This is a genomic window from Sphingomonas sp. SP5, from assembly GCF_058313455.1.
This window is the reverse complement of the sequence record NZ_JBZFLF010000005.1, coordinates 54,865-166,245: the sequence shown is the minus strand read 5'-3', so window position 1 is coordinate 166,245 and position 111,381 is coordinate 54,865. Positions and strand designations below refer to the sequence as shown.

Sequence of the window (111,381 nt, the reverse complement as noted above, 5' to 3'; positions counted from 1 at the left end):
CAATCCCTCCCCGCCAAGGCAGGGCTATTGCAATCGGCTGTCTGATCCGGGGGGTTCTTCAATCCTCCGTCATTCCGGCCTTGGTCCGGCATCCACCGTGCCGCGCACCCATACGCTATGGATTTCGCGGCGCGGTGGACCCCGGAACACGTCCGGGGTGACGAAGGATACCTGGATGGCATGCCCCTTCACCTGCAGCCGGCAGCTATCATCGCCATATGCGATAGCTGCCCTGGCGGGGGAGGATGAAGAGGGTCCTTCATTCTGCATGTCGATCAGCCCTAGCGAACGCAGCCCCACGCTCAGATCGCGTGTCCCTCCGTATCGCGCAGCACCTCGCGGCGGCCGACATGGTCGGGGCGGCTGACGATGCCATCCTTTTCCATCTTTTCGATCAGGCGAGCGGCCGAATTGTAGCCGATGCGCAGCTGGCGCTGGAGCCAGCTGGTCGAGGCCTTTTGCGATTCGCACACCAGCTGGATCGCGGCGCGATACTGCTGGTCTTCGGCCGTGTCCTCGCCCTCCGGTGCGCCTTCCAGTGCGAAGCTGTCTTCGGGTTCTTCGGTGACCGAGCTGATATAATCGGGCTGACCCTGGGCGCGCCAGTGATCGGCGATGCCGCGCACCTCGTCGTCGCTGACGAAGGGGCCGTGAACGCGGACGATGCCCTTGCCGCCGGGCATGTAGAGCATGTCGCCGCGCCCCAGCAGCTGTTCGGCGCCCTGTTCGCCCAGGATGGTGCGGCTGTCGATCTTGCTGGTGACGTGGAAACTGATGCGGGTCGGCAGGTTCGCCTTGATGACGCCGGTGATGACGTCGACCGACGGGCGCTGCGTCGCCATGATGAGGTGGATGCCGGCGGCGCGCGCCTTTTGCGCGAGGCGCTGGATCAGGAATTCCACCTCCTTGCCCGCGGTCATCATCAGGTCGGCGAGCTCGTCTACGATGACGACGATCTGCGGCAGCGGCTCGTAGTCGAGCTGCTCCTCCTCATACACCGGCTGGCCCGTTTCGGGGTGATAGCCGGTCTGGACGCGGCGGCCGAGGCGCTGGCCCTTGGCCTTGGCGGCACGCACCTTGTCGTTGAAGCCCGCGAGGCTGCGCACGCCGACCGACGACATCTGGCGATAGCGATCCTCCATCGTCTCCACCGCCCATTTCAATGCGCGCACCGCCTTGGCGGGATCGGTGACGACGGGGGACAGCAGGTGCGGGATATCGTCGTACATGCTCAGTTCGAGCATCTTGGGATCGATCATGATCATCCGGCACTGGTCGGGCGTCAGCCGGTAGAGCAGCGAGAGGATCATGCAATTGAGGCCGACCGACTTGCCCGAGCCGGTGGTGCCCGCGACGAGCAGGTGTGGCATCGGCGCGAGATCGGCGATGACGGGATCGCCGGCGATGTTCTTGCCCAGGATGATGGGCAGCTGCGCCGCCTGATCCTCGAACGTCTGGCTGCCGACGAGTTCGTGCAGGCTGACCGATTCGCGCTTCTGGTTCGGCAGCTCGATGCCGATCACGTTGCGGCCGGGGATCACCGCGACGCGCGCCGACACCGCGCTCATGTTGCGGGCGATATCGTCGGCGAGCGCGATGACGCGGCTGGCCTTGATACCGGGCGCGGGCTCCAGTTCGTACATGGTCACGACCGGGCCGGGGCGCACTTCGTTGATGACGCCGTGCACCTTGAAATCGTCGAGCACGTTTTCGAGCAGGCGGGCGTTGCGTTCCAGCGAGGCCTTGTCGATCGTCCCCTTGGGCGCGGGCGGCGCCGGGGTGAGCAGGTCGATCTGCGGCAGCGCATAGGTGTGGCCGAGGTCGAAGCTCTGCTGCTTCGGCTTGGGCCGGGCGGCGGAGGGGGCGACCGTGCGATCGGCGATTACCGGCGCGGGGCGCGGATCCGGGGTGGCGACGGCGCGCGGCTCCACCACCTTGCGGGCGAGTTGCAGCGGCTCTTCCTCCTCCTCCTCGTCCACGTCGTAATCGTACACGTCCTCGATCGTCTCGCCGTCGGCGGTGCGGATGCGACGCAGGCGGAAGCGACGTTCGCCGAGGTCGATCTCCAGGCTCTTCGCCCAGACGATGATGCCGGCGACGCCGATGACGAGGCCGATGCCGCGCGCCAGCCAGCGTTCGGTGCCCGGCTGGCCGATGAACGACAGCGCCCATGCGACGAGGCGCGCCACCGACAGGCCGACCACCCCGCCCCAGCCCGCCGGCAGCGCCAGCACCGAGGAATCGGAGACGAAGGCGAGCGCCGCCGCCATCAGCGCGACGCCGATCACCGCATTGCGCAGCATCGCCGCCCAGCGCCCCGGCGGCTGGTCGCGCCACAGCCTCGCCGCGACGATCGGCCCGACCGGCAGCAGCAGCGCCACCGCCGGCCCGAAGACGGTCAGCGCCAGATCGGCGAACCACGCCCCCGGAGGACCGGCGAGGTTCTGGATCGGCCCGCCCGAGGCGGTGTTGAGCGCGGCGTCGCTGGCATGGTAGCTCGCCAGCGCCAGCACCATCAGCAGCGTCACCAAGATGATGGCGATCGCCGCGATCAGCGCTCCGCCGCGCACCGCCCCCGCCTTCACCGTCTCACGCAACAAGCCTGGCTGCGCACGGCTCGCCATCGCCCGATCCCTTCAATGTGCGAAAAATCGCCGGAATCATCGGGCCGCGGCGGCGTTCCGTCAAGACGGCTGCGACGGGGCGATCCGGGGCGCTGCTCTTCGTCAGCCGCGACGCCGTTGGCAGGGACCGCCGCGACCTGTAGGGGAAGGCGCATGGATACAGACGTCATCATCCTCGGCGGCGGCCTGGTCGGCGCGACGCTAGCGCTCGCGCTCGATGCGCATGGGGTCGGCAGCATCGTCGTCGATCCCGCCGATCCGGCGGTGATGCTGGCCCCCGGCTTCGACGGGCGCGCCTCGGCGATCGCCAGTGCGAGCGGGCGGATGCTCGATGCGATCGGCGTCGGTGCGCGGCTGGCCGGCCAAGGCTGCGCGATCCGGCATATCCGGGTGAGCGACGGCCTTGCCCCCGGCAAGCTCGATTTCCGCCCCGGCGAACGCGACGATCCGCTGGGTACGATGTACGAGAACAAGCTGCTGCGGCGCGCCCTGTTCGAGGCGGCGAGCGCCGCGACCCATGTCGACCTGCGCATGCAGACGCGCGCGACGCAGGTGGTGAGGGGCCCGGCCGGCGTCACCGCGACGCTCGATTCGGGTGCGACCGTGACCGCAGCCCTGCTGGTCGCGGCGGAGGGACGTAATTCACCGACGCGCGAGGCGGCGGGCATCCCGGTGGCACGCTGGCACTACGATCATGCCGCGATCGTCGGCGCCTTCCACCACGAACACAGCCATGAGGATATCGCGTTCGAGATCTTCTACCCCTCCGGCCCGTTCGCGCTGCTGCCGCTGCCCGACGACGACATCGGCCATCGCTCGGCGATCGTCTGGTCGGTGAAGGGGGCGGACGGGCCGGGCATGATGAAGCTCGGCGACCGGGCCTTCCTGGCCGAAGCGAGCAAGCGCATGGGCGGGTTCCTGGGCGAACTCTCCGCCCCCTCCCCGCGCGCGAGCTACCCACTGGGCTTTCACCATGCGGCGCGGATCACCGCGGAGCGGCTGGCGCTGGTCGGCGACGCTGCACATGGCATCCATCCGATCGCGGGCCAGGGGCTCAACCTGGGCCTGCGCGACGTGGCGACGCTGGCCGAGGTGCTGGTTGAGGGCAAGAGGCTGGGGCTCGACCTCGGCGATCCCGCGCTGCTCGAGCGCTACCAGCGCTGGCGCGGGCTCGACACGCTGATGGTCGCCGCCGCCACCGATACGCTGACCCGGCTGTTCGGCATCCCCGGCAAGACGGCGAGTGCGGTGCGCCGCCTGGGCATCAGCGCGGTCGACAAGCTGCCGCCGCTCAAGAACCGCTTCATGGCGGAAGCGCGTGGCGAAAGCGGCGCGCTGCCCAAGCTGCTGCAGGGATTGCTGGTGTGAGCGAGCCGGCCCCCTCGCCTGCCCCCGCCCCCGCCCCCGCCCCGGCCCCCGCCCCTGCTCCCGCTACGCCGATGAGCAGGGCGCAGCGCGGGGTGGCGCGCGGGATCGGGATCGGGTTGGGGCTGACGCTGGCGGCGGCGATCATCGGCTATGCGCGCAGCTATGCCGCGACGCTGGATGCGCGGCTGTTCACGCTGGGCATCGCGGCGCTGACGCTGGGCCTGTGGGTCGCGGCGGCGATCGGCGACGTGGCGCGGCGGCGCTATGGCTCGACGGACGCGATCGATGGCGGCAACGGCATCGATCCCCGGGTGGATGCGGCCAATGCGGTGCTGCGCAACACCGCGGAACAGGCGCTGCTCGCGCTGCTGGCCTATGGTGCGCTGACCCTGGTCAGCGACCATGCACGGGTGCCGGTGGCGCTGTTCGCGGCGTGCTTCTCGGCGGGGCGGCTGCTGTTCTGGAGCGGCTATCGCGATGGCGCGGAGGCGCGTGCGCTGGGCTTCGCGCTGACCTTCTACCCCAGCGTCGCTGCGCTGCTGATGGCGGCGCTGGCGCTGGTCGGGTAACGGCGGCCCTGCGTCAGAGGCGCCGCGCGTCGTCCGCCAGCATCACCGGCACCCCGTCGCGGATGGCATAGGCGAGGCCCGCGGCCTCCGAGACCAGTTCCTGCGCGGCTTCGTCGTAGCGCAGCGGCTGGCGGGTCACCGGGCAGACCAGCCGTTCGAGCAGCCAGGGGTCCACAGTCATTTCCCGCTCCTCATTGTAGCGTCACCTTGTCCTCGCCGTCGTGGCGGCCGAAGAATTGCATCAGCTGGATGATGAGTTCGGCGCGCGTCTCGATATCCGGCGCCTCGAGCAGCGCCTGTTTCGCCGCGGCATCGAACGGCGCGATCTGGGCGATGCCGTTGACCAAGCTTTCATCGTCGAGCCGGCCGACCGCCTCCCAATCCACCGCATAGCCCTGCGTATCGGCGAAGCGGCGCGATTCGAGTTCGAGCGACGATCGTCGGCCGAGCGACAGGGTTTCGTCCTCCGGCACCGGCAGCAATTCCGCCTCCACTTGGCGGAACGGGGTCGTCACGTCGAGTTCGCGCAGCACCCGGAACAGTGCCACGCCCTCCAGCACCAGATTGTAGCGGCCGTCGTCCAGCGCCTCGACCTCGGCGATCCGGCCGACGCAGCCGATGTCGTAGAGCGTCGGGCGATCGCCGCCGCCCGCCATTCCCATCGGCTGGATCATGCCGATGCGCCGGTCGCGCACCATCGCATCGCTCACCATCGCCCGATAGCGCGGCTCGAAGATGTGCAGGGGCAGGTGCATGCCCGGGAACAGCAAGGCCCCGGGCAAGGGAAAGATCGACAGGCGCGTCGGGTTCGTCATCCGAACAGGATCGCGGAGAGCCGCCGCCGTTGCGCGGATACCCAGGGATCCTCCAGCCCGACGACCTCGAACAGCTTGAGCAGCTGCGCGCGCGCCGCGCCCTCGTTCCATTCGCGGTCGGCGGCGACGATGTAGAGCAGATTGTCCGCCGCCGCATCGCGGTTGCCCGCCGCCATCTGAGCGTTGGCGAGCGCGAAGCGGCGTTCGTGGTCGTCGGGATTGTTGGTAACCTCTGCCTCCAGCCCCGCGAAATCCTCCACCGGCTGCGCGCTTTGCGCCAGTGCGAGCGTCGCCTTGGCGCGTTCGATACCGGCATCCTTGAGGTCGGCGGGCAAGGCGTCGATCGCCGCCTGCGCCTCTTCGGTCTGTCCTGCGGCGACGAGCGCGCGGATGCGGCCGGAGAGGACGGCGGGATGATCCGGCGCCATCTCGAACAACTGGTCGAAGATCGACAGCGCGCGCGCCGCATCCCCTTCCGCCAGCACGTCCTCACCCATCGCGATCAGCGGCTCGATCTCCGCCGCCGCATCGGCATCCGCCGACTGGATCGGCAGCTGTTTCAGCAATTGGTCGAGGATGGTGCGCAGCTGCGATTCGGTGCGGGCATTGGTCAGGTCGGCGACCAGCTGGCCCTGGAACATCGCATAGACGGTCGGGATCGACTTGATCTGGAATTGCGCGGCGATGAACTGGTTCTTGTCGGTATCGACCTTGGCCAGCACGACGCCCTTGTCGGCATAGGCCGCGGCGACCTTTTCCAGCACCGGCGCCAGCGCCTTGCACGGCCCGCACCATTCCGCCCAGAAATCGATAATGACGAGGGAGGTCATCGACGGTTCGACGACGTCGCGGCGGAAAGCCTCGACCGCCTGCTTCTCGGCTGGCGACATTCCTAACGTGGCCAAAAGCTGCTCCTTCGTATGCGTTGTCGCCCATGTGGGGCAGGATGCGCGCGACGCCAAGGGTTTTGCCAAAAGCCCGGTACGTCTGGCGGCGGCTCCCTGCCCTCGCTACATGGCGGCGTGTGAAGATCGTTTCGTGGAACATCAATTCGGTCCGCTTCCGGATCGCCATCGTCGAACAGTTCCTGCGCGAGGCGGAGCCGGACATCCTGTGCCTGCAGGAAACCAAGGTGATCGACGCCGACTTCCCGTTCGATACGTTCCGCGCGCTGGGATACGACCATACCGTCATCCACGGCCAGCGCATGCATCATGGCGTCGCGATCCTCAGCCGGGTGCCCATCGCCGAGGACGATCGGTTCGACTGGCAGGCCAATCGCGAGGCGCGGCATGTCGGCGTGCGGCTGCCGAACGGCGTGCGGCTGGAGAATGTCTACGTACCGGCAGGCGGCGACGTGCCCGATCGTGCGGTTAATCCGAAGTTTGGGCAGAAGCTGGATTTCGTCGAGCGGATGACCACTTGGTCTAGGGACCTCGATGGCCCGACCATCCTGACCGGCGATTTCAACATCGCGCCGCTGCCGAGCGACGTGTGGAGCCACAAGGCGCTGTTGAAGGTGGTCAGCCATACACCGATCGAGGTCGAGGCGCTCGACCGGTTGAAGGGGTCGAACGACTGGGTCGACCTGGGCCGGCATTTCCACCCGGCGCCGGCGCGGCTGCATACCTGGTGGAGCTATCGCTCGCCCGACTGGACCAAGAACGATCGAGGCCGGCGGCTCGATCATATGTGGGCGACGGGCGACGTCGCCGCGGCGGCGGTGAGCCACAGGGTGTTCGAGGATTGCCGCAGCTGGCTGAAGCCGTCGGACCATGTGCCGATCATGACCGAGTTCGCCTTTTGAACCGCCGGTCCGACACCGCGCGCGACGTGGCACGGGCGATCGACGCGCTGCGCCGCGGCTGGCCGATCGCGATCCATGCCGACGACGAAGCCCCCCTGCCCCTGCTCGCGGTGGAAACCGCCGATCCCAATGGTGTCGCGGCGTTCGCGGCCGATGGCGGCTTTCCGCTGCTGATCTCCAGCGGGCGGGCGGCGACGCTGAAGCTGACCAACCAGCTCGCCGCCGCCGATCCGGATACGCCGGTGGTGATCGAGCCGGCGCGCTGGCTCGACTTTTCCACCGCGGTGGCGCTTGCCGATCCGCAATTCGACCTCGCGACGCCGTTGAAGGGTCCGTTCCGCACCATGGCGGTCGACCGGCCGGTCGCGAGCCTCGCCGCGATCCGGCTGGCGCGGATCGCCGGGCTGCTGCCGGCCTTCGTCATCGACGGGCGCGATCCCGAGGTGACGATCGCGCCGCGAGCGATCGAGGCGCATCAGGACGCGCGCGCGCTGCGGCTGGCGACGCGGGCGCGGCTGCCGGTCGATGGCGCCGAGGATGCGGAGATCGTCGCCTTTCGCGCGCCCGATTCGAGCGACGAGCATGTCGCGCTGCTGATCGGCCAGCCCAATGGCACGCCGCCGCTGGTGCGGCTGCACAGCGAATGCCTGACCGGCGACGTGCTCGGCAGCCTGAAATGCGATTGCGGGCCGCAGCTGCGCGCAGCGATCACGGCGATCCGGGCGCATGGCTGGGGCATCCTGCTCTACCTGCGGCAGGAGGGGCGCGGAATCGGCCTGGTCAACAAGCTGCGCGCCTATGCGCTGCAGGATCAGGGGTTCGACACGGTCGATGCCAACACGCGGCTGGGCTTTGCGGTGGATGCGCGCGATTTTGGCGTGGCGGCGCGGATGCTGGAGCTGATCGGCCAGCGGTCGGTGCGGCTGCTGACCAACAATCCCGCCAAGGTCGCCGGGCTGGAGGCAGCGGGAATCGCGGTGGTCGAGCGCGTGCCGCATGCGCTACCGCCCAACCCGCACAATGCGCGCTATCTGGCGACCAAGCGCGACCGAACGGGGCATCAATTGTAGGCGGGACGCGCCTCGATCACTCCACGAAGGCGTCGGGATCGATTAGTCCGGTCAGCCGCCGAGCCGCCCGCCTAGCGAAGGCGAGGGTGCAGCGTTTGCGGACGTGCGCGGGCAGCGGGACGGTATGCGCCTCGCGTACGATCGCCGCATCGTAGCGGTCGGCGACGATCACGCCGGTCCGCTCCGGCAGGAAGGCGCTGCCGTCGAGCGGTGCGAGGTCGAACCCGGCCGGCACCGCCCAATAATAGCGATCGCAATGGCCGAGGTAATCGGGCCATTTGCCATCCCCCATCAGGTCGGCGCGCGACACCTTGATCTCGACGATCACCAGCTGGCCGCGTGCGTCCACCGCCATCAGGTCGGCGCGGCGCCCGCCCTCCAGCGGGACTTCGGGTATCGTGGTGAGGTCGTGGCGCAGCAGCATCCGGGTGACGCCGCGCGCCACATCGGCAGTGCAGATCGCGGGATCGCCGCCGTCCAGACAGGAAGCCGGGGCCATGTCGAGCATGACCGCCGCTTTAGGAACATTCAGCGAACGGGGCAAGCACCCATGGATAATGCTGGGGCGGCAATCAGCGATAGAAGACGTGGTGGCCGATCATCGCGATGCGGGTGAGATTGCGGCCGGGGCGGCGATCCGGCGTGTTGAAGAACAGCGCCTTGGGGGCGGGGCTTTCCCAGGCGGCGGCCATCGCGACCTTGGCGACGGCGAGGGCGGTGCGCCAGGCGGTGCGGCCTTCGTCGATCGACGGGATTTCACCGCCGCGCACGAAGCTGAACTGGCCGCGCTGCTTCACCACCGAGCACACGTCGGCAGGGAAGCGGCCCGATTTCGAGCGGTTGATGATGACGTTGGCGACGGCGAGCTGGCCGGCGAGCGGCTCGCCTTTGGATTCGAAATAGATCGCACCGGCGAGGCAGCGTTGCGCCTCGTCGATCTCGGCACTTTCCTGCGCCGCGACGGCTTCGGCGAGGCTGTCGTAATCGCCATCGTCTTCGGTGATGGACGGGGCGGCGGGGCGGGAAACGGGCAGGCTCTGCACCATCTGCAGCGCCGGGGCGGCGCGGGGGGCGGGAACCGCGATGGGGGCAACGGTGTTGATGACCTGAACCGCAGAGGCCGGCGCGGGGATCGCGGTGCGATCGGGCGTTTCGGCGGTGGCGGCACCGGCGAGGCCGGCCAGCGAGAGGGTCATCGCCGCGATGATCGCGGCACGCTGCATGATCGTCATCAACGTATTCGACATGCGGTTGGATCACGGGCAAACCGGCGTGGCCGGATCGTCCGGGTGTCCCCCCGACTGCGTCACCGGCCCGGATCGCACCCCGGCGCAGCACAACGCGTTTTCAACATGGCTGTTGCATCGCCATGCCGCGCGCGATGCGTCAATCGGCCAGGATCGTTTCAGCGGCGAAGCGTTGGGCTTCCGCGCCGTCCAGATCGACGACCCACAGATCGGGATCGCGTGACCGCCGCCGCTGCCAATAGGCCTCGGCCCCATCGGACGGGACCGAATCGGTCAGACCCACAGCCCCATCCAGGCCGATTGTGCGTTCCAGCACCCGTACCGGACCTGAACGATCGTCGACCAGCAGCAGGATGCCGCCACTGTGGGGATCGCCCCTGGCACGGATCATGGCGATGCCGCCCGCGTCGTTGACCCGGCGCACCAGCGCGCCGACGACGAGCTGCGTCGGCAGGCGGTCCGTCACGGGATGCGATAGCCGGGCAGGCCGGACAGCGGGATCTGCGAGCGCATGAAGGTGCCGGTGCCCCGCGCCGCTTCCTCGCCATCGGCGTCGATCAGCCGGGCATCGGCGACGTAGACGCGGCGCCGGCCGCTGATCCAGCGCCCCTCCGCCACCACCGGCCCCGCCTTCAACGGGCGCGTCAGCAGCAGGTTGAAGGCGGTGGTGAGCAGGAATCGATCGGTGACGAGGCTGTTCGCCGCATAGAAGGCGGCGTCATCGAGCATCTTGAAATAGCCGGTGCCGTGCGCGGCGCCGGCGGCGTGGTAATGGCGTTCGTCGATGCGGAAATGGATGCGCGCGACGCCGGCCTCGACGATCTCCAGCCGCGATTCGAACAGGCGGTTGATCGGCGCTGCGGCATAGAGCGACTCCAGCGCGCGGTAATGCGCCGTGGCGCCCGCATCCTCAGGCGGCATCGCGCGCCGCGTCGGCGGTGAACAAGGCGTAGAGCGCATCGGGGGAACCCGCCCCGCGCAGCTTGCCGAGGAAGGTGCGATCGCGCAGCCGCCGCGAGACGCGGGCGAGCGCCTTCAGATGCTCCGCCCCCGCCTCCACCGGCGACACCAGCATGAAGACGAGGTCGACCGGCAGATCGTCGACCGCGTCGAATTCGATCGGCTGGGCAAGGCGCATGAAGACGCCGGTCACCGCCGGCAGATCGGGCAGGCGGGCATGCGGGATGGCGACGCCGCCGCCGAAACCGGTCGAGCCGATCTTCTCGCGCGCGATCAGCCGTTCGGCGGTCAGCCGCCCGTCGAGGCCGAGCGCATCCGCCGCGGTGGCGAGCTGCGCGAACAGGCCCTTCTTATGGGCGACGGCAACGTCCTTGTAGACGGCCTCCGGACGCAGCAGGTCGCTGAAGTCTTGCATGACGCTTTCTGGGGAAGGGGAGGAACCCCGCCGGCCCTAGCCGGTCCGGCGGGGGATAGGAAGGTCAGCCGGCGGCGGGCTGGGTTGCCTCGACCCGCTGCGGCTCGACCCAGCCGATCGTGCCGTCACCGCGGCGATAGACCATGTTGTAGGTGCCGGTGCCGGCGTTGCGGAACAGCAGCGCCGCGGTGTTGCGCAGGTCGAGCATCATCACCGCATCCGACACGCTGGCATCGGGAATGTCGACGCGGGTTTCGGCGATGATGAGCGGCGCATCGCCGGTATCCTCTTCGGCCACCGCTTCCTGGAACAGGGTATAGCCGGCGTTGTCGTAGCCCATGTCCTCCTGCATCGCGACCGCCTCACTGGCGTGGCGATCCTTGAGGCGGCGCATGTAGCGCCGCAGCTGCGTCTCGATCTTGCCGGCCGCCCCGTCGAAGGCGGGATGGGCATCCTGCGCCTGGTGGCTGCCCTTCAGCACCAGCCCCTTCATCACGTGGACGACGATGTCGCAGCGGAAGCCGACGTCGTGCGGCCCCTTGCTGAACGTCACCTCCGACGAAATGGCACGGGCGAAATATTTGGTGGCGATACCCTGAAGCCGGTCGCTCGCATGATCCTTGAGCGCGTCGCCGGTTGCGACCTGGTGACCAGAAATCCGGATATCCATCGTCTTCTCCATCAATGTGGGCCGGCCTGTTGGCCTGTACCCGGTTGGCGTTATTCGAACGCCTCGACCCCCCAAAGCGGATCCTGTAACTTGGCAACAAATGCGGCGTGGGCTGCAAGTTCCGTCGGCGAGGCGCGGAACGTGCGCGGCGGGCGCACCGTCACCGGCTTGCGCACCGCGACCTGCACGCTCTCCACCGCCGCCACGTCGCTGACCAGGCCCAGGCCGATCTGGCGGCCGCCCATCAGCTCGACATAGACCTGCGCGAGCAGCTGCGCGTCGAGCAGTGCGCCGTGCAGCACGCGGTGCGACCGGTCGACGCCGAAGCGCGAACAGAGCGCATCCAGCGTGTGCTTGGCGCCGGGATGGCGGCTGCGCGCGATCTGCAGCGTATCGACCATCCGCCCGACATGGACGATCGGCCGGCCGCACTTCTGCAACTCGCCGTTCAGGAAGGAAAAGTCGAAGCCGGCATTGTGCGCGATCAGCGGCGCATCGCCGAGGAAGTCGACCAGGTCGTGCACCGCGTCGGCGAACTTGGGCTTGTCGCTGAGAAACGCCTCGGTGATGCCGTGCACCGCCTGCGCCTCGGCCGGCATGCCCCGTTCGGGATGGTAATAAGCGTGGAAGGTGCGGCCGGTCTCGACGCGGTTGACCATCTCGACGCAACCGATCTCCACGAGCCGGTCGCCGCCGGCGAAACTGAGGCCGGTGGTTTCGGTATCGAAAACGATCTCGCGCATGATCCTTCTATCCGCCCGGGCGCGCCGCCATGCAAGCGATCACGCGGCGGACCGCCTCGCGCGTGCTGTCGAACGGCACGTCGGTGGCGATGACGACATGCGCGCGCGCGCGCTTTGCCGCGTCGGGCAACTGGCGGGCGAGGATCGCGTCGAACTTGGCAGGCGTCATGCCGGGGCGGGCGAGCGTGCGGGCGCGCTGCACGTCGGGCGCGGCGGAAACGACCGCGACGCGATCCACCGCTGCGTCGCCGCCGGTTTCGAACAGCAGCGGGATATCGAACACGATCAGCGGTGCATCGGCATGGTCGGCGAGGAAGGCGGCCCGCTCCGCGGCGACGGCGGGGTGGACGATGGCCTCCAGCCGCTTCATCGCCGCATCATCGCCCAGCACCGCCGCGGCGAGGGCAGGGCGGTCCACCCCCGCCGGCCCGGTGGTGTCGGGGAAGGCCGCCTCGATCGCTGCGACCAGCGCACCGCCCGGCCCCTGCAACCGATGCACGGCGGCATCGGCATCGAACACCGGCACGCCTTCGGCCGCGAACATCGCGGCGACGGTGGATTTGCCCATGCCGATCGAGCCGGTGAGGCCCAGGATCGTCATGCCGTCAGCAGGTCGCGCAACGCATCGTCGCCATCGCGCGGCGGCTCCGCCCCGAAGAACAGTTCGAAGGCGAGCGCCGCCTGGCCGATCAGCATCTCCAGGCCATCCACCGTCTCCAGCCCGCGCGCGCGCGCGGCGGCGAGCAGCGGCGTCTCCAGCGGGGCGTAGACGATGTCGTAGACGATCGCCTCTTCGCCCAGGCCGTCGAGATCGAGGTCGAGCGGCGGCTGCCCGGCCATGCCGAGCGTGCTGGCGTTGACCAGCAGCGCGGTATCGGGGGCAAGCGGGCTGGCGAGCGGCAGCGCCTGCCCCTTGAGGCCGAACGACGACAGCAGCACGCCTGCCTTCAGCACGTTGCGGTTGAGCAACGTCACCGGACCGACGTTCATGCGGGCGAGCGCGAACAGGATCGCGCGGGCGGCACCGCCGGCGCCGACGACGGTCACCGGTTTGCCGGTCAGGTCGAACCCGGCGAGCGGGGCGTAGAAGCCGCCGGCATCGGTGTTGGTGCCGACGGGTGTGCCGTCTTCTGCCCGAAACACGGTGTTGATCGCGCCGATGCCGCTGCGCACGTCGCCGCGATCCTCGACATGGTCGAGCGCGGCGAGCTTGTGCGGCATGGTGATGTTGCAGCCGCGCCAGTCGGGATCCTCGCGGCGCTCGGCGAAGAAGCGCGGCAGGTCGTCGGCGCTGACCAGGGTTTTGCGGTATTCGGCGTCGAGGCCGAGCGCATCGAGCCAGAAGCCGTGGATGATCGGCGATTTGGACTGGGCGATCGGATCGCCGATCACCTCAGCATAAGGCCGGCCATGACCGGCGGATGCGTAGGGCCGGCCTCCGCCGGCGGGTGCGTAGGATGGGCTCATGCCGGCAGGACTCCGCGGATTCTGAGGTAATCGAGGACGTTGAGCAGCGGCAGGCCGAGCACGGTGAACTGGCTGCCCTCGATCCGGGTGAACAGCTGCGCGCCCGGCCCCTCGATCCGGTAGCAGCCGACGCAGCCGGCGATCACCGGCCATTCCCCGTCGAGATAGGCATCGATGAAGGCAGGGGAGAGCGGGCGGACGTGCATGCGCGCCGCCTCGACGTGCCGCCAGACCGGGCGGCCGCCTTCCGCGATCACCGCGGCGCTCCACAGTTCGTGGCGGGTGCCGGACATGCGGGCGAGATGCTCGGCGGCCTCTTCGCGGCTCTCGGGCTTGTCGAGCAACGTGCCATCGGCGAGCGCGACGACGCTGTCGCTGCCGAGCACCAGCCGGTCGGGATGGCGTAGGCTGACCTTCACCGCCTTCAGTTCGGCGAGCGCATCGGCAAGGTCGCGGGGTTTCGATCCGGCGAGCGACGCCTTGGCGGCGTCCTCGTCGACGCCGGCGGCGGTGGCGTCGAACGGCACGCCGGCCGCGCTCAACATGGCGCGGCGCGAAGCGCTTTGCGAGGCGAGGAGGAGTTTGCTCACGATCACACCTTTATCCGTCATTCCGGCGAACGCCGGAATCCATGGTTACGACGCGTCCGGACGAAGCGCGAACCATCGGCCGCCCGCATCCATGGGTCCCGGCGTTCGCCGTGATGACGAAAGGGGCGTGACACATCACACCTTGCGCTGGTTCGCCAGTGCGATGATCGCGGCGGCGGTTTCCTCGATCGAGCGGCGGGTGACGTCGATCACCGGCCAGCCATTGTCGGCGAACATGCGGCGGGCATAGGCGATTTCGCGCGTCACCGCTTCCTCCTCGACATAGGCGGTGTCGGGCATCTGGTTGAGCGAGAGCAGGCGGTTGCGGCGGATCTGGATCAGCCGATCGGCACTGGTGGTGAGGCCGACGACCAGCGGCCGCTGCAACGCGAACAGGATGCGCGGCGGCGGACTTTCGACGACGATCGGGATGTTCGCCGTCTTCCACCCGCGGTTGGCGAGATAGATCGAGGTCGGCGTCTTCGACGAGCGCGACACGCCGGCGAGGACGATATCGGCCTCTTCCCAATCCTCGTGCGCGATGCCGTCATCGTGCGCGATCGTCCACTGGATGGCATCGACGCGTGCGAAATAGGCGGCGTCGAGCGCGTGCTGGCGACCGGGCCGGGCCTTGGCCTGCTGGCCGAGCAGCCCCGACAGCGCATCGTTCACCGGGTCGAGCGGCGCCACCGCCGGCAGTCCCAGCGCGAGGCAGCGCTGTTCGAGGATACGCCGCGTCGCGACGTTGACGAGCGTGAAGACGACGAGGCCGGGGTTCTGCGCAATCTCTTGAAGGATGCGTTCGAGGTGCGCCTCGGTGCGCACCATCGGCCAGAAATGGCGCACGGTTTCGACGTCGTCATATTGGGCGAGCGCGGCCTTGGCGATGTTCTCCAGCGTCTCGCCGGTCGAGTCCGACAGGAGGTGGAGGTGCAGGCGCATCATGACCCCCTCCGGGGCCGAATTGTGGACAACATGGGGACAAGGGATAGGGCAACTCGGCACCCTCGCCAAGCGACCGGTGCGGCGTGGACAACCCGCATTCCATCCACAGCCGCGCCCACAGGGAATGGATTTATCCACAGCCTGTGGATACCGGGCATGCGGATCGCCGAATCGACGCGGAATCGCGGCTTCTTGCCGGTCAACCTGTGGGTGATTAGGGCATGAAACGCTTTATCCCGCGTTCCACGTGCCAACCACTGCATCATCCTTTTCTAGAATCTTCTTATATAGGAAGAAGGCCCTGCCCGACCCTGTGAATACCGCCCCTGTGAACAAGCCGCTGCTCGCCGTCCTGCGGGGTGCCAAGCCGTCCGTGCCGCCGATCTGGCTGATGCGTCAGGCGGGACGTTACCTGCCGGAGTATCGCGCGCTGCGGGCGGAGAAGGGCGGCTTCCTGGCGCTCGCCACCGATCCGGACGCGGCGGCGGAGGTGACGCTGCAACCGATCCGCCGCTTCGGCTTCGACGGGGCGATCCTGTTCTCCGACATCCTGATGGTCCCTTGGGCCTTGGGGCAGGACCTGACGTTCGGGCCGGGGGAGGGGCCGCGGCTGGCACCACCGCTGGTCGACCACGCGCTGGGCGCGCTGAAACGGGTGCCGGAGCGGCTGGAGCCGGTCTATGCGACCTGCGAGCGGGTGGCCGCCGCCTTGCCGCCCCAGACCACCTTCCTGGGCTTTGCCGGCTCTCCCTGGACGGTCGCGACCTATATGGTGGCGGGGCAGGGGTCGAAGGACCAGGGCGAGACGCGCAGCGTCGCCTATGCCGATCCGGGCGCGTTCCAGGCGATCATCGATGCGATCGTCGCGATGACGATCGACTATCTGTCGCGGCAGATCGCGGCGGGAGTGGAGGCGGTGCAGCTGTTCGACAGCTGGGCAGGATCGCTGTCACCGGCGCAGTTCGAACGCTGGGTGATCGCGCCCAATGCGGCGATCGTCGCGGGGCTGCGCGCGCGCTGCCCCGATGCGTGCATCATCGGCTTCCCCAAGGGTGCTGGCGGCAAGCTGCCCGTCTATGCGCGCGAGACGGGGGTGGATGCGATCGGCCTCGATGAGACGGTCGATCCGGCCTGGGCGGATGCGGTGCTGCCGCAGGGCATGCCGGTGCAGGGCAACCTCGATCCGCTGGCGCTGCTCGCCGGCGGGGCAGCGCTGGATGCCGGCATCGACCGCGTGGTGGCGGCATTCCCGGATCGTCCGCACGTCTTCAACCTGGGGCATGGCATCGGCCAGCACACGCCGGTCGCCCATGTCGAACGACTGCTGGCGCGGGTGCGGGGGCAATGATGGACTGGGTGGCGGGCGCGTACCTGTGGATCGTCGCGGCGCATGTGATCGTCGTGATCTTCTGGATGGCGGGCATGTTCATGCTGCCGCGCTACCTGGTCTATCACCAGGAGGCCCTGGCTGCCGGGCGTGCCGAAGAGGCGGCGCTGTGGGTCGAACGCGAGACGAAGCTGCGCCGCATCATCCTGACCCCGGCGATGGTCGCGGTGTGGGTGCTGGGCCTGACGCTGGCGACGATCGGCCAGCATTGGGGCGAAGGGTGGCTGCACGCCAAATTGCTCTTCGTGCTGCTGCTGTCGGGCTATCACGGCTGGGCGGTCGGCTATGCCAGGCGGCTGGCGCGCGGCGAGATGCGGCTGACCGGCCGGACGCTGCGGATGGTCAACGAAGTGCCGGCGCTGATGGCGATCGTCATCGTCGTGCTGGCGTTCGTGAAGCCGTTCTGAGACGTCGTTCCGGGTCGAGACGGCAGGGCGGGCGGCAATCCGCTTGACGAACCCTGCCGCCGCTCTTACCTCCTCATCGCGCGTAGAGCCGCCGTCCGGTGACTCCGCGTTCCTCCTATCGGCTTTTCGTCGCTGCGGTTCCTTCGCCGACCCAAGCTATCTCCCCCCGACTTCCGCATTCGGATTATTCCATGCATCTCAAAGACTTGAAGAAAAAGACCCCTGCCGAGCTGGTCAGCATGGCCGAAGAGCTGGGGGTCGAGGGCGCCTCGACGTTGCGCAAGCAGGATCTGCTGTTCGCGATCCTGAAGGTGCAGGCCGAGAACGGCGACCAGATCATGGGCCTCGGCACGATCGAGGTCCTGCAGGACGGCTTCGGCTTCCTGCGCAGCCCGGAGGCGAATTACCTCGCCGGGCCGGACGACATCTACATCTCGCCCAACCAGGTGCGGAAGCACGGGCTGCGTACCGGCGACACGGTCGAGGGTGAGATCCGCGCGCCCAAGGACGGCGAGCGCTATTTCGCGCTGACCAAGCTCACCTCTGTCAATTTCGACGATCCGGATGCGGTGCGTCACCGCGTCAACTTCGACAACCTGACGCCGCTGTATCCGGAATCGAAGCTGACGCTCGATCCCGCCGATCCGACGCAGAAGGACAAGTCGGCGCGCGTCATCGACATCGTCTCGCCACAGGGCAAGGGACAGCGCACGCTGATCGTGGCGCCGCCCCGCGTGGGCAAGACGGTGATGTTGCAGAACATCGCCAAGGCGATCACCGACAACCATCCCGAGGTGTTCCTGCTCGTCCTGCTGATCGACGAGCGGCCCGAGGAAGTCACCGACATGCAGCGCAGCGTGAAGGGCGAGGTGGTGTCCTCGACCTTCGACGAACCGGCACAGCGTCACGTGCAAGTGGCTGAAATGGTTATCGAAAAGGCAAAGCGGCTGGTCGAGCACAAGAAGGATGTGGTGATCCTGCTCGACAGCATCACCCGCTTGGGCCGCGCCTACAACACGGTTGTGCCGTCCTCAGGCAAAGTGCTGACCGGCGGTGTCGACGCCAACGCGCTGCAACGGCCCAAGCGCTTCTTCGGCGCGGCGCGCAACATCGAGGAGGGCGGTTCGCTGTCGATCATCGCCACCGCGCTGATCGATACGGGCAGCCGCATGGACGAGGTGATCTTCGAAGAGTTCAAGGGCACCGGCAATTCCGAAATCGTCCTCGACCGCAAGGTCGCCGACAAGCGGGTCTTCCCGGCGCTGGACGTGGGCAAGTCGGGCACCCGCAAGGAAGAGCTGCTGGTCGACAAGGACAAGCTCAGCAAGCAGTGGGTGCTGCGCCGCATCCTGATGCAGATGGGCACGATCGACGCGATGGAGTTCCTGCTCGACAAGATGAAGAATTCGAAGACCAACGAGGATTTCTTCGACAGCATGAATCAGTAGTGCGCAGTGCGGCAGCCGGCCACGTCCGGCTGACTCGCACCAGCGCGGCCGGCGGGTGCCGTAAGGCATCCCGTCCGACGACGCGGGCTTCGCCCGCGTCCGGCCCGCTCCCCAAAACGTGCTTCGACAGGCTCAGCACGAACGGTGGGATATCAGCAACAAAACCTTACAATCCTCGCAGCGCGTGCAAGCCATGGCTTTCGCGCGCTGCTGCGTTATGCACTCGAGGCATCAACCGGGAGTGTCATACGTGTCCATCATCGCCATGCTGAGCGCGGCCGCCGCCAGCGGGCCGGGATCGCCGGCCGAGATCTGGCAGCATATCGTCAACGATTTCTCGAACCTTGGCTCGCCCTCGGCCTTGTCGGCGTTCGTGCAGGTGCTGATGATCGACGTGGTGCTGGCCGGCGACAATGCGATCGTCGTCGGCGCGCTCGCCGCGGGCCTGCCGATCGACCAGCGCAAGAAGGTGATCCTGATCGGTATCCTCGCCGCGCTGGTGCTGCGCATCGTCTTCGCGCTGGCGGTGAGCTGGCTGCTCGGCGTGATCGGGCTGATCTTTGCCGGCGGTATCCTGCTGCTGTGGGTCGCGTGGAAGATGTGGCGTGAACTGCGCCAGGAGCACAATGCCGGATCGCCCGAAGTGGCAGGCGACGAGACATCGGGGCTGAAGCCAGCCAAGAGCTTCGCCGCGGCGGCCTGGGCGGTCGCGGTCGCCGACGTGTCGATGAGCCTCGACAACGTGCTGGCCGTCGCCGGTGCGGCGCGCGAGCATCCCGGCATCCTCATCATCGGGCTGCTGCTGTCGGTGGCGCTGATGGGCATCGCCGCCAACATCATCGCCAAGTATATCGAGCGCTATCGCTGGATCGCCTATATCGGCCTGCTGGTGATCCTCTATGTTGCGGGCAAGATGATCTACGAAGGAGTGGTCGACCCCAATGTCGGGGTCATGACGCTGTTCGGATAAGGAAAGGGGGCCAGATGGCCCCCTTTCTGTTATTGGCGGTATACGGGGGTGGCGGCGTTGGTCCCCTTGATCAGGGTGATCGCGTTGTCGCAGCCTGCCTCGTAGACGTAGCTTTCGCCCGAAGCGATGATCTCATGATTGGCGGCTTTCAGGCGCCAACGCCATTGGCCGCCCTGTAGATATTTTTCGAAATACATCTGGCTCTCCCACAGCGGGAATATCCCGCAGGAAGAAGAGATTAGCAGCTGACATTCGCCAGATGCGCGACAAGCGCATCCGGCGTGGCGGTAATCAGCTCCTGCATGGAGGTTCAGCCGAGATGCTTGGCGAAGAAGGCGGCGGTGCGCTCGTCCGCCTGGCGGGCGGCGGCTTCGGAGCGGCGCTGGCCCATGGCTGCGGCGAAGCCGTGATCCTCGCCCGGATAATCATAGAGCGTGACTTTGGGATGATCGTCGAGCCCGGCATGCATGCGTGCCTGCGCATCATGGTCGACGAAATGATCCTCCTGCGGAATGTGGAGCAGCACCGGATGGGCGATGGCGTGCTTCTCGCCAAGCAGGCCGTCGATGCCGACGCCGTAATAGCCGACCGCGGCATCCACGTCGGTGCGCGTCGCGGTCATGAAGGCGAGGCGGCCGCCCAGGCAATAGCCGACCACGCCGACCTTGGCCGCGATGCCGCTGGCATCCTGTGCATCGTTCAGCAGGGTGCGGGCGGTGCGGATCGTCGCTTCGATATCGCGGATGCCGGCATCCTGGTTGAACTTGCCCATCAAGCCCAGGGCCTGCTGCATCTGGTCGGGAAGGTCGGGATCGAGCTCGACGCCCGGTGCGATCTGCCAGAACAGGTCGGGCGCCAGCGCGAGATAGCCGGCTTCGGCAAGGGCGTCCGCCTTGCTGCGGATGCCGACGTTGACGCCGAAAATCTCCTGGATGACGACGACGGCGGCACGGGGCGTACCGCTCGGCTCGGCGACATAGACGTCGAACTGGCCGCGGTCGTCCAGCGTCCCGATCTGGATAGTCTTGCTCATGGGGGTCCTCTCGCGCGTGGGGGCGGGCTCGGCTATGCAATGGCCAAGAGGGCTGCTTCAAGGGGCGATACGATGAAGGTGACGGTAGACGTGGATCTGACGCCGGAAGAGGCACGGCGCGCGATGGGCCTGCCCGACCTGACGCCGCTGCACGAGCGGTACGTCGGATCGCTGCTCGAGGCGATGAACGGCCAGGTCCGTCCCGAGCTGCTTGAAAACATGATGAAGAGCTGGGCGCCGATGAGCGAGGCGGGCTTCGCCATGTGGCGGCAGATGTTCGAACAGGCGACCAGCACGGGCGGCAAGTCGGGCGGCTGATGGCAACGATCTTTGCGCTGTCGAGCGGCGCGGCGCCGGCCGGGATCGGCGTGATCCGGGTGAGCGGTCCACTGGCGCTGGCGGCGGTAGAGCGACTGGCGGGCACGCTGCCGGCGCCGCGCAGCGCGCGGGTGAGGGTGCTTCGCGATGCGTCCGGTGCGGTGCTCGATCGTGCGCTGGTGCTGGTCTTCCCCGGCCCCCACACGGCGACCGGAGAAGATCTGGCGGAACTACATTGCCATGGTGGCCGCGCGGTGATCGCGGCGGTGCTGGCGGCGTTAGCGGCCATCCCCGGCTTGCGATCGGCGATAGGGGGAGAGTTCACCCGCCGGGCGCTGGGCAACGGCCGGATCGACCTCGCCGAGGCGGCAGGCCTTGCCGATCTGTTGTCCGCCGACACCGAGCGGCAGCGGATCGCCGCTTTGTCGGCCGCGGAGGGTATCGTCAGCCAGCGAATCCGCGGCTGGCTGGATCGCCTGGCGATGCTGGCGGCGCTGACCGAAGCGCAGCTCGACTTCGCCGATGAAGACGATGTGGGGGCGGGTGACATCGCGCCGATCGTTGACGGCAAGGATGCGCTGGTGGCGGAGCTGCAGGCGGTGCTGGCCAATCCACCGGTCGAGCGACTGCGGGACGGCGTGCAGGTGGTGCTGGCGGGGCCGCCGAACAGCGGCAAATCGACGCTCATTAATCTGCTGAGCCAACGCGATGTCGCGATCGTTTCGGCCATTGCGGGGACGACCCGCGATCGGATCGAGGCGACGGTGGTGCGCGATGGCATCGTCTATCAGGTGACCGATACCGCAGGCCTAACCGCGAGTGACGATCCGATCGAGCGGATCGGGGTGGAGCGCGCCGAGGCGGCGATCGTTCGGGCGGACATCCTGCTTTGGCTGGGGGATGACCAGCCGCCGCGGCCGGATGCGCTGTGGGTAAGGGCGCGAGCCGATCAGCCGGGGCGGACGGACGTGCCGCTGGCCAATGTGACTGTAGCGCAGAGTGACTCAGCGAGTGTCCAGCAGCTGTGGGCGATGATCGCCGGGCGTGCCGAATCGCTGATGCCACGCAGCGATATGCTGGCGCTGCGGGACAGCGAACGGGCGGCATGCCGTTCCGCGTCTGACGCGCTCGCACCGGCGGAGGACGACCTGCTGATCATCGCAGAGCAATTGCGGGTGGCGCAGCGCGCGCTGGGAAGGATCCTGGGTCTGGACGCGACCGAGACGATGCTGGACGCGCTGTTCGGCCGGTTCTGCATCGGAAAGTGATGTTCCACGTGGAACAGTTTTGACCCGGACGCCGCGCTGACCTAGGCGAAGCGGCATGTATGACGTGATCGTCGTGGGTGGCGGCCATGCCGGCACCGAAGCGGCAGCCGCTGCGGCAAGGCGCGGGGCCACCACCCTTCTTATCAGCCATGACCGTCGGCAGATCGGCGCGATGTCCTGCAACCCTGCGATCGGCGGGTTGGGCAAGGGGCATATCGTGCGGGAGGTCGACGCCTTCGACGGACTGATCGCACGCGCCGCGGACGCGGCGGCGATCCATTACCGCATGCTCAACCGTAGCAAGGGCGCCGCGGTGCAGGGGCCGCGGGTGCAGGCGGACCGACGACTCTACGCTGCGGCGATCCAGCGGATGCTGGCCGATTTGCCTCATCTCACCATCGGCGAGGGCGATGTCGATGCCCTCAGCCTGCGCGACGGGCGGGTCGATGGTGTCGTGCTGGGTGACGGTAGCCGTATCGCGGGGCGTACGGTGGTGCTGGCGACGGGGACGTTCCTCGGCGGCCGGATGTTCCGGGGCGACGAGCGGCATGAGGGCGGTCGAATCGGCGAGCGTCCGGCCCGCGCATTGGCGCTGCAACTGCGGGCGCTGGGGCTGCCGCTGCAACGGTTGAAGACGGGTACGCCGCCGCGGATCGACGGCCGCACGATCGACTGGGCGCGGCTGGATGAGCAGCCGTCCGATCGCGAGCCTTGGACCATGTCCCCGATGAGCCCGACGCGGCGGCTGCCACAAGTCGCCTGTGCGGTGACGCGTACGAACATGGCGACGCATGACGCGATCCGATCCGGGCTTGATCGATCACCGCTGTTCGGTGGCGATATCGAGGGGCAGGGGCCGCGCTATTGCCCGTCGATCGAGGACAAGGTGCACCGTTTCGGGGATCGCGACGGGCATCAGGTGTTCCTGGAGCCCGAGGGACTGGACGACCCGACCGTCTACCCGAACGGACTGTCCACATCATTGCCGACCGACGTGCAGGAGGCGATGGTGCGCAGCATCGCTGGGCTGGAGCGCGCCAGGATCACGATGCCGGGTTATGCGGTGGAATATGACTATCTCGATCCGCGTACGCTGGACGTCACACTGGCGTTGGCGGCGATCCCCGGTGTGTTTTGCGCCGGGCAGTTGAACGGGACCACGGGCTATGAGGAAGCGGCAGGGCAAGGCCTTGTCGCCGGGCTCAACGCCGCCGCGGCGGCCTGCGATCTGTCGCCGTGCGCACTGGATCGATCGACCAGCTACCTGGGGGTGATGATCGACGATCTGGTCCTGCAAGGGGTTACCGAGCCCTACCGCATGCTGACCGCGCGCGCCGAGTACCGGTTGTCGCTGCGCGCCGACAATGCGGAAACGCGGCTCGGGCCGATCGCCCAGGATCTCGACTGCATGACGCCGGAGCGGCGGGAACATCAGTTGCGCCGCAGCGAAGAACGGCGATCCGTTCACGCTGCATTGCAGCACGAGTGGACTGCGTCGCAACTCGCAGCGCGCGGTGCGCAGGTCTCACAGGATGGTAGTCGGCGGACCGCGTACGAATGGCTGCGGATGCCTGGGGCTTCGGTTGATATCGTGGCACCGGGACTTAGCGGGCCGCGGAGTGTCGTTGATGAAGTGGTGGAGGATGCCCGTTATGCTCCGTATCTCGAACGGCAGGCAGACGAGATCGCGCGCATGAAACGGGAAGAGGCGGCAACGTTGCCGCAGGATCTGGATTATTGTGCGATCCCCGGATTATCGAACGAGATGATCGATCGGCTGAGCCTCGCGCGGCCGGTGTCGCTCGGTGCTGCGGCCCGCATCCGCGGCGTTACGCCAGCGGCGTTGTCGGCGATCTACCTGTATGCACAGCGAGCGGCGGCATGACTGAAGACGAAGCCCGGGCGGTCGTTGCCGATCGCTTCGGCGAGGAAAAGGCGGAGAAGGTTGGGGCCTTCCTGGCGTTGGTGGCTGGAGAGAACGAGCGTCAGAACCTGATCGCACCTTCCACTGTACCGAGCATCTGGAACCGTCATGCGCTGGATTCGGCCCAGTTGATGTTTCACGTGAAACAACCGGCCGCGTCATGGCTCGATATAGGCACAGGCGGCGGGTTTCCCGGCATTGTCGTCGCCATCCTGTTCGACGGCAGCGTCACGATGGTAGAACCGCGCAAACGCCGTGCGGCCTTCCTGCAGGATTGTGCAGAGCGGCTGCACCTCGATAATGCCTTCGTGCTCCCGAGCAAAGTGGAGGCGGTCGAAGGCGTGTTCGACATTATTTCGGCGCGCGCGGTGGCGTCCGTCGAAAAGCTTTTGCAAGCGGCGGACCATTGCGCCAAACCGAACACACGCTGGATTCTGCCACGAGGGCGGATCGACGACGATGCACTTGCCGCATTGCAGCGTAACCGCAGCAGAGTGTTTCACGTGGAACATAGCCTGACCGATCCCGGATCATCGATCCTGATCGTCGATCGCAAGAGAGGATAAGCGCGATGACCGTGATTGCTGTGGCCAACCAAAAGGGCGGCGTCGGCAAGACGACGAGCGCGATCAATCTTGCCACGGCGCTGTCAGCAACCGGCAAGACGGTGCTGCTGATCGACCTGGACCCACAGGGTAACGCCTCCACCGGGTTGGGCATCGGCCATGCTCAGCGTGGACGGTCCAGTTATCATGTGCTGGTCGGCGAGGCGGAGATCGCCGACGCGGTCATCACCACGCGCGTGCCCCGGCTCGATCTGGTTCCGGCGACGCAGGATCTGTCGGGAGCGGAGATCGAGCTGGTCGAGTTCGAACATCGCACGCATCGGCTCGATCGCGCGCTGCGGCGGTCGCATGGCCGCTGGGACATCGTGCTGATCGATTGTCCTCCGTCGCTCGGCCTGCTGACGATCAACGCGATGGTCGCGGCGGACAAGTTGCTGGTGCCGCTGCAATGCGAGTTCTTCGCGCTGGAGGGCCTGTCGCAGCTGCTCACGACGGTGGAGCGCATCCGCGAGCGGTTCAATCCGGGGCTCGCGATCCTGGGCGTGGCGCTGACCATGTACGATCGCCGCAACCGCCTGACCGATCAGGTCGCCGCCGATGTGCGCGCGGTGCTCGGCCGGGTGGTGTTCGACACGGTGATCCCGCGTAACGTCCGCCTGTCCGAAGCGCCGAGCCATGGGTTGCCGGCGTTGATCTACGACCATCGTTGCTCGGGGTCGCAGGCCTATATCGATCTTGCCCGCGAACTGATCGCGCGGCTGCCGCACGCTGCGGCGGTGGCGGCATGAGCGACGCGGCGAAGCGCCGCCCGGCCGGACTGGGGCGCGGGCTGAGCGCCCTGCTCGGCGAGATGGCCGCCGAAGCGCCGGTGACCCCCGGCGCCAACACCGCCGTGCCGACCGGCGTACGCATGCTGCCGGTCAGTGCATTGTCGCCGCATCCGGATCAGCCCCGCCGTCACTTCGACGACGCGTTGCTCGACGAACTGGCAGCGTCGATCGGGGCGCGCGGGCTGATCCAGCCGATCGTCGTTCGGCCGCACGGGCACGATTATCAGATCGTCGCTGGCGAGCGGCGCTGGCGGGCGGCGCAGCGCGCGCGACTGCATGAGGTGCCGGTTGTCGTCCGCGACTTCGACGACGCGCAGACGCTCGAGATCGCGCTGATCGAGAATATCCAGCGGCAGGATCTCAACGCGATCGAAGAGGCGCAGGCGTATCAGCGGCTCGCCGGCGAATATGGCCATACGCAGGAGGCGCTAGCCAAAATCGTTCACAAGTCGCGCAGCCATGTCGCTAATCTATTGCGATTGCTGGAGCTTCCTGCCGCAGTGCAGGATCGCGTGACTGATGGTTCGTTGTCGATGGGGCACGCTCGCGCCCTGCTCGGTGCGCGCGACGTCGAAGTGCTTGCAGAGCAGGTCGTGGCGCGGGGATTGTCCGTCCGCGAAACGGAAAAGCTGGCCAAGGGCGCCAAGCCTGAGCGGGCGGGCGGTTCGCGCGAAAGGGCTGCCCCGACGACGCCCGATGCCGATATTGCTGCACTGGAACGACAATTGTCGGACCTGCTCGGCCTCAACGTGCGGATCGCGCATAGCGAGAAGGGCGGGACGCTGACGCTGACCTATTCGACGCTCGATCAGCTCGACATGGTGTGCCAGCGGCTGACCGGCGATACGATCTGATGATCCTGCTGTCGCACGAATATGACGATTTGCCCGTTGCCGGCGGTGGCGTGATGCGCACGCACTGGTTCCGCCCGGCGGGGGAGGGGCGTTTCCCCGGCCTGCTGCTGTTTTCGGAAATCTACCAGGTCACCGATCCGATCCGCCGGCTGGCGGCGTTCTTCGCCGGCCATGGCTATGTCGTCGCGGTGCCAGAGGTCTATCACGAGCATGAGGCGCCGGGGACGGTGCTGCGTTACGATGCGGCCGGCACCGATCGCGGCAATGCGCTGAAGTTCGCCAAACCGGTCGCGGCCTTCGACGCCGATGCGCGCCGCGCGCTCGACGCGCTGGAGGCGCACCCTGCGTGCAACGGCGGGTTGGGGACGATCGGCGTATGCCTGGGCGGGCATCTGGCCTATCGCGCGGCGCTGGACCCGCGGGTGAGCGCTGCGGCGCTCTTCTATCCGACCGATATCCATTCCGGCACCTTGGGCGAAGGCCGGCGCGACGACAGCCTTGCGCGGATGGCCGAATTACGTGCCGAAACGCTGTTCGTATGGGGACGGCAGGACCCGCATGTTCCCTTCACCGGGCGGGAGGCGATCCGCGCCCGGCTGGAAGCGGTCGGCGCCACCTATGCCTGGCATGAGGTGAATGCGCAGCATGCCTTCCTGCGGGATGAAGGACCGCGATACGATCCCGCCCTGTTCGTCGCGGCGACGGGATGGGCGCTGGCGTTGTTCAGCCGTGTCTTGCGCTGACGGCGGATTAGAGGCCGGTGAGGTGACCGAATACCGTTCGTGCTGAGCCTGTCGAAGCACAGGTGAGACTCATGCCCTTCGACAAGCTCCGGGCCAACGGTGAGTGTGGATGAAGGCCACGTCATCATGCTCTACCCGCGCCGCTCGACGCCGCGGGTGAGTTCGGTGAGGGCATGATCGGCGAGCACGCTGCCGGCATTGCCGCTGGCCATGATCGCCCGTTCCGCCTGACGGACGCGCAGCAGTGCGGCGGACAGCATGGCGGCGTTCCAGCGGCGCAGCGCCTGGCCGGTCGCCGCCTCTTCACGGAAGAAGATGCGATGCCGCTTGAACACGCTGTCCTGCGTGGCGCCTGCATCGATCTCCGCCTTCATTTCGGCGAGCGTCATCAGCCGGCGCGCGAGCAGGCGCAGCCACGGGATCGGTGAGGTGCCCGCTTCGTCCAGGCGCGCGAGTTCGGCGCCCAAGGCCGCGGTATGGCCACCGATCACCGCATCGACGACCTGCGTCATCTCCGCCTCGCCCAAATCGGCGCCGATCGCATCCAGCGCCGCTTCGTCCAGGTCGTGCGGGCGATCCGGGGCGGCATCGAGGAACAGCGCCAGCTTCTCGATCTCGCGGGCCAGCACCGCGCGGTCGCCGCCGCAAGCAGTCGCGAGACGCGCCGCAACGGCTCCCGCGGGACGCAGGCCCTGATCGCGCGCCATCGTGGCGGCCAGCCGCTCCAGATCGGCAGCGCTGGGCTCGTAGGCGGCGAACGCCATGGCGCGGCGGGAATCGATCGCCAGCTTGACGATCTTGGCGGTGGACTTGACCGTCGGTGCCAGCGCCACGACGGGATTGCCGGCATGATCGGCATCGAGCAGCGCGGTAAAGGCGTCGAGGCACTCCTCGCCCGCCGGCGACACGCGGATATGCCGCGCGCCACCGAACAGCGACAGCGAGGCCGCCTCGTCCGCCAGCCGCGCCGGATCGGAGCGCAGCGTCGCTCCGTCCAAATCGATGCGTTCGGCGTCCGGCCCCATCGCCTTGGCGATCAAGGCGGCCAGTTCCGCGGTGGCCGAGCCATCCGGCCCGTGCAGCAGGTACAGTCGGATATCGGGTGACGGACGTTCCAGCGCGGAACGGATGTCGCGCGCATTGGCTTTCATGGCCGCGTCTTCACCGCGGCTTGGAACGGCCGCGCGCGTAGACGGCGAGGCGGGCGACGATCTGATCGGCGACGATGCCGGACAAACGCTCCAGCGCGGTGTTCTCCGCGGCGATCGTCGCATATTCCGACTGCACCACGTCGATGCCCGCATCCGAACCGGCGGTGGCGTCGATCAGCACGCTGCCGTCGGCCAGATTCACCAGCTGGTAGCGCGCGCGCAGCGTGCGCCGCTCGCGCGTCACCGCATCGTCGCGCCGCACGCCGAAGCCCTGGATCCTGTCGTCCAGCTTCACGTCCAGCCGGTAGCGGGCGGTGCCGCTGGCGGCGAGACGATCGCGCAGGGCGTTGTCCATCAGCCAGCCCGCCTTGCCCTGGATCGGCGCGACCTCGATGTCGGCCAGCGTCTGTGCGACGCTGCCGCCCGGCCCGCCGCCGTACAAGGGCTGGAGACCGCAACCCGCCGTCATCAGCGCGAGCGGGGCGAGGAGCAGCAGGCGGCTCATGCGACCAGGTTCACCAAGCGTCCGGGCACGACGATCACCTTCCTGGGGGGCTTGCCATCGAGGATGCGGACGATCTTGTCGGAGGCCAGCGCCGCCGCCTCGATCGCGTCCCTAGGCATGTCCTTGGGCAGAGTCAGCGTGTCGCGCAGCTTGCCGTTGACCTGCACCGCGATGGTCACCTCGTCCTCGACGAGCAGGCGCGCGTCGACTTCCGGCCAGGGGGCGTCGGCGATCAAGCCGTCGAAGCCCTTGGCCGCCCAGGCTTCCTCGGCAACGTGCGGGATCATCGGCGCGACCAGCAGCATCAGCGTGTAGACGGCGTTGCTGCGCGATGCCGATGGCGCGGCGCGTTCGATCGCGGTCACCAGTTCGTACAGCTTCGCCACCGCCTTGTTGAAGGCGAGCGCCTCGATATCCTGTTCGATGCCGAGGATGGTCTGGTGCAGCTTGCGGTCGAGCGCGGGATCGCCGCCTTCTCCGGGCCCTGCGGCCTCGCCGTCGAACAGCCGCCATAGCCGCTGCACGAAGCGCCAGGCGCCTTCGATGCCCGATTCGCTCCACGGCAGGTCGCGTTCGGGCGGTGAATCCGACAGCATGAACCAGCGCGTCGCATCGGCGCCGTAGCGGTCGACGATCGGTTCCGGATCGACCGTGTTCTTCTTCGACTTCGACATCTTTTCGACGCGGCCGACCGTGATCGGATCACCAGTCGCGATCTCCACGCCGTCGCGCACGTCATCGGGGGAAAGCCAGCGGCCGTCCGACGATTTGTACGTCTCGTGCGTCACCATGCCTTGCGTGAACAGGCCGGTGAACGGTTCGGCGATATCGAGCTGGCCGATATGCTTCAACGCCCGCGTCCAGAACCGCGCGTAGAGCAAGTGGAGGATCGCGTGTTCGACGCCGCCGATATATTGGCCGACCGGCAGCCAGCTTTCGGCGACGGCGCGGTCGAACGGCCTGTCCTGCGGCTGGCTGGCGAAGCGGATGAAGTACCAGCTCGAATCCGCGAACGTATCAAGCGTGTCGGTTTCGCGGACCGCAGCCTTGCCGCAGGTGGGGCAGGGGACGTGCTTCCACGTCGGATGCCGGTCGAGCGGGTTGCCGGGAACGGCGAAGGACACGTCCTCGGGCAGCACCACGGGCAGCTGGTCCTTGGGCACCGGTACCGCGCCGCAGGCGTCGCAGTGGATGATCGGGATCGGCGTACCCCAATAGCGCTGGCGGCTGACGCCCCAGTCGCGCAGGCGATAGACGGTCGATCCCTTGCCCCAGCCGCCATCCTCGGCGCGGGTGATGACCGCGCGCTTGGCGTCCTCGACGTCCATGCCGTCGAGGAAGTGCGAATTCACCAGGGCACCGGGGCCGGTATAGGCTTCGTCGCCGTCGAACACCGGATCGGCGAGCGCGCCGTCGGACACCACGCGCTGCACGGCGAGGCCGTATTTACGGGCGAAATCGAGATCGCGCTGGTCGTGCGCCGGCACGCCCATCACCGCGCCGGTGCCATAGTCCATCAGCACGAAATTCGCGATGTAGACGGGCAGCTGCCGGTCGGCATCGAACGGATGCGCGGCGGTGAGGCCGGTGTCGAAGCCCAGCTTCTCCTGCGTCTCCAGCTCGGCGGCGGTGGTGCCGCCCTGCTTGCAGCGCTCGATGAACGCGGCGACCTCGGGCCGGTCGGCGAGTGCTTGCGCGATCGGGTGATCCGCGGCGACCGCGACGAAGCTGGCGCCAAAGATCGTGTCGGGGCGGGTCGAGAACACCTCGATCGTCTCGCCATTCGACACCTGGAAACCGAAGGTCAGTCCCTGGCTCTTGCCGATCCAGTTCTCCTGCATCAGCTTCACCTTGTCCGGCCAGTGTTCGAGGCGGCCGAGCCCCTCGATCAGTTCGTCGGCGAAGTCGGTGATCTTGAGGAACCACTGGCTGAGCTTGCGCTTCTCGACCAGCGCGCCCGATCGCCAGCCGCGGCCGTCGATCACCTGTTCGTTGGCGAGCACGGTCATGTCGACCGGATCCCAATTGACCGCCGATTCCTTGCGATAGACGAGGCCGGCGGCGAACATATCGAGGAACAGCGCCTGTTCGTGGCCGTAATAGTCCGGCTCGCAGGTCGCGAGCTCGCGGCTCCAGTCGAGCGCGAAGCCGAGGCGCTTCAGCTGCGCCTTCATCGTCTGGATGTTGGCGCGCGTCCAGGTGCCGGGATGCACCTGCTTTTCCATGGCCGCATTCTCGGCCGGCATGCCGAACGCGTCCCAGCCCATCGGGTGGAGCACTTCATACCCGCGCATCCGCCGGAAGCGCGCCAGCACGTCGCCCATCGTGTAGTTGCGCACGTGGCCCATGTGGATGCGCCCCGACGGATAGGGGAACATCTCCAGCACGTAGCTTTGCGGTTTGCCGCTGTCGTCGCGGGCGGCAAAGGTCTGTCGGTCGTCCCAGACCTGCTGCCAGGCGCGGTCCGCCGTCAAGGCGTTGAAACGCTCAACCATGAACCGGATTAGCCCGCAATCGACGCGCGGCGCAGGTCGCGGGCGCGGGTGAGGATCACGTCCTCCAGCTTCTGCGTGGTCGATGCCGCAACGGGGGCGGACACCCATTGGCCACCCCGGTTCACCTCGCGCAGCGCCGCAACGCGCACGGCATCGGCGCGCAGATCCTGGTCGAGGATCGAGACGGTTACCTTCATCCGCTCGGTCGGCACTTGCGGATTGACGTACCAGTCGGTGACGATGACGCCGCCGTTGGAATCGGTCTGCAGCAGCGGCATGAACGACAGCGTGTCGAGGCTGGCGCGCCACAGGTAGGAATTGACGCCGATCGTCGTGACCTTCGATGCGGCGAGGTCTGACTGGGCGACGGCCTTGCCACCGCTGCGGCCGCCGCAGGCGGCGAGCGGCAGGGCGATGGCGGCGACCATGAGAGCGGTGCGCAACGAGCGGATCATGGGCGTAACTGTCCTGCAAAAATTGGAGCGCATCCGCTCTATAGATGCAGCGGACCCCCCGCAAGCGACGCATCGAGTCCCAAAATCTGTGTGCTGATTGCAACAGTCGGACAAAATGTCGCACCGGTAAGTGAGGCTGCCATATTGGCATGCGCCTGAATCGTGTTAGGCGCGTTGCAGCGGGAGTCGAGGGGACTGCTTGTGTTTGCGAAGCGTGCCATGGGGCGTGCGATGGCTGTGATGATGACGGGGGCGCTGGTCGCCACCGGTATCGTCGTGGCACCCGCGTTCGGCGCGAGCGAGCGCAGCCGCCCCGTCAAGCGGGCCGCTCCGGTACGCTTCGCCGGCGCCTTCACCCCCGCAGCCGCCGATCCGCGCCTGGCCGCAGCGATCGCGCGCGGCGGCCTCGACAGCAGCGAGTTCCGCTTCACCCCGGCCGAGGCGCGGCAGGACAAGCGCGCGGTGACCGTCGCCGTACGGGCTCGGTCGAACCGGACCGCGCTGGCCGATGCCGGCCGCGCCGCCGCGGTACCGACGCCGACCGTCGGCATCCAGCCGATCGCCTACAATCTGGGCGTGTCGGTGGGCTGGAAGCGCTTTGCCGTTTCGGGCGCGATGAACCGGATCGACCTGGGACCGATCCCGGGCAGTCGCGAATCGACCGACGTGGCGCTGACCTACCGCGCCGGCCGCGCGAGCAGCCGCCTGCAGGCGGTCGCCGACCGGCCGCTGGAGAACACGCCCAAGCTGACGCAGGAGCTGCCGAGCTATTCGGTCGACGTCAGCAGCTCCTACGCGCTGACCCGCAACCTGGATGTGACCGCCGGCATGCGCTATCGCTCGGATCGTGAGCGGCTGGCCCGCCTGGACGATACACGGCATGACAGCCAGTCGGTCTACGTCGGGACCGCCTTCCGCTTCTGATCCTGGCGTCGGATGCTGCGGTAGCGGCGTCGTGATGATGGCTGGACGCTTCCGCGGCATCATCAGCTGATAGAGGACCCCGCGCGTGTCGCCGGGGGTGAGTCTCACCTGTGCTTCGACAGGCTCAGCACGAGCGGGTTAGGTCAGCGTGGTCCGGTATGGCTTTTGCGGCCTTGGGCTTAGGCCGGGGCTGCATCGTCGTGACCAGCCCGTCGATCGCGGCCCAACCGGCAAAGCCATATCGCCGCAGCCGCAGCCAGCGCGCCGCCGTCATGCCGCCGAGCGCGATCCGGCCCGCGGCCAGCCCATTCGTCATCGCCAATGCGCGCGACACGCCGAGCGGCCGGGCGCCGGGATGCGATCGGGTGGAGTAGATCGGCGAGACGAACAGCCACGCGGCGCCGGCCCGTATCGCTGCCACCGCCTGGCGCCGATCGTGCACCGGATAGGTCAGCGCATCGCGGCCGCCATGGCCCGGCGCCCCCGGCAGCCCGCCGGCGGCACTGATCCTGAGACGCCGCGCCTGCGCCAGGCGGCGGATGCGCAGGAACAACCGGTGTCGTTCGCCCGGCGGCAGGCTGCGGTGGCGGAACACCACGCCGGCCCCCGGCGGCAGCGTGCCGAGGACGGCCGGCAGGTCCGCGTCGATCCGCTCGTCGGTCATCAGCCACGCATGGCGGCGTGGATCGATATTGCGGTTCAGATTGGCCACCCGGCCGCTATAGCGGCGCGCATGACCGCCGCCACCCGTTCACCTGCCGCCACTCCCCTCACCGCCGTGATCGACGGCATCGCGCAGGCTGCGCGGCTCGCCAGCCGCGACCCTGCCGACGTGACGCTGATCGCCGTCTCCAAGACGCAGGAGGCCGAGGCGATCCGCCCGTTGCTCGATGCGGGTCACCGCGTCTTCGGCGAAAATCGCGTGCAAGAGGCAGCGGCGAAATGGCCGGCGTTGCGCGATGCCTATGCCGACGTCGCGCTGCACCTGATCGGCCAGCTGCAATCCAACAAGGCCGAGGATGCGGTGGCGTTGTTCGACGCGATCCACACGGTGGATCGCCCGTCGCTGGTTGATACGCTGGCGGCGGCGATGGCGAAGACGGGGCGGCGCCCCGATTGCTTCGTACAGGTGAATATCGGTGCCGAGGATCAGAAGGGGGGCTGCGCCATCGCCGATCTGCCCGCCCTGCTGGAGCGGGCGCGCGCCGCCGGTCTGCCGATCGTCGGGCTGATGTGCCTGCCGCCCGCCGACGTCGAACCGGCGCCCTATTTCGTGCTGCTCGCCAAGCTGGCGCGCGAGGCGGGGCTGAACGGCCTCAGCATGGGCATGTCCGGCGACTATGCGACGGCGGTGACGCTCGGCGCGACGCACGTGCGCGTCGGCAGCGCGCTGTTCGGCGCACGCAAGGCGGTGGCGGCATGAGGTTCGCAGGGCTGCTTTTCGATTTCGACGGCGTGCTGATCGAGAGCGAATATGCCGGCAACCGGCAGATCGCGGAATGGCTGACCGGGGCGGGGCATCCGACCACGCCGGCGGATTCGATGGCGAACTTCATGGGGCTGGCCGGTCCCGATTTCCGTGCCGCGATCGAACGCTGGATCGGCGGTCCGCTGCCCGACAGCTTTCAGGCCGCACGCGAGGCGGAGGATGCGCGCGCGATGGCAGCGGGGATCGACGCGGTCGCCGGTGCGGTGGCGTTCGTCCGCTCGCTGCCCGCCGACCTGCCGCGCGCGGTCGTCTCGTCCAGCCCGACGCGCTGGATCCGCCGCCACCTCGACCATATCGGCCTCGCGGACGCGTTCGGCGAGCATATCTACAGCGGCCGCGAACATGTGGCCAAGGGCAAGCCCGCGCCCGACCTCTACTGGCACGGTGCCGCCGCGATTGGCGTGCCAATCGCTGATTGCGCGATCATCGAGGATTCGCCGGTGGGTGCCACCGGGGCGGTGGCATCGGGCGGCTATGTGATCGGCCTGTGCGCCGGCACGCATTGCGGCGTCGGCCATGACGCACGGCTGAAGGCGCTGGGGGTGCAGGCGGTCGCGGCCGACTTCACCGAGGTGGCGCGGCTGGTCGGCGTGCCCGGGGTGACGGTGTAGAGCGAAACCCGATCAGAACTTCGGCCCGGCAACCTGCGCGCGCGCCTTCTTGGGCGCATCCTTGAACAGCTGGACCATCATCGGGTTGCGCGAGTCGCGCAGTGCATAGTCGCGCGCCGACAGGCCGGCCATGTTGTCGGTCTGGTCGGGATCGGCGCCCTTGTTGAGCAAGGTCCGCGCGATCGCCTCTTCGCGCGCGTTGACCGCCAGGATCAGCGCGGTCTGGCCCGACTGGTTGGCGAGGTTCGGATTCGCCTTGTAGGCGAGCAGCAGGTCGACGAGGTCTTCACGGCCCGCCAACGCCGCCAGCATCAGCGGCGTGTTGCCCTTGCCGTCGCGGATGTTGGGATCGGCTTTGTGCTGCAACAGATATTGCACGTACATGCTGCCCGAATGGCCGATCAGCGTGTGCAGCGCGGCCTTGCCGGTGGTCGGCGATTTGGTGTTGATGATCGTGCTGCCCGGCGTCTCGATCATCGTGGTGACCGCCTTGCCGTCCTCCTTCTCGATCGCGGACAGGAATTTGTAGCTTTCCGACTGCTGCTGCGCAGCGACCGGCGCGGAGGCGGCGGCAAGAGCGAGCAGGAGAAGATGACGCGGGCGGATCATGGACGGTCCCTTGACGAGGAAGGCTTGCCCTGCCGCAGGTAACAGATCACAGCTGGCGTGGTCATGAACATTTTGCGCCCAGACCTGCGCCGTCTCCTGCGGGCCGCCGTACCGTTCGCCGCGTTCGCTCTCGTCGCATGCCAGCCGCAGCCGACGGAGGCACCGCCACTGGCCGGCGCCCGGATCGGCGGCCCCTTCACGCTGGTGAACCAGGACGGCCGCACCGTCACCGACCGCGATTTCGCCGGCAAGTACCGGATCATGTACTTCGGCTATACCTTCTGCCCGGATGTCTGCCCGATCGATGCGGCGGCGATCGGCAAGGGGCTGGCGATGGTCGATGCCAGCGATCCCGACCTCGCGCGCCGGATCGTGCCGGTGTTCGTCAGCGTCGATCCCGAGCGTGACAGTCCCAAGGTGCTCAAGAGCTTCGTCGCCGCCTTCCACCCGCGCATGGTGGGGCTGACCGGCACGCCGCAGCAGGTCGCGGGCATCGCCAAGGCCTATGGCATCTATGCCGGCAAGGGTGAGACACAGCCCGGTGGAGGCTATCTGGTGAACCACAGCCGCACCACCTATCTGATGGATCCGGACGGCAAGCCGCTTGCGCTGCTGCCCTCCGACAAGGGGCCGCAAGCCGTGGCCGACGAGATCAAGCGCTGGGCGAGATGACGAACTTCTGGGAGCTGCCGATCGAGCAGCTCGATCGTGCGCAATGGGAGGCGCTGTGCGACGGTTGCGGCAAATGCTGCATCCACAAGCTGGAGGACGAGGATACCGGCGCCATCGTGCCGACCAACGTCGCCTGCCGGTTGCTCGACCGGCGCAGCGGCTTCTGCTCGGATTACAAGCACCGCCACGCCTATGTGCCCGAATGCGTGCGGCTGACCGCGCGCAACGTGCGCGGGATCGACTGGCTGCCCTCCACCTGCGCCTACCGCCTGCGCGCGGCGGGCGAGCCGTTGCGGGACTGGCATTACCTCATCAGCGGCGATCGTGAGACGGTGCACGCCGCCGGCATCTCCGTGCGGGGCTGGACGGTGAGCGAAGCCGATGTCGGCGACCTCGAGAACCACGTCATCGATCGCGAATTGTGACCACGCCGTTCGAGGTCGTCCGCCATCCCACGGCGCGGCGGATACGGCTGTCGATCGATCCGGCGAGCGGCGCGGTGCGGCTGGTCGTGCCCAAGCGCGCGGCGTTGAAGCCGGCGCTGGCCTGGGCTCAGGGCAAGGCGGACTGGATCGCCGCGCAGCGCGCCACCCTGCCGCAGCCGCGGCCCTATGCGCCGGGCATGGTGCTGACCGTCGCCGATGCGGCGCTGACCATCGCGTGGCAGCCGGGTGCCCGGCGTCGGGTGGAGGTGGTCGGCGACACGCTGTCGCTGTCGGGGCCGATCGAAACGCTGCCGCGCCGGGTCGAGACATGGCTGAAGCGGCAGGCGCTCGACCTGCTGACCGCCGAGACGATGCACTATGCCGCCAAGGCCGGCGTCACCGTCGCCAGGGTCGGGATCGGCGATGCGCGCGGGCGCTGGGGCAGCTGCGCCGTCGACGGGGTGATCCGCTACAGCTGGCGGCTGATCCTCGCGCCCGGCTGGGTCCGGCGCGCGACGGTGGCGCATGAGGTCGCGCATCGCGTGCACATGAACCATGCGCCCGTCTTCCACGCGCTGGTCGAGCGCTTGTACGGTGCCGATCCGACGCCGGCGCGCGCCTGGCTACGCACGCACGGTGCCGCGCTTCACTGGATCGGGCGTTCGTCCTGAAGCGGCCGCTGTAGCGGCTGGCGGACGGGCGGGGGCAGGTCGCGGCGCCGATCGTCGCGCCGGCCATCGGGCTGCACCTCGCGCGGCGGCGGGGCGTCGCGGGGAGCATCGCGGCCGGTGACGCGATCGATCAGATCGTCGAGCTGCTGCTGCGGCTGGGTCGGCGGCGCCTGCGGCACGCCGTCATCCTCCGCCTGCTGCCCATCGTCGCGCGAGGGCGCCGCGATCGGATTGCCGTCCTCGTCCACCATCGCGGTGCCATTGTCGGGCTGGCCGAAATACGCCTCTTCGTCGGGCTCCAGCTGCCATTCGGGCAGCGTCACCTGCGTCTCGAACTGTTCGATCGGCCGGTTGGCGGTGGCAGGCTTCATGAACGCGGCGAAGGCGCGCGCCGGCGCGGTGCCGCCGTGCAGGCCGGACACCGGCCGGGCATCGTCGCGGCCCATCCACACGCCCGTGGTGAGGCCGCTGGAGAAGCCGAGGAACCAGCCGTCCTTCAGCGAGGTGGTGGTGCCGGTCTTGCCTGCCACCGGGCGGCCGATCTGCGCCGAGCGGCCGGTGCCGGTGTTGACCGTGGTCTGCAGCAGATCGACCATCTCCGCCGCGACATAGGGCGCGACGAGCACGCGGCTGCGATCCACCTCGTGCCGGTAGATCTCCTGCCCGTTGGCGGTGACGCGGGTGATGCCATAGGGGGTCACCGCCACGCCCTTGTTGGCGACGCTGGCGAAGGCGCGGGTCATGTCGATGAGGCGCACGTCGCTGGTGCCGAGCACCATCGCCGGATGGGTGTTGATCGGCGTGGTGATGCCGAAGCGGCGCGCCATGTCGGCGACGGTGGAGAAGCCCACCTCCTGCCCCAGCTTGGCCGCCACCGTGTTGAGCGAATAGGCAAAGGCGGTGCGCAGCGTCACCGAGCCGGAATTGCGGCGCGAATCGTTGCGCGGGCTCCAGCCGTCGATCGTCACGGGCTCGTCGACGATCGTATCCTCTGGCTTGTGGCCCGCCTCCAGCGCGGCGAGGTAGACGAACAGCTTGAACGCCGATCCCGGCTGGCGCACCGCCTGCGTCGCGCGATTGTAGATCGACGACACGTAATCCTTGCCGCCGACCATCGCCCGCACCGCGCCGTCGCGGTCGAGGCTGACGAGCGCGCCCTGCACGCCCGGCGGGGCGTTGGCACGGATCGCGGCATCGGCATCGCGCTGCATGCCGAGGTCCAGCGTCGTCCACACCTCCAGCGGCGCCTGCGTCTCGTCGATCAGCGTGTCGAGCTGCGGCAGCGCCCAGTCGGTGAAGTAGCGCGCCGAGTTCTGCCGCGGTTCCGGGCTGAGCTTCAGGTCCGCGACATCGGCGGCGTCGGCCTGCGCCTGAGTGATGAACCCGCCGCGAACCATCTGCCGCAAGACCACGCCGGCGCGCCCCTTGGCGGCATCGACGTCGGCGGTGGGAGAATAGTTTGACGGCGCCTTGACAAGACCCGCGATCACCGCCGCTTCGGCAAGACTAAGTCGCTCTGCGCCATGGCCGAAGAACTTGCGGCTGGCGGCATCGATCCCGTAGGCACCGCCGCCGTAATAGACTTTGTTCAGGTAGAGGTCGAGGATCTCTTCCTTGCTGAACTTGCGTTCGAGTGCGAGCGCCAGGATGGCTTCGCGGAACTTGCGGCCGATCCGCTTCTGGTTGCTGAGGAACACGGTGCGGGCGAGCTGCTGGGTCAGCGTCGATCCGCCCTGCACCCGGCGCCCGCGCTGGTAGTTGACCACGAACGAACGCAGGATGCCGACCGGATCGACGCCGGGATGTTCGTAGAAGCGGCGATCCTCCACCGCGATCGTCGCTTCGCGCATCACGGTCGGGATCCGGTCGTACGACAGCCATTCGCCATAGCTCGGCCCGAGCGAGGCGATCACGCTGCCGCCGGCGGCATGGACGCGGATCATCTGGCCGTTGGGCGACGATTTCAGCTCGTCGAAGCTCGGCAATTGCGATCGCGCGACATAGACCGCGATCACCAATGCCCCGAAAGCGAGGATCGCAAGCCCGATCAGGACCTGCAAGGTGATGACGATCCGCCGGCGCCAGCGAGAGCGGGGAGCGGGAGCGGAGCGGGGGGTGCGCGCACGGGCCATGAAGGGCGCAGCAACTACCGGTTAACCGCGTTCCCCACAAGCCGAACCCGCTACGCCCCCGCAGCCGTCCGGCGGCTCAGGCCGCCTTGCGCGCCCGGAATTCGAGCGCGATCGAGTTCATGCAATAGCGCAGGCCGGTCGGCGGCGGCCCGTCGGGAAAGACGTGGCCGAGATGGCTGTCGCAGCGCGCGCACCGCGTTTCGGTGCGGCGCATGCCGTGGCTGGTGTCGGTATGGTCCGCCACCCGGTCGGCCTCGATCGGCTGGGTGAAGCTGGGCCAGCCCGAGCCGCTGTCGTATTTGTCGGCGCTGTCGAACAGGTCGAGGTGACAGGCCGCGCAATGATACAGGCCGTCCGCCTTGTTGTCGGTGAGCGCGCCGGCGAAGGCGCGTTCGGTGCCTGCCTCGCGCAGGACGTGATATTGCGCCGGCGTCAGCCGCTTGCGCCATTCGGTTTCCGAGAGATTGAGCTGATCCATGGCTTCCAATTTCGTGAGGGCCGGAGGCGTCGTCAACCATCATGGCCCCATTCTGGTCGCATGGGCCATGACCTGGATCAGTCCGGGCGGCATCGCCGAGATCGCGGCCGCCGACCAACGGCTCTCGGCGATGCGGCGGACCGCGCCGGCGACGGCCATCGGCCGGGCGAGGCCACGGGCGAAGCGCCGCTGCCAGGGCGCCGCCGCCGCCGGTCCGCCGGCCAGAAAGGCGTCGGCGGCCTCCATGCCGCTCGCCAGCGCGATCCCCATGCCTTCGCCGGCGAGCGAGGGGATGACGCCGGCCTGGTCGCCGAGCCGGAACAGGCCGGCCATGCCGCTGCGCTGCCGCCAGCCATAGGGTACGTTGGCGATGGCATCGACGTCCGCGTCGGCGGCGAGCGAGGCGAGCCGGTCGCCGAGGCGGGGTGATTCCCTGCCCAGCACGGCGAGCAGATCGGCGGGCGTGCCCGCGGCCTGCAATCGCGACCGGTGCACCGCCATGCAGACGTTGGCGCTGCCATCCTCCTGCAAGGCGATGCCGGCATAGCCGCGATCGAACAGGTGCAGCTCGATCCGGCCCGCGAGCGCCTGCGTCAGCGCGGGGGAGGGCGCCAGCCGCACGCGCAGGCCCAGCGTCGGATCCGTGCCCCGCGCCGCCGCCGGGCGGGCGAGGCCGCGCAGGTCGTGCTTGCCGGTGGCGAGGAACAGCGCATCGCCGGCGATCGTCGCGCCATCGGCCAGCTGCGCGGTCGATCCTTCGATCGTGCGTACCGTCACGCCGCTTTCCACGGCGGCGCCGGCGTAGAGGGCGGCGGCGCGCAACAGCGTGTCCAGCCGCCGCCGCGACACGCCGAGCGCCGGCTGCGGCAGTGTCGCTTCGCGCACACGATTGCCTGCGAACAGCGTCACCTGCGTCAATCGGTCGCGATTGAGCCGGTCGGGATCGATGCCGAGGGCGATCAGGCGCTCGATCGTGCGCCAGCTGACGAAGCCGCCGCACAGTGCATCGCCATCGGCATGCCGCTCCAGCAGCAGCGGCCGGGCGCCGCCACGCGCCAGCCGGATCGCCGCGGCCGACCCCGCCGGTCCGCCGCCGACGATCAGCGCAGCCGTTCGACGCACAGCCGGAACGGAAAGGCGCGGAACACGCGCGCATCGGTGATCCCTGCCGCGGCGAGCAGCGGCGGCCATTCGGCGGGGCGGTAGGAGCGGGCGATCGACAGCGTGCCGTCGTGCCGCACGATCGGGTGCCAGCGGGCGAGGCGGGCGAGCAGCGGAAACCCGCGATGTGCGAAGCCGTGGCGATGAAGGTCGTTGACCAGCCAGCCACAAGCCGCCTCGCGCTCCATGAAGCGGAGGAAGGCGATCAGCTGAGGCCGCGTCATATGATGCGCGACGAGACTGGAGAGGACGACATCCCAGCCCTCGCCGGCGAGATCGGCATAATCGCCGGTCCGCCACTCGATCGGCAGGTCGCGCGGGCTATGCGCACGCGCTGCGACCTCGCTGCGCGGATTGAGGTCGATGCCGACCAGTTCGGCGACGATGCCGCGCCGCGCCGCCCAGCGCGCGATCCGGCGCAGCATGTCGCCATCGCCATAACCCACGTCGAGCAGCCGCAGCCTGCGCCGCTGCCCGACCGCGCGATCGAGGAAGGCGAGCGTCGGGCGCGCCGCCAGCGTCACCGTGTTGACCCGCGCCAGGTCGGCGACCACCGCGGCATAGACGTCGGCCGGCAGGTCGTCGGCGTCCATCAGCTCCTCCGCCTCGGCGCGGACGGCAAGGCTCATGCCGCGCGGCGCAACGCCAGCCCCTCGGCGGCGAGGCCGGGACCAAAGGCGAGCGCCACGCCCTCGGCCTGCCGTGGGGGATCGGCGAGCAGGCGGGCGAGCACGAACATCAGCGTCGCCGACGACATGTTGCCATTGTCCGCCAGCACCGCCCGCGACGCGCCGAGCGCTTCGCGGGGCAGCGCCAGTGCCTGTTGCACGGCGTCCAGGATGGAGCGGCCGCCGGCATGCACCGCCCAGAACAGCGAGGCGGGATCGGCTGCGCCGGTGACCGCCGTGGCGAAATCGGCATCGCCCAGCGCCGCGCCGATCCGCGCCGGCACCGCCCCGTCGAGATGCATCGCAAAGCCCGTGTCGGTAATCGTCCAGCGGATCAGTGCGGCGCTGTCGGGCAGCGTCGCGGCGAACGGCCGGCCGAGCGCAATACCCTGGGGCTCTGCGCTGACCAGCGCCGCGGCGGCGCCGTCGCCGAACTGGAGCATGGCGAGCAACGGTTCGAGCGCGTTCGTATCCTGCAGGTGCAGCGAGGACAGTTCCACCGTCACCACCAGTACGCGTGCCGCCGGATCGGATCGCACGATATGGCGGGCGCTGCGCAGCGCCACGACCGCGGCGTAACAGCCCATGAAGCCGATCAGCAGCCGCTCGGTGTCGGGCGACAGGCCGAGCCGAGCGGCGATGATCTGGTCGATGCCCGGTGCGACGAAGCCGGTGCAGCTCGCCACCACCAGATGGGTGATGCCCGACAAGTCCGCCTGCGTGGCGAGATCGGCGACGGCGGCGAGCGCGAGGACGGGAGCTTCGCGCGCATAGGTTTCCATCCGCGCGGCAGTGCCGGGGTGCTCGCCGGCGTAGAACCCGCCGGGCGCCACCGGGCTGCCGCCGTCCGCGGCGGCCAGCACCGACCAGCGGTGCGCGATGCCGGCCCGCGCCGCCATGCGGGCGAACACCGGCCGCATGCGTGGCTCGACCCGCTCGGCCGCCCAGTCGATGAAGGCGGCGTGGACGTCCTGCGCCGGAACGGCGGTGCCGATCGCCTGGATGTGCGCGGTGGGATGACCGGATGAAACTGGCGACACCTGAAACCTTTTTAGGCACTTAGAAACGGTGCCGGCATGCCGCAGCAACGCATCTGCCGGCGTAAAGGATGCAGGCGGGTCGGCGCGGCCGATGTTCGCCGGCCTTAAAAGGCCATATGGCGGATATACTTGTGTTTTTTGGCACGTCGGTGATAGCGGGAACGGAGCTGACGACGCTTTTTGGGGAATGCGACGTGCCACATGAATCCATCGCCGGTCTGGTCAAGGACCTGACGACGCAGCTCTCTGCGATCGCGACGGAATTCGGCACCCGCGCCGACCAGTTGACCGGCGGGGGACGCGATGTGCCCGCCGACCTGCCTGCGCCGCCGCAACCGGAGGCGCGCGAACTCGCCAAGCAGCTGCTGGCGCAGCGCATGGCCCGCTTCGATCACTTCCCGGCCGAGCTGTTCCACGAACCGGCCTGGGACATGCTGCTGGCGCTGTTCGTCGCGCACGAGGAGCGCCGGACGATGAACGTCAAGACGCTGGTGGCGAGCGCGCATGCGCCGGTCACCACCTCGCAACGCTGGATCGATCACCTCCACAAGCTGAAGCTGGTCGACCGCGTGATCGATCCGGTCGACCGGCGGCGGATGGAAATCTCGCTGAGCGATTCGGGCTACACCGCCGTCACCGCCTATCTGCGCCGGCTTGGCGCCGCCTGAAACGGTTCAAATCTCGGCGGTAAGCCGCTGGATTGCAACGAAATCGATGTAGGACAGCATGACTGTACCGATCGGAATCACAGTCGATTCCCGGCCCGCGGGGGTGGATCGCCCTCGTGCGGGGGCACCAGGTACGATCCGCTGCCCGATCACCGGAACGGGTGCATCGTAACTATCGATCGTCGAATTGGTTTTGTAGGTTTTGTTTAAGTAGCGCAGCCGATTTTCAGCCCCGGGCATAGAAACGGGGCGGGCATTGCGCATCTTGCGAGTCTTCAGCGCAAGTAGAGGTGGGATCTGGCGGCACGATGCCGCCATCCTGACGTCGTCGTGCGCGCTGCTTGCTTGCCTGGTGCCGGTGAATACGGCGCGGGCGGAGACGCGGGCCGGTACGCTGGTCACCAACGTTGCGACCGTCACGGTGCGCGAGGGCGAGGGCACGTACAGCCTGCCATCCAATCCGGTCGCGATGCTGGTCGCCGAGCGGCTCGACGTCGCGCTCGCCCGTACCGACGACGTGGCGATCGACGTGCCCGCCGAAGGCGCCGCGATCCCGCTCCGGCTCACCAACACGGGCAACGGGCGCGAAGCCTTCGATATCGCCGCCCGGCCGTCCGATGCCAGCGTCGCCGTGCGGCTGATCGCGATCGATGCCGATGGCGACGGCCGCTTCGATCCGGCCGTCGACAGGGTGCTGACCGACCGCCGCACCCCGCTGCTCGATGCAGGCGAGGCGGTGCGCCTCGTCGTGCTGCTCGATCCCGCCGCGGAGCGGATCACGGTCGCCGCATTGAGCGTCGAGGCGCGCGCCGCGACCGGCAGCGGTCCTGCCGGCACGGCGTTCGCCAAGGCCGGCGACGGCGGCGCCACGGCGGTGACCGGGGCGACCGGCGCGCTCGCCGCGGTCGCGGTGCCGATCGGCGTGCGCGCGGCGGCGGTGCCGGTACTCTCCAAATCGCAGAGCGTGCGCGCGCCCGACGGGTCGAGCCGCCCGGTGACGGGTGCGGTCGTCACCTATCGGCTGGAGGCACGCTTCGCCGGCTCTTCGGCGGCGGCGCGGATCGACGATCCGATCCCCGCCGGCACCGCCTATCTGCCCGGCAGCCTGATGCTCGATGCCGTCCCCCTCACCGATGCGGCGGACGACGATGCCGGCCGCGCCGACGACCGGGCGATCAGCGTCGCGCTCGGCCCGGTCGGCGGCTTCACCACCCATACCGTCCAGTTCCAGGTCACTATCCGATGAGGAATCCTGCCATGACTACCCGTTCCCTGGCCGCGGTGGTCGCCGCCGGCATCGCATGCGCCGCCATGCCCGCGCCTGCGGCCGCCGCCGAGCCTGCAACCGCCGCCAGGCCTGCAACCGCCGCCAAGCCTGCAACCTCCGAAGGCCCGCTCACCGTCACCACGCGCATGATGGTGGAACGGCGCGTCGCCGCGTCCGACGGCTCGACCCGCACCACTTTGGTGCCGGCGGCGCGAGCGGTGCCGGGCGACCGGATCACCGTCGTGGTCGCCTATCGCAACACCGGGTCGGCGGCGCTGGGCAATGTCGTGCTCGCCAATCCGGTGCCGCGCAACGTCCTCTATCGCGGCGCGGCGGCGGAGGCGCCCGAGGTGTCGGTCGACGGCAAGACCTATGGCGCCCTTGCCGACCTGCGCGTCGCCACGCCCGATGGCGGGACGCGCGCGGCGGGTGCCGCCGATATCACCCACGTGCGGTGGCGCCTCCCTGGCACGCTGGCGGCCGGGCAGGGGGGTGAACGCGCATTCCAGGCCGTCCTCAAGTGAATTTCCCCCACACGATTACCAAGCAAGGAGCAACACCGATGACCGCAACAGGGGCGCGGCGCTGGTTGCTGGCCGGAACGGCCGGACTGGCGTCGATCGGGACCGCGCATGCGCAGTCCACCACCGGCACCGCCGCCGGTACCACCATCACCAACACCGCCACCGCCAGCTACACCGTCAACGGTGCCGCCGGCACGGCGACGTCCAACACCGCGACCTTCGTCGTCGACCGCAAGGTCAACCTGACCGTCATCACGACGCAGAATGCCGCAACGCAGGTCAACCTGGGCCAGACCGGTGCGGTGACGACGTTCCAGGTGACCAACAACACCAACGGCACGCAGGATTTCCTGCTGGCGGCCAACCAGCTGATCCCGGCCGGCATCCTGACCGGCACGGATAATTTCGATCTCGCCAACCTCAAGATCTACGTCGATTCGAACAACAACGGCACCTACGATCCGGGCGTCGACACCGCCAACTTCATCGACGAACTGCCCGCCGACGGCCGCGCCACGGTGTTCATCGTCGGCGATATCCCCACCTCGCCTCTCGCCTCGATGGCGCAGGTCGGGCTGGATGCGACCGTCGCGACCGGCGGCGCGAGCGGCACGGCCGGTACGGCGCTGATCCCGACGCCGCTCAACACGCTGAACCAGGACAATGAGATCGACGTCGTCTTCGCCGACGACGACAATGACGGCGTGCTCGGCTACGACGCGCCGCGCAACGGCCAGGGCTGGGCCTATGCCTCGTACGAGGTCGGCGTGCACAGCGTGAACCTGTCGGTGACGAAGACCGCCGCGGTCATCACCGACGGGGTCAGTACGATCAATCCCAAGGCGCTGCCCGGGGCGATCGTGCAATATTGCCTCACCGTCACCAACGCGACCCTCCTCACCCCGGCGAGCGGCGTCAACCTGACCGACGTGATCCCCGCCAACACCACCTATGTGCCCGGATCGATCACGGTCGGCGGCATCGGCGTCGGCGGCGTCTGCCTGCTCAACGGCTTCCCGCAGAACGACGACGGCAGCCAGGCGGCGGGACCTTACACCGGGTCGTTCAACGCCAGCACCAAGACGGTGACGGCGACGATCCCGACGCTGGCGGGCGGCACGTCCGTCGCGGCGAGCTTCCGCGTCAAGATCAACTAAGCCCACCCCTCAGCAAGGAGTTGCCATCCTCCCGGCGCGGCCCCCCTCGCGCCGGGACACGGCCCCGCTCATGCCCATCGTCCGCCCCTTCCTTCGCATGCTCGCCTGTCTCGCAGGTCTTGGCGCTGCCCTGCCGGCGGCGGCGCAGACGCATGTCGAGAATGTGGCGACGCTCACCTATCGGTCGGGCGGCGCGGACCAGGTCGTGCAATCCAACGCCGTCGGCTTCGATACCGAGCGTGCGAAGCGGCCGACCAGCTTCACCTTCCGCCTGCTGCCCCAGGGCTACGTGCCCACCGGCATGCGATGCGAAGGCAATCCGCCGATGTTCACGCCCGCGCCGATCGATGCCGCGACGCTGGCCGCCGCGCCCCGGCTCGCCGCCGTGGACGTCACCTCGCCGCTCGTCATGGTGATCGATGCCGAGGGCAACAATCGCGACCCGCTGGTGCGCGAGACGGTGTTCGTCGATTTCGACACCGGCCGCATGTCCGGCAAGCTGCCGCTGCTGGAAACGGGGGCGGATACCGGCGTGTTCGCCGGCGCGGTGCCGGCCGCCAACGACGCCAGCGATCCCAATCTGGCGCCCTGTTCGCTCCACCTGAAGCGCGGCGACCGGTTGCGGCTGAGCTTCACCGAGGACGAATACAGCTACGGCTCGACGATCGACCTGCTGATCGATCCCGCCGGCTATGTCTTCGATTCGCGCACCGGCGAGGTGGTCGACGGCGCCGAGGTGACGCTGCTCGACGAATCGGGCCAGCCTGCGGTCGTCTTCGGCGACGACGGCACCAGCCGCTATCCCGCCACGGTCGTCAGCGGGGCCGCGGTCACCGACGCATCGGGCCGGCGCTATGCAGCGATGCCGGGGCGCTTCCGCTTCCCCTTCGCGCGGCCGGGCCGCTATTCGCTCAAGATCGTGCCGCCGGGCGACTATACCGCGCCCTCGGTGGTCGACCGCGCGACGCTCGCCGCGCTGAAGGATCCGGCGGGCGACCCATTCATCATCGCCGATGCGAGCTACGGCGGTTTCCTGACGCTGGTCGACCAGAACCCCGTCTATGTCGACGTGCCGCTCGACCGGCCGGGCGACGGCACGTTGCTGCTGACCAAGACCGCCTCGGTGCGCGAGGCCTCGCCGGGCGACTTCATCCAATATCGCATCCAGGTGCGCAATCGCGACAGCGTGACGGCGACCGGGCTCACCCTGTTTGACTATCTGCCGCAGGGCCTGCGCTACGAGCGGGGCTCGACCCGCGGCGGCGCCGAACCGAGCGTGACGGCCGACGGCCGCAACCTCAGCTTCGCGATCCCTGCCATCCCCGCCAATACCACCGCCGAGATCCGCTATGTCGTCACCGTCGCACCCGGCGCCCCCTCCGGCGAGGCGCTGAACCGCGCGCAGGTGTCCGGCGCCGCGCGCGTCACCAGCAACGCGGCGGCGGCCTCGGTCCGCCTGCGCCCGCTGCTGTTCACCGATGCCATGACCGTGATCGGCCGCGTGACCGAGGGCGATTGCGGCGACCCCGTTGCCAAGCGCAAGGGCGTCGCCGGCATCCGCCTACTGCTGGAGGACGGCACCTTCGTCGTCACCGACCGCGACGGCCTGTACCATTTCGAGGGCGTGCGGCCGGGCCGCCACGTCGTCCAGCTCGATATCGCGAGCGTTCCCGCCAGCCACGCCCCCGTCGCCTGCGACATCGACACGCGCCAGGCGAAGAGCGCCATCTCCCGCTTCGTCGAAGCGGAAGGCGGCGTGCTGAAGCGCGTCGACTTCCAGCTGCGGCCGACCGGGCAGAAGGCTGCGGCGAACGATGCGCTGCCGATCGCGGTCGCGAGCGATGCCGATGCGGCGGGCAATCGCGAATGGCTGACGGGTCAGGCGCCCGGCATCGGCTGGCTGTTCCCCGCGGTCGACCACAACCCGCGCGCGCCGGTGCTGCGCGTCGCGATCCAGCATGCTCCCGGCCAGCGGGTCGCGCTGACCGTCAACGGCCGCGCCACCGATCCGCTCGCCTTCGACGGCAGCGACGGTGCCGGCGCGGTGGCGGTGTCGAAATGGACCGGCCTGCCGCTTCAGCCGGGCGACAATCGCCTCGTCGCGCGCGTGCTGGCGGAGGATGGCCGCGTGGTCGAGACGCTGGAGCGCCACGTCCATTATGCCGGCGCCCCCGTGCGCGCGACCTTCGATGCCGCGAAGAGCCGGCTCAAGGCCGATGGGCTCAACCGCCCGCTGATCGCGGTGCGCGTCACCGACAAGGACGGGCGGCCGGTGCGCGCCGGCACTCTGGTGCCGTTCCGCGTCGACCAACCCTATCAGGCGGCGATCGAGGCGGCGCTGGAGCAAGGCCGCCAGCTTGCCGGCCGCGAGCGTAGCGCCACCACCGCGCGCGTCGCCGGCGACGACGGCTATGCCTTCATCGCGCTGCAGCCGACGACGCAGGCGGGCGCGGTGCATGCGGTGGTGTCGCTGCAGGAGGACCGCCAGGTTCGCACCAGCGAGATCCGCGCTTGGCTGGAGGCGGCGCAGCAGGACTGGATGGTCGTCGGCTTCGGCGCCGGCAGCGTCGGCTACGACATGCTGAGCAGGCACGGTCGCTCGCTGCCCCGCTCGCAGCGCAACGCGGTCGTCACCGACGGCCAGCTCGCCTTCTACGCCAAGGGGCGGATCAAGGGATCGTGGCTGATGACGATCGCCTATGACAGCGACCGCGCCTACGATCCGACGCGCGGCCTGCTCGGTACGATCGATCCCAACCGCTATTACACCGTCTATGGCGACGGCAGCGCGCAGGGTTATGACGCCGCCACCCGCCGCAAGCTGTACCTGCGCCTCGAACGCCGGGAATTCTACGCGCTGTTCGGCGATTTCGAGACGGGTTTCACCGATACGCAGCTGACCCGCTACAGCCGGACGCTCAACGGCGTGAAGGCGGCCTATGAGGGCGCGACGCTGTCGGTGCAGGGCTTCGCCGCCAAGACGGACACGCTCTATGCCCGCGACGAAATCCAGGGCAACGGGCTCAGCGGCCCCTATCGCCTGCGCGCCCGCGGCATCGTGCCCAACAGCGACAAGTTGCGGATCGAGGTGCGCGACCGCTTCCGTTCGGAACTGATCGTCTCCTCGACGCAGCTGACCCGCCACATCGACTATGACATCGACGTCGATCTCGGCACGGTGCGCTTCCGCGAGCCGGTGCTGAGCCGCGACGCCGGCCTCAACCCCATCTTCATCGTCGCCGATTACGAGGTCGAGGGCGGCAGGACGGAAAAGCTCGCCGCCGCCGCGCGCGTCGCCGCCAAGCTCGGCCGCGTCACCGTCGGCGCCAGCGTGATCCGCGACGAAACCGCCGGCAACGCGACCGTCGCCGGCGCCGACGTCAAGGCGCGGATCGGTGCCGCCACCGAATTGCGCGGCGAGTTCGCCGCGGGTGGCAAGCGCGGCATCGGCCGCGACATCGCCTTCCTCGCCGAGGCGGAGCATCACGGCGGCGGCCTCGACCTTTTGGGTTACGTGCGTCAGCAGGACGGCGGCTTCGGCGTCGGCCAGCAGAACCTCGTCGAGGCAGGCACGCGCAAGCTCGGGCTCGACGGCCGCTACGCGCTCACCGACCGGCTGAGCGTGACCGGCACCGCCTGGTATCAGGACATGCTGCTGAGCCCGGCGACGCGCACCGCGGGCGAGGCGCGGCTCGAATACCGCCGCGCCACCGGCACCGTCTTCGTCGGCGGCCAGTTCGCCGCCGATCGCGGCCTCGACGGTGCCGACCGCGATTCGCGGCTGCTCACCCTCGGCGGTACCCAGTCGCTGTTCGGCGGCAGGCTGACGCTCGCCGGCCAGACGCAGTTCGCGCCCGGCGGCGACAAGGCCTCGGTCGACTTCCCCGTCCGCCACCAGATCACCGCGGCGTGGAAGGTGAAGCAGGGCATCCGCCTGCTTACCGGCTATGAGATCGCCAGCGGCAAGGATTATACCGCCCACACCGCGCAGGTCGGCTTCGACGTCGCGCCCTGGACCGGCGCCAAGCTGATGAGCACCTTGAACCAGCAGGCGATCGGCGAGAACGGCGGGCGGACCTACGCGCAATACGGCCTCAGCCAGTCGCTCCCGCTCGGCAAGCGCTGGTCGGTCGATGCGACCTGGGACGCGACCAGCACGGTGCGCGGGCGCATCCCCCAGGGCGCGGTCATCAACGCCTTCCAGCCAGTCGCCTCGGGCGGCACGATTGGCGGCGGCGGCAACGGCCAGGGCGATGCCGATTTCACCGCGGCGACGCTCGGCGCCACCTATCGCGCCGCCCGCTGGTCGTGGACCGGCCGCATCGAATATCGCGACGGCCGCAACGACGATCGCTTCGGCCTCGTCACCAGCCTGCTGCGCAGCCTGGGCGAGGGGCGGACGATCGCGTCGAGCCTGCGCGCCTTCCGCGTCCGCAACGCCTCCGGCGCGCTGGCGACACAGGCGAGCGCCGACCTCGCGCTCGCCTGGCGGCCGCTCGACAGCCGCTGGTCGCTGCTCGAACGGCTGGAATTCCGCCACGAGAGTGCGGACGGTGCGTTCGACGACGGCAACGTGCTGGGCGTGCCCGCCTATGGCGCCGGTGACCAGGTGACCAGCCGCGTCGTCAACAATCTCGCGCTCAACTATCGCAGCGGTCCCGAAGGGCTCGGCCACGGCATCGAAGCGACCGTCTATTATGGCGCCAAGTACGTCGCCGGCCGCTATGCCGACGATACCTACGACGGGTTCATCGACGTGGTCGGCTTCGACCTCAGGCAGGATATCGGCACCCGGTTCGACATCGGCGTCACCGGCTCGGTGCAGCACGCCTGGAGCCGCAACGTCTGGTCGTGGAGCGGCGGCCCGTCCGTCGGCGTCTCGCCCGCCGCCAACCTGTGGATCAGCGCCGGCTACAATATCGCCGGCTACCGCGACCGCGACTTCGAGGACGATCGCTACACCCGGCAAGGGCCGTACGTGACGATGCGCCTCAAGTTCGACCAGCTCTCGCTAGGCGGCGCGACCCGCGCCTTGTTCGGAACCTAACGCCATGCCCGCATCCTGCCTGCCCCCCGGCCATAGCGCCACCTTGCCCTCGCTGGAGGCGCTCGCCCGCCGCTACGCCGCCTTGCCGCGGGTCGACGCCGAAACGCTGATCGACGCGCAGGTCTCCACCGCCATCCGCGAATGGCGGGTGACCGACGCGACCTTCTGGCAACGCGTCAAGTTCCGTTCGCGGATGATCCGCACCGCCGCTTCCCGCCCCACCGCCTTCGCGCAGGACCGCACCGACCGATGATGCACGCTCCCATCGCCATCCCGGCGCTCGCCCCGCCACCCCGCGACCAGCGCCGCGACAAGCGGCATGCCAGCGTGCTGCTGATCGGCCGCGTCGCGCATGCGGCGGCCGAATCCGCCTGCCTCGTCCACGATATCTCCGAACACGGCCTGATGGCGCGCTTCACCGCAATGCCGGTGGTCGGCGAGCGGCTGCGGATCGCGGTGCGCGGGCTGGCGGAGGTGGCGGCGACGGTGCGCTGGGTGAACGGCTACAAGGCGGGTGTCGAATTCGACGTGGCGCAGCGCATCGACACCATCTTCCGCCTGCGCGATGATCGCGGCCTCGTCGCGCGCACGCCGCGCTTCGCGATGGCGGCGACCGCCAGCCTGCGCATTGCCGACCGGCGGATCGCGGTCGATATCCTCGATATCTCGCCCGGCGGGGTGAAGTTGCGCAGCGACGCTGCGGTATGCAGCGGCCAGGCGGGCAGCGTGCTGCTGCCGGAGGTGAACGCCGCCGCCTTCGGCACCATCTGCTGGACGCGCGAGGACCGCTTCGGCTTCCGCTTCTGCGAGCCGCTGTCGCTCGCGCTCCTCTCGCGCGTGCTCGGCTGCGGATAGGTTTGCCCGCGGCGGCGGGCGGCGCTACGGAACGGAACGTGACCGACAGCGACCGCCTCCTCTCCGCCAGCCGCCGCCCCGAGGACGTCGATGCCGCCCTTCGGCCCAAGAACCTCGATGAATTCGTCGGCCAGCAGGCGGCGCGCGAGAACCTGCGCGTGTTCATCGAGGCGGCGCGCAGCCGCGGCGATGCGCTCGACCATGTGCTGTTCTTCGGCCCGCCCGGCCTCGGCAAAACGACGCTCGCGCAGATCATCGCGCGCGAGATGGGCGTCGGTTTCCGCGCGACCAGCGGCCCCGTCATCGCCAAGTCGGGCGATCTTGCCGCCCTGCTCACCAACCTCGAGGACGGCGACGTGCTGTTCATCGACGAGATCCACCGCCTCCAGCCGGCGGTGGAGGAGGTGCTGTACCCGGCGATGGAGGATCGCGCGCTCGACCTGATGATCGGCGAGGGGCCGTCGGCGCGCTCGGTCCGGATCGACCTGCCGCGCTTCACCCTGGTCGGCGCGACGACGCGGCAGGGGCTGCTGACGACGCCGCTGCGCGACCGTTTCGGCATCCCGGTGCGCCTGCAATTCTATACGGTGGAGGAACTGACGCGGGTGGTGACGCGCGCCGCCGGGCTGCTCGACCTCGCGATCGCCCCCGATGGCGCGGGCGAGATCGCCCGGCGTGCGCGCGGCACCCCGCGCATCGCCGGCCGGCTGCTGCGCCGGGTGCGCGATTTCGCCAATGTCGCGGGCACGGTCACCGTCGATCGCATCGCCGCGGATCGCGCGCTCAACCGGCTGGAGGTGGATTCGCTCGGCCTCGACGCGATGGACCGGCGCTACCTCCACATGATCGCCGATATCTACCGCGGCGGCCCGGTGGGCGTGGAAACGCTCGCCGCCGGCCTCTCCGAACCGCGCGACACGATCGAGGAGGTGATCGAACCCTACCTCATCCAGCTCGGCCTCGTCGCCCGCACCGCCCGCGGCCGCGTGCTGAATGCCGGCGGCTGGAAGCACCTCGGCCTCAACCCGCCCGTCGGCAGTCAGGACGGATTGTTCGACACGCCCTGACATCCTCCCCGGCACGGGGAGGGGGACCAGCGAAGCTGGTGGAGGGGGCTCTCCGCAAGCGTTGTCCTATGAGGATATCCCCCTCCGTCACGCTCTGCGAGCGCGCCACCTCCCCGTGCCGGGGAGGATCCGGTCCCACGACTTTCCTCACGCACCCCACACAATGTTGCGTGGCACCCGGCCGCGGCATCTGTTAGCCGTAGCGTCATGCCCAGCTCGGCCGCCGCCTCCGCCCGCGAAATCCTCACCCGCCTGCACGACGTGATGGCTGGTCGCAATCCGGCCCAGGCCAAGCTCAATGCCGTCGTCGGCATCATCGCCGAGGCGATGGATAGCGAGGTGTGCTCGATCTACCTCCTTCGCGAAGGTGTGCTGGAGCTGTTCGCGACCCGCGGGCTGGACCAGGCGGCGGTGCACGTCACCAAGCTGGCGCTGGGCGAGGGGCTGGTCGGCACGATCGCCGAGGATGTCGAGGTGCTGAACCTCGACGAAGCGGCGAGCCATCCCGACTTCGCCTACAAGCCCGAAACGGGTGAGGAACGCTACCACAGCTTCGCCGGCGTGCCGATCATCCGCCGCGAACGCGCGGTCGGCGTCCTCGCCGTGCAGCACAGCGAACAGCGCCGCTATCAGGACGTCGAGATCGAGGCGTTGCAGACGGTGGCGATGGTGCTGTCCGAACTGATCGCCAATGCCGGCCTGATCGACACCGCCGCCGCGGCGAGCAACCGGCCGCAATCGACCGCGGCGGTGCGGCTGCTCGGCCAGAAGCTCGTCGAGGGCATGGGGTCGGGCTATGCCGTCTTCCACCAGCCGCGCATCGTCGTCGAGCACACCGTCGCCGAGGATATCGATGCCGAGCGGCACCGCGTCTATGCCGCGTTCGACAAGATGCGCGAGCAGATCGACCGCATGACGCGCGAGGCGGAGTTCGGCGTCGGCGGCGAGCATGAGGAGGTGCTCCAGACCTACAAGATGTTCGCCTATGACGAGGGCTGGGCGCGGCGGATCAACGAGGCGATCGATTCCGGCCTCACCGCCGAAGCCGCGATCGAGCGCGTCCAGCAGCGCACCCGCCAGCGCATGCGCCAGATCGACGATCCCTTGCTGGCCGACCGCATGCACGACCTGGAGGATCTCTCCAACCGGCTGCTGCGCATCGTCTCGGGTCAGATGGGGACGGCGGCGCAGCTCGGCCTGCGGCAGGACACGATCCTGATCGCCCGTAACCTGGGTCCTGCCGAACTGCTCGAATACGACAAGCGGCGGCTGAAGGGCGTGGTGCTGGAAGAAGGATCGCTGACCGCGCACGTTACCATCGTCGCGCGTGCGATGGGGGTGCCGGTGTTGGGCCGCGTCCGCGACGTGCGGCGGCTGATCGCGGAAGGCGACCTGCTGCTGCTTGATTCAGTTGCGGGTAATGTGTTCGCGCGCCCTTCCGCGGCGATGGAAGAGGCATTCGAAGCCAAGCTGGCGCTGCGCCAGAAGCGCAAGGCCGCCTTCGCCGCGCTGCGCGACGTGCCGCCCGAGACGCAGGACGGCCATCGCATCACGCTGATGGTCAACGCGGGCTTGCGCGACGACGTCGCCGCACTGGACATCACCGGCGCCGACGGCATCGGCCTGTTCCGCACCGAGTTCCAGTTCCTCGTGTCGGCGACGCTGCCCCAGCGCGAGCGGCAGCAGCGCCTGTACAAGGAGGTGCTGGACGCCGCCGGCGATCGGCCGGTGATCTTCCGCACGGTCGACATCGGCGGCGACAAGGCCTTGCCCTATCTCAACAAGGCGGATGCCGACGAGGAGAATCCGGCGATGGGCTGGCGCGCGCTGCGCTTGGCGCTCGATCGCGACGGCCTGATGAAGGTGCAGGCCCGCGCGCTGATCGAGGCGGCGGCGGGCCGCACGCTCAACGTCATGTTCCCGATGGTGTCAGAGGCGTGGGAGTTCGCCGAGGCCAAGGCCTTGTTCGAGGCGCAGCGCCACTGGCTCGGCCAGCGCGGCCGGCGGCTGCCGGTTGAGATCCGCTACGGCGCGATGCTGGAGGTGCCGGCGCTCGCCGAACAGCTCGACCTGCTGCTGCCGGAGATCGATTTCCTGTCGGTCGGCACCAACGACCTGACGCAATTCCTGTTCGCCGCGGATCGCGCCAATCCCAAGCTCGCCGAACGCTACGACTGGCTCAGCCCGTCGATCCTGCGCTTTCTGGCCCGCGTCATCGCACCCGCGCGCGAAGCGGGGGTGACGCTGGCGGTGTGCGGCGAGATGGGCGGGCGGCCGCTGGAGGCGATGGCGCTGATCGGGCTCGGCATCGACCGGCTGTCGATCACGCCGGCGGCGATCGGCCCGATCAAGGCGATGGTGCGCAGCCTGGATCATGCCGCCTGCCGCGCCTTCGTCGCCGAACTCGTTGGCCGGCCGCCGCGCGACATGCGGGCCGCGCTGACCGACTGGGCGGGGGCGCACGGCGTCGATCTGGCCTGAAACGCCGCCGAACCGGGTGGCGCTTGCGTTGACTTGCCGTAAGGCATGGAGGAATGTCGCGCCCGTCAGCGCACCCTCCCTTGGAGACACGAATGGACGAGGTCGATCCCGGCCAGCCCAACCCGAACCCTGTTCCCCCGGCCCGGCCGGGCGAGCGGTTGCGTGATGCGCGGGACAGCCGGGGGCTGAGCCTGGCGGAGGTCGCCGCGCGCACCCGCGTGCCGCAGCGTCACCTGGAAGCGCTGGAAGCGGGCGATTATACGGCGCTGCCCTCGCCGACCTATGCGATGGGTTTCTCCAAGGCCTATGCACGCGCCGTCGGCGTCGACGAGGTCGCCATCGCGCAGGACGTGCGCCGCGAGCTCGACCGGCTGGGGCCGCGCCAGCCCGAATATGTGCCGTACGAGACGGCCGATCCGGCCCGCGTGCCCTCGCGCGGGGTCGCGGCCCTGGGCGTCGGCATCGCGCTCGCCGTGCTGATCCTTGTCGGCCTGTGGTATGGCACCGGCCTGTTCCGCCCGCAGACGAGTGCGCCCGCCGACGAAACCGTGGTCGCGCAGACGATCGCGCCCAAGCCGACGCCCGCCGCATCGCCGGCCCCGCCGACCGGCGGCGAGGTGGTGCTGACCGCCAACGACGAGGTCTGGTTGCGCGTCTACGATGCTGACAACAAGACGCTGTACCTCGGCACGATGAAGCCGGGCGAACGCTTCGTGGTGCCCGCGGGCGCCAACGATCCCAAGATCAACGTCGGCCGTCCCGACAAGCTGGCAGTGACGCTGAACGGGTCGGCGATTCCGCCGCTCGGCGATGGCAGCCGCGCGATCAAGGACGTGCGGGTCAGCGGCCCGGCGATCGCGGCGCGGCTCGCCGGCCAGCCCGCGCCGACGCCGTCGGCCAGCGCCACGGCGTCGCGAGAGACGGCGGGACGGGAAGCGGAGCGGCCGCGTCGCGAGCGCCGGACCCCGCGTGCCGCCGAGGACGACACGGCGCGCGCCAACCTGCAATCGAGCCAAGAACCTGCGGCGACTGGCAATTCGTCGGCACCTTAAGGCTGGCGACAGGTGCGCGGATGCAGCTATGACGCCCGTTAATCCACCAATGTCGCGCCGGGGGGTGCCTTGACCATGCGTACGATCATCTGGGCGCTTGCCGCCTCCACCATCCTGATCCCGGCCGCCGCCACGGCGCAGAGCAATGTCGAGGGCCGCGTCGGCAAGCTCGAGAGCGAGATGCGCGCGGTGCAGCGCAAGGTCTTTCCGGGCGGGGCCGGCCAGTATCTCCAGCCCGAGATCACCCGCCCCGATACGCCGCAGAGCATCGGCGGGGTGCCCGCGACCAGCGCGGTCGCCGACCTGACCAGCCGCGTCACCGCGCTCGAACAGCAGCTCGCGTCGATGACCAACCAGATCGAGCAAAACGGCTATAAACTGCGTCAGCTGCAGGACCAGTTCGAGGCGTACAAGCGCACCACCGACGGTAAGCTGCAATCGCTGGCGACGACGCCGGTGCTGGCGGGTGCCCCGGCGTCCGCGCCGTTGGGTGACGATGGTACGGGCAGCGATGCGCCGGCGCGGCCGACGCGGACTCCGGTCACTGCCACTCCGGCCGCGGTCGCCGCAGCGGGCGATACCGCGCCGTCGGCGAACGCCGCGAAGGTCGACAAGCCGTCGAGCGGAGACACGCCGGAGGACGAATATCTTTACGGCTACCGCCTGTGGACGGCGAAACGATACCCCGAGGCCGAAGCGCAGCTCAAGAAGGTGGTCGCTACCTATCCCAAGCACCGGCGGGCGAGCTATGCGCAAAACCTGCTCGGCCGCGCCTATCTGGACGAAGGCAAGCCGAGCCTCGCCTCCATGGCCTTCTACGACAATTACAAGAAGATGCCGGACGGCGAACGTGCGCCCGACAGCCTCTATTATCTCGCCCAGGCGCTGATGAAGCTCAACAAGCCGGCCGATGCCTGCAAGGTCTACGGCGAGCTGACCGACGTCTACGGCACCAAGATCTCTTCGAGCATGAAGGCCGATGTCGAGAAGGGCCGTACCGCCGCCAAGTGCAAGTGACCCCTTCGCCCAGGAGGCGGAGCGGTTCCACCACGATCTGACGCGCGCGCTGGGCGAGCCCGTGCGTGCGCGGGTGCTGCTTGCCGTGTCTGGCGGGCCGGACAGCATGGCGATGCTGACGCTTGCCCACGCTGCTTTTCCCGGCGGCATTGCCGTCGCCACCGTAGATCACCGGTTGCGGCCCCAGGCGGCGGCGGAGGCGGCGATGGTCGCAACGCATTGCGCGACGCTGGGCGTGCCGCACGCGACGCTGGTGCCCGAGGTGCCGATCGCCGGTGCCAGCATCCAGGCGGCGGCGCGTCATGCCCGCTATCGCCTGCTCGCCGCCCACGCCCAGGCGATCGGGGCGGAGGCGCTGGCGACTGCGCATCACGTCGACGATCAGGCCGAAACCTTTCTGATGCGCGCGGCGCGCGGATCGGGGATTGCGGGGCTTGCCGGCGTCAGGCCGCGTGCGGTGATCGAGGGGGCGGTGGTGGTGCGGCCGGTGCTGGAATGGCGGCGGGCCGAATTGCGCGCGATCGTTCGCCGGGCGGAGGTGCCGTTCGTCGACGATCCTTCCAACCATGATCCCGCCCACGATCGCACCCGCTTCCGTCGGCTGCTCGACGCCAACGAATGGCTCGGGCCGCCGCAGCTCGCCCGATCGGCGGCCGCACTGGCGGAGGCGGACGCCGACGTCCGCGCGATCGTCGACTGGCTGTGGGCGGAGCGGGCGAGCCCGAGCGGGCGGGGCATCCGGATCGACGTGGCGGGCCTGCCGCGCGAACTCAGGCGACGGCTGGCACGGCGGGCGATCGGCCGGATCATCGAATCGGCGGACGTGGTGGCACCGCGTTGGAGCGACTCGGCCAATATCGAGGCACTGCTCGATGCGCTGGCGGCGGGCAAGCGCGCGACCCAGGCGGGCGTCTTGGCCATGCCGCAGGGCGAAATGTGGCGATTTCGGCCCGCGCCAGCCCGTCGCAACGCTTGATCGGTGTAAATCCGGGCTCCCGTTCCATTGCCATTAACCTCCATGCGCCTATCTTGGCGGCTGAAAGGCTTTCCATGAACGACAACGACAAGCAGCCGCGTGGCGATGGCGGCAATGATGGCGGCAACGGGGGCGGAAATCCCTGGATGAAGAGCCTGCTGATCTGGGTCGGCATTCTCCTCGCGCTGGCCTTGTTTGTGACCATGTTCGACGGCCGCACCAGCACGGCGGGCGGCAACACGATCGCCTATTCCAAATTCCTCGACCAGGTCGACGAAGGCACTGTCAAGGATGTCGCGATCAGCCGCGACGTGATTTCCGGCACCTATTCGAGCGGCGACAAGTTCCGCACCTATCCGATCGCCGATCCGTCGCTGGTGCAGCATCTGCGCCAGAAGAACGTGTCGATCTCGGCCAAGCCGGACGAGGGCACGTCGATCTGGCAGTATCTGCTCATCAACTCGCTGCCCTTCCTGCTCTTCCTCGGCATCGCCTTCTTCGTGCTGAAGCAGATGCAGAAGAACACCGGCGGCGGCGCGATGGGCTTCGGCAAGAGCCGTGCGCGGATGCTGACGCAGAAGGAAGGCAAGGTCACCTTCGACGACGTCGCCGGCATCGACGAGGCGCGCAGCGAGCTGACCGAAATCGTCGACTTCCTGAAGGATCCGACCAAGTTCGCGCGCCTGGGCGGCAAGATCCCCAAGGGCGCGCTGCTGGTCGGATCGCCGGGCACCGGCAAGACGCTGCTCGCCCGCGCCATCGCGGGTGAGGCGGGCGTGCCGTTCTTCACGATTTCCGGCTCGGACTTCGTTGAGATGTTCGTCGGCGTCGGCGCCAGCCGCGTCCGCGACATGTTCGAACAGGCCAAGAAGTCGGCCCCCTGCATCGTCTTCATCGACGAGATCGACGCGGTCGGCCGCCATCGCGGCGCCGGCCTCGGCAACGGCAACGACGAGCGGGAACAGACGCTCAACCAGCTGCTGGTCGAGATGGACGGGTTCGAGGCGAACGAGGGGATCATCATCGTCGCGGCAACCAACCGCCCCGACGTGCTCGATCCGGCGCTGCTTCGTCCGGGCCGCTTCGACCGCCAGGTGGTCGTGCCGCGGCCGGATATCGAGGGCCGCGTCAAGATCCTCGAAGTGCATATGAAGAAGGTGCCGCTGGCGCCCGACGTCGATTCTCGCGTCATCGCGCGCGGCACGCCGGGCTTCTCGGGCGCCGACCTCGCCAACCTCGTCAACGAAGCCGCCCTGATGGGCGCGCGCAAGGGCAAGCGGCTCGTCGCGATGGCCGAGTTCGAGGAGGCCAAGGACAAGGTCATGATGGGCGCCGAGCGCCGCAGCATGGTGATGACCGAGGATGAGAAGCGGATGACCGCCTATCACGAGGCGGGCCATGCCATCGTCTCGATCCACGAGCAGGCGTCCGACCCGATCCACAAGGCGACGATCATCCCGCGTGGCCGTGCCCTGGGCATGGTGATGCGCCTGCCGGAGCGCGACAGCTACAGCTACCATCGCGACAAGATGTACGCCAACCTTGCGGTGGCGATGGGCGGCCGCGTCGCCGAAGAGATCATCTTCGGCTATGACAAGGTGTCGAGCGGCGCGTCCGGCGACATCCAATATGCGACCGGTCTTGCCCGCGACATGGTCACCAAATGGGGCATGTCCGACAAGGTCGGCCCGGTGGAATATGCCCAGCCGGAGGGCGAATCCTTCCTCGGCTATTCGTCCAGCCAGCCGGTGCGCATGTCAAATGCCACCGCCCAGCTGATCGACGACGAGATCAAGGGCATCGTCGAGGGCGGCCTGACCCGCGCCAAGCAGCTGCTGACCGATCACGTCGACCAGCTCCACCTGCTCGCCGGTGCCCTGCTCGAATATGAGACGCTGTCGGGCGACGAGATCAAGAAGCTGATCGCCGGCGAGGATCTCGGTCGCCCCGATCCGTCGGGTCCCAAGGCGAGCGTGCCGCGGGCCGGCACCTCGATCCCCAAGACGCGCCGTCCCGGCGGTCCGTTCGGCCAGCCGAGCCCGCTCGGCGCCTGACGGCACGGGCGGGGCACGGGGCGGTTCAGCCACCCGTCAGCATGACACGCCTAATCGGCGGCATTCCCCTGGGAGTGCCGCCGATGTCGTATAAGGTCCTGATCGCCCTCGCCGTTTCGCTCGGGCTTGCCGCGCCGGCTTCGGCGGCGATGAGTGTCGGCACCTTCCTGGCGAAGGCCGCGCCGCTGCGCGCCAACCCCTTCACCGCCTTCACCAACCCCGATTATCAAGTCCTGAAAGCGGAGGCCGACGCCGCCACCCGCCAGCTTCGTGCCGAGGGTGCCGCACGCAAGGCGGCCGGCAAGGCGCCAATCGCCTGCATGCCCGACGGCGAAAAGATCGGCATCCTCGACATGCTCGCCGGCCTCGACGCGCTCTCCCCCGCGGAAAGGCGGCTGCCGCTCAAGGACGGCTATGCAAAGGTGCTGGCGAAGCGCTTTCCGTGTTGATCGCCACTCCCGTCAGTCGGTCAACCCATGCATCGCCAGCAGCAGCGCGAAGGTGATGAGCGCAGTCCAGGCGAAGACGAGCAACACCACGGTACGCCACAGCGCCGAGCGCTTGCGCAGGCTGTAGGCGCCGCGCAGCTGGCGGAACATGTGCACCGGCGGGATGACGAACACGCCGAGCACGACCCAGCCTGCGCCGATTCCCGCGACGCCGATCAGCATCAGCGCGATCACCATCAGCATCATGAAGGCGAGGCTGTAGGTGACGAAGATCGCATGGTCGTACAGGCCGAACCGTCGCCGCCACAGGAACATCAGCGCCACGAACGGCGTCGAGATCGGGATGAGCAGCCAGCTGTACTTATAGGCGCTGGTCTGCAGCTTGTAGAGCGCGAGGCCGGGGTTCTTGTTCGCCTTTGCGATGCCATGGTCCAGCGCCGTCCAGCCGGTTTTGGCGTTGGTCAGCGTGAACTGGTCGTTTGGGCCATCGCCTGCCTGGGTCCGCTTGAGCGCGGCGATCGTGGTGCGCAGTGCGGCGATCTCCTGATCCACCTCGCGCGTCGGCTTGCCCGCGGCGACCAGCTTCGCGCGCTGCGCCTCGGCCTTGTCGAGGCCCGCCTGTGCCTTTTCCACCCCGCGCGCGAAGCCGACGATGTTGCTGCTGATCCGCTCCGGCGTCACCAGTTCGGCGATGTCGCCGCCCAGTGCGCTGATCGTCGCGAACATCAGGAACACGGTGAACAGGAATACCGCGAGCGGCGATACGAACCGCGCGCGCTCGCCCGCGACGTAGCGGCGGGTCAGGTCGCCCGGCCGCCAGACGAGCATCGGCAGCGTCCGCCAGATCTTGCCTTCGAAATGGAACACGCCGTGGGCAATCTCATGGCCGATGGCACCGATCGTGCGGTGGACGTGACCGGATTGGCCGCAGGCGTGGCAATGCGCGCCGATCAGCCGCGTGCCGCAATTGAGGCATAACCCTCCATGGGCATGACCCTGCGTGTCCCCGGCGTGCGGCTCCACCGCGTGCGCGGCGAGCGCGCCCGTGATGAAGTCCCCTGCTGCTGCGATATCCCCCGACATGCGTACCAGCCTAGCAAGCGTCCGGACGTGGCGCGAGAGGGGATCGCATGGTAATGAACGCCATGGCCGACATCGAAAATCCGAACGAATTGATCGCCGAGATGGGCCGCCGCGCCCGGATCGCATTGCGCACGCTGGCAGGCTTGCCGACCCCCGCCAAGGCCGAGGGGCTCCGTGCCGCCGCGGCACGGTTGCGCGCCGATGCGGACGCGATCCTCGCCGCCAATGCCCGTGACATGGCAGCGGGTGAGGCGCGGGGGCTCTCGGGCGCGTTGCTCGACCGGCTGAAGCTCGATCCCGCCCGCGTCGACGGCATGGCTGCCGGTGTCGAGGCGGTGGCGGGGCTCGCCGATCCGGTCGGGCAGGCGATCGATCGTGCGGAACGGCCCAATGGCTTGCAGCTCAGCCGCGTTCGCGTGCCGATCGGCGTCATCGGCATCATCTACGAATCGCGCCCCAACGTCACCGCCGATGCCGCCGCGCTGTGCGTGATGGCGGGCAATGCCGCGATCCTGCGCGGCGGGTCGGAGGCGGTGCACAGCAATCGCGCGATCCATACGGCGCTGTCGGCGGGCTTTGCGGAGGCGGGCCTGCCCGTGGACGTGGTGCAGCTGGTACCGACCACCGATCGTGCTGCGGTCGGCGCGATGCTCGCGGCGGATGGCGCCATCGACCTCGTCGTGCCGCGCGGCGGCAAGAGCCTCGTCGCGCGCGTCCAGGCGGAGGCACGCGTGCCGGTGCTCGCCCATCTGGACGGGATCAACCACGTCTATGTCGATGGCTCCGCCGATCCGGCGATGGCGCATCGCATCGTCGTCGATGCCAAGATGCGCCGCACCGGCATCTGCGGGTCGATGGAGACGCTGTTGATCGACCGTCCCTATGCCGATGCCAGCGGCCTCATCGCGGCCTTGCGCGATGCCGGCTGCGAGGTGCGCGGCGATGCCGGGGCGCAGGCGATCGCGCCGGGCATCGCGCCCGCCGAAGAGGCGGACTGGAGCACGGAATACCTCGACGCCATCTGCTCGGTGGCGATGGTCGATGGGGTGGAGCAGGCGATGGCGCATATCGCCCGCTATGGTTCGCATCACACCGACGCGATCGTCGCCGCCGATGCTGCGACTGCTGAACGGTTCCTGGCGCTGGTGGATTCGGCAATCGTGCTGTGGAACGCCTCGACGCAATTCGCCGACGGCGGCGAATTCGGCCTGGGCGCCGAGATCGGCATCGCCACCGGCCGCCTGCACGCGCGCGGACCCGTCGCGCTGGAGGGGCTGACCACCTACAAATGGATCGGCCGCGGCGCGGGGCAGGTGCGCGGTTGATGTGGGCAGGGCGCGGGCGTAGGTTGTCGGCATGAACGCTCCTGCCCGCATCGCGACCGACATCGATGAGGCGACGCTCGCCAGGATCGAGGCGGCGGCGCTGCAATTGGGGGTGAGTCTGGAACAATTCGCAGGCGATGCCCTGCGCCGTGCCGCGGACGAGGCGATGGGTCTGACCGAGCGGCTGGAACGGGGGCGTGCGCAGATCGCAGCCGGTGATTATCACGATCACGAAGACTTTCTCGCGACCCTGCGACGGTGGCAAGACGATCGGGTGCGCCCGCATTGATCCGCCTCGTCTGGCCGACGCAAGCGCAGCGTGAATTGCTCGATATTGCCGATCATTACGACCGGATCGACCCCGATCTGGCGGCTGACATCATCGATCGGATCGCAACGGCGATCACCCCTTTGCTCGAGTTTCCGATGCTGGGCGCGCGCGCCGATCGGCACGGCGCGCGAAAGTGGCGGGTACCCGGTACACCCTGCATCCTGCTCTATGACGTTGCTGCCGATCGGCTGGCGGTGCTCAGCGTCAGTCATGCGCGCAGCAACTGGATCGAACGATGAAGACCGGCCTGCTCGGTGGATCGTTCAACCCGGCGCACCGGGGGCATCGCGGGATCACGCTCGCCGCGATCCGTGCGCTCGATCTCGACGAGGCGTGGTGGCTGGTGTCGCCGGGCAATCCGTTGAAGGCGGGCGCAACCGACATGGCGCCGCTCGCCACACGGCTGGCGTCGGCACGGCGGCAGGCGCGGCGGGCGCCGATCCGCGCGACCGATATCGAGGCGCGGCTGCACACCCGCTACACGCTCGACACGTTGCGCAAGCTGCAGCGCCGCTACCCCCGGCGTCGGTTCATCTGGTTGATGGGCGGGGACAATCTGGCGCAGTTCCATCGCTGGCGCGGCTGGCGGGAGATCGCGCGCACGATGCCGATTGCGGTGATCGCGCGTCCGGGGTATGACGGGCAGGCCCGCGCGAGCGTCGCGATGGGTTGGCTGCGGCGCTTCCAACGGCCCGCAGGCCAGGCGAAGCATTGGACGACGTGGAGATTGCCGGCACTCGTGCTGTTGCGCTTCCGCCCCGACCCGACCTCCGCCACCGCGGCCCGCGCGGCCGATCCCGACTGGCACCGGCGCCATCCGGCCCAGCAACCCAGGAGTACCCTTGGCGAGTAATACCCCAGCCGTGCGGCCGGCCGATCCGGCCGAGGTCGAGGCGCTGCACCGGCTCATCATGGCGTCGCTCGACGACGACCAGGCGGAGGAGGTGATCTCCATCCCGCTCGCCGGCAAGTCGTCGATCGCCGACCATATGGTGATCGCGAGCGGCCGTTCGACGCGACAGGTCGCCTCGATGGCGGCCAAGCTTGCCGAAAAGATCAAGGCGGAGTTCGGCCGCAGCGTGCGGATCGAGGGATTGCCGACCGCCGACTGGGTGCTGATCGATGCCAATGACGTCATCGTCCACCTGTTCCGGCCCGAGGTGCGCACCTTCTACAATCTCGAGCGGATGTGGCAGTTCGGCGATACCGTGTCGTCGTCGCTGAAGCCGCTGCCGCAGACCGATCCAGAGGCCTGATATCCTCCTCCATATCGTGGCGCGTGGAAAGATCGGGCGCTCGCCCGAGGCCGAGCTGGTGACCCGCTACCTCAAGCGGATCACCTGGCCGACGCGCGTCACAGAACTGCCCGATACCGGTGGCAAACTGCCGCCGGTCGAGGCGCAGACGATCCGGGTGATGCTGGACGAAACCGGCGAGGTGCTGGGATCGATGGCCTTTGCCCGCCGTCTCGAACAGTGGCGCGATACCGGCACGCGCGAGGTGCGCTTCATGATCGGCGCGGCGGACGGCTTCGACGATGCCGAGCGTGCCGGAGCGGATCTGTTGCTGTCGTTCGGCCGCGCCACCTGGCCGCATATGCTGGCGCGCGCCATGCTTGCCGAGCAACTGTTCCGCGCGACGGCGATCCTCGCGGGGCATCCCTATCATCGGGAGGGATGAGCGTGCCACGCCGCGCAGCCTGTTGCCTCGCCCTGATCGCGCTCGCTCTTCCCGCCTACGGCCAGTCGCTGCCCGACCAGCGTCAGCGCCTCGCCGCCGCCAAGCGGGATGCCGCCGTCGCCACGCGCCGGGCAGACGATCTTGCCCGCAAGGCGGTGGCCGAACGCGATGCCGCCGACAGGGCGCGGGGGCAAGAGGCCGCCCTCGCCGCGCGGGTGGAGGCGGCGAAGGCGACGCTCGCCGCCGCGCGCGCACGGCAGGCGATCGTCGGCCGCCTGCTCGCCGATCAGCAGCAGGCACTGGGGCGGCAACAGGAACCGGTCGCCCGATTGCTCGCCGCGCTGGTAGCGCTTGCACGGCGTCCGACGGTGGCGGCGCTCGCCCAGCCGGGATCGGTCGACGACCTCGTCCACGTCCGCGCCGTGCTCGGCGGCGCGTTGCCGGTGGTCCGCGCCCGCACCGATGCGGTGCGCGGCGCAATCGCCCGCACCCGCGCGCTGGAGGGCAGCGCCGCGCTGACCGCGGCCGCGCTGCGCCAGGCGCGCGCGCGCCTGGAAGCGGACCGGATCGCACTCGCCCGTCTGGAGGCGACCCACCGCGCCCGCGCCGGCTCGTTGGGCCGCGATGCGATGAGCGAATCGGATCGGGCGCTGGCGCTCGGCGAACGCGCGCGCGACCTCGTCGATGCGCTGGGAGAGGGCGATGCCGCACAGGCGACCGCAGCCGAACTCGCCGCGCTGCCCGGGCCGCTGCCGCGCCCGCTCGCACCGGGCGCTCAACTGCTCGCGGCGGTGCGCGGCGTCTATCGCCTGCCGGTGCTTGGCCGGCTGGTGACCGGGCTCGACGAAGTGTCCGACGCCGGCGTCCGCTCACGCGGGCTGACCTTCGCCGTCGCGCCGGGTGCGCCCGTCGTCGCCCCCGCTGGCGGCCTCGTCCGCTATGCGCGGCCGTTCCGCGGCTATGGCGTCATCGTCATCATCGACCATGCCGATGGCTGGACCAGCCTCGTCACCGGCTTGGGCGCCGCGCAGGTACGCCGCGGGCAGAGGGTGGCCGCCGGCACCCGCATCGGCAGCGCGGCCGGCGGCGAGGAACCGCGCGTGACCGTCGAACTGCGCCGCCGCGGCCGCCCGATGGACATCGCCGCGCTGCTCGGCTGACGCAGCGCATCGGCCGGCATCGCTCCGTCAGCCCCCGTTCAGCCGTGCTGCGCTTTACTCTCACCGCTTTGCTCTGGCCTCAGAATACGGCTAAACGTGCGCGGTTTTCTCGCCGCCTTCAGGATGATCGATGGCCCGTCCGCTGCTTACCGCGACCGCAATCCTCGGTTCGCTGTCCCTCATCCCGCTCGCCACGCAGGCGATGGCGGCGGTGGACACCGATACCTATCGCGAATTCGACCAGTTCCTCGACGTCTTCAACCGCATCAAGGCGGACTATGTCGACAAGGTCGACGACCAGAAGCTCATCAAGGGCGCGATCCAGGGCATGCTCGCCAGCCTCGATCCGCATTCGAGCTACGTCGACGCGCTCGATTACGAGAACCTGCGCATCCAGACCGAGGGCAATTACGGCGGTCTCGGCCTTACCGTCCAGATGGAGGATGGCGCGGTCAAGGTCGTGGCGCCGCAGGAGGATACGCCCGCCTGGCGCGCCGGCGTGAAATCGGGCGACTACATCACTCATATCGACGGCAAGCTGATCTACGGCGACACGCTGGATGAGGCGATCGGCCTGATGCGGGGCAAGCCCGGCACCAAGATCAGCCTGACGCTGGTGCGCCCCGGCCAGGACAAGCCGGTGGAGGTGACGATGAACCGCGAGGTGATCGTCCAGAAGCCGGTGAAGTGGGAGGTGCGCGGCGATGTCGGCTACATCAACATCAACACCTTCTCCGAATCGACCGGTGCCGACACGCGCGCCGCGATCATGGCGATCGACAAGAGCCTCGGCCACCGGCCGCTGGGCTATGTCGTCGACCTGCGCGACAATGGCGGCGGCCTGCTGACCCAGGCGATCGCGGTCAGCGACGCCTTCCTCGATCATGGCGAGATCGTCTCGCAGCGCGGTCGGGAAAAGAGCGACATTGAGCGCTACTTCGCCAAGCCGGGCGACGATGCGCATGGCCTGCCGGTCGTCGTGCTGACCAACCCGGGCACCGCGTCCGCCTCCGAGATCGTCGCCGGCGCGCTGCAGGACCATCATCGCGCGCTGGTGATGGGCGAACGCAGCTTCGGCAAGGGATCGGTGCAGACCCTGCTCCAGCTCGGCCCGCAGACCGCGCTGCGCCTCACCACCGCGCGCTATTACACCCCCTCCGGCCGCAGCGTGCAGGAAGGCGGCATCGAACCCGACATCCGCGTGCCGCAGATCAGCGATCCGGACATCAAGACGCGGCCCGTCTTCCGCGAGGCGGACCTGCGCCGCCACCTCATCAACGAGGTGAAGGCCGACAACAAGATCCTCGAGGAGGATACCAAGGACGATCCGCGCTTCGCGATGACGCCGGACCAGCTCAAGAAGCAGGGCATCGACGACTTCCAGCTCTATTATGCGCTGAAGACGGTGGCGCGGCTCGGCGGTCCGGCGCAGGTGGCGGCGGCCACCAAGCCGCGGCCGATCCCCGCGGCGAAGCCGGCGGCCAAGTGAACCGGTCCGAACGCCTGGGGCGCTGGATCGCGCTGCTGCTTCCCGCGGCCCTGCTCGCCGGCGCCTGGGGATCGCAGCTGATCGGCCATCTCTACCCGTGCGAGATGTGCCATTGGCAGCGTTGGCCGCATTATGCCGCATTGCCCTTTGCCGTCCTCGCCTTCGTGGTGCCGCAACGCAGCATCGCCAAGGCGTTCGTGATCCTCGCCGCGCTGCTGATCGCGGTGTCGGGCGCGATCGGTGTCGCCCATGCCGGCGTCGAATATCGTTGGTGGAACGGCTTCACCGCCTGCACGCAGACCGTCGACCTGCGCGGACTGGGGCCGGCGGCGCGCCTCGATGCCTTGATGCATGCACCGGTCGTTCGCTGCGATACCGCGCAATGGACGCTGTTCGGCGTCTCGCTCGCCGGATTCAATGCCATCCTGTCATTGGGCGGATCGATGCTTATCTTGTGGTGCATGAGGAAAGCACGATGAACCGCTGGAAACCCGGCGACCGGCGCGAACCGACGCAGGCGATGATCCGCGTCGACCAGGCGGGCGAATATGGCGCGACGCGCATCTATGCGGGCCAGCTCGCCGTGCTGGGTGACCGGCACCCGGCGGCCCGCGCGATCCACCACATGGCGAGCCAGGAAGAGCGGCACCGCGCCTTCTTCGACGATCTGATCGCGCGGCGCGGCGTGCGGCCGACCCTGTTCCAGCCCTTCTGGGACAAGGCGGGCTTCGCGCTCGGCGCGATCACCGCGGCGATCGGCCCCAATGCCGCGATGGCCTGCACCGCGGCGGTGGAGACGGAGATCGACAAGCATTACCAGCATCAGCTGGACGAACTGGGATCGAGCGACCCCGAACTCTCCACCGCCATCGCCGATTTCCAGGCGGAGGAGCTGGAGCATCGCGACCATGCGCTGGCCGCGGGCGCCGAGAATGCGGTCGGCTACCCGGTGCTGAGCGGCCTCATCCGACTGGGATGCAAGGTCGCGATCGCGGCGGCGAAGAGGATCTGAAGAGGACGGATATGCGAGCGACGACGACGACGATCGCGATGGCGGGCATGATCGCGGCCATGGCGCTGACGACGGCTCCGGCCGCCGCGCAGCAGGTCGGCCCGCAGCCGGCGCAGCCCGGCGCGGCCAAGCCGGTGGTCATCCAGACGCCGGGCGAAGTCGCCAAGCGCGCGCCGGTCAACGGCGTCCTGGTCCTCTACGGCAACGAACGCTGCCCGACCAACACCGATGGCCAGGAAATCGTGATCTGCGAACGGCGCAGCGCGCGCGAGCAATATCGCGTGCCTAAGGAGTTGCGCGAATTCCAGGTGACGCCGCAGAACGAAAGCTGGGCGGCCCGTGCGCAGGGTACGCTGGACACCGGCGTCGGCGTCAACGGGATCGGCACCTGCTCGACGGTCGGCGCCGGTGGCCAGACCGGCTGCTTCGTCCAGAACGCCCGCGCCGCGCGCAAGGAGAACCAGGCCCGCAAGGCAGAGGAAGCGCGCATTCCCTGACGCAAGGGGTGGCTTTCCGTCGCCCGGGCCATCGGCGATAGCCCCGCTTCTCTCGATGCGGTAACGGCGTCGGGATCGATGAGGGGGGACGGACTTGGCGACGATCACCGAAAGCGTCGAACGTCCGGCACCGCCCCTGTCGGCCATGTCGGCGCATCGCCGGTCCGGCACGCTGCGCGCCGTGCGTATCGTGCTGTTCGCATTGGTGTGGTTCAGCTGTGCCTGGTTCGGCTCGTGGGAACTCAACGCCAACAATGCGACGCGCCTGTTCGCGGCGGTCAGCCTGGCCGAGGATGGCGACGCGACGATCGATGAATTCGCCTATCTGACGATCGACAAGGCGAGTTTCGCGGGCCACGCCTATCTCGACAAGCCGCCCGGCATGACGCTGATGGCGGTGCCGGCGGTGTGGATCGCCGATGCGGTGACTGGCGAGCGCGCGAGCCGCTTCGGCCCGATCCCAGCCGGTGCTGACTTCGAACGCTATCTGCGCCTGCGGACCCGGATCGCCAGCGCGATCGGTCCGGCGGTGCTCACCGCACTGGCGGCCGTGCTGCTGTTCGAACTTACCGCCGGCCTCACCGGCAGCGCCGCTGCGGGCCTGTTCGCCGCTCTGGGCTATGCGCTCGGCACACCGGTATGGGGATGGTCGACGACGCTGCTTGGCCATGCCGTAGTCGCCGACCTGTATGTTGTGGCGCTGTGGGCGATTTGGCGCGGCATGCTGGCCGGGGGAATGCGTGCGGCTATGCTGGCCGCCGTGGCAGGCGCTAGCCTCGGCTGGGCGGTCGTGGTCGAGCATCAGGCGGTGCTGGCGGGCGGAGTGATCGCGCTATGGGGCATCTGGCTGCTGCGGACACGGCCGGACCGCTGGCGGCTGGCCGGCGCGGCGCTGGTGGCCGGTGTGGTCGCGCTGCTGCCGCTCGCACTCTACAACCTGCTCGCGTTCGGTACGCCGTTCCGCGTCGGCTATTCCGGGGTGGTCGGCTGGGAGGGGATGCACCAGGGCCTGTTCGGGCTCGGCATGCCGCGCGCGCGGGTGCTGCAATCGATCCTGTTCAGCTTCCGCCTCGGCCTGATCTGGGTCGCGCCGGTGCTGGCGTTGGCGCCGCTCGGCCTGTGGGCGTGGGGACGTGATCCACAGCGCCGGATCTTGGCGTTGACCGCAGCGGGCAGCGCGTTGGTCGTGCTGCTGGTCAATGCCGCATACGTCTACTGGGACGGCGGCAACACCACCGGCCCGCGCTTCGCCATTCCCGCCGTCGGGCCGCTCGCGCTCGGCCTCGCCGCGGAATGGATGCGGTCGCACACGCGCGGCGAACGCTGGGCGATGATGCTGGTGCTGGGCGTATCGATCGCGATCAACGCCTGCATCGCCTCCGCCGACATCTTCGCGCCGCCCGTCACCACCTTCCCGGTATGGCAGTGGGTGATCGCGACCAACTTCGCCGGCGGATTCCTGCGTACCGTCCCCAGCGAATGGTTCGGCTGGAGCACCTGGGCCGGCTTCGCCTGCTGGGCCGCGCTGGCACTGCCCGCGCTGGGCTGGCTTGCCTGGCAGGTACGCCGGGTCTAGCATCCGCGTGCCGGGCGTGACTGGCGCCGAGTGGATCACCACAAGGGAGCGCGCGGACATCGCTGCCGCGCGCCTGGGCATTCGCTTCGCAAAGAGGAGACGCCCATGATCGATCCGCTGCGTATCGCCTTCCTGCTGTTCCCCAACGTCACGCAACTCGACCTGACCGGGCCGATGCAGGTGCTGTCGCGACTCGGCGATGCCCGCCTCGATCTGGTGTGGAAGACGCGCGAGCCGGTGTCGACCGATGCCGGCTTTGCCATCCAGCCGACCGCCACGCTGGCGGAGGTGCCGGCCGCCGACGTGTTGTGCGTGCCCGGCGGCTTCGGCGTCAATGGCGTGATCGCCGACGATGCGGTGATGGATTGGGTGAGCAGCATCGGTGGCGGCGCGACCTGGATCACCAGCGTCTGCACGGGTTCGCTGATCCTCGGCGCGGCAGGATTGCTGACCGGGTATCGCGCCGGCTGCCACTGGTCGCAGCGCCACATGCTGCCGCTGTTCGGCGCCGAACCGGTCGCGGAGCGCGTCGTGATCGACCGGAATCGCATCACCGGTGGCGGGGTGACCGCGGGGATCGACTTCGCACTGACGCTGACCGCGCTGTTGCGCGGCGAGGCGCACGCCCGGGCGGTGCAGCTGAGCCTCGAATATGATCCCCGCCCGCGATTCGACAGCGGCTCGCCCGAACGTGCCGGGCCGGAAGTCGTCGCGGCGGTCGAGCGGCGGACGCGGGCGCTGGTGCCGACGCGCGACGATGATCTGCGCGCGCTGGCGAAACGGCGCGGTTACGGCTGAGGCGTGCGCTTCAGGCCACGGACGCGGTGCCAGATGTAGAAGGCGACGAGGCCGACCAGAACGATGCCGATCAACAGGTCGGCACGGTGGAAGGCCGCCTTGACGCGCGGGTCGCTATCCCACTTGTCGCCCAGCTTCATGCCGACCCAGGCGAGGCCGAAGCACCATGGCCAGCTGCCGATGAACGTATAGACGTGGAACGGCACCAGCCGCATGCGCGCGACGCCGGCCGGGAAGGCGATGAACGAGCGGATCACCGGCAGCAGCCGCCCGATCAGCACGGCAAGGCTGCCCCAGCGCGCGAAGAAGCGGTCCGCCGCATCGAGCTCGCCTAGCCCGATCAGCACGTAACGGCCCCAGCGTTCCGCCACCGGCCGGCCGCCGCGCTTGCCGACCTCATAGGCGACGATCGAACCCAGGTTGCAGCCGATCGCCCCCGCGGTCGCGGCGAGGTACAGGTCGAACCGCCCCGTCGAGACGAGGTAGCCGGCGAACGGCATGATGATTTCCGACGGCAGCGGTATGCATGCGCTCTCGATTGCCATCAGGATCGCGATGCCGACATAGCCGCCGCTGGAGATCACCCAGATGGTGAAGGTGGCAAGGACGCCCAGGATCTTCTCGAACATGGGCGTGGGGCTTGGCGGATCGGACGGCGGAAGGGAAGGGGGGAGCTAATCCCGCAACGCCGCTTTCGCCAGTTTCAGGTCCTCGACGAAGCGGGCATATTCCTCCTGCTTCTGCGCCTCGTCGGGCAGGCGGAGGAGATAGCTTGGATGGACGGTGATCCAGGCCTTACCGCCGTCGGGCAGCGTGATCGCCCGCCCGCGCTCGCGGCCGATCGTCACGGTTCGGCCGAGCAGCGAGCGTGCCGCGGTGGCGCCGAGCGCCACGGTGACCTGCGGGCGGACCAGCATCTGTTCCTGTTCGATCCACCAGCGGCAGGCCTGGATCTCGCCGGTGTCGGCCTTGGAATGGATGCGCCGCTTGCCGCGCTGTTCGAACTTGAAATGCTTCACCGCATTGGTGACGTAGACGTGCGTCCGGTCGATCTCGGCGGCGGCGACGGCGCGATTGAACACCTGCCCCGCCGGCCCGACGAAGGGCGTGCCGGCCAGATCCTCCTGATCGCCCGGCTGTTCGCCGACGAACATCATCGCCGCATCCACCGGCCCTTCGCCGAACACGGTCTGCGTCGCATGCTTGTAGAGGTGGCAGCGGGTGCAGGCCGCCGCCTCGTCGCGCAGCGCCTCCCAGGCCGCCTGGACGTTGCCGCCGACGCTGCTGCGTGCCGTTTCGATCATGCCGCTCTCCCGTGCCTGTGCGCCGGCGATCAGTTGCGGGACCAGCGCGGTTTCCGGCATGTTCTTCCAGTATTTGCGCGGCATCTCCTTCAGCATCGCGCCGACCTTGACGCGCGCGGGATTGAAGATGCTGGCGTAATAGGTCTTCCACACCTCTTCGGTCGGATCGCCCTCCGGCGCGTCCGCCTTGCTGGCGCCCGGCCCTTCCGACAGCGCCTTGCCATCCCAGTGCAGCGACACCTCCGGCGTCAGGATCGACCAGCGCATGGCGGCGAAGCGATTGACAAAGAAGGCGGCATTGGCGCGGACAATGTGATGTTCGGGTTCGAACCAGGCGACGTAGCGGCTGGCGCCGTCCTCCTCCTCCACCTCGCGAAAGCGCAGAAAGGCGCGCATCTTGTGGATGTCGCGCCGGACGTTCTTGGCAAGCACCTCCAGCCGGCGGACCAGCGGATCGGCATGATCCTCGACCAGCCTGGGCTCGCGGCGCAGGCGGAACAGCGCCGTATAAAGCAAGGCGAACCGTTCGGGATCGTTCGCCATCACCACGCTGCGGGCCAGATCGATGAAGCCGCGCGGCACGGAGAAACCGGCCGGCGCAGCGGCCGGCGCCCCGTCTGCATCGCCTGCCGCCGCGAACAGGTCGACCGGCGCATCGCCCACCTGCCACACCACCGCATCCGGCGGCACCTCCGCCGCCGCCAGCGCACGCGCGGCGTCGCGCCAGGCGTCGAAATCATCGGGGGCGGGCAGGGTGGCGATGCGCAACACGGCGGTCAGTCGCGTTCGTCGCCGCCCGGCGGGTTGGCCTTGGCCAGTTCCAGTTCCTCGGGCTTGCGCTCTTCATAGATCGTCGCGAGCTCCTGCTCGGTCGATGTATCCAGTTCCTCCGCGGCGGCGGGAAACATCTCTTCCTCTTCCTCGGTGATGTGGTGCTCGTAGCGGCGGCGCATGTGGAAGAACTTTTCGCTCCACGCATCGGAGCCGAACTCCAGGTCCGCCATGTCGCCGAGCAGGTCGTCGACCTCCTTGTGCTCGCTCACCGAATGACGCGCGTCGTCGCGCAATTCGGGGTCGCGCAGCATGGTGGCGTAGAGCGATTCCTCCTCGGCGGCGGCATGGCTCTGGATTTCCAGGCGGAACGCCTCGAACAGGTCGCGGCGTTCCTGCCCGGCACCCTGCATGTCGCCCAGCTCCTTCAGCATGCCGCGCTGCTTGTCGTGATCGCGTTTCAAATCTGCGTAAATCTGCGCCAGCGCCATCAGCCGTCTCCTTCGCCGCGACCAACCGGCCACGGCACGGAGCGTTTCACCCGCGAATCATTCTCACGCGGCAAAGAGTTCGAGCTGGTGCGACTTGGGCGCGACGAGCGGCTTCAACTCGGCACGATCGGTCAGCATCACCGGTCGCCAGTCCTCGGCGACGATGAACGGGCGGACCTTTGCGACGCTGACCGTCAGGCGCGCGACATCGTCCAGCCGCAGCCGCCGCCAGCGCCGGCTGGCGACGATGCGATCGACCGCCTTCACGCCCAGCCCCGGTACGCGCAGCAGCATCTCGCGCGGCGCGCGATTGACGTCGACCGGGAAGCTCTCGCGAAACTTCAACGCCCAGGCGAGCTTGGGATCGACATCGAGCGGCAGCATCCCCGTCGCCTCGTCCGCCGCGGCGACCACCTCGGCCGGTGTGTAGTCGTAGAAGCGCATCAGCCAGTCGGATTGGTACAGGCGATGTTCGCGCATCAGCGGCGGCCGTTGCAGCGGCAACACCGTGCTCGCATCCGGGATCGGACTGAACGCGCTGTAATACACTCGGCGCAGCCCGAACCGGTCGTAGAGGGTGGAGGCCCGCGTGACGATCTCGCCGTCGGTCGCGGCATCCGCGCCGACGATCATCTGCGTCGATTGCCCGGCCGGCGCGAAGCGTGGGGCCGATTTGTATTTGCGGCGGGCATCGCTGGTGTCGACGATCGCCGCCTTCACATCCTTCATCGCGCCTTCGATCCGCGCGCCGTCCTTTTCCGGGGCGAGTCGCTTCAGCCCGCTGGCGGTCGGCAGTTCGACGTTGATCGACACGCGATCGGCATAGAGGCCAGCCTGGTGAACCAGTTCCGGATCGGCGTCAGGGATCGTCTTGAGGTGAATATAGCCGCGGAAGTGATGATCCTCGCGCAAGGACCGCGCGACCTCGACCATCTGCTCCATCGTGTAATCGGACGATCGGATGATGCCCGACGACAGGAACAGCCCCTCGATATAGTTCCGCTTGTAGAAGGCGATCGTCAGCTTGACGACCTCGTCCGCGGTGAAGCGCGCACGCCGCACGTTGCTGCTCTTGCGATTGATGCAATAATGGCAATCGAAGATGCAGCTGTTGGTCAGCAGGATCTTAAGCAGACTGATGCACCGCCCATCGGGTGCATAGGCGTGGCAGATGCCCATCCCCTCGGTGGATCCCAGCCCCTTGCCGTCGCGGCTGTCGCGCTTTGCCGTCCCCGACGAGGCGCAGGAGGCATCGTACTTTGCGGCATCGGCGAGGATCGCCAGCTTTTCACGGGTGTCGAGCTGCGCCATCCGTTCCATGTACGTTCTCGGGCGGCCGGGTACAAGGCAGGCGACGGCGGTGTCGCACCCATAGTCGTTGGGAATCCACCCGATCTGCTATATAATTGATGTAAAACAATGACATAGATGGGTGAGTAAGAATTCGGTCACCTTTGCCCCGATAGCCTTGCACGCATGAAGGATCAGCAGCAGGTCGATCGGCTTCTGGAGCATCAGGCGGGCATCCGTGCCAACATTGATCGCGCCGCGCGCCTGCTGGCGATCGGTGGCGCGCCGGACATGGCCGGGCTGGCGCGGCTGCGCTGGGAACTGGTGCGGCTGCTCGCCGCCTATCAGATGTTCAAGCATCGCGAGATCTTCGATCCGCACATCGCCGGCGGCAGCGCCGATCGGGCGCGGACCGCGCGGGCGCTGAAGGCGGATTGCCTTGCGCTGGGCGAAGAGGTGCGACGCTTCGTTGCACGCCACAGCAGCGGTGCGGTCGAGTCACCGGAGGTCTACCGGTCCGAGGCGCTGGCCTTTATCGCCCGCATGCGCGGCCACCTCGACTATGAGCGACGTGCGGCGGCGGCGCTGCTGGCCTGCGACGCGCCGGGGCGGCCGATCATTCCGCCGCCACCAGGCTGGTCGCTCCGCCGAGATCGACCGACACCAGCCGGCTGACCCCGCGTTCCACCATGGTGACGCCGAACAGGCGATGCATGCGGCTCATCGTCACCGCATTGTGCGTGACGATCAGGTAACGCGTCTCCGTCTCCTCCGTCATCCGGTCGAGCAGGCCGCAGAAACGCTCGATATTGGCATCGTCGAGCGGCGCATCGACCTCGTCGAGCACGCAGATCGGCGCGGGATTGGTGAGGAACAATGCAAAGATCAGCGCGATCGCGGTCAGCGCCTGTTCGCCGCCCGACAGCAGGGTGAGCGATTGCAGCCGCTTGCCCGGCGGCTGCGCCATGATCTCCAGCCCTGCCTCCAGCGGATCGTCCGAATCGATCAGCTGCAGATGCGCGGCGCCGCCGTCGAACAGGGTGGTGAACAGCCGGCGGAAATGGCCGTCGACCGCCTGGAAGGCGGCGAGCAGGCGCTGCCGCCCTTCGCGATTGAGCGTGCCGATCGATCCGCGCAGCCGATGCACCGCCTGCCCCAGTTCGTCACGCTCGGCGGCGTTGCTCCTGCCGGCTGCCTCCAATTCGGCAAGTTCGCGCGTCGCGACCAGATTGACCGGGCCGATGCGCTCGCGCTCCGCAGACAGCCGCTCGTGCGCCTGCGCCTCTTCGTCGGTGCGGCGCACCGTGTCGCTGTCGAAGCCCAACCGTTCGGGCAGCACCGGCGCCGGGCATTCGAAACGCTCGCCGGACAGGCGGCCCATTTCGACGCGGCGTAATTCCTGGTTCTCCAGCCGCGCCTGCGTGCCCGCCCGCGCCTCCCGCGCCTGTGCCAGCGTCTCGTTGGCGCGCCGATGCGCATCTTCGGCCTGCCGCAGGGCGGCGTCGGCGGCGCGTTCCGCGGCGGATGCGGTGTCGCTGTCGCTGCGCGCCTGCGCGTGCTCGGTTTCACCCGTGCCGATCGCCGCATCGAGCGCGGCGGGGCGATCGTCCACTTCCGCGGCGTCGCGGGCAAGTGCCGCATCGCGCTTGTCCATGTCGGCGATGCGCCGCGCCGCCTCACCGGCACGCGCGCGCCAGCTGCGCCCATCCGCCTGCGCCGCCGCCAGCCGTTCGCGATTGGCCTGTACGCTGCGGTCGGACGCGGCCCGAGCCTCGCGCGCGCGCGCCACTGCGGCGCGATGCGCGTCCGCTTCGCGCGACAGGGGGGCGACCGTGGCATTCGCCTGACTGCCATCGGGCAGGGCGGCGCGCGCGGCCTCCGCGTGGGTGCGTTCCGCCTGTGCGTCCGCAGCCTCCGTCGCGGTGCGCTCGGCGCGCGACGCCAGATCGGCGCGCTGATGATCGAGCCGTTCGAGCGCTGCGGCGGCACGATCTTCGGCGCGTTCGGCCTCGCGCCCGGCGGCATCCGCCTGATCCCGGGTGGCACGCGCGCCGCGCGCCGCGGCACGGGCGCCAGCGATCGCCTCCTCGATCCTCGCACGAGCGCCCTCTGCCGATTCGAGCGCCGCCGCCGCCGCCGGCCGGGCCGCGTGGAGCGCCGCCAGCCGGCCGAGCCGTTCCAGCCGTTCCGCAGCCGCCGCTCCATTGCCGCTGGCGACGAAGCCGTCCCAGCGCCGCAATCGTCCATTCCGCGTCACCAGCCGCTGCCCGACGGCGAGCGCCTGCCCGGTATCCTCCGTGGCGAGGAAGGTCTGCGCCAGCCGGCGGGCGAGCGCCGGCGGCGCGGTGACGCAGGCGGCGAGCGGCGTGGTGCCTGCCGGCGCGGCGGGATCGCCCGGTTCCGGCTCCGCGCCGGTCCAGGCGGCGAGCGTCACCTCCAGATCGTCGCCCAGTGCAGCCGCGAGCGCACGCTCGACGCCGGGTGACGGCATCAGGTGATCGAGCAGCCGGTCGCGTCCGCTGCGCTGCGTCGCCTTGGTGAGCGCCGCCGCCTCGCTGTCGATCGCGGCCAGATCCGCCCGCGCTGCGGCACGCGCGACCTCCGCGACGTCGCGTTCCGCCACCGCCGTTCGTTCGGCGGCCTCGGCCTCCGCCAGCGCGACGCGGGCCGCTTCGCCGGCGCTCGCTGCCGCGCGGCGCCGTGCCACCGCTTCGTCGCGCGCCGCAGCGAGGGGCGTGGCGCTGCCCAGTGCGGCGAGCGCCTGCGCAACCTGCCGGGCGTCACGATCGGCCCGCTCGGTGCGGGCGCGCGCCGCGGCGAGCGCTGCATCGGCGACGCGCGTTTCCGCCGCCTCGCTCGCCTGGCGGGCCAGTGCCTGCGCCAGCGCCACCTCGGCATCGCGCGCCTGGCGTTCGGCCTCGGCGAGCGCGGCAGCGAAGTGCGGGGCCGCCTCGGCGGCGGCGGCGATGCCGGCGTCGAGCGCCTTCACCTCTTCGGAAAGGTTGGCGAGTGCCGCCGCGGCGTCGCTGGCGAGCGTTCCTTCGCGCGCACGATCCTCGGCGATGCGGCGGCGTGCCTCGGCAAGGTCTACGACCCGGCGTGCCGCGGCGGCGCGCTCGCTGCGCAGGGTGGCGAGGGCGTGGCCAGCCTCGGCAGCGCGGTCGCGTGCCGCCAGCGCCGCCGCCCGCCGCGTCGCCACCGTTTCGATCGCCGTCTGCTGGGCGGCGGCGGCCTCGCGCTCGCCTGCCGTCGCGGCGGTCACGCGGGCGTGTGCGGCATCGGCCTCCGCCCGGGCGGCGTCGGCGGCGGCGACCGCATCGCGCCAGCGGGCGAAGATCATCCGTGCCTCGGCAATGCGGATCTGCTCGGACAGGGCGCGATAGCGTTCGGCGGCGCGTGCCTGCCGCCTGAGCTGGGCGGCGCGTGCGTCCTGTTCGGCGATCAGTTCGTCGAGCCGGACGAGGTTCGCCTCGGTGGCGCGCAGCTTCTGTTCGGCGTCCTTGCGGCGGACGTGCAGCCCGGCGATCCCCGCCGCCTCTTCCAGCATCGCGCGGCGTTCGGCGGGCTTGGCGGCGATCACCGCGCCGATGCGGTTCTGGCTGACCAGGGCCGGGCTGTGCGCACCGGTGGCGGCGTCGGCGAACAGCAGCGCCACGTCCTTGGCGCGCACGTCGCGCCCGTCGATCCGATAGGCGCTGCCCGCGCCGCGCTCGATCCGGCGGACCACCTCGCGCTCGTCGCCGCCCGTGTCGAGCAGGATCGCGACCTCGGCGAAATCGCGCGGCGGCCGCGTGGCGGTGCCTGCGAAGATCACGTCGTCCATACCTGCGCCGCGCAACGACTTGGCGCTGCTCTCACCCATCGTCCAGCGCAATGCTTCGAGGAGGTTCGACTTGCCGCAGCCGTTGGGCCCGACGATCCCGGTCAGCCCCGGCTCGATGCGGAGGTCGGCGGGATCGACGAAGCTCTTGAACCCGGCGATGCGAAGCCGCTTGATCTGCACGCTGTGGGAGTGCCGCTAATGTTTCCGCCTGGCAAGAGAGCCCCGCAAGGACACGCGTCCGTCGCGTCCTTGCGTCAACTGATTCAAGCGCCGGCCGCCTTCAGCAGCGGTTCCAGCTGGCCCCAGGTCACCGCCTCGACCTTCTTGCCGTTGAGGATCAGCGTCGGCGTGCCGGCGACGGTGCCGTCGGCGCTCTTGTCCTGCGTCTGCTTGGTCCAGCGGTCGATCTGGGTCATGTCGGCCAGGCATGCCCGCGCCTTGGCTTCGGGAATGCCGCGCTGCTTGGCGAAATCGATCAGCCCCATCTGCTCGGCCATGATACGAATCGCATCCACCGGCTTGGCGGTTTGTAATTGTTGCTGCACCGCCGGCGGCGTCGCCTGCAGCTTGGTGTTGAAGCCTTCCTGCGCCTGATACATCTGTTCCAGAATCGGGAAGAAGGCGGTGACGTCGGTACAATTCCCCAGCAGCGCGGGGGGGAGGTCTGGGGCGCCGTGGACGAGGAATTCGCGGTATTCGAAGTTGACCTTCCCAGATTTGACGTAATTATCCATCAGCGGACCGAAGCTTTCGCGTGCCAGCGCGCCGCAGGTCGGGCACAGGCGCGAGCCATATTCGACCAGCTTGATCGGCGCATTGGGGTTGCCGATCAGCGTGCCTTCCGCGGTACGCGCGGCGGTCTGCGTCCAGTCCTGCCCGGCGGGCGCCGCAACCGCGGCGACGGGACTGGCGGGCGACGAGGGGGTGCCGCTTTCCTTGGAGCAACCGGCCAGCGCCAGCGGGAGGACGAGCAGCGACGCGAGATACTTCATCAAAATGCGCTCCTGATTGATCGGCTTAGCGGGCGCCCTTGGCGCGCAGGACGGGTTCGAGCTGCTGCCACGTCGAAGGTGGCTGCAACGCGCCGTTGAGGTAGAAGGTCGGCGTGCTCGCCACCTCGATCGGCGCATCGCCGGTCATGGCGGTGATCCGGTCCACCCCGGCTTTGTCGGCGAAACAGGCGTTAATCCGCGCTGGCGTCAGCCCTCGCGCGCGCATCGCGGCGGTGAGGCCGGCGGCATCGGCATAGAGGCGCGCCTGCTGGATCGGCGGTTTGGCATCGATATCGGGATGTGCCTGTTGATAGGTCGCAAGCTTGGGCAGCCACGTCGCCTGCGTCGCGAAGATCATCGCATGCGCGGCCGCGAACCCGCGCGGACCGGCACAGCGCGCCAGCACCGCCGCGCCGAGATCGGCGGGATCGCGGATCAGGTGGCGGTATTCGAGGCTGAGCTTGCCCGAGCGGATCATCTGCCCCTTCAGCACCGCAGCACTCTCATTGGCGAAATCGGCGCAATGCGAGCAGGTGTAGCTGCCATATTCGACCAGCTTCACCGGCGCCGCCGGATTGCCGAACACATAGGCGCCCTTGGGCGTCTGATGCGTCACGGCGCTCCAATCGGTGGCGGGCGCCGCGGCGACGAGCGCGAGGCCGAGCGAGGCGAGAAGGGGCAGGCGGGTCATGGGGCTCAGCTGATCCTGGGAAGGCCGCGCGGCGTATGGACGCCGGCGGCAAGCGATTCGAGAACGGCGCGCAGTTCGGGATCGGCGATCACCTTCAGCCCCTCGCCGATCTCCGGCGGGGCGGCTTTCAGCGACGGCGGCGCGCTGCGCGGCATTGGCTTGGCGACCTCGCCCTGGCGGATCGTCAGCCGCGCCACCGCGGCATAGCCGAAGAAGCGATTGACCCGCTCGACGATCTCGGGCGCGATATGCTGGAGCATCGGCGCATGCGCGCTGCGCACCACCAACGTCAGCACGCCGTCCGCCTTCTTGCCGGGCGGAAAGCGCAGCGATTCGGGGGCGGAGGCGGCGGCCCAGCGTTCGCCGACGATCTCCGCCCAGCGGGTGACGAGCGCGCTCTGCACGAAGCCGAATCGCTTGAATGCGGCGCCATGGATCGCGGGCAGCAGTTCGCTGACCGCGCGGGCGCGGTTCTGGCGGGGGGCTTCGGACGTGGGGGCGCCGGCGCGCTTGCTCATTGGCGGCTCCATGCCATAGCCGGGGCGTGGACGCTACACGCTCTTGCCCCGAACCTGCCGGCGATCCGGCGACGATCGCGCCGCTGCTGCTCGCCTGGTACGACCGCCATCGCCGCGTGCTGCCGTGGCGGGCGCTGCCCGGCGCGGTGGCCGATCCCTATCGCGTCTGGCTGTCGGAGGTGATGCTCCAGCAGACGACGGTGGCGGCGGTGCGCCCGCGATTCGAAGCCTGGGTGGCGCGATGGCCCGATTTCGCCTCGCTCGCCGCGGCCGACGAGGCGGAGGTGATGGCCGCCTGGGCGGGCCTTGGCTATTATGCCCGTGCCCGCAACCTCGTCGCCGCGGCGAAGGTGGTGGTGGCGGAGCACGGCGGCGCGTTTCCGGCGGACGAGGCGGTGCTGCGGACGCTGCCCGGGCTCGGCGCCTATACCGCGGCGGCGGTGGCGGCGATCGCCTTCGGCCGGCGCGCGGTGGTGGTCGATGCCAACGTCGAGCGGGTGGTGGCGCGCCTGTTTGCGATCGTCGAGCCGCTGCCGGGCGCGCGCACCGCGATCCGCGCGGCGGCGGACCGGATCACGCCCGATGCCCGCGCCGGCGATTTCGCGCAGGCGATGATGGATCTGGGGTCGGGCATCTGCACCCCTCGGAAGCCGTCCTGCCTGCTGTGCCCGTTGTCCGCCGCATGCCGCGCCTATCGCGAGGGCGTGGCCGAACGGCTGCCGGTGAAGGCGGCGAAGAAGGCCCGGCCGCAGCGCTATGGTACCATCTTCTGGTTGCAGGACGGCGATCGCGTGCTGCTGGTGCGACGGCCGGGCAAGGGCCTGCTCGGCGGGATGCGCGCGCTGCCGACGGGGCCGTGGATCGATACGCGACCGGCGCTGGCGGAGGCGCCGGCGGCGGTCGACTGGCGCTTGCGGAACACGACAGTCTCCCATGGTTTCACGCACTTCGACATCGAACTGGCGCTTGCCGTGGGCGAGGGGCAGGCGCATCACACCGACGGCGAATGGTGGCCGATCGCCGATCTCGATCGCGCCGGTCTGCCGACGCTGTTCGCCAAGGCCGCGGCGGCCGTGACGGGGAGAGTGGAATGAAGCGGGTCATCGGAATCGCCGGCCTGACGCTGGCCGGGCTGGCGGCGACGGCGGCCGTGGGTGGGCAGGCACTGCGGCAGAGCGCGCCGGGTGTGCCGGTCACGCCGGCCGTAGGTGGCGACGCGCCCGGTCGCCTCGTCCTGCCGCAGACGCAGGCATTGTTCGACGGCTATGTGCGCGACGACAAGATGCCGGGAATCGTCGCGGCGTTCGGCGTCGGCGACCGGCCGACATGGTTCGTGTCCGCAGGCCGGATCGCGACCGATGCCGGCGCGTCGCAAGCCACGCCCGACACCCTGTGGCGCGTCTATTCGATGACCAAGCCGGTCACCGCGATGGCGGCAATGATGCTGATCGAGGAAGGCAAGATCGGCCTCGACGATCCCGTCGCCAAATACATTCCTGCATTCAAGACGATGCAGGTCGCGACCGATCCGGAGAAGAGCCTCGCCAGCGTGGCCGCCGTGCGGCCGATCACCATCCGCATGCTGCTAACCCACACGTCCGGCCTCACCTACAACATCATCGCCAAGGGCGCGCTGCTGAAGGAATATGAGCGGCTCGGCATCCTGCCCGCCGCGGTCAGCGCCAGCATCGAGCCGAGCATGCGGCGCACGCGGCCCGCGACGCTCGCCGCCTTCGCCGATCAGGTCGCCAAGGCGCCGCTGATCGCGCAGCCCGGCACGGCCTGGAACTATTCGGTCGGCCTCGACGTGATGGGGCGGGTGATCGAGGTGGCGTCCGGCATGCCGTTCGACCGCTTCGTCAACACGCGCATCTTCGCGCCGCTCAAGATGACCTCCAGCTACTGGACGGTGCCGGCGGCGCAGGCGTCGCGGCTGGCGACCAATTACGCCTTCACGGGGGCGGGCCTTGCCCCGCTCGATCCCGGCGCGACCTCCGTCTACCTCCAGCCGCCGAGCTTCCCTTACGGCGGTGCCGGGCTGGTGATGTCGGCGCGCGACTATGACCGCTTCCTCCACATGCTCGCCGACGGAGGCACGCTCGACGGGGTGCGGATCATGAAGCCCGAGACGGTGCGGCTCGCCATGTCCAACCTGCTGCCGGCCGGCGTCACCTTCGGCGGGGTCGGCGGCGCGACCGGCGGCGCGTCGGCCAATGCCGTGCCGATGGGCTATGGCGCGGGTGGATCGGTCTATCTCGCCGACGGCCCCGGCGGCATGCCGTCCAGGGGGACCTATGGCTGGGGCGGTGCCGCCGGCACGGTCGCCTTCGTCGATCCCGTCAAAAAGGTGCGCGGTACGATCATGGTCAATTATTTCCCCGCCGATCGCTGGCCGGTGCGGCAGGAGACGGTGCAGGCGCTCGCCGCCGACCTGTCGCGGTTCAAGCGATGACCCTCGTGCCGGGCTTCACCGGCGGCACGCTGGATCGCGCCGATGCGTTGCGCCACGATCCTGCCGCGCTGGCGGCGAAGCTCGACTGGCGTGCGCGGCTGCTGACGCTCGACGGATTGGTGCCGGAGGTGACGGCGGACGGCCGGCTCGCCTGGACCAGCCTTGCCGACCTGCCGGAAGCGGCGGAGGTGATCCTGCTCGGCCTCGATGGCGGGGATCGCGCGCATGTCGCCGCGCTGCTGCCCGCGAGCGGCGAGGGGACGACGCCGGCGATGCGCTCGCCCGCGCTGATGACGATGCTCGCCTCGCTCCAGCCGGGTGAGGCCGCGACCTATGCCGCGGCGCGCAGCCTGCTCGACTGGCATGCGCGCCACCGCTTCTGCGCGCGCTGCGGCGGCACCACGCACCTGTTCCGCGCCGGCTGGGGGCGCCAGTGCGATGCCTGCTACACCGAACATTTCCCGCGCGTCGACCCGGTGGTCATCATGATCGCCGAACATGACGGCCGCGCGCTGCTGGGGCGCGGCAAGGGCTGGCCGGAGGGGCGCTATTCCGCCCTCGCCGGTTTCGTCGAACCGGGCGAATCGGTGGAGGAGGCGGTGGCGCGGGAGATCGGCGAGGAGGCGGGCGTGCGGGTGCGCGACGTGCGCTACGTCGCCAGCCAGCCCTGGCCGTTCCCCTCGTCGCTGATGATCGCCTGCATCGGCGCGGCCGAGGACGATGCGATCACGCTCGACACCAACGAGTTGGAGGATGCGATGTGGGTGCCGCGCGACGTGGTGCGCGCGGTGCTGGCGGGGGAGCGGGGGCCGTTCCTGCCGCCGCCGCCGTATGCCATCGCCCATACGCTGCTGACGGTGTGGGCGGGGAAGGATTAGGTTCGCGCGGAAACTCGCGCATCGCCGCGGTGGCGAAGCCCGTCGGGTCGTCGGCTACCGGTTACGTCCTCCCCCGCAAGGGGGAGGTGGCACGCCGGAGGCGTGACGGAGGGGGAGGTGAGCGGCGTCTTCTCCCATGCAGTCCGTCGCTGACCTCCCCCTCCACCACTCGCCTGCGGCGAGCGGTCCTCCTCCCCCTGGCGGGGGAGGATGGGGGGCTATCGCATCGCGGCGATCAGGTCGTCGAGGGGCGCGACGGCGAAGCTCGTCATGTCGTCGGCGAGCGCATAGGGGAGGAGCAGCGTCCGCCCGCGCACCAATCCTCCGCAGGAATAGACGACGTTGGGCACATAGCCGTCCCACGTCTCGCCGTCCGGCTGGATCAGCGGTTCGGGCAGGCGGCCGATGACCTTGGTGGGATCGTCGCGGTCGAGCAAGGCGGCGCCGATGCAATAGCTGCGCACCATGCCGACGCCATGGGTCAGCACCAGCCAGCCCTCGTCGATCTCGATCGGCGATCCGCAATTGCCAATCTGTACGAATTCCCAGGGATATTCGGGCTGCATGATCCGCGTCGGCGTGTCCCAAGCGAGCGGCGTGTCGCTGGTGCCGTACCACAGGTTCTCGCTGTCGTGGCGGAACAGGGCGGCGAACTTGCCGCCGATCTTGCGCGGGAACAGCGCCATCCCCTTGCCGCTCGCCACCGGCCCGTCGACCGGGTGCATGTGGAACAGGCGGAAATCGTCGGTCTGCAGCACCTCCTGCCGCGCGCGCTCACCGCTTACCGCGGTGTAGCTGCCGATATAGGTCTCGCGCCCGTCGTCCTCGCGGAAGCGGACGAGGCGCAGATCCTCGATGCCGCGGCTCTGGCTCTCGACGACGGGGAACAGCACGGTTTCGGACGGCTCGCGGGCGGCGCGGCAATTGAGCTGCACCAGCGCCTTTGCGCCGATCTGGCGGACGAGTTCGGGATCGGGCTCCTCCAGCACCGGCGGCACGCCCTGCGGCCCCGGCGGGTCGATCACCAGATCGTCGTCCGCCGGCCCCCAGGTGCCGGTGCGGAAGGTGACGGAGGAGAGGTGCCCCTCGCCGATCCCGCGCAACGACAGGACGAAGCGGATCGCGCCCTCCGCGCAGTCGCTCTGGTCGGGGTGGGGCACGATGCTGGGGTTGAACAGCGCCGCCGCCTCGAACGAATATTCGGCGCTGAAATAGCCGCCGATCAGGATCTTGCGCGCCTCCGACAGCCCTGCATCCAGGTTCAGCGGCCCGGAAACTTCCTCGAACCGGCGCAGCAGCAGCGCGGGCACCTCGCGATGGCGGGCGCCGAGGCCTTCGAGGATGATGCCGACCATCGCGTCGACCTCGGCATCGTCCATGGTCTGGATGCGGTCGACGATCCGGTCGCCGCGCGGATGGTCCTCGACGCGGAACGGTTCCGGATCGTCGGGCAGGAACGGGCGGATCACCGTGCGCTTGGGATCGGGCAACAGCGTCGGCGAAAGGTGGCGGACGAAGGAAGCGGCCACGTAAGTCCTCCGAAGGGAGCGGAATGCTACGTGAGACGCGCGAAGCACGCCTGCGGGTCCGACACCTGCGTTAGAAACTGTTGCCGATCTGTTCGATGCGCATCCGGCCGTGGTCGAGCAGGCGGCGATGCGCCGCGATCCGCCGCCGCCCGGTGCGGGTGCCGACCGCGTCGGCGATGGCGAGCCACGCCATCGCCTCGCCGACGCGGCTCGCCGGTTCGCGGGCGATGCGCGGCAGCTCCGTCTCGTACGGCGCGAAATAGGCGGCCTCGCCCTGCCACGCGATCAGATGCGCGCGCGCCGCATCCAGGCTCCAGCGGTCAAGATGGATGCCGAGGTCGGCGAGCGCGCGAGCGACGCGGAAGATCAGCCAGTGGAGGTGGCCGAGCTGCACCCACGGATCGGGAAAGGCACCCTCCGCCGCCGCCAGCGCCTCGGCATGGATGCCCCAGCCTTCGACGAAGCTTGCCGCATAGTCGATCCGGAGCGGGTGCGGCGCGGCGATCCCCTCCAGCCCCAGTTGGATCATGTGGCCGGGCAGCAGCTCGTGCGCGACGACGCTGGGCAGCGTCCACGACGGGCGGCGGCGGAGTTGCTTGAGGTCGACGATATAGGCGCCTTGCTGCGTCCGCGTGGGCACGATGCGATAGCCGTTGCGGCCGGCGGCGATCTCGGCGGGCGACAGGCTGCGTACGGCGACATCGGTGCACCAGGCGGGGACCGGGCCGACCGCTGCGGGCACGCGCATGCGGGCGGCGGCGAGGCTGCGGGCCATGTCGGCGACGGCGGCGGCGGGATCGGCGTAGAGGAACCGTTCGTCCTGCCACAAGGCGGTGAAGCGGGCGCCGATCGTCCCTTCCGCCATGCCGAGCGTCGCGAACAGGCGTGCGGCGCGGGCGTGCAGGGCGGCGAGTTCACGGGTCAGCCGCCGCTGCGCCGCACGGGGATCGACCCGCCCGAGCGGCCGCGCGAGCAGCAGCGCGTAATGGCCGGGGGTGATCGGCCCCGCATCGGGCAGCGGCCGGTAGCCGGCCTTGCGCGGGCCGGCCTGCGGCAGGGCGGCGAGTTGCGCATCGACCGCGAAGCCGGCCCGCGTGGTCAGCAGGTCGAGCCGGCGCGCCGTCGGCAATGCCCGGTCGTCGAACCCGCGCAGGCTCGCCAGCGCCTGTACTGGCGGCAGCGTGGCGGCTCCGTCGAGCGCTGCGCTGAGTTTCTCCGCGTCTTGCGCCACGGCGGACGACGGCCAGGCGAGGAACGCCCCCAGCCCGGCGACCACCGATCGCCGATCGAACGCGGTCACCGCCCCGGCGCCACGGCGTTGTTGAGCCGCGTCACCTCCGCCGCGTCACCGTCCAGCGCGATCCGCGCGGTAAGCGTCTTCGCATCCACCCCCGCCGGAGCCGTCAGCCGCACCGCCACCGTGCGCGGCTTGAGGTCCGTCGGCGCGGCGATCGGCGGGATCGCCGCCTGCGCCACGGTGCGCCCGTCGGCCGTCACCAGCGTCGCCACGCCCGCACCGGACGGCACCGAGCCTAGCCCGTGCACGGTCAGCGTCACCCGCCGCCCCGCCACCGCCACGTCGTCGCGGCCGATGCCGATATCGGGGCGCTGCTCGACCGGCGTCGTCGCGCGCAGCAGCTTCGCCTCGATCACCGTCGTCGCATGCGGCGCGAAAGTCACCTGCGTCCCCGCGCTGCGCTCCAGCGGCACCGTCACCGGCGGCTGGCCGTCGACGGTGACGCTCCATGCGCCAGCGGTGACGTTCCACGTCGACATGGTCGCGCGCTGCGCCACGTCGCTGGTGTTGTAGGCGATCACCTTGAACGCATCGCGCGTCGGGTTCGGCACCAGGATCGCGACCTGCTCCGCGGCACCATCCCGATCGAAGCGCCAGCTCACCGTATTGCCCGGCCACGTCTGGTTCCGGTTGAGCGCGATACCGCCCAGCCGTTCGCGCTGCAGGATCTCGTTGGGCTGGCCGACGCGGTCGGACCACCAATGCCCCTCGGTATACATGTACTGGTGCTGCGCCTTGTCGACCCAAGCGTCGGCATGGAGCGCCGCGAGCGGTGCGGTGTCGCCGTTCGCCGTCCAGGCGGTGTAGCGCGCAAAGGGATCGTTGCTCGCCGCCTTGGCGATCCGTGCGCGCAACGCCGCGCCGCCCGGCATCAGGTCGAAGGCATTTTCGTTGAACTCGGCGATGCCATTGCCCGATTTGCCCAGCCGGGCCTGGATCGGCCGCAGATACTTCTCGTCGCCGGTGAAGCGCCACGAGGCCCAGGCCGCCTGCAACGGCGTGGATACGCCGCCCCCGTCGCCGACCCGCGTCGCGTCCGTGTCCCAGTTGATCTCGTTAGGGTAGCTCCACGTGCCGTCCGGGCCTTGCGTGCCGTGCGCCATCCAGCCGTCGATCACGCCGGTGACGAGGCCGCGCGCCGCGGGACTCGCGTTGTAGAGGCCGAGCAGGATCGGCCCGTGCAGGACGGTGAAGCTGTACGGCTTTTGCCAGGCGAAGGCGCCCTGGCGGTACATCTTGCGCCCGCCATACCAGTTGGTGGCGAAATGCAGGTGCCCAGCCGGGTTCTTCAGGATCACGCCCTGCAGTGCCCGCGTCGTCTCCATGATCCGTTCGAGCGCCTTGGGTTCGCCCCAGTTGAGGTAGAGCCGCTCGGCGTCCGAGTTGAGCCCTTCTTCATAAGCGTGGAGTTCGTCGGTGGTGATATAGCCGAGGCCGTTCACCCGCATGCCGTTCCGGAACACCGCGTCGGACAGCGCGACCAGCGAGGCGTTCACCTTGTCCGGCGCGACGCCCATCAGCGCCAGGCCCGGCCATTGCTGGGTAAGGTCGGTATCGTCGGAGATGCCGCCGCCGAAGTCGCCATAGGGCACCTGGCGATGGTCGATCCACCACAGCACGAAGTCGCGCGTGATCTTGAGGTCGTCGAGCTGCCGCGCCGCCCAGTCCGGCACGCCCGCAGGGATCGCCGGCAACGCGACCTTCGGCAGATTCTCGGGCCGGTAATTGATGTCCGCCCAATAGGCGCGGCCCTGTTCGTGATCGGGATCGACGCGCAGCAGGTCGGAGATGTCGGCGAAGACGCGGCGGTACAGCGCCTCGCGCTTGGAGGCGGTATGTTCCTCGACCAGGAAGCCCCAATTGTCGCGCACCTGGTTGAAGCGGTCGGCGACATGCTCCGCCACCGCCTCGCTCCGCGGTTTGAAGACCAGGCGGATCTTCGCCCCGTCCAGGCTCTGCGCGTCGAAATCCGGCGCGGCGGATGCGATGGTCAGGAACAGTCCGTCGTTCGGCAGGATGCGGTCGCGCAGGTCCAGCCACAGGGTGCGTGCCTGGTTGGGGCGCACCGACATCGACAGGTCGATCATCGCGCGCGCCGGCCAGATCGGATCGGCGACGCGAATGTTGAGCGCGATCAGCCCGCGCGCATCGGGCTTTGCGTTCAGCGCCGGGATGTCGATGGCGATGCCGTCGAGCCCGTCGTGCACGTTCTGCCAGCCGTAATCCCAGGCGCGCGCCAGCGGCTTGTCGGGATAGGCGTCGCCGAAACTCGCCGGGATCAGGACATGGACGATCGGCTTGCCCGGCGCGCGCTGCATGGCGCCGCCGGCGGCGCCCGCGGCGCCGGCACCGACCGCCACCTTCATCCCCGACGACGGCATCGCCAATACCGTCGCGCGCTCGTCGGCGGGGTAGCGGCCGGCGATATAGGCGTTGAGCGGGTCCAGGCTGGCGAGCCGCGGCGAGGCTTTGGCATCGACGGTGTAGGCGAGCTTGAAGCTGCCCGCAGGCTCCGCCTCGCCCGCCACGTCATAGGCCCAGATCTCCTGGATCGGCTGCTCCTGCATCGTGTTGACGAAGCTCAGCGTGCCGCCCGTCCGCCCGGCCAGCGCATCGACGCTGCGCACGACGCCCTTGGACCGGCCGGCGACCTTGCGGTCGTTCCACAGCAGGTCGCCATAGGCCGCGCCACGGATCTCGACGCGGTTGAAGCGCTGGCCGGCGGGCACGGTCAGGTCGTAGCGCTTGCCGCCCTCGACATAGACGTTCCAGTCGGGAAGCTCGAAATAATCGTCGCGGCCGGGCAGCTTCGACCGGTTGTAGACGCCGGGCCAGGTTGTTTCGGCGATGCCGTCGACACCCTTGTACATCCATTCCTTGAGGTCCCTGGCATCGGCGAATTCGATGCGGCGGACGCGCGTTACCGGATCGCCGAGCACCGGCGGCGCACCCGTGTTCCAGCCATAGCGGTGCAGCCAGGCGGTGCGTTCGGCGACGGCATCGCGCGGCGCGGTGGCGGCCGGCTCCTGCTTGGCGGCGAGCGCGGCGACGTCGGCGGCGGCCAGCATGTGATCGTAGACGCGGATCTCGTCTAAATCGCTGCCGCGCATGAAGTTGTAGCGGCTCTGCACCTGATGCGGCGAGATGACGCGGCCGGCCATGCCGAATTGGTCGAGGCCGGAATCGAGGTCGGCTTTCTGTGCGAGTTTCGCGACTTCCTTGCCGTCGACGAACAGGCGCACGCCCTGCGTTTCATCCCAGGCGAAGGCGATGTGGCTCCACTGGTCCGCGCTCGGCGGCGTCGGCATCCGCCACGAGACGCGCAGGCGGGACAGGTTCGCATCGGTGACAAAGGCGTCGAAGCCGTGGCCGTTCCAGTCGATGCGCAGGAACGCCATGTCCCAGCTGGTGTGGTCGGCAAAGCCGGCGCGGAAGATGACGAAGGGCGCGTCGGTAACCGGCTCGCGCGCGCGCCAGAAGAAGGCGAGCGTGCCGGCTTGCGCGATCATGTTGCCCGGCGCCTTCCACGCCACATAGCCCTCGTCTGCCCAGCGTGCCGCGCCGCCGATCGCGCCATCGGGCGTGACCGTCACCGCGCTGCGGAAATTGGGGATAGGGTCGCCGCCGGCGCGATCGGCGGTCAGGTCCTTGTCGGCGGAGACGCGGAAGAGGAGGCCGTCCTGCGCCATGGCGGGCGTCGCGAGCAGCGCGGTGGCGAGCGCGAGGGTGGAAATGAGCTTCAAGAAACCTCTCCGGGTGTCACCCTCACCCAGCGCCGCATTCGGCGTCTATCCCTCTCCCGACGGGAGAGGGAGGGAGGCGCGGAACGCGCCGGAAGGGTGAGGGTGATTTAACGGTTTAGGCGGCATCCACCCGCGCGAGGCGCGGGCTGAGCAGGTGGATGACGATCACCGCGATCAGATAGGTCGAACCGGCGACCGCGAAGATCGGTGTGTAGCTGTGCGTCGTGTCGAGGATGTAGCCGGTGAACTTCGACATCAGCATGCCGCCGATCGCGCCGACCGTTCCGCCGATACCGATCACCGAGCCCACGGCGGCCCGCGGGAACATGTCCGACGGCAGGGTGTAGAGGTTGGCCGAGAACGCCTGGTGCGCGGCGGTGGCGAGACCGACGATGGCGACCGCGATCCACACGTTGCTGGCATATTGGGCGAAGAAGATCGGCATCACCAGGATCGCGCAGACCAGCATGGTCAGCTTGCGTGCGGCATTGGCGGTCAGGCCGCGCTTCATCAGCCGCGACGACGACCAGCCGCCCGCCACCGAACCGATGTCGGAGATGAGATAGATCGCGACCAGCGGCGGGCCGAAGCTCTTGAGGTCGAGGTTGTAGGTCTTGCCGAGGAAGTCGGGCGTCCAGAACAGGAACAGCCACCAGATCGGATCGATCAGGAACTTGCCGAGCGCGAACGCCCAGGTCTCGCGATAGCGGATCAGCTTGCCCCAGGCGATCGGCTGCACGGGATCGGCGGGGTCGCTTTCGATATAGGCAAGCTCGTCGGCGCTGACCTTGGTGCTCTCGCGCGGGCGGCGGTACAGCGCGATCCAGGCGACCAGCCAGCCGAGGCTGGCGATGCCGGTGATGACGAACGCCATGCGCCAGCCGAGGCCCAGGTCGATGACGATCCACGGCACGACCAAAGGCGTGACGATCGCGCCGATATTGGCGCCGGCGTTGAAGACACCGGTGGCGAGCGCGCGCTCCTTGGCGGGGAACCATTCGGTTACCGCCTTGATGCCGGCGGGGAAGTTGCCGCTTTCGCCGATGCCGAGCAAGGCGCGGGCAAGGCTGAACTGGAATGCCGAATTGACGAAGCCGCACAGGATATGGCCGGCGGTCCAGATCACGAAGGCGATCGAATAGCCGATGCGCGCGCCCAGCACGTCGACGATCTTGCCGAAGCTCAGATAGCCGATCGCATAGGCTGCCTGGAACCAGAAGATGACGTCGGCATAGGTCGTTTCCGACCAGCCGAGTTCGGCGGAGATGGTCGGCTTCAGCACGCCGATCATCTGCCGGTCGACATAGTTGATCGCGGTCGCTGCGAACAGCAATCCGCAGATCACCCAGCGATACCGCCCCACGGTGGAGGCGGCGGCGGCGATCTGCGCTTCCTGCCGCGCCCGGTCGCTGCCCCGCTCGTCTCTCGTCGCCATCCTTGTCTCCGTTTGCGAGGGGCTTCTTAGCGAGCCTTGATCGTGCAGCCGATCGTGTAGCGGCCGTCGAAAGTTGCGGTAACGGTATCACCGACCGCCACCGGGTGCACGCCCGTCACCGCGCCGGTCGATATCCACTGGCCGGGGTGCAGTGCGATGCCGCGTGCCGCCATATGTTCGAACAGGAAGCGGGCGGCACCGATCGGGCCGTCCAGCATCGTCGCGGCGGTGGCCGCGCCGATCCGCGTGCCGTTGATGTCGAGCGTGATCGGCCAGGCGTTGAGGTCGGTCGAGCGCCAGTCGGGAATGTTCTCGCCGACGATCAACCCATAGTTGTTGCCGAAATCGGAGATGGTGACCGTCGGCCCGTGCGTGTTGATACCGGGGAAGGGCGAACTCGCGATCTCGATGCCGATATGGACGGCGTCGATCAGTTCGCGCGTCTCGTCCATCGTATAGTGCGTTTTGGCGGGATCGGGCGCGGTGCCGATGCGCACGAGGAACTCCGCCTCCGCCGCGCCGAAGCCGTCGGCGAAGATCGGCATCGCGAGCGTGCCGTCGGTCGCGTCGAACACCGTTTCGGCGAAGATCGGGCCGCTCAGCCGGTCGATGCCGTCGACCGGCGGGTTGATCCGTCCGACCTTCCACCCCGCCACCGCGCCGCTGGCGAGATCGAGCGCGGCATCCTGCACGCGATAGGCGGTGGCGAGGTCGGGCGGGATGGTGCCCGGATAGTCGGGCAGCGCACGGCCGTCGCGGCGTGCCTCGACGAAGGCGCGGGCGGTATCCTGGACGGAAGCGGAATCGGTCTGTGGCATCATGTCGGGCTGAACGCCCCCCTCTCGCTGATCTTCTGTTCTGGCCGGAAGGCTATTGGAAACCGGTGTCATTGACAAGCGTCCGCTTGGCCCCAGCCATCGAAACACACATTCTGGCCTAGCCGAAGAGCGCGCTCCAGCGCGCCTCATGCGCCGCCACCGCCGCGCGTTCGATCGCGGCGAGCAGGGGTGCATCGCCCGCGACCTGCGGCGGCAGGCCGAGGCCGGCTTCGACCAGGCGGCGGACGACGGCGACCGGGTCGGCATCGCTTGCCGCAGCCGCCAGCCGGTCGGCGGCGGGATCGGCGATGGCGATGCCGGCGCGGGTGCGCGCGATCAGGAAGGCGACCCAGCCGCCCAGCGCGGCGGCGACATGCGCGGGCAGGCGCCCGGCGGCGCGATTGGCCGACAGCGTGTCACCGAGGCGGTAGGGGAGCTTCTGCGAACCGTCGATCGCGATCTGGTCGAGCCGGTGGACGATCGCCGGATTGCGGAACCGGTCCAGCACCGCGGCGCGATAGGCATCGAGGTCGAGCCCCGCGACCTGCGGCAGCATGGGGATGATGTCGTCGCGGATCATCGCATCGACGAAGCGGGCGAGATCGGCATCCGCCATCGCCTCGGCGACGCTGGCATGGCCGCGCAGCAGGCCGAGATAGGCGAGCGTCGAATGCGCGCCGTTGAGGATGCGCAGCTTCGCCTTCTCGTAGCCGGCGACGTCGCTGGTGACGGTGGCGCCCGCCGCGGCGAGATCGGGGCCGAGCGGCATGCCGATGTCCTGGATAACCCATTGCGTGAAGCGTTCGCGCTGCACGGCGGCGCGGTCCTCGACGCCCAGCGCGTCGGCGACGGCGGTGTAGAGCGCTTCGTCGGAGGCGGGCGTGATCGAATCGACCATGGTCGAGGGGACGCGCACCTCGCCCGCGATCCAGTCGGCGAGGGCCCCGTCCTGCGCGCGGGCGAAGGCGACCAATGCGGCGTGCAGCTTGGCGCCGTTGCTCGCCAGATTGTCGCACGGCATCGGCACGAACGGCTTGGCGCCCACGGCGCGTCGCGCGGCGAGGCCGGCGACGATCCAGCCGACCACGCTTGCCGGCACCGCCGCGCCGGCGAGGTCGCGGACGATATCGGGATGGGTCATGTCGAGCGTGCCGTCGCCGCCGAGGCAATAGCCCTTTTCGGTCACCGTCGTGGTGACGAGGCCAACGGCGGGATCCGCGAGCAGCGCATGCGTCTCGGCCGCCGCATCGGGGGCCAGGAAGCGGCGGTGCGCGCCGATCACGCGCATGTCCGATTCGGCATCGCGGATCGCCAGCGTGTAGAGGCCGTCCTGCCGTTCCAGCGCCTCGACGGTGCCGCGGCTGCGCATCGAGACGGCGGCGATGCCCCAGCGCGGATCGTGCTCCAGCACGGTGTCGACATAGGCCGCCTGATGCGCGCGGTGGAAGGCGCCGGGACCGAAATGGACGATGCCGACGCCCGGGGTGGCACGGCCGCGCGGGGCGGCGATGGCGGTCGGCAGCTGGCCCAGTGTCGCGTGGCTCAGTCGGTTCATAACGTCACACCCCGTTTCCAGATCGCGATCTCGCGTTCGTCGTTGGTTTCGGCCGCAGTCGGCGCGCCCGATGCAATGGCACAGATCCGTGCCAGCAGCATCGCTTCCGCCTCGGCGAAACCCTGGTCGAGCACCGCGCCCGCATCGAAATCGATCCAGCCGGGCTTGCGCGCGGCGAGATCGGAATTGGAGGCGATCTTCACCGTCGGCACCGGAAAGCCCAGCGGCGTGCCGCGGCCGGTGGTGAACAGGATCGCGGTCGCCCCCGCCGCAGCGAGCGCGGTGGACGAGACGGCGTCGTTGCCCGGCGCCTCCAGCAGCGTCAGGCCGTCGTGACGGATACGCGCGCCATAGCCGATCACGTCGGTGACGATGCCGCGCCCCGCCTTCTGCACCGCGCCGAGCGACTTTTCCTCCAGCGTGGTGATGCCGCCGGCGACGTTGCCGGGGGAGGGGTTTTCGCTGATCGGCTCGCCGTGATCGATGAAATACTGGCGGAAGCCGTTGATGACGCCGACCATCGATCCGAACACGCCCTCATCGACCGCCCGATCCATCAGCATCTGTTCGGCGCCGAACATCTCCGGCACCTCGGTGAAGACGACGCGGCCGCCCGCCTCGACCACCCGGTCGCTGATCCGGCCGACCAGCGGGTTGGCGGTCAATCCCGACAGGCCGTCGGACCCGCCGCATTTAACGCCGAGCACCAGCCGGTCGATGCCCACCGTCTGTCGCGGGCACGCCGCCTGTGCCGCCAGCTCGGCGACGAGCGCGCAGCCTTCCTCCACCTCGTCGGTGCTGAACTGCGCGGTGAGATAGCGGATCGCGCCGTGCCGTTCGGGCGGGATGGCCGCGAGCAGCTCCTTGACCTGGTTCTCCTCGCAGCCGAGCCCGACCAGCAGCACGCCGCCGGCATTGGGGTGGCAGGCGAGGCTGGCGAGGATCGCACGCACGCCGTCCAGGTCGTGGCCGAGCTGCGAACAGCCGTGCGGATGGGTGAAGGCGTGGACCCCGTCGACCTGCCCGGCGAGCGCGGCACCCGCCTGTTTGGCGATCCGTTCGGCGGTGCGCGCGACGCAGCCGACGGTCGGCAGGATCCAGATTTCGTTGCGGGTGCCGACCCGCCCGTCGGCGCGAACATAGCCTTCGAACGTCGCGGCCGATCGCGGCTCCGGCGCGGGCGGCGCGACGGGGGCGTAGCGGTAGCTTTCGGTCCCCGACAGGCCGGTCGCGAGGTTCTCGCTATGGACGTGCTCGCCCGGCCGGATGCTGCGGCGGGCGCGACCGATCGGAAAGCCGAACTTGACCACCGGCTGATCGGCTTCGACGGCGGTCAACGCGACCTTGTGGCCGCGCGGCACGTCGGCGGTCAGCACGACGTCGCCGACGCGGTCGCCGGCGTGGCCGTCTTCGAGCAGCGTCGCTACGCTGTCGCCCGGAGCGATCGTAAGCGCCTTGATCATGGATCCTCTCTCGTTCCGCAATTTGGGAACCGGTGTCAATTTCATGGCGGATAAGCGCGGCGAGCGCAAGCCGGCCGGGCTGGCGCGGCCGACCCACCGCCGCTATCGTCGCCGTCATGCGCAAATCCGGCCAGCCGACGATCAACGACGTGGCCCGGATCGCGGGCGTGTCCAAGAAGACGGTCAGCCGCGTCATCAACCGTTCGCCGCTGCTCAACGACGAGACGCGCAAACGCGTCGAGGACGTGATCGGCGAGCTCGGCTACACCCCCAATCCGCAGGCACGGGCGCTGGCGCTCCGGCGTAATTTCCTGATCGGCCTCGTCCACGACAATCCGAATGCGCAGACGGTGATGAACGTCCAGCAGGGCATGCTGGAGGCGCTGCACGACACCGAATTCGAAATGGTGGTGCGCCCGCTCGACCGCGGTTCGGCGACGATGCTGGAGGATCTGCGCCACTTCCTCGAACGCCAGCGGCTGTTCGGCGTACTGCTGATGCCGCCGATCAGCGAGAACGACACGGTGGCGCGGTTGTGCGTCGATATCGGCTGCCGTTACGTCCGCATGGGTTCGGCGGCGCTCGACGGGCCGGACCATATGGTCGCCTCCAACGACCGCGAGGCGGTGCGCGCCGCGACCGATTACCTGATCGCGCAGGGCCACCGCCGCATCGGTTTCGTCGGCGGCCCGCACGGCTTCCGGTCGGCGCGCGAACGCCGCGCCGGGTTCGAGGAGGCGCTGGGCGCGGCGGGCATCGCCATGCCGCGCAGCATGATCGCCGACGGAAACTATACGTTCGAATCGGGGCTGGTCGCCGCCGAGCGGCTGCTCGACGTAATCCCGCGGCCGACCGCGATCTTTTCCAGCAACGACGAGATGGCGGCGGGCGTGATCCACGCCGCCCGCCAGCGTGGACTCGACATCCCGCGCGACCTGTCGATCATCGGCTTCGACGACACGCCGATCGCCGCCCACGTCTGGCCGCCGCTGACGACGGTCCGCTGGCCGATCGCCTCCATGGCGCGCTCGGCGGCCCTCAAGCTGATCGCCGGCGAACAGGAAGGCGAGGGCGACGTCGAGGAGCCGTCGCTGTTCCTGTCGACCTTGATCCGCCGTGGCTCGGTCGCATCGCCGGGCAGTTGACCCATTCTTCCCCGGCACGGGGAGGGAGACCGTTCGGCGCAGCCGAATGGCGGAGGGGACTCTCCACCCAGGAGGTCGCTTGTGGATGCCCCCCTTCGTCGGCGCTACGCGCCGCCACCTCCCCGTGCCGGGGAGGAATGGGAGAGGTTGCACCCGAACCTGACACCGGTTACCAGCACGCAACCCGCAGAGCGACGGAGAGGAACAGGCGATGACGCGCCCGCTGGAATTGCACCCCGATCGGCTGTTTCCCGCCGACCCGACAACCCGTGCCATCGCGCGGACGCTCTATGCCGAAATCGCCGACCTGCCGATCGTCAGCCCGCACGGCCACACCGATCCGACCTGGTTTGCGGACAATCACAACTGGACCGATGCGACCACGCTGCTGCTCGCGCCGGACCATTATCTCTACCGCATGCTCTATAGCCAGGGTGTCGACCTGGACGCGCTGGCGATCCCGCGGCGGGACGGGGTGCCGGCGACCGACCGGCGTGCCGCGTGGCGCCTGTTCGCCGATCATTACCATCTGTTTCGCGGCACGCCCTCGCGCATGTGGCTCGACCATGTGTTCGCCGAGGTGTTCGGCCTGACGCAGGCCTTCGAGCCCGCCACCGCCGACCTCTACTTCGACACGATCGGGGACAAGCTCGCCACCGAGGCCTTCCGTCCGCGTGCGCTGTTCGACCGGTTCCGCATCGATTTCCTCGCCACCACCGAAGGGGCGCAGGACAGCCTCGACGCGCACCACCGCATCCGGGAGAGCGGCTGGAACGGCCGTGTCGTCACCACCTATCGTCCCGATGGCGTCATCGACGTCGAGCACGAACAGTTCGCGGGCGCGATGCGACGCTTCGCCGAACTGACCGACGAGGACGTCTACAGCTGGCGGGGTTATCTCGCCGCGCATCGCAAGCGCCGTGCCGACTTCCGCGCCGCCGGTGCCACCGCAACCGATCACGGCCATCCGACCGCCGCGACCGCCAACCTGTCGACGGCCGAGTGCGAGGCGCTGTTCGCGCGCATCACCGGCAACGACTGGACCGCCGCCGATGCCGAACTTTTCCGCGCGCAGATGCTGACCGAGATGGCGGCGATGAGCGCCGAGGACGGCATGGTCATGCAGATCCACCCCGGATCGGTGCGCAACCACAATGCCGGCCTGTTCGCCAGCCATGGCCGGGACAAGGGCGCCGACATCCCCGGCCGCACCGACTACGTCCATGCGCTGAAGCCGCTGCTCGACCGGTTCGGCACCGCGCGCGACCTGTCGATCATCCTCTTCACGCTCGACGAGAGCGTCTACGCCCGCGAACTCGCGCCGCTCGCCGGCCATTATCCCTGCCTGAAGCTGGGGCCGAGCTGGTGGTTCCACGACAGCCCTGAAGGTATGCGCCGCTTCCGCGAGATGACGACGGAAACCGCCGGCTTCTACAACACCGTCGGCTTCAACGACGACACCCGCGCCTTCCTCTCGATCCCCGCCCGGCACGACGTGGCGCGGCGGATCGACTGCGGCTTCCTCGCCCGCCTTGTCGCCGAGCATCGGCTGGAGGATTGGGAGGCGGCCGACCTCGCGCACGAACTCACCAGCGGCCTCGTCCGCCGCGCCTATCGCATCGATGCACAGGGTGATAAGAGCTTGGGAAGCTCTTCCACTATGTGCAACGGCATTGCCGCTTAAGGAGTCCCCATGTTCGATCGCACCTATTACGCCACCCATCCCGATATGATGGAGTGCGTCTCCAACGACGAACTACGTGACCGCTACCTGATCCAGAACCTGTTCCGCGCCGGTGAGTGCGTGCTGAACTACACGCATGCGGACCGCTTCGTGATCGGTGGCGTCCACGTGGAGAGCGGCAGCGTTGCGCTGCCCGCGCAGGAAGAGCCGGCGTCGGCGAAGGGCCATCCCTTCCTGGAACGCCGCGAGCTCGCGATCGTCAACGTGTCCGCCGTCGAAGGCACCGTCACCGTCGACGGCGAGACCTTCACGCTCGGCAACAAGGACTGCCTGTACGTCACGATGGGCGCCAAGGACGTCCAGTTCTCCGGCGACGGCGCGCGCTTCTATCTGGCGTCCTGCCCGGCGCATAAGGCGTTCGAGACCCGCAAGCTCGGCATCGCCGACGCCAATGCGCTGGAGCGCGGCAGCCTGGAGGAATCGAACGAGCGGACGATCTACCAGCTCGTCATCCCCGGCGTGTGCGACAGCGCGCAGCTGGTGATGGGCCTCACCGTGCTGAAGCCGGGCAGCGTGTGGAACACCATGCCGCCGCACATCCACGAGCGCCGCAGCGAAATCTATTTCTACTTCGAACTGGACGATCTCGAGAAGGATCGCGTGTTCCACTATATGGGTGAGGGTGAAGCGACCCGCCATATCGTCATGGCGAACGAGGAAGCGGTGATCAGCCCGCCCTGGTCGATCCACATGGGTTCGGGAACCAAGTCCTACGCCTTCATCTGGGCGATGGCGGGCGAGAACCAGGACTATACCGACATGAACGTCCTCGACATCTGCCAGTTGGCGTGAGCGGGATGGCCAATCCCTTCGATCTGACGGGCAAGGTCGCGGTCGTCACCGGCGCCAACACCGGCATCGGCCAGGCGATCGCGGTGGCGCTCGCCGCGGCGGGTGCCGACGTCGCCTGCGTCGGGCGTACGCCTGCCGAAGAGACGGTGCGGCAGATCCGGGACCTCGGCCGTCGTGCCGAGATCGTCTCTGCCGACCTGTCGAGCATCGAGCCGGTGGCACGCGTCGTCGACGAAACGGTGACCAAGCTCGGCGGGCTCGACATCCTCGTCAACAATGCCGGCATCATCCGCCGTGCCGACGCGGTGGATTTCACCGAGGAGGATTGGGACGCGGTCGTCGACACCAATCTCAAGTCGGTGTTCTTCCTCTGCCAGGCGGCGGGCCGGCACATGATCGCACGCCATGAGAAAGAGGGCGGCGGCGGCAAGATCATCAACATCGCTTCGATGCTGACCTTCCAGGGCGGTATCCGGGTGCCGAGCTATACCGCGTCCAAGAGCGGCATCGGCGGCCTGACCAAGCTGCTCGCCAACGAATGGGCGGGCAAGGGCGTCAACGTCAACGCGATCGCGCCGGGCTATATCGCCACCAACAACACCGCGGCACTGCAGGCCGACGAGGTGCGCAACAAGAGCATCCTCGATCGCATCCCCGCCGGCAAATGGGGCGATCCGCAGGACCTCGGCGGTGCGGCGGTGTTCCTCGCCAGCCGCGCGGCGGATTACGTGCAGGGGCATATCCTTGCCGTGGACGGCGGTTGGCTGGCACGGTGAAGTAATGATCCTCCCCGGTACGGGGAGGGGGACCAGCCGTCAGGCTGGTGGAGGGGCAGCCAAGCAGGATCATCGCCTGTGGCTGCCCCTCCACCCCGCCGCTGCGCGGCGCGGTCCCCCTCCCCGTACCGGGGAGGAATGATGGGAGAGAGACGTGGCCAAGTTCCTGGCATTCGGCGAGATCATGCTGCGGCTGTCGCCGCCGGGGCGCGAGCTGCTGCTCCAGACGCCGCGCTTCGACGTGTGGGTGGCGGGCGCGGAAGCCAATGTCGCCACCGCGCTCGCCAGGCTCGGTCATGACGTCGGCTTCGCCAGCATGGTGCCGGACAACGACCTCGGCCGATCGGCGATCGGCACCTTGCGCAGCCATGGCGTCGACACCCGCGGCATCCGCTTCGGCGGCCACCGCATGGGCCTGTATTTCGTCACCTCGGGCGCCGGCATGCGCGCCACCGAAGTGATCTACGACCGCGCGCATTCGAGCTTCGCCGAGGCGCCGGCCGATGGGTGGGACTGGGATGCCCTGTTCGACGGCGTCGACGGTTTCCATCTCTCCGGCATCACCCCGGCCCTCGGTGCGGTGCCGGCACAAAGTGCCATCGCCGCCGTCCGCGCCGCCGCGGAGCGCGGCATTCCGATCTCGTTCGACGGCAACTACCGCGCCAAATTGTGGGAACGCTGGGACGCCGATCCGCGCGCGCTGCTCACCCAGCTGGTCGAACATGCCGAGCTGATGTTCGGCAACCATCGCGATATCGCGCTGCTGCTCGACCGCGACTTCTCCGCGCATGACGGCGAGGACCGGCGCCGTGATGCGGCCGAGGCGGCGTTCGCCGCCTTCCCCAAGCTCAAGACGATCGCGTCCACCGCGCGCCACGTCGAGAACGTCGACCTGCACCGCGTCTCGGCACGGATCGATACGCGCGACGGCCATGCCCAGACCGAGGAGGTGGTGCTCGCCGGCATCGTCGACCGGATCGGCGGCGGCGATGCCTTTGCCAGCGGCGTGCTGCACGCGCTGCGCAACGGTGGCGATATCGGCGCGGCGGCGGCGACCGGCCTGGCGCTCACCGCGCTGAAGCATTCGCTGCCGGGCGATGCCTCGCTGTTCCGCCAGGCCGATATCGACGCTTATCTGGCAGGTGGCCTGGATGTCCGCCGCTGACGGGGTGAGCCGCCGCGCGGCGATCGGCGCCGGCGCGGCGATGGTGCTGACCGCTGGCGCGCGCGCCCAGGCGCCGGCGGCGGTACGCGCACCGGCGGGCGACTTCGTCGGTACGCGCGATGGCGAGGTCCACGCCTTTCGCGGCATCCGCTATGCGCGCGCCGAGCGCTTCCGGGCGCCCGTACCGGTGTCGCAGCCGGGACGGACCGTCCGCGCCGAGGCGTTCGGCCCGGTCTGCCCGCAAAAGGGGCCATACGGTCCGCAGGACGAGGATTGCCTGTTCCTCAACGTCTGGACCGCCGATCCGCGTAGCGATGCGAAGAAGCCGGTGATGGTCTACATCCACGGCGGGGCCTATTCGAACGGCAGCGTCACCGATCCGCTGAACGACAGCCGGCATCTCGCCGCGCGGGGCGATGCGGTGGTGGTGACGGTGAACCACCGGCTCAACGCCTTCGGCTATCTCTATCTCGCCCGGCTCGACCCGCGCTTTCCCGACAGCGGCAATGCCGGGCAGCTCGACCTGATCTGCGCACTGCAATGGGTGCGCGACAATATCGCCGCCTTCGGTGGCGATCCTCGCCGCGTCTTGGTGTTCGGCCAATCGGGCGGCGGCGCCAAGATCGCGACGATGATGGGCATGCCCGCCGCCAAGGGCCTGTTCCACCGCGCCGCGACGATGAGCGGGCAGCAGGTGACCGCATCGGGGCCGCTCAACGCCACCGCGCGGGCCAAGGCGTTCCTCGCCAAGCTGGGGCAGGGCGACGTCTCGACGCTGCCGACCGCACAGCTGGTCGAGGCGCTGGAGGCGGTCGATCCGATCCTCGGCGGCGGCGTCTATTTCGGACCGGTGCTCGACATGCGCTGGCTGACCCGCCACCCGTTCTGGCCGGATGCGAACCCGCAAGGGCTCGCCATCCCGATGATGCTGGGCAACGTGCACGACGAGACGCGGGCCTTCATCGGCGCCGATTCGCCCCGGCTGCGCGGGCTGAGCTGGGACAATTTGCCCGAGCGGATGGCACCCGAACTCAGGATCGACATCCTGCCCGAATGGGTGGTCGCGCAATATCGCGCGCAATTTCCGACGTGGAGCCCGCTCGACGTCTTCTATGGCGCGACGACCGCGGGCCGCAGCTGGCGCGGGCAGGTGATCGAGGCGGAGGAGCGCGCCCGCGCCGGCGCCCCCGCCTTCGTCTATCAGGTCGATTACGCCTCGCGCACCGATCCGCGGCGCGGCGCCTTCCACACCATGGATATCCCCCTGGTGTTCGGCACGCTCGACGCCAAGGGATCGGAGACGGGGACCGGCGCCGATGCGCGTGCCGCCAGCAAGGCGATGCAGGACAGCTTCGTCGCCTTCGCGCGCAGCGGCGACCCCAATCACCCCGGATCGCCCCGCTGGCCGCGCTACACGCTGGATGACCGGGCGACGATGATCTTCGATGCAAGGAGCCGGGTGGAGAACGATCCGCGTCGCTGGCAGCGCGAACTGTTCGCGCGCGTGCCGTACATCCAGCCGGGGACCTGAACCGCTCGCCGCCGCTTGCCCGCCGCGGAACGATGTGCCGCGCCGCGCGCTCCTAGCGACCGAGAGGTCGCATGAAAATTACGTTCGAAGAACAAGGCTATGCGGCAGTCGCCGCCCGTCCCCGCGCCGCTATGGTCTGCGGCGAGACCGATCCGCTGACCGTGGTGGCGCTCTGCCCGCCGGCGTTCCTCAGCGCGGTGCCATGCTGTTCGGTGACGCGCGAGCACCTGCGCGAGGGCTTCGCCACCTCGACCGACCAGGCGATGGCGCAGCACAGCGCCTTGCACGAGACGCTGGCGGCGCGGGGCGTCGCCTGCCACATCCTGCCCGCCGAGCCCGACCTTGCCGATCTCTGCTTCACCCGTGACGTGGCGGTGACGACGCCATGGGGCCTCGTCGCGCTCAATCCCGCGCTGCCGCACCGCGCCCGGGAATCGGCGCATCTCGCCCGCGTCGCCGGACGGTGGACGACCGGCGCGATCGCGCGGGTGGCGGAGGGCACGATCGAAGGCGGCGACGTCTGCATCGCGCGGCCCGGCCTGCTGATCCTCGGCATCTCCGGCGAGCGCACCGACGAGGCCGGCGCCAATGCCTTCGCCGCCCGCTTCGAGGCGGAGGGATGGGAGGTGCTGCGCTATCGCTACGACCCGCACTTCCTCCATCTCGACACGCTGTTCTGCATGCTGGACGCCAGCCATGCGCTCGCCTGTACGGAGGTGCTGGACGACGCCTTTCTGGCCGCGGTGGCGGCGCGCGGCATCTCGGTGCTGCCCGTCACCTACAAGGAGGCGCGGCGGCTCGGCTGCAACATCCTGTCGCTCGATGGCCGCACCATCCTCGCCGGAGCGGCGACGCCGCGGGTATCGGCGATGATGCGGGATGCGGGGTTCGAGGTGGTCGAACTCGCCATCGACCAGTTCACCGCCTGCGGCGGCGGCATCCACTGCCTGACGATGCCGCTGGCCCGACGCAGCGGGTCGTGACCGGACGAAAAATGGTGCTGCCGGTGAGGATTGAACTCACGACCTCAGCCTTACCAAGGATGCGCTCTACCACTGAGCTACGGCAGCACTCGCGTCCAACGCGGGAAGCGCGCCTAGAGACGACCAGGGGCGGATTGTCAAGCGTTGGGTGAGAGGTTTAGGCAGATTCGATGAGCGACAAGGACAAACGGGCCGCGCGGCTGGCGGCGGAATTGCGGGCCAACCTGCGCCGGCGCAAGGCACAGGCGCGCGCCGGCGCGGCCGCGGCGGACACGCCGGCCGAGGGGAATCAGTCGAGCGGCGCGCATTTGGATACCAGCCAGGCGTGATCCTCGCCGGCCAGGATCGGGCCGATCGTGGCGAGCACCTCCGCATGATAGGCGTCGGTCCAGGCGCGTTCGGCGGGGGTGAGCAGGCCGGGATCGATCAGGCTGCGTTCGATGGGCGCGAAGGTGAGCGTCTCGAACCCCAGCATCTGTCGGTCGGGGTCGCCACCCGGCACCGTGACGGGGACGGTCAGCAGCAGGTTCTCGATGCGGATGCCGTATTCGCCGGCCTTGTAATAGCCCGGCTCGTTGGAGAGCATCATGCCCGCGCGCAGCGGCTCCAGGCTGGCGCCGCCGGGATAATTGGGCGAGGCGATGCGCTGCGGCCCTTCGTGGACCGACAGATAGCTGCCGATGCCGTGACCGGTGCCGTGCGCGTAGTCGAGCCCGGCCTCCCATAAAGGGCGGCGGGCGAAGGCGTCGATCTGCGCGCCGCAGGTGCCGTCGGGGACGATCGCGGTGGCGATGGCGATATGCCCCTTCAGCACGCGGGTGAAGCGATCGCGCATCTCCGCGGTCGGCGCGCCGATCGGCACCACGCGCGTCACGTCGGTGGTGCCGTCGGCATATTGGCCACCCGAATCGATCAGGAACAGGTCGCCCGGCACGAGCGGCGCGTTCGATTCTTCAGTGACGTGGTAATGCGGGCTGGCGCCGTGCGCGCCGGTGGCAGAGATGGTGTCGAACGAGGTGTCGAGCAGGCAGCCGGTCTGCTGGCGGAATTCCAGCAGCCTGGCGGCGGCGGAGAGTTCGGTCTGGCCGCCGTGCACCGCCTCCGTCTCCACCCAGCGCAGGAAGCGCGACAGCGCGGCACCGTCGCGCAGGCTGGCGGCACGGTGGCCGGCGACCTCGACGGGGTTCTTGAGCGCCTTGGCCAGCACCGCCGGGTCGCGCAGCGGCAGCACCGTCGCACCGCCCGCGGCGAGCGCGTCGAAGATCGCGGCGACGGCGCGCTCGGGGTCGGCGGCGATGCGCCGGCCGGCATGGGTGCGCAGGGCGCCGTCGAAGGCATCACGGTCGTGGAGGCGGACGGCGTTGCCGAGATGCTGGCGCACCGCGTCGTCGACCTTGTCGGGCGCGACGAACAGGTCGGTGGTGCCGTCGCTGCCGACGATCGCATAGGATAGCGCCACCGGGGTATGCGCGACGTCGCTGCCGCGGACGTTAAGCACCCAGGCGATCGAATCGAGCGCGGTGAGCACCACCGCATCCGCCCGGTTCGCCGCCAGCCAGTCGGCGATATCGGCGCGCTTGGCGGCGGAGGAACGCCCCGCCTGCGCATCGGGATGCGGGGTGAGGCGGGCGGGCGAGGGCGCGGGGCGATCGGTCCAGACCGCATCGATCGGATTGGCGGCGACCGGCACCAGCGTCGCATCCCGCGCGGCGAGGGCGGCAGCGGTGTCCGCCACCCAGGCGCTCGTGTGCAGCCAGGGATCATAGCCGATCCGGCCGCCCTGCGGGGCATGGGTGGCGAGCCAGCCGGCGACGCTGTCCTGCGGCACGGCGACATAGGACCAGTCGTCCGCCGACACCTGTTCGCGCACCTGCAAGGTGTAGCGGCCGTCGGTGAAGATCGCAGCGGCGTCGCCCAGCACCACCGCGGTGCCGGCCGAGCCGCCGAAGCCGGTCAGCCAGCCGAGCCGCTGCGCATAGCCGCCGACATATTCGCTCATATGCTCGTCGGTCAGCGGCACGACGAAGCCGTCGAGCCCGGCGCGGGCGAGTTCGGCGCGGAGCGCGGCGAGGCGGGCATGATGGGTCATCGGAAGGGTCCGTCAAAAGTCACAAAAGTCACACGCAGGCATGTGTTCTGCACTCATAGCGCCGGGCCGGCGCCAAGCCGAGTGGGGTCATGGCATGACCGGCACGTGTAGGACAGTTTCCCTTCGCGGCGATCCGTCAGTGCCTGCGCGGAACGAGGTGGAGGGCGCCCGCGATGACGCCGCCGACGACGAGCCCGACGATGCCCGATCCCACGGCACCGACGATCCAGGCGACGACGCCCGGCAGCACGCCCACGGCCTGCGCCGAGGCCTCCGCGGTGTGGTGGATGGCGTGGGGGAGCGCCGCCACGCCGAACGCCTCCAGGCCGTGGACGATGATGCCGCCGCCGACCCAGACCATCGCCGCGGTGCCGATCAGCGACAGTGCGGAAAGCACCCGCGGCATCGCCGCGACCAGGCCGCGGCCGAACGCCTGCGCGCCCGATCCGGGGCGGCGGGCGAGATGCAGGCCGATATCGTCCATCTTCACGATCAGCGCGACGATGCCGTAGACGCCGGCGGTGATCGCGACGCCGACGAGGGCGAGCGCGATCGCCTGGTTGACCAGGCTTTGATCGGCGAGTTCGCCGAGCGCGATCGCCATGATCTCGCCCGACAGGATCAGGTCGGTACGGATCGCGCCCGACACCTGCCGCTCCTCCAGCTCCGCGGCATCGGCCACCGCGGCGGCCGCCTCGCCATGGCCATGGCCGGTGAGCGCGCCGATGATCTTTTCCGCCGCCTCGAAGCAGAGGAAGGCGCCGCCCGCCATCAGGATGGGCGTGATCGCCCAGGGCGCGAGCGCGCTCAGCACCAGCGCGGCGGGCAGCAGGAACAGGAGCTTGTTGCGCAGGGAGCCGCGCGCGATCTTCCAGATGATCGGCAGTTCGCGCGCCGGGCTGAGGCCGACGACATAGGTCGGGGTGACCGCAGTATCGTCGATCACGACGCCGGCCGCCTTGGCCCCGGCGCGCCCGGCGGCGCCGGCGACGTCGTCCAGGCTGGCGGCGGCGAGTTTCGCCATCGCCGCGATATCGTCGAGCAGGGCGACCAGTCCGCCGGCCATGCATGTTCCCCTTTGTTATGCGCAATATGCATGGCGGGGGCGGGGCGCGGGTTCAACCGGCGAGATGTTGCTGGCGTGTTGCTGCCCCACACCCTCGGCGATCGCGGATGTGGGAGAACGGGCCAAGACCGTTTCCCATCCCCTCCCATCCTGTTCTAAGGCAGGTCGATGACCGACCCCATGCCTCCCGTCGCCGACCGCCGTCCCTACAGCTTCACCGCGCATGGCGTGGCGATCGAGGACCCGTATGCCTGGCTGAAGGATCCGAACTATCCCGAGGTCGACGATCCCGACGTGCTCGCCTATCTGGAGGCGGAGAACGCCTATTTCGAGGCGGTGATGGCGCCGCACCGGCCGCTGGTCGACCGGCTGTACGAAGAGATGAAGGCGCGGATCAAGGAGGACGAATCCTCCGTGCCGCAGAAGGACGGCGACTGGATCTACTGGACCGCCTACGAAACCGGCGGCCAGTATCGCAAATGGTGGCGCAAGCCTGTTGCCGGGGGCGACGACCAGCTGCTGCTCGACGAGCCGGCGCTGGCCGAGGGCAAGGAATATTTCCGGCTGGGTGCCTTTGCGGTCAGCAACGACGGGCGCCAGCTCGCCTATGCGATCGACGACAGCGGTGCCGAGCGCTTCGAGGTGCGGGTGAAGAACCTCGACACGGGCGAGCATTGGCCCGAGGTCATTCCGGGCATGCTGTCCGACATCGTCTGGACCAGCGACGATGCGGGCTTCCTCTACGGCCTCGCCAATGACCAGTGGCGGACGGACAATGCCCGTTTCCACCGGCTCGGCACGCCGGTGAGCGAGGATGTCGAGCTGTTCCACGAGGATGACGAGGGCTATCGCGTCGCCGTCGCGGAGACGAGCGACCGACAGTGGATCGTGATCGGCACCGGCGACCATGTGACGAGCGAAGTGCGGCTGCTGCCGGCGAACGATCCGCTGGCGACGCCGATCCTGGTGGCGCCGCGCAAGCCCGGCCGTGAATATGACGTCGATGCGCATGACGGCACCTTGTTCATCCACACCAACGACACCGATCCGATGTGGCGGCTGTGCACCGCCAGCATCGACGCGCCCGACGACTGGCGGGAGCTGATCCCGGCGGACCCGCACTTCTACATGACCGGGGTGGAATGCTACCGCGACTTCTTCGTCGTCGAAGGCCGGCTCGACGGACTCGATCAGATCGCGATCCACCGCTACGACGCACCGACCGTGCCCCGGCGGATCACCTTTCCGGAGGCGAGCTATGCCGCGGGGCTCGGCGACAATCCCGAATATGACGTGGCGACGCTGCGTCTCGGCTATGAATCGATGGTCACGCCGGGGACGGTGTACGATTACGACGTGGCGAGCGGCGACCTTGCCGTGCTGAAGGTGCAGGAAATCCCTGCCGGCTACGATGCGGCGAGCTATCGCACCGAGCGGCTGAAGGTCACCGCGCGCGACGGCACCGAGGTGCCGGTGTCGATCGTCTATCCGGCGGGCTTCAAGCGGGACGGCTCGCAGCCGCTGTTCCTCTACGCCTATGGCGCTTACGGCTATGCGATCCCGCCGGGCTTCTCGACCGGGCGCCTGTCGCTGCTCGATCGCGGCTTCGCCTATGCCATCGCGCATATCCGCGGCGGCGACGATCTGGGCCAGCAATGGTATCACGACGGCAAGCTCGAAAAGCGTACCAACACGTTCAACGACTTCGTCGATGTCGCCAGGGGGCTGATCGAGGCGGGCTGGACCAGCGCCGGGCGGATCGCCACCGCGGGCCGATCGGCGGGCGGCGAGCTGATGGGCGCGGTGGTCAATTCGGACCCCGAATTGTGGGGTGCGGTGATCGCCGACGTGCCGTTCGTCGACGTGCTCAACACGATGCTGGACGCCGACCTGCCGCTGACGCCCGGCGAATGGCCGGAATGGGGCAACCCGATCGAGGACCAGGCGGCGTTCGAGCTGATCCGCAGCTACAGCCCGTACGACAATGTCGTCGCGCAGGCCTATCCGCCGATGTTCATCTCGGGCGGGCTCAACGACCCGCGCGTGACCTATTGGGAGCCGGCGAAATGGGCGGCGAAGCTGCGCGCGACCAAGACCGACGATAACCTGCTGCTGCTCAAGACCAACATGGGCGCAGGGCACGGCGGCAAGTCGGGGCGGTTCGAAAGCTTGCGCGAGGCGGCGGAGGAGCATGCGTTCGTGCTTTGGCAGATGGGATTGGGGCAAATGGGAATCGACGCCTGAGCATCGAGACGCTGATCGCCCAATACGGGCTTGCCGCGGTGTTCCTGGGCGCCGGGCTGGAAGGCGAGACGATGGTGCTCGCTGGCGGCCTGTTCGCGCATGAGGGGATGCTGTCGCTGCCCGGCGCGATGATCGCGGCGGCGGCGGGGTCGTTCGTCGCGGACCAGGCGTTCTTCGCAGCCGGGCGCCGCTTCCGCGCCACGCGCTGGGTGCAGCGGGCGCAGGGAAAACCCGCGTTCGCCAAGGCGCTGAGGACGCTGGAGCGGCATCCGACCGGCTTCATCTTCGCCTTCCGCTTCCTCTACGGCCTGCGGACCGTCAGCCCGATCGCGATCGGCACCAGCCATGTGCCGACCCGCACCTTCCTGTGGATCAACGCGGTGGCGGCGTGCATCTGGGCGGTGCTGTTCACCAGCCTCGGCTATGTGTTCGGGACGGGCATCGCCGAACTGCTCGGCCGCTATCGCCCGCACGGGCGGCAGTGGCTGTGGGTGGCGCTGGCGGCGCTGGTGCTGGGGCTGGGCTTTGCGGGCTTCCGCTGGTGGAGGAGGCGACGGGCATGAGCTTCACGCTGACGATCACCGCCGGGCCGGACGACATCGACGAGCTGGGCCACGTCAACAATGCGGTGTGGGTGCGCTGGATCCAGGACATCGCGGTGGCGCATTGGCAGGCGGTGGCGCCGCCCGAGCAGCGCGATGCCTTCG

At 69.1% G+C, this 111,381-nt stretch carries 110 protein-coding genes, 1 tRNA gene and 1 riboswitch (1 of these 112 only partly in view); of the genes, 63 read left to right on the top strand and 48 right to left on the bottom strand.

The window, feature by feature from the left end; all coding sequences use genetic code 11:
• Positions 1-302: 302 nt before the first annotated feature.
• A complete protein-coding gene (locus AC4GY7_RS13610) occupies positions 303-2,624 on the bottom strand; it encodes a DNA translocase FtsK (protein ID WP_491115062.1) in 2,322 nt (773 codons plus the stop codon).
• A 153-nt stretch (positions 2,625-2,777) separates the two neighbouring features.
• On the opposite strand from AC4GY7_RS13610, the gene AC4GY7_RS13605 reads away from it, so the two are divergent.
• Positions 2,778-3,992, top strand: a complete 1,215-nt coding sequence (locus AC4GY7_RS13605; RefSeq protein WP_491115060.1) for a UbiH/UbiF/VisC/COQ6 family ubiquinone biosynthesis hydroxylase — start codon at positions 2,778-2,780, stop codon at positions 3,990-3,992.
• Positions 3,989-4,561: an MAPEG family protein gene (locus tag AC4GY7_RS13600; protein WP_491115058.1), complete on the top strand. Its 573-nt coding sequence runs from the start codon at positions 3,989-3,991 to the stop codon at positions 4,559-4,561. The genes AC4GY7_RS13605 and AC4GY7_RS13600 overlap by 4 nt, the downstream gene beginning before the upstream one ends.
• A 13-nt stretch (positions 4,562-4,574) precedes the next feature.
• Here AC4GY7_RS13600 and AC4GY7_RS13595 read toward each other — a convergent pair whose 3' ends face one another.
• Genes AC4GY7_RS13595 through AC4GY7_RS13585 form a run of 3 tightly spaced genes read right to left on the bottom strand, consistent with a single transcriptional unit; the run spans position 4,575 to position 6,266 of the window.
• Positions 4,575-4,742, bottom strand: a complete 168-nt coding sequence (locus AC4GY7_RS13595) for a Trm112 family protein (RefSeq protein WP_491115056.1) — start codon at positions 4,740-4,742, stop codon at positions 4,575-4,577.
• Positions 4,743-4,752: 10 nt separating this feature from the next.
• A complete protein-coding gene (locus tag AC4GY7_RS13590; protein WP_491115054.1) occupies positions 4,753-5,376 on the bottom strand; it encodes an LON peptidase substrate-binding domain-containing protein in 624 nt (207 codons plus the stop codon).
• Complete coding sequence (locus AC4GY7_RS13585; protein WP_491115368.1) at positions 5,373-6,266, bottom strand: tetratricopeptide repeat protein; 894 nt, start codon at positions 6,264-6,266, stop codon at positions 5,373-5,375. The genes AC4GY7_RS13590 and AC4GY7_RS13585 overlap by 4 nt, the downstream gene beginning before the upstream one ends.
• A 134-nt stretch (positions 6,267-6,400) precedes the next feature.
• Between AC4GY7_RS13585 and AC4GY7_RS13580 the strand changes: the two genes are divergently transcribed.
• Positions 6,401-7,183, top strand: a complete 783-nt coding sequence (locus tag AC4GY7_RS13580; RefSeq protein ID WP_491115052.1) for an exodeoxyribonuclease III — start codon at positions 6,401-6,403, stop codon at positions 7,181-7,183.
• Positions 7,180-8,253, top strand: a complete 1,074-nt coding sequence (gene ribA, locus AC4GY7_RS13575) for a GTP cyclohydrolase II (protein ID WP_491115049.1) — start codon at positions 7,180-7,182, stop codon at positions 8,251-8,253. The genes AC4GY7_RS13580 and ribA overlap by 4 nt, the downstream gene beginning before the upstream one ends.
• 16 nt (positions 8,254-8,269) lie before the next feature.
• On the opposite strand, the gene AC4GY7_RS13570 is transcribed toward ribA, so the two are convergent.
• From AC4GY7_RS13570 to AC4GY7_RS13520, 11 genes are all read right to left on the bottom strand, one after another.
• Positions 8,270-8,761: an MmcB family DNA repair protein gene (locus AC4GY7_RS13570; RefSeq protein WP_491115047.1), complete on the bottom strand. Its 492-nt coding sequence runs from the start codon at positions 8,759-8,761 to the stop codon at positions 8,270-8,272.
• Positions 8,762-8,825: 64 nt separating this feature from the next.
• Positions 8,826-9,500, bottom strand: a complete 675-nt coding sequence (locus tag AC4GY7_RS13565; protein ID WP_491115045.1) for a cell wall hydrolase — start codon at positions 9,498-9,500, stop codon at positions 8,826-8,828.
• A gap of 139 nt (positions 9,501-9,639) precedes the next feature.
• Positions 9,640-9,966 carry a DUF1491 family protein gene (locus AC4GY7_RS13560; protein WP_491115043.1) on the bottom strand — a complete coding sequence of 109 codons (327 nt, stop codon included), beginning with the start codon at positions 9,964-9,966 and terminating at the stop codon, positions 9,640-9,642.
• Positions 9,963-10,421: a PaaI family thioesterase gene (locus AC4GY7_RS13555; RefSeq protein ID WP_443584405.1), complete on the bottom strand. Its 459-nt coding sequence runs from the start codon at positions 10,419-10,421 to the stop codon at positions 9,963-9,965. Before AC4GY7_RS13555 ends, AC4GY7_RS13560 begins: the two co-directional genes overlap by 4 nt.
• Positions 10,411-10,875 carry a PTS sugar transporter subunit IIA gene (locus AC4GY7_RS13550; protein WP_491115040.1) on the bottom strand — a complete coding sequence of 155 codons (465 nt, stop codon included), beginning with the start codon at positions 10,873-10,875 and terminating at the stop codon, positions 10,411-10,413. The genes AC4GY7_RS13555 and AC4GY7_RS13550 overlap by 11 nt, the downstream gene beginning before the upstream one ends.
• 64 nt (positions 10,876-10,939) lie before the next feature.
• Entirely contained in the window at positions 10,940-11,545 is a 606-nt protein-coding gene (hpf, locus tag AC4GY7_RS13545) for a ribosome hibernation-promoting factor, HPF/YfiA family (RefSeq protein WP_491115038.1), read from the bottom strand.
• Between the two features lie 50 nt (positions 11,546-11,595).
• Positions 11,596-12,288, bottom strand: coding sequence for a DNA polymerase III subunit epsilon (gene dnaQ / locus AC4GY7_RS13540; RefSeq protein ID WP_491115035.1), 693 nt, complete (start codon positions 12,286-12,288; stop codon positions 11,596-11,598).
• Positions 12,289-12,295: 7 nt separating this feature from the next.
• Positions 12,296-12,889, bottom strand: coding sequence for a dephospho-CoA kinase (coaE, locus tag AC4GY7_RS13535; RefSeq protein ID WP_491115032.1), 594 nt, complete (start codon positions 12,887-12,889; stop codon positions 12,296-12,298).
• On the bottom strand, positions 12,886-13,755 hold the full coding sequence (locus AC4GY7_RS13530; RefSeq protein WP_491115030.1) for a shikimate dehydrogenase family protein: 870 nt from the start codon (positions 13,753-13,755) through the stop codon (positions 12,886-12,888). The genes coaE and AC4GY7_RS13530 overlap by 4 nt, the downstream gene beginning before the upstream one ends.
• Positions 13,752-14,366, bottom strand: a complete 615-nt coding sequence (locus AC4GY7_RS13525) for a Maf family protein (RefSeq protein WP_491115028.1) — start codon at positions 14,364-14,366, stop codon at positions 13,752-13,754. Before AC4GY7_RS13525 ends, AC4GY7_RS13530 begins: the two co-directional genes overlap by 4 nt.
• Positions 14,367-14,480: 114 nt before the next feature.
• Positions 14,481-15,290 carry a pyruvate, water dikinase regulatory protein gene (locus tag AC4GY7_RS13520; protein WP_443584398.1) on the bottom strand — a complete coding sequence of 270 codons (810 nt, stop codon included), beginning with the start codon at positions 15,288-15,290 and terminating at the stop codon, positions 14,481-14,483.
• Between the two features lie 328 nt (positions 15,291-15,618).
• On the opposite strand from AC4GY7_RS13520, the gene hemE reads away from it, so the two are divergent.
• The 4 genes from hemE to AC4GY7_RS13500 all read left to right on the top strand — a co-directional run bounded on the left by hemE (position 15,619) and on the right by AC4GY7_RS13500 (position 19,502).
• Positions 15,619-16,638: a uroporphyrinogen decarboxylase gene (gene hemE, locus AC4GY7_RS13515; protein ID WP_491115025.1), complete on the top strand. Its 1,020-nt coding sequence runs from the start codon at positions 15,619-15,621 to the stop codon at positions 16,636-16,638.
• Positions 16,638-17,084: a CopD family protein gene (locus AC4GY7_RS13510; RefSeq protein ID WP_491115366.1), complete on the top strand. Its 447-nt coding sequence runs from the start codon at positions 16,638-16,640 to the stop codon at positions 17,082-17,084. Before hemE ends, AC4GY7_RS13510 begins: the two co-directional genes overlap by 1 nt.
• Positions 17,085-17,275: 191 nt before the next feature.
• Positions 17,276-18,532 (top strand): transcription termination factor Rho, encoded by a 1,257-nt coding sequence (gene rho / locus AC4GY7_RS13505; protein WP_443584396.1) that lies wholly within the window; start codon positions 17,276-17,278, stop codon positions 18,530-18,532.
• A gap of 265 nt (positions 18,533-18,797) precedes the next feature.
• Positions 18,798-19,502: a TerC family protein gene (locus AC4GY7_RS13500; RefSeq protein ID WP_491115364.1), complete on the top strand. Its 705-nt coding sequence runs from the start codon at positions 18,798-18,800 to the stop codon at positions 19,500-19,502.
• A 29-nt stretch (positions 19,503-19,531) separates the two neighbouring features.
• Here the strand turns inward: AC4GY7_RS13500 and AC4GY7_RS13495 are convergent, their stop codons facing one another.
• Positions 19,532-19,699, bottom strand: coding sequence for a YegP family protein (locus tag AC4GY7_RS13495; protein WP_491115023.1), 168 nt, complete (start codon positions 19,697-19,699; stop codon positions 19,532-19,534).
• A gap of 113 nt (positions 19,700-19,812) precedes the next feature.
• On the bottom strand, positions 19,813-20,535 hold the full coding sequence (locus AC4GY7_RS13490) for a dienelactone hydrolase family protein (protein ID WP_491115021.1): 723 nt from the start codon (positions 20,533-20,535) through the stop codon (positions 19,813-19,815).
• 72 nt (positions 20,536-20,607) lie between these two features.
• Here AC4GY7_RS13490 and AC4GY7_RS13485 point away from each other — a divergent pair, with 72 nt between their 5' ends.
• Genes AC4GY7_RS13485 through AC4GY7_RS13455 form a run of 7 tightly spaced genes read left to right on the top strand, consistent with a single transcriptional unit; the run spans position 20,608 to position 27,038 of the window.
• On the top strand, positions 20,608-20,853 hold the full coding sequence (locus tag AC4GY7_RS13485; RefSeq protein WP_491115019.1) for a DUF6489 family protein: 246 nt from the start codon (positions 20,608-20,610) through the stop codon (positions 20,851-20,853).
• Positions 20,853-22,121 (top strand): tRNA uridine-5-carboxymethylaminomethyl(34) synthesis GTPase MnmE, encoded by a 1,269-nt coding sequence (gene mnmE, locus AC4GY7_RS13480; RefSeq protein WP_491115017.1) that lies wholly within the window; start codon positions 20,853-20,855, stop codon positions 22,119-22,121. The genes AC4GY7_RS13485 and mnmE overlap by 1 nt, the downstream gene beginning before the upstream one ends.
• 55 nt (positions 22,122-22,176) lie before the next feature.
• The gene (gene mnmG, locus AC4GY7_RS13475) at positions 22,177-24,006 is read left to right on the top strand and encodes a tRNA uridine-5-carboxymethylaminomethyl(34) synthesis enzyme MnmG (protein WP_491115015.1); all 1,830 of its coding nucleotides are present in this window, start codon (positions 22,177-22,179) and stop codon (positions 24,004-24,006) included.
• The gene (rsmG, locus tag AC4GY7_RS13470; RefSeq protein ID WP_491115013.1) at positions 24,003-24,611 is read left to right on the top strand and encodes a 16S rRNA (guanine(527)-N(7))-methyltransferase RsmG; all 609 of its coding nucleotides are present in this window, start codon (positions 24,003-24,005) and stop codon (positions 24,609-24,611) included. The genes mnmG and rsmG overlap by 4 nt, the downstream gene beginning before the upstream one ends.
• A 5-nt stretch (positions 24,612-24,616) precedes the next feature.
• On the top strand, positions 24,617-25,399 hold the full coding sequence (locus tag AC4GY7_RS13465; protein ID WP_443584390.1) for a ParA family protein: 783 nt from the start codon (positions 24,617-24,619) through the stop codon (positions 25,397-25,399).
• On the top strand, positions 25,396-26,295 hold the full coding sequence (locus AC4GY7_RS13460) for a ParB/RepB/Spo0J family partition protein (protein WP_491115010.1): 900 nt from the start codon (positions 25,396-25,398) through the stop codon (positions 26,293-26,295). Before AC4GY7_RS13465 ends, AC4GY7_RS13460 begins: the two co-directional genes overlap by 4 nt.
• Positions 26,295-27,038, top strand: coding sequence for a dienelactone hydrolase family protein (locus AC4GY7_RS13455; RefSeq protein WP_491115008.1), 744 nt, complete (start codon positions 26,295-26,297; stop codon positions 27,036-27,038). The genes AC4GY7_RS13460 and AC4GY7_RS13455 overlap by 1 nt, the downstream gene beginning before the upstream one ends.
• Before the next feature lie 131 nt (positions 27,039-27,169).
• Here the strand turns inward: AC4GY7_RS13455 and holA are convergent, their stop codons facing one another.
• Genes holA through AC4GY7_RS13435 form a run of 4 tightly spaced genes read right to left on the bottom strand, consistent with a single transcriptional unit; the run spans position 27,170 to position 31,644 of the window.
• Complete coding sequence (gene holA / locus AC4GY7_RS13450) at positions 27,170-28,189, bottom strand: DNA polymerase III subunit delta (RefSeq protein WP_491115006.1); 1,020 nt, start codon at positions 28,187-28,189, stop codon at positions 27,170-27,172.
• A 10-nt stretch (positions 28,190-28,199) separates the two neighbouring features.
• The gene (lptE, locus tag AC4GY7_RS13445; protein WP_443584386.1) at positions 28,200-28,694 is read right to left on the bottom strand and encodes an LPS assembly lipoprotein LptE; all 495 of its coding nucleotides are present in this window, start codon (positions 28,692-28,694) and stop codon (positions 28,200-28,202) included.
• The gene (gene leuS, locus AC4GY7_RS13440) at positions 28,691-31,189 is read right to left on the bottom strand and encodes a leucine--tRNA ligase (RefSeq protein WP_491115004.1); all 2,499 of its coding nucleotides are present in this window, start codon (positions 31,187-31,189) and stop codon (positions 28,691-28,693) included. The genes lptE and leuS overlap by 4 nt, the downstream gene beginning before the upstream one ends.
• An 8-nt stretch (positions 31,190-31,197) precedes the next feature.
• On the bottom strand, positions 31,198-31,644 hold the full coding sequence (locus AC4GY7_RS13435) for a DUF3576 domain-containing protein (protein WP_443584384.1): 447 nt from the start codon (positions 31,642-31,644) through the stop codon (positions 31,198-31,200).
• Between the two features lie 231 nt (positions 31,645-31,875).
• Here AC4GY7_RS13435 and AC4GY7_RS13430 point away from each other — a divergent pair, with 231 nt between their 5' ends.
• Positions 31,876-32,568, top strand: a complete 693-nt coding sequence (locus AC4GY7_RS13430; RefSeq protein ID WP_491115002.1) for a hypothetical protein — start codon at positions 31,876-31,878, stop codon at positions 32,566-32,568.
• A gap of 124 nt (positions 32,569-32,692) precedes the next feature.
• On the opposite strand, the gene AC4GY7_RS13425 is transcribed toward AC4GY7_RS13430, so the two are convergent.
• Positions 32,693-33,280, bottom strand: a complete 588-nt coding sequence (locus AC4GY7_RS13425) for a thiamine phosphate synthase (protein ID WP_491115001.1) — start codon at positions 33,278-33,280, stop codon at positions 32,693-32,695.
• Positions 33,281-33,301: 21 nt separating this feature from the next.
• Between AC4GY7_RS13425 and AC4GY7_RS13420 the strand changes: the two genes are divergently transcribed.
• Entirely contained in the window at positions 33,302-33,991 is a 690-nt protein-coding gene (locus AC4GY7_RS13420; RefSeq protein ID WP_491114999.1) for a YggS family pyridoxal phosphate-dependent enzyme, read from the top strand.
• Positions 33,988-34,668 (top strand): HAD family hydrolase, encoded by a 681-nt coding sequence (locus AC4GY7_RS13415; RefSeq protein ID WP_491114997.1) that lies wholly within the window; start codon positions 33,988-33,990, stop codon positions 34,666-34,668. The genes AC4GY7_RS13420 and AC4GY7_RS13415 overlap by 4 nt, the downstream gene beginning before the upstream one ends.
• A 12-nt stretch (positions 34,669-34,680) precedes the next feature.
• Here the strand turns inward: AC4GY7_RS13415 and AC4GY7_RS13410 are convergent, their stop codons facing one another.
• Positions 34,681-35,277 carry an ankyrin repeat domain-containing protein gene (locus AC4GY7_RS13410; protein WP_443584379.1) on the bottom strand — a complete coding sequence of 199 codons (597 nt, stop codon included), beginning with the start codon at positions 35,275-35,277 and terminating at the stop codon, positions 34,681-34,683.
• Between the two features lie 63 nt (positions 35,278-35,340).
• Here AC4GY7_RS13410 and AC4GY7_RS13405 point away from each other — a divergent pair, with 63 nt between their 5' ends.
• Genes AC4GY7_RS13405 through AC4GY7_RS13395 form a run of 3 tightly spaced genes read left to right on the top strand, consistent with a single transcriptional unit; the run spans position 35,341 to position 37,045 of the window.
• The gene (locus tag AC4GY7_RS13405; RefSeq protein WP_491114994.1) at positions 35,341-35,949 is read left to right on the top strand and encodes an SCO family protein; all 609 of its coding nucleotides are present in this window, start codon (positions 35,341-35,343) and stop codon (positions 35,947-35,949) included.
• Positions 35,946-36,374, top strand: coding sequence for a YcgN family cysteine cluster protein (locus tag AC4GY7_RS13400; protein ID WP_443584377.1), 429 nt, complete (start codon positions 35,946-35,948; stop codon positions 36,372-36,374). Before AC4GY7_RS13405 ends, AC4GY7_RS13400 begins: the two co-directional genes overlap by 4 nt.
• Positions 36,371-37,045: a M48 family metallopeptidase gene (locus tag AC4GY7_RS13395; RefSeq protein ID WP_491114992.1), complete on the top strand. Its 675-nt coding sequence runs from the start codon at positions 36,371-36,373 to the stop codon at positions 37,043-37,045. The genes AC4GY7_RS13400 and AC4GY7_RS13395 overlap by 4 nt, the downstream gene beginning before the upstream one ends.
• On the opposite strand, the gene AC4GY7_RS13390 is transcribed toward AC4GY7_RS13395, so the two are convergent.
• From AC4GY7_RS13390 to AC4GY7_RS13370, 5 genes are all read right to left on the bottom strand, one after another.
• Complete coding sequence (locus AC4GY7_RS13390) at positions 37,021-39,177, bottom strand: transglycosylase domain-containing protein (RefSeq protein WP_491114990.1); 2,157 nt, start codon at positions 39,175-39,177, stop codon at positions 37,021-37,023. The two genes, AC4GY7_RS13395 and AC4GY7_RS13390, sit on opposite strands and share 25 nt — an antisense overlap.
• A 76-nt stretch (positions 39,178-39,253) precedes the next feature.
• On the bottom strand, positions 39,254-39,655 hold the full coding sequence (msrB, locus tag AC4GY7_RS13385; RefSeq protein WP_443584374.1) for a peptide-methionine (R)-S-oxide reductase MsrB: 402 nt from the start codon (positions 39,653-39,655) through the stop codon (positions 39,254-39,256).
• Positions 39,656-39,694: 39 nt separating this feature from the next.
• Positions 39,695-40,777 carry an NAD(P)/FAD-dependent oxidoreductase gene (locus tag AC4GY7_RS13380; RefSeq protein ID WP_491114987.1) on the bottom strand — a complete coding sequence of 361 codons (1,083 nt, stop codon included), beginning with the start codon at positions 40,775-40,777 and terminating at the stop codon, positions 39,695-39,697.
• Positions 40,756-41,445, bottom strand: a complete 690-nt coding sequence (locus tag AC4GY7_RS13375) for a methyltransferase domain-containing protein (RefSeq protein WP_491114985.1) — start codon at positions 41,443-41,445, stop codon at positions 40,756-40,758. Before AC4GY7_RS13375 ends, AC4GY7_RS13380 begins: the two co-directional genes overlap by 22 nt.
• Positions 41,442-42,524 (bottom strand): type III polyketide synthase, encoded by a 1,083-nt coding sequence (locus AC4GY7_RS13370; RefSeq protein WP_491114983.1) that lies wholly within the window; start codon positions 42,522-42,524, stop codon positions 41,442-41,444. The genes AC4GY7_RS13375 and AC4GY7_RS13370 overlap by 4 nt, the downstream gene beginning before the upstream one ends.
• Positions 42,525-42,718: 194 nt before the next feature.
• Here AC4GY7_RS13370 and AC4GY7_RS13365 point away from each other — a divergent pair, with 194 nt between their 5' ends.
• Positions 42,719-43,192 carry a hypothetical protein gene (locus AC4GY7_RS13365; protein WP_443584370.1) on the top strand — a complete coding sequence of 158 codons (474 nt, stop codon included), beginning with the start codon at positions 42,719-42,721 and terminating at the stop codon, positions 43,190-43,192.
• Between the two features lie 6 nt (positions 43,193-43,198).
• Here AC4GY7_RS13365 and AC4GY7_RS13360 read toward each other — a convergent pair whose 3' ends face one another.
• Positions 43,199-43,456, bottom strand: coding sequence for a hypothetical protein (locus AC4GY7_RS13360; protein WP_491114981.1), 258 nt, complete (start codon positions 43,454-43,456; stop codon positions 43,199-43,201).
• An 88-nt stretch (positions 43,457-43,544) separates the two neighbouring features.
• On the opposite strand from AC4GY7_RS13360, the gene AC4GY7_RS13355 reads away from it, so the two are divergent.
• The 13 genes from AC4GY7_RS13355 to AC4GY7_RS13295 all read left to right on the top strand — a co-directional run bounded on the left by AC4GY7_RS13355 (position 43,545) and on the right by AC4GY7_RS13295 (position 61,138).
• Positions 43,545-44,438 (top strand): hypothetical protein, encoded by an 894-nt coding sequence (locus AC4GY7_RS13355; RefSeq protein ID WP_491114979.1) that lies wholly within the window; start codon positions 43,545-43,547, stop codon positions 44,436-44,438.
• Between the two features lie 11 nt (positions 44,439-44,449).
• Positions 44,450-44,983, top strand: a complete 534-nt coding sequence (locus tag AC4GY7_RS13350) for a hypothetical protein (protein ID WP_491114977.1) — start codon at positions 44,450-44,452, stop codon at positions 44,981-44,983.
• 38 nt (positions 44,984-45,021) lie between these two features.
• Positions 45,022-46,140 carry a hypothetical protein gene (locus tag AC4GY7_RS13345; protein WP_491114975.1) on the top strand — a complete coding sequence of 373 codons (1,119 nt, stop codon included), beginning with the start codon at positions 45,022-45,024 and terminating at the stop codon, positions 46,138-46,140.
• A 70-nt stretch (positions 46,141-46,210) separates the two neighbouring features.
• The gene (locus AC4GY7_RS13340; RefSeq protein WP_491114973.1) at positions 46,211-51,187 is read left to right on the top strand and encodes a hypothetical protein; all 4,977 of its coding nucleotides are present in this window, start codon (positions 46,211-46,213) and stop codon (positions 51,185-51,187) included.
• Between the two features lie 4 nt (positions 51,188-51,191).
• Positions 51,192-51,440 carry a hypothetical protein gene (locus AC4GY7_RS13335; RefSeq protein WP_491114971.1) on the top strand — a complete coding sequence of 83 codons (249 nt, stop codon included), beginning with the start codon at positions 51,192-51,194 and terminating at the stop codon, positions 51,438-51,440.
• Positions 51,437-52,042 carry a PilZ domain-containing protein gene (locus tag AC4GY7_RS13330; protein ID WP_443584363.1) on the top strand — a complete coding sequence of 202 codons (606 nt, stop codon included), beginning with the start codon at positions 51,437-51,439 and terminating at the stop codon, positions 52,040-52,042. Before AC4GY7_RS13335 ends, AC4GY7_RS13330 begins: the two co-directional genes overlap by 4 nt.
• Before the next feature lie 38 nt (positions 52,043-52,080).
• Positions 52,081-53,109 carry a Holliday junction branch migration DNA helicase RuvB gene (gene ruvB, locus AC4GY7_RS13325; RefSeq protein ID WP_491114969.1) on the top strand — a complete coding sequence of 343 codons (1,029 nt, stop codon included), beginning with the start codon at positions 52,081-52,083 and terminating at the stop codon, positions 53,107-53,109.
• A 207-nt stretch (positions 53,110-53,316) separates the two neighbouring features.
• Positions 53,317-55,590: a phosphoenolpyruvate--protein phosphotransferase gene (gene ptsP, locus AC4GY7_RS13320; RefSeq protein ID WP_491114967.1), complete on the top strand. Its 2,274-nt coding sequence runs from the start codon at positions 53,317-53,319 to the stop codon at positions 55,588-55,590.
• Between the two features lie 80 nt (positions 55,591-55,670).
• The gene (locus AC4GY7_RS13315; RefSeq protein ID WP_491114965.1) at positions 55,671-56,642 is read left to right on the top strand and encodes a helix-turn-helix domain-containing protein; all 972 of its coding nucleotides are present in this window, start codon (positions 55,671-55,673) and stop codon (positions 56,640-56,642) included.
• A 75-nt stretch (positions 56,643-56,717) separates the two neighbouring features.
• Entirely contained in the window at positions 56,718-57,659 is a 942-nt protein-coding gene (locus AC4GY7_RS13310) for a hypothetical protein (RefSeq protein ID WP_491114963.1), read from the top strand.
• Positions 57,622-58,635, top strand: coding sequence for a tRNA lysidine(34) synthetase TilS (gene tilS / locus AC4GY7_RS13305; RefSeq protein ID WP_491114960.1), 1,014 nt, complete (start codon positions 57,622-57,624; stop codon positions 58,633-58,635). The genes AC4GY7_RS13310 and tilS overlap by 38 nt, the downstream gene beginning before the upstream one ends.
• Before the next feature lie 74 nt (positions 58,636-58,709).
• Positions 58,710-60,689, top strand: a complete 1,980-nt coding sequence (gene ftsH / locus AC4GY7_RS13300; RefSeq protein WP_443584357.1) for an ATP-dependent zinc metalloprotease FtsH — start codon at positions 58,710-58,712, stop codon at positions 60,687-60,689.
• Between the two features lie 83 nt (positions 60,690-60,772).
• Positions 60,773-61,138: a hypothetical protein gene (locus tag AC4GY7_RS13295; RefSeq protein WP_491114957.1), complete on the top strand. Its 366-nt coding sequence runs from the start codon at positions 60,773-60,775 to the stop codon at positions 61,136-61,138.
• Positions 61,139-61,150: 12 nt separating this feature from the next.
• Here the strand turns inward: AC4GY7_RS13295 and AC4GY7_RS13290 are convergent, their stop codons facing one another.
• Entirely contained in the window at positions 61,151-62,221 is a 1,071-nt protein-coding gene (locus AC4GY7_RS13290; protein WP_491114955.1) for a DUF3667 domain-containing protein, read from the bottom strand.
• Positions 62,222-62,283: 62 nt separating this feature from the next.
• Here AC4GY7_RS13290 and AC4GY7_RS13285 point away from each other — a divergent pair, with 62 nt between their 5' ends.
• From AC4GY7_RS13285 to AC4GY7_RS13225, 13 genes are all read left to right on the top strand, one after another.
• Positions 62,284-63,546, top strand: coding sequence for a glutamate-5-semialdehyde dehydrogenase (locus tag AC4GY7_RS13285; protein ID WP_491114953.1), 1,263 nt, complete (start codon positions 62,284-62,286; stop codon positions 63,544-63,546).
• Positions 63,547-63,577: 31 nt separating this feature from the next.
• Positions 63,578-63,835: a hypothetical protein gene (locus tag AC4GY7_RS13280; RefSeq protein WP_491114951.1), complete on the top strand. Its 258-nt coding sequence runs from the start codon at positions 63,578-63,580 to the stop codon at positions 63,833-63,835.
• Positions 63,832-64,116 (top strand): type II toxin-antitoxin system RelE/ParE family toxin, encoded by a 285-nt coding sequence (locus tag AC4GY7_RS13275; protein WP_491114949.1) that lies wholly within the window; start codon positions 63,832-63,834, stop codon positions 64,114-64,116. Before AC4GY7_RS13280 ends, AC4GY7_RS13275 begins: the two co-directional genes overlap by 4 nt.
• Positions 64,113-64,730, top strand: a complete 618-nt coding sequence (locus AC4GY7_RS13270) for a nicotinate-nucleotide adenylyltransferase (protein WP_491114947.1) — start codon at positions 64,113-64,115, stop codon at positions 64,728-64,730. Before AC4GY7_RS13275 ends, AC4GY7_RS13270 begins: the two co-directional genes overlap by 4 nt.
• Entirely contained in the window at positions 64,720-65,133 is a 414-nt protein-coding gene (rsfS, locus tag AC4GY7_RS13265; RefSeq protein WP_491114945.1) for a ribosome silencing factor, read from the top strand. The genes AC4GY7_RS13270 and rsfS overlap by 11 nt, the downstream gene beginning before the upstream one ends.
• A 1-nt stretch (position 65,134) precedes the next feature.
• Entirely contained in the window at positions 65,135-65,557 is a 423-nt protein-coding gene (locus AC4GY7_RS13260) for a 23S rRNA (pseudouridine(1915)-N(3))-methyltransferase RlmH (protein ID WP_491115362.1), read from the top strand.
• Positions 65,558-65,559: 2 nt separating this feature from the next.
• Positions 65,560-66,717 carry a murein hydrolase activator EnvC family protein gene (locus tag AC4GY7_RS13255; RefSeq protein WP_491114943.1) on the top strand — a complete coding sequence of 386 codons (1,158 nt, stop codon included), beginning with the start codon at positions 65,560-65,562 and terminating at the stop codon, positions 66,715-66,717.
• A 130-nt stretch (positions 66,718-66,847) separates the two neighbouring features.
• Positions 66,848-68,206, top strand: a complete 1,359-nt coding sequence (locus AC4GY7_RS13250) for a S41 family peptidase (protein ID WP_443584350.1) — start codon at positions 66,848-66,850, stop codon at positions 68,204-68,206.
• Positions 68,203-68,685 (top strand): disulfide bond formation protein B, encoded by a 483-nt coding sequence (locus AC4GY7_RS13245; RefSeq protein WP_491114939.1) that lies wholly within the window; start codon positions 68,203-68,205, stop codon positions 68,683-68,685. Before AC4GY7_RS13250 ends, AC4GY7_RS13245 begins: the two co-directional genes overlap by 4 nt.
• A complete protein-coding gene (locus AC4GY7_RS13240) occupies positions 68,682-69,218 on the top strand; it encodes a demethoxyubiquinone hydroxylase family protein (RefSeq protein WP_443584348.1) in 537 nt (178 codons plus the stop codon). The genes AC4GY7_RS13245 and AC4GY7_RS13240 overlap by 4 nt, the downstream gene beginning before the upstream one ends.
• Positions 69,219-69,229: 11 nt before the next feature.
• On the top strand, positions 69,230-69,715 hold the full coding sequence (locus tag AC4GY7_RS13235) for a hypothetical protein (RefSeq protein WP_491114935.1): 486 nt from the start codon (positions 69,230-69,232) through the stop codon (positions 69,713-69,715).
• A 94-nt stretch (positions 69,716-69,809) separates the two neighbouring features.
• Positions 69,810-71,291, top strand: a complete 1,482-nt coding sequence (locus AC4GY7_RS13230; protein WP_491114933.1) for a hypothetical protein — start codon at positions 69,810-69,812, stop codon at positions 71,289-71,291.
• Positions 71,292-71,297: 6 nt separating this feature from the next.
• Positions 71,298-71,377: riboswitch (ZMP/ZTP riboswitch) on the top strand.
• 19 nt (positions 71,378-71,396) lie between these two features.
• The gene (locus tag AC4GY7_RS13225) at positions 71,397-72,089 is read left to right on the top strand and encodes a DJ-1/PfpI family protein (protein WP_491114930.1); all 693 of its coding nucleotides are present in this window, start codon (positions 71,397-71,399) and stop codon (positions 72,087-72,089) included.
• On the opposite strand, the gene AC4GY7_RS13220 is transcribed toward AC4GY7_RS13225, so the two are convergent.
• The 4 genes from AC4GY7_RS13220 to AC4GY7_RS13205 all read right to left on the bottom strand — a co-directional run bounded on the left by AC4GY7_RS13220 (position 72,080) and on the right by AC4GY7_RS13205 (position 75,966).
• Entirely contained in the window at positions 72,080-72,718 is a 639-nt protein-coding gene (locus AC4GY7_RS13220; RefSeq protein WP_491114927.1) for a DedA family protein, read from the bottom strand. The genes AC4GY7_RS13225 and AC4GY7_RS13220 overlap by 10 nt on opposite strands.
• A gap of 45 nt (positions 72,719-72,763) precedes the next feature.
• Positions 72,764-74,161, bottom strand: coding sequence for a UdgX family uracil-DNA binding protein (locus AC4GY7_RS13215; RefSeq protein ID WP_491115360.1), 1,398 nt, complete (start codon positions 74,159-74,161; stop codon positions 72,764-72,766).
• A gap of 8 nt (positions 74,162-74,169) precedes the next feature.
• Positions 74,170-74,655 (bottom strand): hemerythrin domain-containing protein, encoded by a 486-nt coding sequence (locus AC4GY7_RS13210; protein WP_491114924.1) that lies wholly within the window; start codon positions 74,653-74,655, stop codon positions 74,170-74,172.
• Positions 74,656-74,718: 63 nt separating this feature from the next.
• Positions 74,719-75,966 (bottom strand): putative DNA modification/repair radical SAM protein, encoded by a 1,248-nt coding sequence (locus tag AC4GY7_RS13205; RefSeq protein WP_491114921.1) that lies wholly within the window; start codon positions 75,964-75,966, stop codon positions 74,719-74,721.
• A gap of 165 nt (positions 75,967-76,131) precedes the next feature.
• On the opposite strand from AC4GY7_RS13205, the gene AC4GY7_RS13200 reads away from it, so the two are divergent.
• Positions 76,132-76,620 (top strand): hypothetical protein, encoded by a 489-nt coding sequence (locus tag AC4GY7_RS13200; RefSeq protein WP_491114919.1) that lies wholly within the window; start codon positions 76,132-76,134, stop codon positions 76,618-76,620.
• On the opposite strand, the gene AC4GY7_RS13195 is transcribed toward AC4GY7_RS13200, so the two are convergent.
• From AC4GY7_RS13195 to AC4GY7_RS13180, 4 genes are all read right to left on the bottom strand, one after another.
• A complete protein-coding gene (locus AC4GY7_RS13195) occupies positions 76,562-79,948 on the bottom strand; it encodes a chromosome segregation SMC family protein (RefSeq protein WP_491114916.1) in 3,387 nt (1,128 codons plus the stop codon). The genes AC4GY7_RS13200 and AC4GY7_RS13195 overlap by 59 nt on opposite strands.
• Positions 79,949-80,031: 83 nt before the next feature.
• Entirely contained in the window at positions 80,032-80,760 is a 729-nt protein-coding gene (locus AC4GY7_RS13190; RefSeq protein WP_491114914.1) for a thioredoxin domain-containing protein, read from the bottom strand.
• 25 nt (positions 80,761-80,785) lie between these two features.
• Complete coding sequence (locus tag AC4GY7_RS13185) at positions 80,786-81,451, bottom strand: DsbA family protein (protein ID WP_491114911.1); 666 nt, start codon at positions 81,449-81,451, stop codon at positions 80,786-80,788.
• A gap of 5 nt (positions 81,452-81,456) precedes the next feature.
• A complete protein-coding gene (locus AC4GY7_RS13180; RefSeq protein WP_443584337.1) occupies positions 81,457-81,969 on the bottom strand; it encodes a DUF721 domain-containing protein in 513 nt (170 codons plus the stop codon).
• A gap of 26 nt (positions 81,970-81,995) precedes the next feature.
• Here AC4GY7_RS13180 and AC4GY7_RS13175 point away from each other — a divergent pair, with 26 nt between their 5' ends.
• Genes AC4GY7_RS13175 through nudC form a run of 3 tightly spaced genes read left to right on the top strand, consistent with a single transcriptional unit; the run spans position 81,996 to position 85,299 of the window.
• Positions 81,996-83,063 carry an A/G-specific adenine glycosylase gene (locus AC4GY7_RS13175; RefSeq protein WP_491114908.1) on the top strand — a complete coding sequence of 356 codons (1,068 nt, stop codon included), beginning with the start codon at positions 81,996-81,998 and terminating at the stop codon, positions 83,061-83,063.
• On the top strand, positions 83,060-84,421 hold the full coding sequence (locus AC4GY7_RS13170) for a serine hydrolase domain-containing protein (RefSeq protein ID WP_491114905.1): 1,362 nt from the start codon (positions 83,060-83,062) through the stop codon (positions 84,419-84,421). Before AC4GY7_RS13175 ends, AC4GY7_RS13170 begins: the two co-directional genes overlap by 4 nt.
• Positions 84,418-85,299: an NAD(+) diphosphatase gene (gene nudC / locus AC4GY7_RS13165; protein WP_491114900.1), complete on the top strand. Its 882-nt coding sequence runs from the start codon at positions 84,418-84,420 to the stop codon at positions 85,297-85,299. The genes AC4GY7_RS13170 and nudC overlap by 4 nt, the downstream gene beginning before the upstream one ends.
• 218 nt (positions 85,300-85,517) lie before the next feature.
• On the opposite strand, the gene AC4GY7_RS13160 is transcribed toward nudC, so the two are convergent.
• The 7 genes from AC4GY7_RS13160 to AC4GY7_RS13130 all read right to left on the bottom strand — a co-directional run bounded on the left by AC4GY7_RS13160 (position 85,518) and on the right by AC4GY7_RS13130 (position 97,139).
• On the bottom strand, positions 85,518-86,828 hold the full coding sequence (locus AC4GY7_RS13160) for a glycoside hydrolase family 130 protein (RefSeq protein WP_491114897.1): 1,311 nt from the start codon (positions 86,826-86,828) through the stop codon (positions 85,518-85,520).
• A 70-nt stretch (positions 86,829-86,898) separates the two neighbouring features.
• Positions 86,899-88,128: a DUF885 family protein gene (locus AC4GY7_RS13155; protein WP_491114894.1), complete on the bottom strand. Its 1,230-nt coding sequence runs from the start codon at positions 88,126-88,128 to the stop codon at positions 86,899-86,901.
• On the bottom strand, positions 88,125-91,814 hold the full coding sequence (locus tag AC4GY7_RS13150) for a LamG-like jellyroll fold domain-containing protein (protein WP_491115358.1): 3,690 nt from the start codon (positions 91,812-91,814) through the stop codon (positions 88,125-88,127). The genes AC4GY7_RS13155 and AC4GY7_RS13150 overlap by 4 nt, the downstream gene beginning before the upstream one ends.
• A 169-nt stretch (positions 91,815-91,983) precedes the next feature.
• Entirely contained in the window at positions 91,984-93,303 is a 1,320-nt protein-coding gene (locus AC4GY7_RS13145; protein WP_491114892.1) for an MFS transporter, read from the bottom strand.
• Positions 93,304-93,329: 26 nt separating this feature from the next.
• Positions 93,330-94,124 carry a 2-keto-4-pentenoate hydratase gene (locus AC4GY7_RS13140; RefSeq protein WP_491114889.1) on the bottom strand — a complete coding sequence of 265 codons (795 nt, stop codon included), beginning with the start codon at positions 94,122-94,124 and terminating at the stop codon, positions 93,330-93,332.
• Between the two features lie 115 nt (positions 94,125-94,239).
• Positions 94,240-95,676: a mannitol dehydrogenase family protein gene (locus tag AC4GY7_RS13135; RefSeq protein ID WP_491114886.1), complete on the bottom strand. Its 1,437-nt coding sequence runs from the start codon at positions 95,674-95,676 to the stop codon at positions 94,240-94,242.
• On the bottom strand, positions 95,673-97,139 hold the full coding sequence (locus AC4GY7_RS13130) for a UxaA family hydrolase (protein ID WP_491114884.1): 1,467 nt from the start codon (positions 97,137-97,139) through the stop codon (positions 95,673-95,675). Before AC4GY7_RS13130 ends, AC4GY7_RS13135 begins: the two co-directional genes overlap by 4 nt.
• Before the next feature lie 116 nt (positions 97,140-97,255).
• Here AC4GY7_RS13130 and AC4GY7_RS13125 point away from each other — a divergent pair, with 116 nt between their 5' ends.
• The 7 genes from AC4GY7_RS13125 to AC4GY7_RS13095 all read left to right on the top strand — a co-directional run bounded on the left by AC4GY7_RS13125 (position 97,256) and on the right by AC4GY7_RS13095 (position 105,275).
• Positions 97,256-98,284, top strand: a complete 1,029-nt coding sequence (locus AC4GY7_RS13125; protein ID WP_443584327.1) for a LacI family DNA-binding transcriptional regulator — start codon at positions 97,256-97,258, stop codon at positions 98,282-98,284.
• 211 nt (positions 98,285-98,495) lie between these two features.
• Positions 98,496-99,968, top strand: a complete 1,473-nt coding sequence (gene uxaC, locus AC4GY7_RS13120) for a glucuronate isomerase (protein WP_491114880.1) — start codon at positions 98,496-98,498, stop codon at positions 99,966-99,968.
• A 9-nt stretch (positions 99,969-99,977) separates the two neighbouring features.
• A complete protein-coding gene (gene kduI / locus AC4GY7_RS13115; RefSeq protein ID WP_491114877.1) occupies positions 99,978-100,820 on the top strand; it encodes a 5-dehydro-4-deoxy-D-glucuronate isomerase in 843 nt (280 codons plus the stop codon).
• Positions 100,821-100,825: 5 nt separating this feature from the next.
• Positions 100,826-101,596, top strand: a complete 771-nt coding sequence (kduD, locus tag AC4GY7_RS13110) for a 2-dehydro-3-deoxy-D-gluconate 5-dehydrogenase KduD (RefSeq protein WP_491114874.1) — start codon at positions 100,826-100,828, stop codon at positions 101,594-101,596.
• A gap of 154 nt (positions 101,597-101,750) precedes the next feature.
• Complete coding sequence (locus AC4GY7_RS13105; protein WP_491114871.1) at positions 101,751-102,761, top strand: PfkB family carbohydrate kinase; 1,011 nt, start codon at positions 101,751-101,753, stop codon at positions 102,759-102,761.
• Positions 102,748-104,292, top strand: coding sequence for a carboxylesterase/lipase family protein (locus AC4GY7_RS13100; protein ID WP_491114868.1), 1,545 nt, complete (start codon positions 102,748-102,750; stop codon positions 104,290-104,292). The genes AC4GY7_RS13105 and AC4GY7_RS13100 overlap by 14 nt, the downstream gene beginning before the upstream one ends.
• Positions 104,293-104,363: 71 nt before the next feature.
• Positions 104,364-105,275, top strand: a complete 912-nt coding sequence (locus AC4GY7_RS13095; RefSeq protein ID WP_491114865.1) for a dimethylarginine dimethylaminohydrolase family protein — start codon at positions 104,364-104,366, stop codon at positions 105,273-105,275.
• A gap of 12 nt (positions 105,276-105,287) precedes the next feature.
• On the opposite strand, the gene AC4GY7_RS13090 is transcribed toward AC4GY7_RS13095, so the two are convergent.
• Positions 105,288-105,362: transfer RNA gene (locus tag AC4GY7_RS13090), tRNA-Thr, on the bottom strand.
• Between the two features lie 83 nt (positions 105,363-105,445).
• Here AC4GY7_RS13090 and AC4GY7_RS13085 point away from each other — a divergent pair.
• On the top strand, positions 105,446-105,604 hold the full coding sequence (locus AC4GY7_RS13085) for a hypothetical protein (protein ID WP_491114862.1): 159 nt from the start codon (positions 105,446-105,448) through the stop codon (positions 105,602-105,604).
• On the opposite strand, the gene AC4GY7_RS13080 is transcribed toward AC4GY7_RS13085, so the two are convergent.
• Both AC4GY7_RS13080 and AC4GY7_RS13075 read right to left on the bottom strand, forming a co-directional pair.
• Complete coding sequence (locus AC4GY7_RS13080; RefSeq protein ID WP_491114859.1) at positions 105,565-107,364, bottom strand: aminopeptidase P family protein; 1,800 nt, start codon at positions 107,362-107,364, stop codon at positions 105,565-105,567. The two genes, AC4GY7_RS13085 and AC4GY7_RS13080, sit on opposite strands and share 40 nt — an antisense overlap.
• Before the next feature lie 136 nt (positions 107,365-107,500).
• Positions 107,501-108,430 (bottom strand): DUF808 domain-containing protein, encoded by a 930-nt coding sequence (locus AC4GY7_RS13075; RefSeq protein WP_491114855.1) that lies wholly within the window; start codon positions 108,428-108,430, stop codon positions 107,501-107,503.
• A 168-nt stretch (positions 108,431-108,598) separates the two neighbouring features.
• Here AC4GY7_RS13075 and AC4GY7_RS13070 point away from each other — a divergent pair, with 168 nt between their 5' ends.
• The 3 genes in view from AC4GY7_RS13070 to AC4GY7_RS13060 are tightly spaced (each overlapping or abutting the next) and all read left to right on the top strand, a layout consistent with a single transcriptional unit that may run on beyond the window.
• Entirely contained in the window at positions 108,599-110,674 is a 2,076-nt protein-coding gene (locus AC4GY7_RS13070; RefSeq protein WP_491114852.1) for a S9 family peptidase, read from the top strand.
• On the top strand, positions 110,635-111,237 hold the full coding sequence (locus AC4GY7_RS13065; RefSeq protein ID WP_491114849.1) for a DedA family protein: 603 nt from the start codon (positions 110,635-110,637) through the stop codon (positions 111,235-111,237). Before AC4GY7_RS13070 ends, AC4GY7_RS13065 begins: the two co-directional genes overlap by 40 nt.
• Positions 111,234-111,381, top strand: partial view of an acyl-CoA thioesterase gene (locus tag AC4GY7_RS13060; protein WP_491114846.1) — the start only. 242 nt of this gene lie beyond the right edge of the window; only the first 148 of its 390 coding nucleotides appear in the window; the start codon lies at positions 111,234-111,236; its stop codon lies off the right edge, out of view. The genes AC4GY7_RS13065 and AC4GY7_RS13060 overlap by 4 nt, the downstream gene beginning before the upstream one ends.

What these genes read in the sequence shown, in the direction of transcription:
- AC4GY7_RS13530 (WP_491115030.1), bottom strand. Translation starts at nt 13,755, where the DNA reads ATGAGCCCATCCTACGCACCCGCCGGCGGAGGCCGGCCCTACGCATCC.
- leuS (WP_491115004.1), bottom strand. Translation starts at nt 31,189, where the DNA reads ATGGTTGAGCGTTTCAACGCCTTGACGGCGGACCGCGCCTGGCAGCAG.
- AC4GY7_RS13070 (WP_491114852.1), top strand. Translation starts at nt 108,599, where the DNA reads ATGACCGACCCCATGCCTCCCGTCGCCGACCGCCGTCCCTACAGCTTC.
- uxaC (WP_491114880.1), top strand. Translation starts at nt 98,496, where the DNA reads ATGACGCGCCCGCTGGAATTGCACCCCGATCGGCTGTTTCCCGCCGAC.
- AC4GY7_RS13125 (WP_443584327.1), top strand. Translation starts at nt 97,256, where the DNA reads ATGCGCAAATCCGGCCAGCCGACGATCAACGACGTGGCCCGGATCGCG.
- AC4GY7_RS13145 (WP_491114892.1), bottom strand. Translation starts at nt 93,303, where the DNA reads ATGGCGACGAGAGACGAGCGGGGCAGCGACCGGGCGCGGCAGGAAGCG.
- AC4GY7_RS13520 (WP_443584398.1), bottom strand. Translation starts at nt 15,290, where the DNA reads ATGATGCGCCTGCACCTCCACCTCCTGTCGGACTCGACCGGCGAGACG.
- AC4GY7_RS13435 (WP_443584384.1), bottom strand. Translation starts at nt 31,644, where the DNA reads ATGATCCGCTCGTTGCGCACCGCTCTCATGGTCGCCGCCATCGCCCTG.
- AC4GY7_RS13095 (WP_491114865.1), top strand. Translation starts at nt 104,364, where the DNA reads ATGAAAATTACGTTCGAAGAACAAGGCTATGCGGCAGTCGCCGCCCGT.
- AC4GY7_RS13285 (WP_491114953.1), top strand. Translation starts at nt 62,284, where the DNA reads ATGGCCGACATCGAAAATCCGAACGAATTGATCGCCGAGATGGGCCGC.
- AC4GY7_RS13200 (WP_491114919.1), top strand. Translation starts at nt 76,132, where the DNA reads ATGAAGGATCAGCAGCAGGTCGATCGGCTTCTGGAGCATCAGGCGGGC.
- AC4GY7_RS13180 (WP_443584337.1), bottom strand. Translation starts at nt 81,969, where the DNA reads ATGAGCAAGCGCGCCGGCGCCCCCACGTCCGAAGCCCCCCGCCAGAAC.
- AC4GY7_RS13085 (WP_491114862.1), top strand. Translation starts at nt 105,446, where the DNA reads ATGAGCGACAAGGACAAACGGGCCGCGCGGCTGGCGGCGGAATTGCGG.
- AC4GY7_RS13100 (WP_491114868.1), top strand. Translation starts at nt 102,748, where the DNA reads ATGTCCGCCGCTGACGGGGTGAGCCGCCGCGCGGCGATCGGCGCCGGC.
- AC4GY7_RS13465 (WP_443584390.1), top strand. Translation starts at nt 24,617, where the DNA reads ATGACCGTGATTGCTGTGGCCAACCAAAAGGGCGGCGTCGGCAAGACG.
- AC4GY7_RS13135 (WP_491114886.1), bottom strand. Translation starts at nt 95,676, where the DNA reads ATGAACCGACTGAGCCACGCGACACTGGGCCAGCTGCCGACCGCCATC.
- AC4GY7_RS13415 (WP_491114997.1), top strand. Translation starts at nt 33,988, where the DNA reads ATGAGGTTCGCAGGGCTGCTTTTCGATTTCGACGGCGTGCTGATCGAG.
- AC4GY7_RS13390 (WP_491114990.1), bottom strand. Translation starts at nt 39,177, where the DNA reads ATGGCCCGTGCGCGCACCCCCCGCTCCGCTCCCGCTCCCCGCTCTCGC.
- AC4GY7_RS13510 (WP_491115366.1), top strand. Translation starts at nt 16,638, where the DNA reads ATGGACTGGGTGGCGGGCGCGTACCTGTGGATCGTCGCGGCGCATGTG.
- AC4GY7_RS13225 (WP_491114930.1), top strand. Translation starts at nt 71,397, where the DNA reads ATGATCGATCCGCTGCGTATCGCCTTCCTGCTGTTCCCCAACGTCACG.
- AC4GY7_RS13205 (WP_491114921.1), bottom strand. Translation starts at nt 75,966, where the DNA reads ATGGCGCAGCTCGACACCCGTGAAAAGCTGGCGATCCTCGCCGATGCC.
- AC4GY7_RS13270 (WP_491114947.1), top strand. Translation starts at nt 64,113, where the DNA reads ATGAAGACCGGCCTGCTCGGTGGATCGTTCAACCCGGCGCACCGGGGG.
- AC4GY7_RS13080 (WP_491114859.1), bottom strand. Translation starts at nt 107,364, where the DNA reads ATGACCCATCATGCCCGCCTCGCCGCGCTCCGCGCCGAACTCGCCCGC.
- AC4GY7_RS13140 (WP_491114889.1), bottom strand. Translation starts at nt 94,124, where the DNA reads ATGATGCCACAGACCGATTCCGCTTCCGTCCAGGATACCGCCCGCGCC.
- ftsH (WP_443584357.1), top strand. Translation starts at nt 58,710, where the DNA reads ATGAACGACAACGACAAGCAGCCGCGTGGCGATGGCGGCAATGATGGC.
- AC4GY7_RS13150 (WP_491115358.1), bottom strand. Translation starts at nt 91,814, where the DNA reads ATGGCGCAGGACGGCCTCCTCTTCCGCGTCTCCGCCGACAAGGACCTG.
- AC4GY7_RS13220 (WP_491114927.1), bottom strand. Translation starts at nt 72,718, where the DNA reads ATGTTCGAGAAGATCCTGGGCGTCCTTGCCACCTTCACCATCTGGGTG.
- AC4GY7_RS13345 (WP_491114975.1), top strand. Translation starts at nt 45,022, where the DNA reads ATGACCGCAACAGGGGCGCGGCGCTGGTTGCTGGCCGGAACGGCCGGA.
- AC4GY7_RS13130 (WP_491114884.1), bottom strand. Translation starts at nt 97,139, where the DNA reads ATGATCAAGGCGCTTACGATCGCTCCGGGCGACAGCGTAGCGACGCTG.
- AC4GY7_RS13565 (WP_491115045.1), bottom strand. Translation starts at nt 9,500, where the DNA reads ATGTCGAATACGTTGATGACGATCATGCAGCGTGCCGCGATCATCGCG.
- AC4GY7_RS13500 (WP_491115364.1), top strand. Translation starts at nt 18,798, where the DNA reads ATGCTGAGCGCGGCCGCCGCCAGCGGGCCGGGATCGCCGGCCGAGATC.
- AC4GY7_RS13190 (WP_491114914.1), bottom strand. Translation starts at nt 80,760, where the DNA reads ATGAAGTATCTCGCGTCGCTGCTCGTCCTCCCGCTGGCGCTGGCCGGT.
- AC4GY7_RS13400 (WP_443584377.1), top strand. Translation starts at nt 35,946, where the DNA reads ATGACGAACTTCTGGGAGCTGCCGATCGAGCAGCTCGATCGTGCGCAA.
- AC4GY7_RS13585 (WP_491115368.1), bottom strand. Translation starts at nt 6,266, where the DNA reads ATGTCGCCAGCCGAGAAGCAGGCGGTCGAGGCTTTCCGCCGCGACGTC.
- AC4GY7_RS13280 (WP_491114951.1), top strand. Translation starts at nt 63,578, where the DNA reads ATGAACGCTCCTGCCCGCATCGCGACCGACATCGATGAGGCGACGCTC.
- AC4GY7_RS13420 (WP_491114999.1), top strand. Translation starts at nt 33,302, where the DNA reads ATGACCGCCGCCACCCGTTCACCTGCCGCCACTCCCCTCACCGCCGTG.
- ptsP (WP_491114967.1), top strand. Translation starts at nt 53,317, where the DNA reads ATGCCCAGCTCGGCCGCCGCCTCCGCCCGCGAAATCCTCACCCGCCTG.
- rsmG (WP_491115013.1), top strand. Translation starts at nt 24,003, where the DNA reads ATGACTGAAGACGAAGCCCGGGCGGTCGTTGCCGATCGCTTCGGCGAG.
- AC4GY7_RS13290 (WP_491114955.1), bottom strand. Translation starts at nt 62,221, where the DNA reads ATGTCGGGGGATATCGCAGCAGCAGGGGACTTCATCACGGGCGCGCTC.
- AC4GY7_RS13610 (WP_491115062.1), bottom strand. Translation starts at nt 2,624, where the DNA reads ATGGCGAGCCGTGCGCAGCCAGGCTTGTTGCGTGAGACGGTGAAGGCG.
- AC4GY7_RS13460 (WP_491115010.1), top strand. Translation starts at nt 25,396, where the DNA reads ATGAGCGACGCGGCGAAGCGCCGCCCGGCCGGACTGGGGCGCGGGCTG.
- AC4GY7_RS13550 (WP_491115040.1), bottom strand. Translation starts at nt 10,875, where the DNA reads ATGCAAGACTTCAGCGACCTGCTGCGTCCGGAGGCCGTCTACAAGGAC.
- AC4GY7_RS13075 (WP_491114855.1), bottom strand. Translation starts at nt 108,430, where the DNA reads ATGGCCGGCGGACTGGTCGCCCTGCTCGACGATATCGCGGCGATGGCG.
- hpf (WP_491115038.1), bottom strand. Translation starts at nt 11,545, where the DNA reads ATGGATATCCGGATTTCTGGTCACCAGGTCGCAACCGGCGACGCGCTC.
- AC4GY7_RS13605 (WP_491115060.1), top strand. Translation starts at nt 2,778, where the DNA reads ATGGATACAGACGTCATCATCCTCGGCGGCGGCCTGGTCGGCGCGACG.
- dnaQ (WP_491115035.1), bottom strand. Translation starts at nt 12,288, where the DNA reads ATGCGCGAGATCGTTTTCGATACCGAAACCACCGGCCTCAGTTTCGCC.
- AC4GY7_RS13570 (WP_491115047.1), bottom strand. Translation starts at nt 8,761, where the DNA reads ATGCTCGACATGGCCCCGGCTTCCTGTCTGGACGGCGGCGATCCCGCG.
- mnmE (WP_491115017.1), top strand. Translation starts at nt 20,853, where the DNA reads ATGGCAACGATCTTTGCGCTGTCGAGCGGCGCGGCGCCGGCCGGGATC.
- AC4GY7_RS13410 (WP_443584379.1), bottom strand. Translation starts at nt 35,277, where the DNA reads ATGATCCGCCCGCGTCATCTTCTCCTGCTCGCTCTTGCCGCCGCCTCC.
- AC4GY7_RS13525 (WP_491115028.1), bottom strand. Translation starts at nt 14,366, where the DNA reads ATGACGGATAAAGGTGTGATCGTGAGCAAACTCCTCCTCGCCTCGCAA.
- mnmG (WP_491115015.1), top strand. Translation starts at nt 22,177, where the DNA reads ATGTATGACGTGATCGTCGTGGGTGGCGGCCATGCCGGCACCGAAGCG.
- AC4GY7_RS13335 (WP_491114971.1), top strand. Translation starts at nt 51,192, where the DNA reads ATGCCCGCATCCTGCCTGCCCCCCGGCCATAGCGCCACCTTGCCCTCG.
- AC4GY7_RS13250 (WP_443584350.1), top strand. Translation starts at nt 66,848, where the DNA reads ATGGCCCGTCCGCTGCTTACCGCGACCGCAATCCTCGGTTCGCTGTCC.
- AC4GY7_RS13170 (WP_491114905.1), top strand. Translation starts at nt 83,060, where the DNA reads ATGAAGCGGGTCATCGGAATCGCCGGCCTGACGCTGGCCGGGCTGGCG.
- AC4GY7_RS13350 (WP_491114977.1), top strand. Translation starts at nt 44,450, where the DNA reads ATGACTACCCGTTCCCTGGCCGCGGTGGTCGCCGCCGGCATCGCATGC.
- AC4GY7_RS13495 (WP_491115023.1), bottom strand. Translation starts at nt 19,699, where the DNA reads ATGTATTTCGAAAAATATCTACAGGGCGGCCAATGGCGTTGGCGCCTG.
- kduI (WP_491114877.1), top strand. Translation starts at nt 99,978, where the DNA reads ATGTTCGATCGCACCTATTACGCCACCCATCCCGATATGATGGAGTGC.
- AC4GY7_RS13590 (WP_491115054.1), bottom strand. Translation starts at nt 5,376, where the DNA reads ATGACGAACCCGACGCGCCTGTCGATCTTTCCCTTGCCCGGGGCCTTG.
- msrB (WP_443584374.1), bottom strand. Translation starts at nt 39,655, where the DNA reads ATGGATCAGCTCAATCTCTCGGAAACCGAATGGCGCAAGCGGCTGACG.
- AC4GY7_RS13235 (WP_491114935.1), top strand. Translation starts at nt 69,230, where the DNA reads ATGCGAGCGACGACGACGACGATCGCGATGGCGGGCATGATCGCGGCC.
- holA (WP_491115006.1), bottom strand. Translation starts at nt 28,189, where the DNA reads ATGAAAGCCAATGCGCGCGACATCCGTTCCGCGCTGGAACGTCCGTCA.
- rho (WP_443584396.1), top strand. Translation starts at nt 17,276, where the DNA reads ATGCATCTCAAAGACTTGAAGAAAAAGACCCCTGCCGAGCTGGTCAGC.
- coaE (WP_491115032.1), bottom strand. Translation starts at nt 12,889, where the DNA reads ATGACGATCCTGGGCCTCACCGGCTCGATCGGCATGGGCAAATCCACC.
- AC4GY7_RS13490 (WP_491115021.1), bottom strand. Translation starts at nt 20,535, where the DNA reads ATGAGCAAGACTATCCAGATCGGGACGCTGGACGACCGCGGCCAGTTC.
- AC4GY7_RS13210 (WP_491114924.1), bottom strand. Translation starts at nt 74,655, where the DNA reads ATGGCGCTGGCGCAGATTTACGCAGATTTGAAACGCGATCACGACAAG.
- AC4GY7_RS13375 (WP_491114985.1), bottom strand. Translation starts at nt 41,445, where the DNA reads ATGAGCCTTGCCGTCCGCGCCGAGGCGGAGGAGCTGATGGACGCCGAC.
- AC4GY7_RS13485 (WP_491115019.1), top strand. Translation starts at nt 20,608, where the DNA reads ATGAAGGTGACGGTAGACGTGGATCTGACGCCGGAAGAGGCACGGCGC.
- AC4GY7_RS13240 (WP_443584348.1), top strand. Translation starts at nt 68,682, where the DNA reads ATGAACCGCTGGAAACCCGGCGACCGGCGCGAACCGACGCAGGCGATG.
- AC4GY7_RS13455 (WP_491115008.1), top strand. Translation starts at nt 26,295, where the DNA reads ATGATCCTGCTGTCGCACGAATATGACGATTTGCCCGTTGCCGGCGGT.
- AC4GY7_RS13595 (WP_491115056.1), bottom strand. Translation starts at nt 4,742, where the DNA reads ATGACTGTGGACCCCTGGCTGCTCGAACGGCTGGTCTGCCCGGTGACC.
- kduD (WP_491114874.1), top strand. Translation starts at nt 100,826, where the DNA reads ATGGCCAATCCCTTCGATCTGACGGGCAAGGTCGCGGTCGTCACCGGC.
- lptE (WP_443584386.1), bottom strand. Translation starts at nt 28,694, where the DNA reads ATGAGCCGCCTGCTGCTCCTCGCCCCGCTCGCGCTGATGACGGCGGGT.
- AC4GY7_RS13340 (WP_491114973.1), top strand. Translation starts at nt 46,211, where the DNA reads ATGCCCATCGTCCGCCCCTTCCTTCGCATGCTCGCCTGTCTCGCAGGT.
- nudC (WP_491114900.1), top strand. Translation starts at nt 84,418, where the DNA reads ATGACCCTCGTGCCGGGCTTCACCGGCGGCACGCTGGATCGCGCCGAT.
- AC4GY7_RS13295 (WP_491114957.1), top strand. Translation starts at nt 60,773, where the DNA reads ATGTCGTATAAGGTCCTGATCGCCCTCGCCGTTTCGCTCGGGCTTGCC.
- AC4GY7_RS13185 (WP_491114911.1), bottom strand. Translation starts at nt 81,451, where the DNA reads ATGACCCGCCTGCCCCTTCTCGCCTCGCTCGGCCTCGCGCTCGTCGCC.
- AC4GY7_RS13310 (WP_491114963.1), top strand. Translation starts at nt 56,718, where the DNA reads ATGCGTACGATCATCTGGGCGCTTGCCGCCTCCACCATCCTGATCCCG.
- AC4GY7_RS13360 (WP_491114981.1), bottom strand. Translation starts at nt 43,456, where the DNA reads ATGCGCAATGCCCGCCCCGTTTCTATGCCCGGGGCTGAAAATCGGCTG.
- AC4GY7_RS13405 (WP_491114994.1), top strand. Translation starts at nt 35,341, where the DNA reads ATGAACATTTTGCGCCCAGACCTGCGCCGTCTCCTGCGGGCCGCCGTA.
- tilS (WP_491114960.1), top strand. Translation starts at nt 57,622, where the DNA reads ATGTCGAGAAGGGCCGTACCGCCGCCAAGTGCAAGTGACCCCTTCGCC.
- AC4GY7_RS13430 (WP_491115002.1), top strand. Translation starts at nt 31,876, where the DNA reads ATGGCTGTGATGATGACGGGGGCGCTGGTCGCCACCGGTATCGTCGTG.
- AC4GY7_RS13330 (WP_443584363.1), top strand. Translation starts at nt 51,437, where the DNA reads ATGATGCACGCTCCCATCGCCATCCCGGCGCTCGCCCCGCCACCCCGC.
- AC4GY7_RS13555 (WP_443584405.1), bottom strand. Translation starts at nt 10,421, where the DNA reads ATGCCGCCTGAGGATGCGGGCGCCACGGCGCATTACCGCGCGCTGGAG.